The 84,952-nt window shown below is 58.0% G+C and carries 79 protein-coding genes (1 of these 79 running past the window's edge); 48 read left to right on the top strand and 31 right to left on the bottom strand.

The window, feature by feature from the left end; genetic code table 11:
* Positions 1 to 182: 182 nt before the first annotated feature.
* Genes torD through napE form a run of 4 tightly spaced genes read right to left on the bottom strand, consistent with a single transcriptional unit; the run spans position 183 to position 4,717 of the window.
* A complete protein-coding gene (gene torD / locus ABD827_RS17635) occupies positions 183 to 830 on the bottom strand; it encodes a molecular chaperone TorD (protein WP_344966008.1) in 648 nt (215 codons plus the stop codon).
* The gene (gene torA, locus ABD827_RS17630) at positions 830 to 3,298 is read right to left on the bottom strand and encodes a trimethylamine-N-oxide reductase TorA (protein WP_344966007.1); all 2,469 of its coding nucleotides are present in this window, start codon (positions 3,296 to 3,298) and stop codon (positions 830 to 832) included. The genes torD and torA overlap by 1 nt, the downstream gene beginning before the upstream one ends.
* Positions 3,299 to 3,322: 24 nt before the next feature.
* Positions 3,323 to 4,510, bottom strand: a complete 1,188-nt coding sequence (gene torC / locus ABD827_RS17625; protein ID WP_344966006.1) for a pentaheme c-type cytochrome TorC — start codon at positions 4,508 to 4,510, stop codon at positions 3,323 to 3,325.
* A 36-nt stretch (positions 4,511 to 4,546) separates the two neighbouring features.
* Positions 4,547 to 4,717 (bottom strand): periplasmic nitrate reductase, NapE protein, encoded by a 171-nt coding sequence (gene napE / locus ABD827_RS17620; protein WP_344966005.1) that lies wholly within the window; start codon positions 4,715 to 4,717, stop codon positions 4,547 to 4,549.
* Positions 4,718 to 5,000: 283 nt separating this feature from the next.
* Between napE and ABD827_RS17615 the strand changes: the two genes are divergently transcribed.
* Entirely contained in the window at positions 5,001 to 6,293 is a 1,293-nt protein-coding gene (locus tag ABD827_RS17615) for an NCS2 family permease (protein WP_344966004.1), read from the top strand.
* 663 nt (positions 6,294 to 6,956) lie between these two features.
* Here the strand turns inward: ABD827_RS17615 and asnS are convergent.
* Complete coding sequence (asnS, locus tag ABD827_RS17610) at positions 6,957 to 8,357, bottom strand: asparagine--tRNA ligase (protein WP_344966003.1); 1,401 nt, start codon at positions 8,355 to 8,357, stop codon at positions 6,957 to 6,959.
* A 117-nt stretch (positions 8,358 to 8,474) separates the two neighbouring features.
* Here asnS and ABD827_RS17605 point away from each other — a divergent pair, with 117 nt between their 5' ends.
* From ABD827_RS17605 to ABD827_RS17525, 17 genes are all read left to right on the top strand, one after another.
* A complete protein-coding gene (locus tag ABD827_RS17605) occupies positions 8,475 to 8,819 on the top strand; it encodes a hypothetical protein (RefSeq protein WP_298722350.1) in 345 nt (114 codons plus the stop codon).
* A 51-nt stretch (positions 8,820 to 8,870) separates the two neighbouring features.
* Positions 8,871 to 10,187, top strand: a complete 1,317-nt coding sequence (locus tag ABD827_RS17600; protein ID WP_344966002.1) for a L,D-transpeptidase family protein — start codon at positions 8,871 to 8,873, stop codon at positions 10,185 to 10,187.
* Between the two features lie 76 nt (positions 10,188 to 10,263).
* The gene (locus tag ABD827_RS17595) at positions 10,264 to 10,464 is read left to right on the top strand and encodes a Flp family type IVb pilin (RefSeq protein ID WP_344966001.1); all 201 of its coding nucleotides are present in this window, start codon (positions 10,264 to 10,266) and stop codon (positions 10,462 to 10,464) included.
* Between the two features lie 644 nt (positions 10,465 to 11,108).
* Positions 11,109 to 11,306, top strand: coding sequence for a pilus assembly protein (locus tag ABD827_RS17590; RefSeq protein ID WP_344966000.1), 198 nt, complete (start codon positions 11,109 to 11,111; stop codon positions 11,304 to 11,306).
* A gap of 114 nt (positions 11,307 to 11,420) precedes the next feature.
* A complete protein-coding gene (locus tag ABD827_RS17585; protein ID WP_344965999.1) occupies positions 11,421 to 11,939 on the top strand; it encodes an A24 family peptidase in 519 nt (172 codons plus the stop codon).
* Between the two features lie 191 nt (positions 11,940 to 12,130).
* Positions 12,131 to 13,378 (top strand): AAA family ATPase, encoded by a 1,248-nt coding sequence (locus tag ABD827_RS17580; protein ID WP_344965997.1) that lies wholly within the window; start codon positions 12,131 to 12,133, stop codon positions 13,376 to 13,378.
* Positions 13,379 to 13,514: 136 nt separating this feature from the next.
* Positions 13,515 to 14,321: a Flp pilus assembly protein CpaB gene (gene cpaB / locus ABD827_RS17575; protein WP_344965996.1), complete on the top strand. Its 807-nt coding sequence runs from the start codon at positions 13,515 to 13,517 to the stop codon at positions 14,319 to 14,321.
* Positions 14,322 to 14,360: 39 nt separating this feature from the next.
* Positions 14,361 to 15,767: a type II and III secretion system protein family protein gene (locus ABD827_RS17570; protein WP_344965995.1), complete on the top strand. Its 1,407-nt coding sequence runs from the start codon at positions 14,361 to 14,363 to the stop codon at positions 15,765 to 15,767.
* A 49-nt stretch (positions 15,768 to 15,816) separates the two neighbouring features.
* Positions 15,817 to 16,086, top strand: a complete 270-nt coding sequence (locus ABD827_RS17565) for an addiction module component (protein ID WP_344965994.1) — start codon at positions 15,817 to 15,819, stop codon at positions 16,084 to 16,086.
* Between the two features lie 27 nt (positions 16,087 to 16,113).
* Complete coding sequence (locus ABD827_RS17560) at positions 16,114 to 17,454, top strand: pilus assembly protein TadG-related protein (RefSeq protein WP_344965993.1); 1,341 nt, start codon at positions 16,114 to 16,116, stop codon at positions 17,452 to 17,454.
* Positions 17,454 to 17,927 (top strand): TadE family protein, encoded by a 474-nt coding sequence (locus tag ABD827_RS17555; RefSeq protein WP_344965992.1) that lies wholly within the window; start codon positions 17,454 to 17,456, stop codon positions 17,925 to 17,927. The genes ABD827_RS17560 and ABD827_RS17555 overlap by 1 nt, the downstream gene beginning before the upstream one ends.
* On the top strand, positions 17,927 to 18,454 hold the full coding sequence (locus ABD827_RS17550; RefSeq protein ID WP_344965991.1) for a TadE/TadG family type IV pilus assembly protein: 528 nt from the start codon (positions 17,927 to 17,929) through the stop codon (positions 18,452 to 18,454). The genes ABD827_RS17555 and ABD827_RS17550 overlap by 1 nt, the downstream gene beginning before the upstream one ends.
* On the top strand, positions 18,451 to 19,665 hold the full coding sequence (locus ABD827_RS17545) for a CpaE/TadZ family protein (RefSeq protein WP_344965990.1): 1,215 nt from the start codon (positions 18,451 to 18,453) through the stop codon (positions 19,663 to 19,665). Before ABD827_RS17550 ends, ABD827_RS17545 begins: the two co-directional genes overlap by 4 nt.
* 42 nt (positions 19,666 to 19,707) lie before the next feature.
* Positions 19,708 to 21,015 carry a TadA family conjugal transfer-associated ATPase gene (locus tag ABD827_RS17540; protein WP_344965988.1) on the top strand — a complete coding sequence of 436 codons (1,308 nt, stop codon included), beginning with the start codon at positions 19,708 to 19,710 and terminating at the stop codon, positions 21,013 to 21,015.
* An 11-nt stretch (positions 21,016 to 21,026) separates the two neighbouring features.
* Entirely contained in the window at positions 21,027 to 22,001 is a 975-nt protein-coding gene (locus ABD827_RS17535; protein WP_344965987.1) for a type II secretion system F family protein, read from the top strand.
* A 1-nt stretch (position 22,002) separates the two neighbouring features.
* A complete protein-coding gene (locus ABD827_RS17530) occupies positions 22,003 to 22,950 on the top strand; it encodes a type II secretion system F family protein (RefSeq protein ID WP_344965985.1) in 948 nt (315 codons plus the stop codon).
* A gap of 99 nt (positions 22,951 to 23,049) precedes the next feature.
* Complete coding sequence (locus ABD827_RS17525; protein ID WP_344965984.1) at positions 23,050 to 24,015, top strand: tetratricopeptide repeat protein; 966 nt, start codon at positions 23,050 to 23,052, stop codon at positions 24,013 to 24,015.
* Positions 24,016 to 24,079: 64 nt separating this feature from the next.
* Here ABD827_RS17525 and bioA read toward each other — a convergent pair whose 3' ends face one another.
* Entirely contained in the window at positions 24,080 to 25,345 is a 1,266-nt protein-coding gene (bioA, locus tag ABD827_RS17520; protein ID WP_344965983.1) for an adenosylmethionine--8-amino-7-oxononanoate transaminase, read from the bottom strand.
* Between the two features lie 122 nt (positions 25,346 to 25,467).
* On the opposite strand from bioA, the gene bioB reads away from it, so the two are divergent.
* The 6 genes from bioB to ABD827_RS17490 all read left to right on the top strand — a co-directional run bounded on the left by bioB (position 25,468) and on the right by ABD827_RS17490 (position 31,756).
* A complete protein-coding gene (gene bioB, locus ABD827_RS17515; RefSeq protein ID WP_344965982.1) occupies positions 25,468 to 26,499 on the top strand; it encodes a biotin synthase BioB in 1,032 nt (343 codons plus the stop codon).
* A gap of 292 nt (positions 26,500 to 26,791) precedes the next feature.
* Positions 26,792 to 27,934: an 8-amino-7-oxononanoate synthase gene (bioF, locus tag ABD827_RS17510; protein WP_344965981.1), complete on the top strand. Its 1,143-nt coding sequence runs from the start codon at positions 26,792 to 26,794 to the stop codon at positions 27,932 to 27,934.
* Between the two features lie 151 nt (positions 27,935 to 28,085).
* Positions 28,086 to 28,841 (top strand): malonyl-ACP O-methyltransferase BioC, encoded by a 756-nt coding sequence (gene bioC / locus ABD827_RS17505; protein WP_344965980.1) that lies wholly within the window; start codon positions 28,086 to 28,088, stop codon positions 28,839 to 28,841.
* Positions 28,834 to 29,517, top strand: a complete 684-nt coding sequence (gene bioD / locus ABD827_RS17500) for a dethiobiotin synthase (protein WP_344965979.1) — start codon at positions 28,834 to 28,836, stop codon at positions 29,515 to 29,517. Before bioC ends, bioD begins: the two co-directional genes overlap by 8 nt.
* 75 nt (positions 29,518 to 29,592) lie before the next feature.
* Positions 29,593 to 30,468 (top strand): protease HtpX, encoded by an 876-nt coding sequence (gene htpX, locus ABD827_RS17495; RefSeq protein ID WP_298716085.1) that lies wholly within the window; start codon positions 29,593 to 29,595, stop codon positions 30,466 to 30,468.
* A gap of 301 nt (positions 30,469 to 30,769) precedes the next feature.
* Complete coding sequence (locus tag ABD827_RS17490) at positions 30,770 to 31,756, top strand: nuclease-related domain-containing protein (protein ID WP_344965977.1); 987 nt, start codon at positions 30,770 to 30,772, stop codon at positions 31,754 to 31,756.
* A 220-nt stretch (positions 31,757 to 31,976) separates the two neighbouring features.
* On the opposite strand, the gene ABD827_RS17485 is transcribed toward ABD827_RS17490, so the two are convergent.
* Positions 31,977 to 33,026 carry an NADP(H)-dependent aldo-keto reductase gene (locus ABD827_RS17485; protein WP_344965976.1) on the bottom strand — a complete coding sequence of 350 codons (1,050 nt, stop codon included), beginning with the start codon at positions 33,024 to 33,026 and terminating at the stop codon, positions 31,977 to 31,979.
* A gap of 126 nt (positions 33,027 to 33,152) precedes the next feature.
* Between ABD827_RS17485 and ABD827_RS17480 the strand changes: the two genes are divergently transcribed.
* Positions 33,153 to 33,737: a DUF5610 domain-containing protein gene (locus ABD827_RS17480; RefSeq protein ID WP_344965975.1), complete on the top strand. Its 585-nt coding sequence runs from the start codon at positions 33,153 to 33,155 to the stop codon at positions 33,735 to 33,737.
* 365 nt (positions 33,738 to 34,102) lie between these two features.
* Here ABD827_RS17480 and ABD827_RS17475 read toward each other — a convergent pair whose 3' ends face one another.
* A complete protein-coding gene (locus tag ABD827_RS17475; RefSeq protein WP_344965973.1) occupies positions 34,103 to 36,010 on the bottom strand; it encodes a PhoX family protein in 1,908 nt (635 codons plus the stop codon).
* Between the two features lie 105 nt (positions 36,011 to 36,115).
* On the opposite strand from ABD827_RS17475, the gene ABD827_RS17470 reads away from it, so the two are divergent.
* A complete protein-coding gene (locus ABD827_RS17470; RefSeq protein ID WP_344965972.1) occupies positions 36,116 to 36,460 on the top strand; it encodes a hypothetical protein in 345 nt (114 codons plus the stop codon).
* A gap of 44 nt (positions 36,461 to 36,504) precedes the next feature.
* On the opposite strand, the gene ABD827_RS17465 is transcribed toward ABD827_RS17470, so the two are convergent.
* Both ABD827_RS17465 and ABD827_RS17460 read right to left on the bottom strand, forming a co-directional pair.
* A complete protein-coding gene (locus ABD827_RS17465; protein WP_344965971.1) occupies positions 36,505 to 36,969 on the bottom strand; it encodes a hypothetical protein in 465 nt (154 codons plus the stop codon).
* A gap of 198 nt (positions 36,970 to 37,167) precedes the next feature.
* Complete coding sequence (locus ABD827_RS17460) at positions 37,168 to 38,133, bottom strand: GNAT family N-acetyltransferase/peptidase C39 family protein (protein ID WP_344965970.1); 966 nt, start codon at positions 38,131 to 38,133, stop codon at positions 37,168 to 37,170.
* A 25-nt stretch (positions 38,134 to 38,158) separates the two neighbouring features.
* On the opposite strand from ABD827_RS17460, the gene ABD827_RS17455 reads away from it, so the two are divergent.
* On the top strand, positions 38,159 to 39,034 hold the full coding sequence (locus tag ABD827_RS17455) for an ATP-grasp domain-containing protein (protein WP_344965968.1): 876 nt from the start codon (positions 38,159 to 38,161) through the stop codon (positions 39,032 to 39,034).
* A gap of 317 nt (positions 39,035 to 39,351) precedes the next feature.
* Here the strand turns inward: ABD827_RS17455 and msrB are convergent, their stop codons facing one another.
* Both msrB and msrA read right to left on the bottom strand, forming a co-directional pair.
* On the bottom strand, positions 39,352 to 39,822 hold the full coding sequence (msrB, locus tag ABD827_RS17450; RefSeq protein WP_344965967.1) for a peptide-methionine (R)-S-oxide reductase MsrB: 471 nt from the start codon (positions 39,820 to 39,822) through the stop codon (positions 39,352 to 39,354).
* 2 nt (positions 39,823 to 39,824) lie between these two features.
* The gene (gene msrA, locus ABD827_RS17445; protein ID WP_344965966.1) at positions 39,825 to 40,442 is read right to left on the bottom strand and encodes a peptide-methionine (S)-S-oxide reductase MsrA; all 618 of its coding nucleotides are present in this window, start codon (positions 40,440 to 40,442) and stop codon (positions 39,825 to 39,827) included.
* A 258-nt stretch (positions 40,443 to 40,700) separates the two neighbouring features.
* Here msrA and ABD827_RS17440 point away from each other — a divergent pair, with 258 nt between their 5' ends.
* The 3 genes from ABD827_RS17440 to ABD827_RS17430 are packed head-to-tail and all read left to right on the top strand — an operon-like array spanning position 40,701 to position 43,235.
* A complete protein-coding gene (locus ABD827_RS17440; protein WP_344965965.1) occupies positions 40,701 to 41,483 on the top strand; it encodes a TSUP family transporter in 783 nt (260 codons plus the stop codon).
* A complete protein-coding gene (btuC, locus tag ABD827_RS17435; protein WP_344965964.1) occupies positions 41,483 to 42,484 on the top strand; it encodes a vitamin B12 ABC transporter permease BtuC in 1,002 nt (333 codons plus the stop codon). The genes ABD827_RS17440 and btuC overlap by 1 nt, the downstream gene beginning before the upstream one ends.
* Positions 42,477 to 43,235, top strand: a complete 759-nt coding sequence (locus ABD827_RS17430; RefSeq protein ID WP_344965963.1) for a vitamin B12 ABC transporter ATP-binding protein BtuD — start codon at positions 42,477 to 42,479, stop codon at positions 43,233 to 43,235. Before btuC ends, ABD827_RS17430 begins: the two co-directional genes overlap by 8 nt.
* Before the next feature lie 327 nt (positions 43,236 to 43,562).
* Here ABD827_RS17430 and ABD827_RS17425 read toward each other — a convergent pair whose 3' ends face one another.
* Together ABD827_RS17425 and ABD827_RS17420 are read right to left on the bottom strand one after the other, a co-directional pair.
* Positions 43,563 to 44,621, bottom strand: a complete 1,059-nt coding sequence (locus ABD827_RS17425; RefSeq protein WP_344965962.1) for a 3-deoxy-7-phosphoheptulonate synthase — start codon at positions 44,619 to 44,621, stop codon at positions 43,563 to 43,565.
* A gap of 100 nt (positions 44,622 to 44,721) precedes the next feature.
* The gene (locus ABD827_RS17420; protein ID WP_298716127.1) at positions 44,722 to 45,129 is read right to left on the bottom strand and encodes a VOC family protein; all 408 of its coding nucleotides are present in this window, start codon (positions 45,127 to 45,129) and stop codon (positions 44,722 to 44,724) included.
* Between the two features lie 75 nt (positions 45,130 to 45,204).
* Here ABD827_RS17420 and ABD827_RS17415 point away from each other — a divergent pair, with 75 nt between their 5' ends.
* Positions 45,205 to 45,507 carry a putative quinol monooxygenase gene (locus ABD827_RS17415; protein WP_344965961.1) on the top strand — a complete coding sequence of 101 codons (303 nt, stop codon included), beginning with the start codon at positions 45,205 to 45,207 and terminating at the stop codon, positions 45,505 to 45,507.
* Between the two features lie 123 nt (positions 45,508 to 45,630).
* Positions 45,631 to 46,146, top strand: coding sequence for a prolyl-tRNA synthetase associated domain-containing protein (locus tag ABD827_RS17410; protein WP_344965960.1), 516 nt, complete (start codon positions 45,631 to 45,633; stop codon positions 46,144 to 46,146).
* Between the two features lie 227 nt (positions 46,147 to 46,373).
* On the opposite strand, the gene ABD827_RS17405 is transcribed toward ABD827_RS17410, so the two are convergent.
* Genes ABD827_RS17405 through dsrO form a run of 3 tightly spaced genes read right to left on the bottom strand, consistent with a single transcriptional unit; the run spans position 46,374 to position 49,941 of the window.
* Positions 46,374 to 48,152 carry a hypothetical protein gene (locus tag ABD827_RS17405; RefSeq protein WP_344965959.1) on the bottom strand — a complete coding sequence of 593 codons (1,779 nt, stop codon included), beginning with the start codon at positions 48,150 to 48,152 and terminating at the stop codon, positions 46,374 to 46,376.
* The gene (nrfD, locus tag ABD827_RS17400; RefSeq protein WP_344965958.1) at positions 48,145 to 49,215 is read right to left on the bottom strand and encodes an NrfD/PsrC family molybdoenzyme membrane anchor subunit; all 1,071 of its coding nucleotides are present in this window, start codon (positions 49,213 to 49,215) and stop codon (positions 48,145 to 48,147) included. The genes ABD827_RS17405 and nrfD overlap by 8 nt, the downstream gene beginning before the upstream one ends.
* 9 nt (positions 49,216 to 49,224) lie before the next feature.
* Positions 49,225 to 49,941, bottom strand: coding sequence for a sulfate reduction electron transfer complex DsrMKJOP subunit DsrO (dsrO, locus tag ABD827_RS17395; protein ID WP_344965957.1), 717 nt, complete (start codon positions 49,939 to 49,941; stop codon positions 49,225 to 49,227).
* A 123-nt stretch (positions 49,942 to 50,064) separates the two neighbouring features.
* Between dsrO and ABD827_RS17390 the strand changes: the two genes are divergently transcribed.
* Both ABD827_RS17390 and ABD827_RS17385 read left to right on the top strand, forming a co-directional pair.
* Positions 50,065 to 51,741 (top strand): PhnD/SsuA/transferrin family substrate-binding protein, encoded by a 1,677-nt coding sequence (locus tag ABD827_RS17390; RefSeq protein WP_344965956.1) that lies wholly within the window; start codon positions 50,065 to 50,067, stop codon positions 51,739 to 51,741.
* Positions 51,741 to 52,340: a response regulator transcription factor gene (locus tag ABD827_RS17385; RefSeq protein WP_344965955.1), complete on the top strand. Its 600-nt coding sequence runs from the start codon at positions 51,741 to 51,743 to the stop codon at positions 52,338 to 52,340. Before ABD827_RS17390 ends, ABD827_RS17385 begins: the two co-directional genes overlap by 1 nt.
* 368 nt (positions 52,341 to 52,708) lie before the next feature.
* Here the strand turns inward: ABD827_RS17385 and ansA are convergent, their stop codons facing one another.
* Both ansA and sppA read right to left on the bottom strand, forming a co-directional pair.
* The gene (gene ansA / locus ABD827_RS17380) at positions 52,709 to 53,725 is read right to left on the bottom strand and encodes an asparaginase (protein ID WP_344965954.1); all 1,017 of its coding nucleotides are present in this window, start codon (positions 53,723 to 53,725) and stop codon (positions 52,709 to 52,711) included.
* Entirely contained in the window at positions 53,725 to 55,560 is a 1,836-nt protein-coding gene (sppA, locus tag ABD827_RS17375; RefSeq protein WP_344965953.1) for a signal peptide peptidase SppA, read from the bottom strand. Before sppA ends, ansA begins: the two co-directional genes overlap by 1 nt.
* A 164-nt stretch (positions 55,561 to 55,724) precedes the next feature.
* Between sppA and ABD827_RS17370 the strand changes: the two genes are divergently transcribed.
* On the top strand, positions 55,725 to 57,731 hold the full coding sequence (locus ABD827_RS17370) for an oxidoreductase (RefSeq protein ID WP_344965952.1): 2,007 nt from the start codon (positions 55,725 to 55,727) through the stop codon (positions 57,729 to 57,731).
* A gap of 242 nt (positions 57,732 to 57,973) precedes the next feature.
* Positions 57,974 to 58,528 (top strand): NAD(P)H nitroreductase, encoded by a 555-nt coding sequence (locus ABD827_RS17365; protein WP_344965951.1) that lies wholly within the window; start codon positions 57,974 to 57,976, stop codon positions 58,526 to 58,528.
* 58 nt (positions 58,529 to 58,586) lie between these two features.
* On the opposite strand, the gene mobA is transcribed toward ABD827_RS17365, so the two are convergent.
* Positions 58,587 to 59,177: a molybdenum cofactor guanylyltransferase MobA gene (gene mobA, locus ABD827_RS17360; RefSeq protein WP_344965949.1), complete on the bottom strand. Its 591-nt coding sequence runs from the start codon at positions 59,175 to 59,177 to the stop codon at positions 58,587 to 58,589.
* Positions 59,178 to 59,399: 222 nt separating this feature from the next.
* Here mobA and ABD827_RS17355 point away from each other — a divergent pair, with 222 nt between their 5' ends.
* From ABD827_RS17355 to ABD827_RS17345, 3 genes are all read left to right on the top strand, one after another.
* Positions 59,400 to 60,614 carry a CynX/NimT family MFS transporter gene (locus ABD827_RS17355; protein ID WP_298716153.1) on the top strand — a complete coding sequence of 405 codons (1,215 nt, stop codon included), beginning with the start codon at positions 59,400 to 59,402 and terminating at the stop codon, positions 60,612 to 60,614.
* Between the two features lie 150 nt (positions 60,615 to 60,764).
* Positions 60,765 to 61,646, top strand: a complete 882-nt coding sequence (locus tag ABD827_RS17350; protein ID WP_344965948.1) for a DNA ligase — start codon at positions 60,765 to 60,767, stop codon at positions 61,644 to 61,646.
* Between the two features lie 32 nt (positions 61,647 to 61,678).
* Complete coding sequence (locus ABD827_RS17345) at positions 61,679 to 62,437, top strand: NRDE family protein (RefSeq protein WP_344965947.1); 759 nt, start codon at positions 61,679 to 61,681, stop codon at positions 62,435 to 62,437.
* A gap of 233 nt (positions 62,438 to 62,670) precedes the next feature.
* Here ABD827_RS17345 and ABD827_RS17340 read toward each other — a convergent pair whose 3' ends face one another.
* Together ABD827_RS17340 and ABD827_RS17335 are read right to left on the bottom strand one after the other, a co-directional pair.
* Positions 62,671 to 63,072 (bottom strand): hypothetical protein, encoded by a 402-nt coding sequence (locus ABD827_RS17340; RefSeq protein WP_344965946.1) that lies wholly within the window; start codon positions 63,070 to 63,072, stop codon positions 62,671 to 62,673.
* Between the two features lie 74 nt (positions 63,073 to 63,146).
* Positions 63,147 to 63,779 (bottom strand): SOUL family heme-binding protein, encoded by a 633-nt coding sequence (locus ABD827_RS17335; protein WP_344965945.1) that lies wholly within the window; start codon positions 63,777 to 63,779, stop codon positions 63,147 to 63,149.
* A gap of 589 nt (positions 63,780 to 64,368) precedes the next feature.
* Here ABD827_RS17335 and ABD827_RS17330 point away from each other — a divergent pair.
* The 3 genes from ABD827_RS17330 to ABD827_RS17320 all read left to right on the top strand — a co-directional run bounded on the left by ABD827_RS17330 (position 64,369) and on the right by ABD827_RS17320 (position 68,147).
* Entirely contained in the window at positions 64,369 to 66,933 is a 2,565-nt protein-coding gene (locus ABD827_RS17330; protein ID WP_344965944.1) for a type I restriction-modification system subunit M, read from the top strand.
* 65 nt (positions 66,934 to 66,998) lie between these two features.
* A complete protein-coding gene (locus ABD827_RS17325) occupies positions 66,999 to 67,577 on the top strand; it encodes a restriction endonuclease subunit S (protein WP_344965943.1) in 579 nt (192 codons plus the stop codon).
* A 276-nt stretch (positions 67,578 to 67,853) separates the two neighbouring features.
* Positions 67,854 to 68,147 carry a hypothetical protein gene (locus tag ABD827_RS17320; protein WP_344965942.1) on the top strand — a complete coding sequence of 98 codons (294 nt, stop codon included), beginning with the start codon at positions 67,854 to 67,856 and terminating at the stop codon, positions 68,145 to 68,147.
* An 88-nt stretch (positions 68,148 to 68,235) separates the two neighbouring features.
* Here ABD827_RS17320 and ABD827_RS17315 read toward each other — a convergent pair whose 3' ends face one another.
* The 5 genes from ABD827_RS17315 to ABD827_RS17295 all read right to left on the bottom strand — a co-directional run bounded on the left by ABD827_RS17315 (position 68,236) and on the right by ABD827_RS17295 (position 73,542).
* Positions 68,236 to 68,769, bottom strand: a complete 534-nt coding sequence (locus tag ABD827_RS17315) for a CIA30 family protein (RefSeq protein ID WP_344965941.1) — start codon at positions 68,767 to 68,769, stop codon at positions 68,236 to 68,238.
* A 534-nt stretch (positions 68,770 to 69,303) separates the two neighbouring features.
* Positions 69,304 to 70,173 carry a hypothetical protein gene (locus ABD827_RS17310; protein WP_344965940.1) on the bottom strand — a complete coding sequence of 290 codons (870 nt, stop codon included), beginning with the start codon at positions 70,171 to 70,173 and terminating at the stop codon, positions 69,304 to 69,306.
* A 34-nt stretch (positions 70,174 to 70,207) separates the two neighbouring features.
* Positions 70,208 to 71,725 (bottom strand): molybdopterin-dependent oxidoreductase, encoded by a 1,518-nt coding sequence (locus tag ABD827_RS17305; RefSeq protein WP_344965939.1) that lies wholly within the window; start codon positions 71,723 to 71,725, stop codon positions 70,208 to 70,210.
* A gap of 13 nt (positions 71,726 to 71,738) precedes the next feature.
* A complete protein-coding gene (locus ABD827_RS17300; protein WP_344965938.1) occupies positions 71,739 to 72,266 on the bottom strand; it encodes a hypothetical protein in 528 nt (175 codons plus the stop codon).
* A 316-nt stretch (positions 72,267 to 72,582) separates the two neighbouring features.
* On the bottom strand, positions 72,583 to 73,542 hold the full coding sequence (locus tag ABD827_RS17295; protein WP_344965937.1) for a LysR family transcriptional regulator: 960 nt from the start codon (positions 73,540 to 73,542) through the stop codon (positions 72,583 to 72,585).
* A 149-nt stretch (positions 73,543 to 73,691) separates the two neighbouring features.
* On the opposite strand from ABD827_RS17295, the gene ABD827_RS17290 reads away from it, so the two are divergent.
* Positions 73,692 to 74,630 (top strand): sodium-dependent bicarbonate transport family permease, encoded by a 939-nt coding sequence (locus ABD827_RS17290; protein WP_344965936.1) that lies wholly within the window; start codon positions 73,692 to 73,694, stop codon positions 74,628 to 74,630.
* Between the two features lie 61 nt (positions 74,631 to 74,691).
* Here the strand turns inward: ABD827_RS17290 and ABD827_RS17860 are convergent, their stop codons facing one another.
* Positions 74,692 to 74,790, bottom strand: a complete 99-nt coding sequence (locus ABD827_RS17860; protein ID WP_425568018.1) for a putative transporter small subunit — start codon at positions 74,788 to 74,790, stop codon at positions 74,692 to 74,694.
* A 76-nt stretch (positions 74,791 to 74,866) separates the two neighbouring features.
* Positions 74,867 to 76,189, bottom strand: coding sequence for a purine-cytosine permease family protein (locus ABD827_RS17285; RefSeq protein WP_344965935.1), 1,323 nt, complete (start codon positions 76,187 to 76,189; stop codon positions 74,867 to 74,869).
* Positions 76,190 to 76,459: 270 nt separating this feature from the next.
* Between ABD827_RS17285 and capB the strand changes: the two genes are divergently transcribed.
* The 3 genes from capB (at position 76,460) to ABD827_RS17270 (ending at position 81,364) form a co-directional block, all read left to right on the top strand.
* Positions 76,460 to 78,199, top strand: a complete 1,740-nt coding sequence (gene capB, locus ABD827_RS17280) for a caprolactamase subunit beta (protein ID WP_344965933.1) — start codon at positions 76,460 to 76,462, stop codon at positions 78,197 to 78,199.
* 27 nt (positions 78,200 to 78,226) lie between these two features.
* Complete coding sequence (gene capA / locus ABD827_RS17275; protein WP_344965932.1) at positions 78,227 to 80,308, top strand: caprolactamase subunit alpha; 2,082 nt, start codon at positions 78,227 to 78,229, stop codon at positions 80,306 to 80,308.
* 108 nt (positions 80,309 to 80,416) lie between these two features.
* The gene (locus tag ABD827_RS17270; RefSeq protein ID WP_344965931.1) at positions 80,417 to 81,364 is read left to right on the top strand and encodes an AraC-like ligand-binding domain-containing protein; all 948 of its coding nucleotides are present in this window, start codon (positions 80,417 to 80,419) and stop codon (positions 81,362 to 81,364) included.
* Positions 81,365 to 81,499: 135 nt separating this feature from the next.
* Here ABD827_RS17270 and ABD827_RS17265 read toward each other — a convergent pair whose 3' ends face one another.
* Positions 81,500 to 81,631: a putative transporter small subunit gene (locus ABD827_RS17265; RefSeq protein ID WP_298716202.1), complete on the bottom strand. Its 132-nt coding sequence runs from the start codon at positions 81,629 to 81,631 to the stop codon at positions 81,500 to 81,502.
* Complete coding sequence (locus ABD827_RS17260) at positions 81,628 to 83,322, bottom strand: sodium:solute symporter family protein (protein ID WP_344965930.1); 1,695 nt, start codon at positions 83,320 to 83,322, stop codon at positions 81,628 to 81,630. Before ABD827_RS17260 ends, ABD827_RS17265 begins: the two co-directional genes overlap by 4 nt.
* 415 nt (positions 83,323 to 83,737) lie before the next feature.
* Between ABD827_RS17260 and purE the strand changes: the two genes are divergently transcribed.
* Positions 83,738 to 84,232, top strand: coding sequence for a 5-(carboxyamino)imidazole ribonucleotide mutase (purE, locus tag ABD827_RS17255; protein ID WP_298716208.1), 495 nt, complete (start codon positions 83,738 to 83,740; stop codon positions 84,230 to 84,232).
* A protein-coding gene (purK, locus tag ABD827_RS17250; protein WP_344965929.1) for a 5-(carboxyamino)imidazole ribonucleotide synthase crosses the window boundary here: on the top strand, positions 84,229 to 84,952 show its 5' portion. The gene runs 344 nt beyond the window's last position; the window shows 724 of its 1,068 coding nt (coding positions 1-724); its start codon is at positions 84,229 to 84,231; its stop codon lies off the right edge, out of view. The genes purE and purK overlap by 4 nt, the downstream gene beginning before the upstream one ends.

Raw genomic sequence — 84,952 nt, 5'->3', positions numbered from 1 at the left:
CGTTTCACTCTCTTCAGATCCATGATGCACTTACTATCGGCAGGATTTTACAATGATTGAGAACGCCCCCTAGACCCCCGCCTTCGCGAGGGTGACGATATCCCGCCTTCGCGAGGTGACGATACCCCCGCTTTCGCGAGGGTGACGATAAAGAAGCTTTTAATGAGGGAGGGGGGGCGAATTCAGGGCTGCTGGCAAAAGGCCGTCACCAGAGCCAGCAGCGCCGGATAGACGTCGCTGGCGGTGCCGGTGTGGTTAGCGCGACGGCTCAGCTCGGGCAGCCAGCCGGCCAGCTCCTGGTGTACGAACAGCTTGAGGTCGGCTTCGGCCTCGGGCGAAGGCGCAAGTGCCAGGCGGCGATAGCCTTCGGCCAGATAATCCAGCATCACCGCCAGGTGATCCGGCGGCTCTTTGAAGTCGCCATCCACCGCATAACCCGCCGCCGCCAGCCGCTGCTGCATGCGCTGGGCGGCAGGGCCATTGAAGGTGCCCTTGTCCTGATACAGCGAGGCATAAGGCGCAGGGCTGTGGCGAGCGTCGCTCAGAAACAGGCCGGCGAAGTCGGCGGCCAGCTCCAGCCTGGGGTGTTCCAGCAATGCCAGGGTATTGATGGCCTGACGCAGTCGTTTGGCCGGTTCGGACAGCGCCGGCTGCAGGGCCAGTTCATCCAGCAGGGGGTTGGCGTCGCCGGCCTGGTAGGCTTGCAGCTCGGCCTCGTTCAGCTCTTTCGACAGCAGGGTGGCAAACCACTGGCACAGCAACGCCTGCTGCTGCCAGTATTCGGTTGCCGAGAGGGGCAGGCTGTCGCCTGCCGCGGTGTTGTGTGTCATCAAATTTCCACCATGTCAGGACCACCAAAGGACGTCACCGCCGGCACTGTGCCGGTGAATTTCTCGATTTCCACCAGACAGGTGTTGGCGCTGGGGGCCTGGGCCAGTCTGGAGGTGCCCACATCCAGGGTCAGGGTGTTGGGATCGCCATAGGTGTCGAGCGCGCCGATACCGGCATCGGTCGGGCCGTACCAGGCGCCTTCGTGAATACGGATCACCCCGGACGGAAAACGATCCGACACCCGGGCGCCGGCCAGCAGCTGGCCCCGGCCATTGAATACCCGCACCAGATCGCCGTCACTGATGCCGCGCGCCTCGGCGTCGGCGGGGCTCAGGTAGACCGGCTCCCGGCCCTGTACCGCATAGGTGGCGCGATATTCGTCGGACTCGCACATCTGGGAATGCAGTCGTTGATCCGGGTGCACCGATTGCAGCCACAGCGGGTACTGGTCCGAGCCCGGACCACCATGAGAACGCTCGGTCTTTTCCATCCATATCGGGTGGGACTTGCAGTCTTCGTAGCCGTAGTTGCCGATCTTGCGGCTGCTGATCTCGATAAAGCCGGAGGGCGTGCCCACGGCGTTGACTTCCGGGTCTTCCCGAAAATCCGCATGGCGCACCCAGGTGCTGCCTTCGCCGAAGTCCACGTAGCCCTGTTCCCAGAACTCGTCGAACTCGGGCATGGGGTAGCTGCCGTCGTTGGCGGCCTTGCATTCGTTGTACAGCTGGGCCAGCCACTGGCGCTCGTCCTTGCCTTGAGTGTATTCCTCATGGCGGCCGAAACGGCGGCACAGACCGGTGAAAATATCGAAGTCGCTGCGGGAATGGAACAGCGGGTCCACCAGCTTGTGCATGGCCAGCAGGCCACGCTTGGCGTAGGAGCCATAGATGTCGATGTCGTTGCGCTCGAACTGGGTACAGGCCGGCAGCACCAGATCCGAGAAGCGGCAGGTGGCGTTCCAGGAGTAATCGATGGTGACCACGGTTTCCAGTTTGCGGAACGCCTGCTTCATGCGGTTGTGATCCTGGTGATGGTGCCAGGGGTTACAGCCACTGAAGATACACATTTTCACATCGGGGAAGGTGACGTCACCGCCGTTGTACTGGATTTTGCCGCCCGGCTCGAGCAAACAGTCGATCCAGCGAGCCACCGGAATGATGCGGCTGGCGCCCTTGAAGTCGTTGTTGTCGTGCAACGGTTTCTTGCCCGGATCCAGGTTGCGGGGAAAGCCGCCCGGGGCGCTGGCGCCGGTGGCCGGTACGCCGATGGAGCTGTAGTGGTGGGCATAGCTGATGCCGCCGCCGGGCAGGCCAATCTGGCCCAGCATGGCCGCTATTACGGCACCGGCCCAGTAAGGCTGCTCGCCATGCTGCTGGCGCTGAATGGCCCAGCCAAACATCAGCTGGGTGCGATCACTCGCCAGCTGGCGGGCGAATTCGCGAATGCGGTCGGCCTCGATGCCGCAGATGGCCGCCGCCCATTCGGGGGTTCTTTCCACCTTGTCTTCGGTCTTGCCCAGCACATAGTCGATAAAGGGCTCGAAACCCAGGGTGTAGGTACCGAGGAAGCTTTTATCGTACAGTTCTTCCTTGTACAGGGTATGGGCGATGGCCAGCATGAAGGCCACGTCGCTCTGGGGGTTGATATAGAGCTGCTCGCAGCCCAGGTAGGCCTGGGTCTTGGTTTGTACCGGATCGACGCTGACCACCTTGATGCTGCCGTCGGCGATTTTGGCTTTGAGCTGTTCCAGGTAGCCGTAGGACTGGTGGGTTTCGCAGTTCCAGCCGACCTGCAGGTTCTTGAACGGATCGTTGGCCCACAGCACCAGGGTCTTGGTGTGCTCCAGGATCAGCGGCCAGGAGGTGCCCTGATCGTACACCTCGGTAGAGCCCAGCACATAGGGCATGATCACCTGGCCGGCACCGGTGGAGTAGTCGCCGACCTTGCTGACGAAGTTGCCGTGCAGGTTGACCCCCCGCTGCATGTGACTGCCGCAACTGTGGAACTGGCCGGTCTGGCGCCAGCCGGTGGCGCCGGCATACAGCGCCCAGGGGCCGTATTGAGTTTGAGTGCGTTCCAGCTCTTCATGGAACAGATCCAGCGCCTCGTCCCAGGTCAGGCGCACAAAGCGGTTGTCGCCTCTTTGAGTGCGATCGCTGTTCTCGCGGTTTTTCAGCCAGTCAAGCCGCGCCATGGGGTAACGGATACGGGAAGGGTTGTAAATCAGCCCCTTGATACCGTTCAGCATGTCGGTGGGGTGCTTGTCGAGCTCAAAGGCCTTGACCTCGCTGACCACGCCGCCCTTCACCAGTGCCTTGAAGGCGCCCCAGTGAGAGCCGGCCATCTTCCAGCTGCCCTCGGCGGTCACCGCCGCTTCGGCGGTGCGCACCAGCAGGCTTTGACCGATCAGGGCGGCGGCCGAGCTGGCGGCCAGTCCCTTGAGAAAATGTCTGCGTGAAATTGCCATATTCTTTGCCTCGTCAACTCGTGATCAGTGTGCGCCGTCGGAATAGTCGGACGAATGTTTCTGCAGGTACTTGAGCACCAGCGCCTGGGTATCGGCATCCATGTTGGTGAAGCCGACCATACCGGCAAACATGCCCGGCCAGGTATTGGCGTCAAAGTGTGCTTCGGCCGGTTGGGAGTGACACACGCTGCAAGCGCTGCGATAGGTATCCCGGGCATAGCCCCAGATGTCTTCGGCTTCCGGCAGCAGGGCGCCGGGCTGGGTCCACAGGGCCACTTCTACCTGTTCCCAGGGCAGGCCGGTCATCTCGTCGACCCTGGCTTCACTGACTAACTGCACCAGACTTTCGTCCTGGGCTATTTCTTTTTCCAGTACCAGGCTGGTGATGTTCATGCCGAAGTCTTCATACAGCACCCGGCCAAAACCACGGGTCTTGCGCCAGGCTGGTACCAGCAGCTTGACGCTGTCGCCGTTTTCTTCCAGCAGTTTGACCGGGCTGGCCGCTTCCAGCTCACCGGCTTCCTGGGTCAGTTCGGGATCCAGATACAGGGTGACCGCCTTCACGGTGTAGTAGCTGCCGCCTTCATCCGGGCTCAGCCCCTGGGCACGCTGTTCCAGCTGGTCGAGCGCCGGATCCTTGAAGGTCATCTGCTCCGGCAGCTGGTGGGCAATGCCCTTGTGGCAATCGAGACAGCTCTGGTCGCGCTCGGCGGCGGGCTTCATGAAACGCCTGGCCTTGTCGGACATCACGTCCCAGTTCATGCTGTTGTAATCGTGACAGTTACGGCATTCCAGCGAGCCGTTGGCCGAGAAACGGGCCCATTCGTGCTGGGCCAGTTCCAGCCGTTTATCGAGGAACTTTTCCCGGGTGTCGATGGTGCCGAACACCTTGCCCCAGACTTCCTTGCTGGCCTGCATCTTGCGGGCAATCTTGTTGGTCCAGTTGTGCGGCACATGGCAGTCGGGGCAGGTTGCGCGTACGCCGGAGCGGTTGGACCAGTGAATGGTTTCCTGCAGCTCCTGATAGACGTTGTTCTCCATTTCATGACAGCCGATACAGAATTCTTCGGTATTGGTGACTTCCAGCGCGGTGTTGAAACCGCCCCAGAAAATGACGCCGGCCACAAAGCCGCCCAGGGTCAGCACGCCCAGGCTGATATGCACCGGGGGGCGCTTGAGGGTATTCCAGATTTTTTTCAATAAGGTCAGCATGGCGATTCTCGCGTCAGGGTCGAAGGGACATTGGGATCAGGCACCGTGCCCGGGTGGACCGAAAAAGATCTGCAGCATCCAGACAATAAAGCCGTACCCGCCCACCGTCATCACGCTGAGCAGGGGGAAGAAAACCGCGGTAATCAACAGAAAAGTCAGCCATTCCCGACGACGGGAGTGGGCTGGAGTGGAAGGAGTCTTGTTCATGGTGATGTCCCTTGACGTTCCGGAGCCGGTGTTCCGCTCGTGAGCGTAATACTCGAAGGTATTGCCTGTTTCGCATTAAGAACGGCATGCGATAAGCAGAGACTACAGACTAACAGCGATGACGAAAAGGATAGTTGATCGTGGTCAATATAGAGCAAGGTTGAGGGGCGTATGGGGCCGGTTTATTGGCGGTTGACGGCTGCCCTGCAGGGGCGTGTGATTGCCAAAGGGGTCTTTTACATCGATAATTTCAGGTTCTCTTATTCATACAGTAGATCCCCCTATGCTAGACAAATATTTTCACCTGAAGGAACTGGGTACCAATGTGCGCCAGGAAGTGGTGGCAGGCATTACCACCTTCCTGACCATGGCCTATATCATCTTCGTCAATCCGGCGATTCTGTCCGAGGCGGGCATGGATTATGGCGCCGTGTTCGTGGCGACCTGTCTGGCGGCAGCCATCGGCTGTTTTATCATGGGGCTGTTGGCCAACTACCCCATCGCCCTGGCACCGGGCATGGGTCTGAATGCCTTTTTCACCTACACGGTGGTGCTGACCGAAGGCTACAGCTGGCAGAGCGCCCTGGGCGCCGTGTTCTTCTCCGGCTGTATCTTCGTGCTGCTGAGCCTGTTCAAGGTGCGCGCATGGATCATCAACTCCATTCCCGGCCCGCTGAAAATCGGCATTGCCGCCGGTATCGGTCTGTTTCTGGCACTTATCGGTCTTAAAAATGCCGGTATCATCGTCGATAACCCGGCCACCCTGGTGGGGCTGGGTGATGTCACCAGCCTGCAGGTGGGCCTGGCGACCCTGGGCTTTTTCCTGATCATCGGCATGGCGGCCCGTGGCATGCGCGGCGCCGTGATGATCGGTATTCTGATCATCACCGGGCTGGGCGTGGCCTTCGGCGACATTCAGTATCAGGGCATCGTTTCCGCGCCGCCGTCCGTCATGCCGACCTTGATGCAGCTGGATATTGCCGGCGCCTTCAACATCGGCATGTTGTCGGTGATTTTTGCCTTCCTGTTCGTCGACCTGTTCGACACCTCCGGCACCCTGATCGCCGTGGCCCAGCGCGCCAAACTGCTGGATGAAAAGGGGCGGCTGCCGCGACTGGGTCGTGCGCTATTGGCCGACAGTACCGCCTCTATCGCCGGCTCGGTGCTCGGCACCTCGACCACCACCTCCTATGTGGAAAGTACCGCCGGGGTCTCGGTGGGCGGGCGCAGCGGCCTCACCGCCGTGGTCACCGGCCTGATGTTTATTGCCGCCCTGTTGTTCTCGCCGCTGGCGGGTATGGTGCCGGCCTACGCCACCGCCGGTGCCCTGGTGTATGTGGCGGTGCTGATGCTGGGCCAGCTGATTCACCTGCACTGGGATGACATTACCGAAGCGGTGCCCGCCGTGGTGGTGCTGGTGATGATGCCGTTCTCTTTTTCCATCGCCAACGGCATCGCCTTCGGCTTTATCAGCTTTGTGGCGGTCAAGCTGCTGGCCGGCCGTGCCGGTGAAGTCAGCCCCGTGGTCTGGGCACTGGCGGCCATGTTCGCATTGAAGTTTGCCTTCGGGGTGTGAAGATTTGTGAAGGGTGAGGGGTGAGGGGTGAGGCGAGCCCCACATTTGACGCTGTTTTGCTCCCTCCCCTTAACCTCGAATTTGGCAGAATAACAGCGGGGTGCAGGGCAAGGGTAGGTTTGGGGAGGGGTTTCTGTTTGAAGCCTGCGGCTTTGGTGCTTCGGTCAAAATTGACACCCCCACCCGGCCTCCCCCTGGCGATAAGCCGCGGCGATACCTGTATTTCCGCTTCCAAGGGGGAGGGGCAGTTCGGCGCCGATCTCTGAGCATGGCGCCGGTTTGCTCCCTCCCCTTTAGCGCGATACCGACAGAATAACAGCGGGGTGCAAGGCAAGGGGAGGGCGGGGTGGGGTTACGGTTTGAGGCCTGCGGTTTCTGTGCTTCGGTCAAAATTGACACCCCCACCCGGCCTCCCCCTGGCGATGAGCCGCAGCGATACCTGTTATTTCGCTGCCAGGGGGAGGAGCCTAGCGCTGCAGATGGCAAGCTAGGCGTCGAATCCAGGCTGGGTGCAACACCGCCGGTCGAATAAATTCGACCCTACGAAAAACGATACAAGGCGCCGCTTCAGCTGGCGTGTATTCACCGGTGGGGTTGCGGCAAACCACAAAAAAAGCCCTGCAGTGCAGGGCTTTTTGTTGCGCGTATTTTAATGTCCGAGAATCAGAAGTCGGCGTTGCGCGGGGTGCGGGGGAAGGGGATCACGTCCCGTACGTTACCCATGCCGGTCACGTAGGCCACCAGACGCTCGAAGCCCAGACCAAAACCGGAGTGGGGCACGGTGCCGTAACGGCGCAGATCCCGATACCAGCCGTAGTCTGCCGGATTCAGGCCCATTTCTTCCATGCGGCTGTCCAGCACTTCCAGCACTTCTTCCCGCTGGGAGCCGCCGATGATCTCGCCGATGCCCGGGGCCAGCACGTCCATGGCGGCCACGGTTTTGCCGTCCGGGTTCAGCTTCATGTAGAAAGACTTGATGTCCTTGGGATAGTTCTTCACCACTACCGGCGCCTTGAAGTGTTCTTCGGCCAGGTAGCGCTCGTGCTCGGAAGACAAATCAACGCCCCATGCCACCGGAAACTCGAACTTCTTGCCGCAGTTTTGCAGTATCTCGACCGCATCGGTGTAATCCACCTGGGCGAAGTCCTGCTCCACAAAGCTCTGCAGCCGGGTGATTGCGTCTTTATCGACACGCTGGGCGAAAAAGTCCATGTCGTCCATACGCTCGGTCAGCACGGCGTTGAACACATACTTCAGCATCTCTTCCGCCAGGCGGGCGGCATCGTCCAGATCGGCAAAGGCCAGCTCGGGCTCGACCATCCAGAACTCGGCCAGGTGACGGCTGGTGTTGGAATTTTCGGCGCGAAAGGTCGGGCCAAAGGTATAAATCTTGCTCATGGCGCAGGCGTAGGCTTCGGCGTTCAGCTGGCCGGACACGGTGAGGAAGGTTTCCTTGCCGAAAAAGTCTTCGCCGAAGTCGATATCGCCCTTGTCGGTGCGAGGCAGGTTTTGCAGATCCAGGGTGGAAACCCGGAACATCTCGCCGGCGCCTTCGCAGTCGGAGGCGGTAATCAGCGGGGTGGCGACCCAGGCGTAACCATTTTCGTGAAAGAAGCGGTGAAGGGCCTGAGCCAGGCAGTTACGCACCCGGGTAACGGCGCCCATCATGTTGGTGCGCGGGCGCAGGTGGGCGTATTCGCGCAGGTACTCGATGGAGTGGCGCTTGGCCGCCATCGGATAGGTATCGGGATCATCGACCCAACCGATAACCTTGACCTCGGTGGCCTGCAGCTCGAAGTCCTGGCCCTGACCCTGAGAGGCGGCTACGGTGCCGGTGACTTCCACCGAGCAACCGGTGGTCAGACGCACCACTTCATTCTGATAATTCGCCACGTTATTGGGTACCACGGCCTGCACCGGATTGAAGCAGCTGCCATCGTGTACTGCCAAAAACGAGATACCCGCCTTGGAGTCACGGCGAGTACGAATCCACCCTTTTACGGTCAGGGTGGTGCCAACAGGATATTTGCCCGCCAGCACATCAGTAACGGATGCGTGGGTCATGTGAAATCGCTCTCCAGCTTCAACTAAATCGGCACGAGGCCGATAGACTATAGATAAGGAAGCTAATGTTACCTCTGTAGTCTCAGGACTCAAGCAAAAGTTGAACCGGAGGGCGCCATGGCAAAACAAGGCACCGATTGGCTGGGAAAGTTGCTGGTAACCATGACCCTGGGCGGCTGGAGCCTGTATATACTGTTGCTGCTGGTGTTTCATTACGGTCGCCCCGAGCAGCAGTTCGGCTATCTGCGTTATCAGGATATTGCCGTGAGAACCGAATGGCTGATGCCGCACAGTATTTGGTTTCACATGGGTACATTTGGCATTTTGGGGCTGGCGGTGACCGCCTTTACCCTGGTGCACCTCAAGGGGCGGCGCCATCAGCAGTTTCTCAAGATTTACCTGTTGCTGCTGGTTGCCGCGGCCCTGTTCACCCTGTTGCTGTTTTATTTTTATCCGCAATAACCGGTTTTTTGTCCATACTTAAAGCCGTCACAGTCCCAGGGAGGGGTACTGATGTTGCGTTTAATGGTGCTGTTATGGGTGTTGGTGTCGCCGTTGCAAGCCGCAGAACGGATGTTGTGGCACAACGGAGATAACGAGCTGAATGAGGCCGGTCGGCAGCTGGTCGATTTGCTGGTTCCCGACCCGGCCGCCATAGCGGGGTTGTCGCCGGCCGAACGGGACGCCTGGCTCAGCCGGGAATGGCGCCGGGTGCTGGCAAACCGGGCCCGTTTTGCCCAGTATGCCCTTTCCCCCGACCACACCGAGGCCGGTTTCGAGCAGGCTTTGCGCAGCGGCGAGCTAAGCGCCTATCTGCGCCGCCAATTGCCGGACTACCCCGCCTATCTTCAGCTCAAGCAGCATTATCACGCCCTGAATGACGCCGTCGGCATGACGGCCCTGCCTCCCGGAGGTGAAGTGCGCCCCGGTGAACGGGACAGGGCCATTCCTGCATTACGCCAGCGGCTGACCGAACTGGGTTATGCCCTTGCGCCACCTCGTGGTCGCGCCGATGCGCTGGATCGCAGCCTGAGTGACATTCTCAAGAGCCTGCAACGGGCCAATGGCCTGAAGCCGAACGGCCGGCTTACCGCCGATATCCGTGCCATGCTGAATCGCTCACCGGCCGAGTTACGCAAAGAGCTGCGCCATAACCTGCGCCGCTGGCTGTTATTGCCGCCCGCCGCCCCCGAGCGGTTTGTGCTGGTGAATATTCCCGCCTATCGACTGACCCTGATCCAGCACTCCCGACCGACCCTGAGCATGAAGGTCATCGTTGGGCGGCCCGACTGGCCCACGCCCGAGCTGGGTACTCATATCAAGGCGCTCAAAGTCAATCCGGACTGGACCCCCACCGCCAACATCATTCGTGAAGACTTGTTACCGGCACAAAAGCGTGACCGGGGCTTTTTAAGCCGCAACGGTTTTGGCGTCTGGCTGCCGGGTGTAGCGGGCAAACAGGATCCGGGCACCATCAACTGGCAGCAGCCCCCGGCCGGCCTGCGGCTGGTGCAACAACCCGGGCCCGGCAATGCGCTGGGCCGCTTCAAGTTTGAAATGAACAACCCCTTCAATATTTACTTGCACGACACGCCGGACAAGCGGCTGTTCGGCGAGCAGCAAAGGGCGTTGAGCCACGGCTGTGTGCGGCTGGCCGAGCCGGGCGAACTGGTGCAAAACCTGGGCTGGTCTTTACCGGAATACAAGCAAACCCGGGTCTTGCCCACCCGCTCGCCGACCCCGGTGTTTCTGGTGTATTTCACCACCTGGGTAGAGCAGGGCCGCCTGGTCTTTGCCGAAGATATTTATCGAAAAAACGAGACAATATAAGCCATATGAGGCCTGACCAGAGTTCTACACTTTAATTTGTTATTTATATGGATGCGATTATAAGGGAGAAGAGGCGATGCTATTTAATGAAAGATTAAGCAAGGAGCTGAAAAAACTCTGGCACGACGAACAGGGCCTGACCACGGTAGAATATGCGGTAGCGGGGGCGCTGGTCGCAGCCTCATTGGTGGGGGCCTTTACTGCCCTGGGTGATGGGATTGGGGAAAATATCAATGCCATGTGCAAAGTGGTGAAAAATGACGGTGCCGATTGTTAATGAGGCGTAAGTAATGCGGCATAACAAATGTGGTTCTGTCGTTATTCCCGCACGTCCTCTCTTGTCATTCCCGCGAAGGCGGGAATCCAGAACTTGTGGCGCAGAATGGTCAGGCTGAGGGTCGCCTGCAAAGACACTGGACCCCCGCCTTCGCGAGGGTGACGATAAAGAAAAACTAGCGCCAAAATCTACCAATAAAAACGGCCGGCATGTTTGCCGGCCGTTTTTATTGCCTGGCCGTTTGTTCAATGACATAAATTCGAATGAATTCACGCCATATTATCATCAAACTATCGAAAAGTTGCATTAATAAAAACGGGCTTTTACTTTGAATAAAACCTCTCCCTTGGTTATACCTAATGTGTAAGACGAAATGATGTGAAGAGATGTGAATAGATGTGAGGAAAGAATAAAGAAGTGGGGCCGGGGATAGCTCGGAGGCGAATAACCATATAAACGGCTAGGCAAGGAGGTAACCGTATATATGAGTATTAAACAGCCATTATGGTTGTGTAAGCGGACACTGTCCCGACATGAAAGAAACGTGAACAGAAACATGAGCAGCAACATGAAAGGTTAAACGTTAAAACGAAAATCGGAATATCTCCGATTGAAAATATTCAAGATGGAACGAGGGTATTTTTATGTTTATCTTAAAAGAACTGAATCGCCTGCTGAATGATGAAGAAGGTCTGACCACGGTAGAGTATGCGGTGGCAGGAGCTTTGGTTGCATCGGCTGTAGTAGTGGCTTTTGAAAATCTTGGTGGGGCTGTCACGACAGAGATTAATGGTTTGTGTGGTGTTATTGAAAATGGCTCAAGTGGCGCGTCATGCACTTAATTTATTATCAAATTAATTAATTTAATAATTATTTAAATGTGTTTCTTAAATGAAAAGTAATGACCAATAGGGCAGTGTGGCTGCCCTATACATTCAATTGAGCATGGTGACGCTATGGAACAGCTACCCTTGTTTGTAATGCTTTCAGTCGCTTCATGGCTGGATCTGACCAGTCACAAAATTCCCAACTGGTTGACACTTCCCTTCATTCCACTGGCATTGATTTATCATGGCTTTCTCGGTGATGGCCTGGCCTTCAGCCTGAGTGGTCTGGTCTATGCCTTTATCCTGTTATTCCCGCTGTTTTTTTTCCGGCTGCTGGCCGGCGGTGATGTCAAGCTGGCGCTGGGCATCGGTGCCTTCCTCGGCTGGACCCTGTTTCTCGAATCCCTGCTCTATGGCCTGATGATAGGCCTGCCGCTGGTGCTGGTATATGCCTTTCATAAAGTCGGCTGGGATGGCTTCAAACAAAGCTTTATGCGCTATGGTTATATTCTGGGTAGCAAAAAATACCTGGCACCGGTGGAGGGCGAAATGGCCGGGTTAAAGGTGCCTTACGGTCCCGCGCTGGCGCTGGGTGCCATGCTGGCGGTGGTACTCAACAAGTACCAGATATTTACCCTGGTATCCTGAACATGACTGGACATCAAGGAGTAGGGTCGACTTATTTTAGGTAAGAGTATTCGACCGTTATTCGCCCATGATTTACCAAGGCATGAAGCGGCATGGCGATATTTTGTTGGAATTCGGTGAAATTTGGTGAAATTCGGTCGACTGAAGTCGACCCTACGGCTTACGGCTTACAGAGATAGGAGGTAACACGGATGTACCTGCCCAAACCGAAAACCCTGGCCGATACCGGCCTGTCGAAAGAGCTGTTGCTGCGCCTGACCCTGCGCCACCTGCAGGAAGAAGGTTCCCTGTCATTACCCGCCCTGAGCGATCGGCTGTGTCTGCGTGGCAGCGTGGTAGAGCCCCTGCTGCAAGAGCTGAAAATGCTGCAACAGGTGGAGGTGCGGGCCTCGGGGCGTTCCGGCGATGTTATTCGCTATGCACTCACCGCCAAGGGCCAGTATGAGGCCCAGGAGTTGAGCGGACGCGACGGTTATATAGGCCCGGCGCCGATACCATTGGAGGCATACAATAAATTGGTACTGAGCCAGGCACTGGGCGAGCGCAGCATTGGCCGCGAGCGGCTGGAGCAGGCGCTCGGTGACATGGTGATCAGCCAGGAGCTGATCAACACCCTGGGGCCGGCGCTGAACTCTCGCCGCCCGCTGCTTATTTACGGCCATGCGGGCACCGGTAAAAGCTTTTTGTGTCATCGCTTCAACAAGATGTTCGACGAAACGATTTACGTGCCGCACGCCATAGCGGTGCAGAACACCATAATACCCATATTCGATCCCCTCTATCACTGGCGGGCCGACGACCCCACGCACGACCAGGGCGAAGACATGGACGGCCGTTATGTGCCCTGCAAGCGGCCGCTGGTCATGGTGGGCGGCGAGCTCAAGCTGGATACCCTGGAGGTGCACTTCGACCGCCAGTCCCGCCAATACAGCGCGCCATTGCAGATGAAGGCCAATAACGGCGTCTTTCTGATTGACGACTTGGGAAGGCAGGGCTTTGCCGCCGACGAGCTGTTCAACCGCTGGATAGTACCGATGGAAGAGCGGCGAGATTTTCTGTCATTGCCCAATGGCCTGCACTTCGATATTCCCTTCGAGCAGATACTGGTGTTTTCCACCAACCTGGATCCGGAAACCATTGCCGACGAGGCCTTTTTACGCCGTCTGGGCTACAAAATAGAACTGGGTGCCATGTCGCCAGCATTATATAAAAACATCTGGCTGATGAACCTGGAAAAATATCAACTGATCGCCAACGAGTCATTGTTCGATTATATGGTGAACGAGCTGCATGAAAATAGCGGAAAACCACTTATCGCCTGTTACCCGCGCGATATTCTGGGTATCGCCAGAGATATCATGCATTTCAACGGCCAGGCCGGTGAGCCGCTCGATGAAAAAATACTGAAAAAAGCCTGGAGCATGTATAGCGTACACTGACTATACTTTTTTTACTGTTCAGCACAACCTGGTTAATAACGGCTGGTTAATAACAGTTGGTTGATGATGATTAATAGCTGTTTATTAATAACCGCCTGTTAATTAAAAGGGTTGCAGTAAACCTAAGGATGGGGTTATGAAAACACGAACCGTAATGCTTTTATTTTTGTCGGTCATATTCGGTCTGGGTGCCGCCTGGATGGCCAATAACTGGCTGGAACAACAAAGCGCCGCCAGTGCCCGCGAGGCCGAACGGGCGGGCAGCGAGCTGGCGCAGGTGGTGGTGGCGTCGGTGGACCTGGCCCCCGGCGTGCAGCTCGATCCCATTCATGTGCAACTCAAGCAGATTGATGCCCGCCTGGTGCCGCCCGGTTCCATTATTACCCTCGAAGAAACCCAGGGCATGGTGACCAAAAACAACCTTTATAAAGGCGACGTGTTGCGCAAGGAGCGACTCACGCCCATCGGGCAGGGTAGCACCCTGTCGGTGTTGCTGGAGCCGGGCATGCGGGCGGTTACGGTAAGGGTGAACGACGTTATCGGGGTGGCGGGTTTTCTGTTGCCCGGCAACAGAGTCGACATTCTGTTTACCGAGGGTGACATGACCCGCACCGTGCTGAAAAACCTCAAGGTACTGGCGGTGGATCAAACCCAGCATACCGATGAAAATCGCCCCAAGCTGGTGCGCGCCGTTACCCTGGAAGTGGATCCCGAGCAGGCCGAGAAACTGGTCAACGCCAGCTCCAACGGTCGTATTCAGCTGGCGCTACGTAATCCCAACGACGAACAGGATCTGAATGACATAGTAGCCGCGCTCTCGCCGGAGTCTGCTTCTCCGGTAGCGGCAGAGCCGGCGGCACCTAAGCCCAGGGCTCGCCCTCGCCAATCGTCGGTTGATCTGATCAAGGGTACCAGTCAGCAGCAGGTGCCGGTAAAAAGCTGAATACCAACAAAAAAACAAGGTTCACATGGAGGTGACACTATGAAAACACTGCTTAACGCTATGTTAGCAGCACTGCTGCTGTCGCCCGGCCTGCTATGGGCCGGGGGCAGCCTGCAGCAGGCAGGGAATGAAGTGCAGTTACCCATTCACAAATCCCGTTCGTTAATGCTGGATAGACCCGCCAGCCGGGTATCGGTGGGTAACCCCGCCATTGCCGATGTACTGGTATTGCAGGATCGCGAGCTGTATCTGGTGGGCAAGTCGCTCGGCCATACCAACCTGATGGTATGGGACATGAACGATGGCCTGATGCAGGTATACGACATCGAGGTCAGCCACGATTTGCAGGGGCTGAAAGAACGGCTCTATCGTTTTTTGCCCAACGAGCCGATTCAGGTGCATACCTCCCAGGGTCAGCTGGTCATGAGTGGCGAAGTGTCGGACTTGAACCGGCTGAACGCCGCTTATGAACTGGGCCGGGGTTATGTGGTGGCCGCCGAAGGAGGCGTGGCCCGATCCGAGGTGATGAACATGATGAGCGTGGGTGGCGGCCAGCAGGTGATGCTGGAGGTGACCGTGGCCGAGGTAGCGCGAGATACCTCGCGCAGCTGGGAGTCGGCGTTCGAGCTGCTTGAAAGCTCCGGTAACTGGGGTTTTTCGTTATTGCGTGACAGCGTGGGCCAGTTGGCCAGCTTTGGTAGCAACACCCTGGTAGGCCAGTTTGCCAGCGCCGACACCGTGTTTAACGTGGCGCTGGATCTGGCCAAAACCCGCGGCCTGGCCCGGGTGCTGGCCGAGCCGCGCATCACCGCCATCAGCGGTCAGTCGGCCGAGTTTCTGTCCGGTGGCGAGTTCCCGGTACCGGTTCCTACCGAAGACGGGGTAGCGGTGGAGTTCAAGGAATTCGGTGTCGGGCTCAAGTTTACGCCTGTGGTGCTGAGCAGCGGCAAAATCAACCTCAATCTCAATGTGTCGGTCAGCGAGCCGGTAGTGGCCAACCAGGCTAATGTGCCCCTGTTCGGGGATATAACCGCCCTCAGCAAGCGCAGTGCCGGCACCACGGTTGAACTGGGCGATGGTCAGACCATCAGCATCGCCGGCCTGCTCAGCGAAAACAGTCGCGAGTCGGTCAGGCAGCTGCCCTTCGCCGGTGACATTCCGGTACTCGGCAATCTGTTTACCAGCCGCAGTTTCACCAAGGGCGAGTCCGAACTGGTGATCATGGTAACGCCCCGCCTGGTACGGCCGTTCGACAAACAGCAGGTCAGCCTGCCGACCGATGGTTTTATCGAACCTACCGATATCGAGTTTTACCTGCTGGGTAAAATGTCGTTGCGCAACCGGGCCGACGATCAAACGCCGATGGTGCAGTCGCAGGGTAATACCGGCATGAGCCAGGCGGTAGCCGAAGGTGGCATGGAGCAAACCTATGGTCAGTCGCTTTAGTAGAAGATATGGCAGGCATGACCAGCCGGTACAGACAAGGAGACACACAATGAAACGGATACTACTGATCATGCTGGCCACCGGTGCCGTTACCGGTTGTGCAGGCGAACGATATTACGATTTTGCCATGGGCAACGACGTTCAGGAGCTGGACGAGCTGCAGATTATGGACCCCGAAGCAGGCCTGCGTAACGACGGCAAAATTGCCGCCCTTACCCTGAATGGCGAATACGGGGTATCGCTGCACGACAAATACGTGAAAGGGGCAGAAGCCCCCGGTGAGGGTAAAACCCAGGTAACCCTTAACTTCGGCGATTAACTTTCGGCGATAATAAGCAGGAGAAACATGATGAAAGCGTTATCGCACCGCAAGCAACAGAAAGGCGCCGTGCTCGTCCTGGTGACGATAGCGCTCTTTACGCTGCTCGGCTTCACCGCCCTGGCCCTGGATGGCGGCTATTTGCTACTGAACAAGACCCGGGTACAGGATGCGGTGGACTCGGCCGCCTTGAGTGGGGCCAAGACTCTGACCAAAAAGCCAGCCGATGGCAATACCCATGATGATGCAAGAGATGCAGTTTTAAATACCCTACAGACGGTATTTGCCGGTGATGGCTTCAGCCAGGTCAATATCGACACCAATAACCTGGCAGCGGCGGTGACGGTACAATTTTCCGAAGAGGTAGTTCCCTTTATTTCTACTACTGATGAAGCTGCCAGATTTATCCGTGTCAGGCTCGATACAGTGCCTGTCACCCAATTTTTTTCCCAACTTCTGGTTGATTCTTGGCAGGTGAGTTCATCGGCGGTTGCGGGCCCCGAGGTCGGTTCCAATACAGAAGACAACAAAGTCATTCCCTTGTTACTTTGTGCCAAAGATCCGGATGATATAGAGGGAGATGGTAGTTTTGGTTTTAATGAGTCGACTGAAACGGAGCAGGGTGATGTTATCGTGATTAAAACCAACCATCATAAAAAAGCCCCGGTGGGTGGCGGTAACTTTCTGGGGCTGGCGCTGGAAGGAACGGGCGCCAATGTATTTCGTAATGCGCTAGCCGGAGACTTGACGGATAAATCTATTGTTGTTGTGGGTCAGGATGTAACTACCGAACCGGGTAATATGACAGGGCCGGCCTTGGGGCTGAATACCCGTCTGAACGAGTTTAATTCGCCCCTTTCTGCTCCCGACGAACAACCAACTATGGCTGGTTCAGAGGCATTTTATCCTGACTGTAAACAGCCAGCTCCTGACTCCCTTACCTTTGATAATGAAGACTTTGGTTTTGGTGATCCAGGTCTTCCAGGCTCAGGAAATGTCAGCCTTCAGGATGGTGATGCCGATGGGGATGGGATTAATGAAAAAGAGCACTTGCAGAGCTATCCGGAATATTTTTCAGGAACTGATACGGTGGATATTAACTCTTCAACAGACGGGAAATGTATTGATGACCGGCGTATCGTCAAGGTGCCAGTAGGAAACTGTGATCCTGGTTGCAACGGCCGTTGTGACATACCCGTAGTTGGTGTGGCCTGCATGTTTCTCAATCAGAAGGTAACGGGTAATGGCAGTAGCCAGTATATTGTTGCCGAAAAAATAGCAGGCTGTGGCTTGGGTGGCAGCAATCCGGGTGCAAGCAACTCGTTCAAGCTGGTCTTGTATAAAGACTCGAATAATGGTGACTCCTGATGAACAGATATAATTTTAAACTCCCCAGGCACCAACAAGGCTTGGCCGCAGTAGAGGCAACCATTGTCTTACCCATCATACTTTTGATGATGCTGGCTATTGGAGAGTTTGGCCGTATGTTGTATCAATATAACAGCCTGACCAAGGTCGTAAGAGCCGGATCCCATATTGTCCTTGATTCTGATAATTATGCAGATATAACTGCTCGCAATGAGAGAGAGGATAAGATTAAAAATTTGATACTCTATGGTTCAGAGACTGGGAGTAGCCAACCAGTTTTGCCCGGTCTGGCTGCGGATGATATCAGCTTTACCTATATTGAGTTGCCGATTGATAGTGGGGATTTTTACTATCAGGTGAGAGTCGATTACGACTGGACTCCGGTATTTGGCAGTACCTTTAATACTTTTTTTGGTAATAGTTTATCCCTGAGTTTTCCGCTAAAAACAAGTATCACAGTGAGGGAGCTGTAATGAGAAAATATTCCCGTAGCCTCACGGGGTACAAGACCCACCGGCAGCAGGGTACTACGACTGTGGAATTTGCCATTGTCGGCTCCGTGGTTTTTTTGGTGTTGTTTGCGGTGATGGAAGTGGGCCGACTTATGTATACCTGGAGTGTGTTGAACGAGGTCTCGCGTCGGGCAGCCCGGCTGGCTACTGTCTGCCGGGTGCAGGAAGTGCAGGACGGCACTGTGACAAATGCCGTTGTCAATCAGCTGGCGGGAACGTTACCCGGCTTCATACCAGAGAATCTGAATTTCGATTACTTTGACGGTACCAGTACAACAGCACTAGCTAAACCGGAAAGTGATGATTTCGATAAAATCCGCTATGTGCGCAGCAAGATAGTTAACTACCAATATCAGATGATTTTGCCGCTGACCGTCGACTTGTCCATGTTGGCACCGGATTTTTCATCCACCCTGAGGGCCGAGAGTCTAGGCAAAACCCGGCAGGGCGATGCGATTTGTGATGATACCGGAGGAGTCAGCCTATGACAGACGCCAAAATTGTAGAACTGGAAAGCATTTCATCACCTCGTCAGCCGCTGGCCTGTCCGTTGCAGGTCAACGTGATGGATCCGGACGGTCGTTTATGGACTAAACTGCAAAGCCAGCTTCAGTCCAGCCAGTTGCAGCTGCGCCGTTTATCCGAGCAGGATCCTCTGCCCAGGCCGGGGCGTCAGCTGTTGCTGCTGGTGGATCACCCCATGATCGGCGCCGTGTACGATGAACTGGAACGCCGGCAGGCGCCGACGCTGCCATTGATCGTGGTGGGCGATCCGGGTCACACGGCGTTGATGCGCCGGTCCATGCGGCTGGGGGCAGTCGACTTCTTGCCCTTCGACTATCAGCCGGCCGAGCTGTGGTCGGCCCTGACCCGGGTGGCCGACCAGCAGGCGGCTAGTGCCACGCTGGCACCGGTGACCGTGGTGGTCAACGGCAAACCCGGATCCGGCGCCAGCTTTATTTGTGCCAACCTGGGGTATGCGCTTGGTCGGCGCCATGACGACGACAAGACACTGCTGGTGGATGCCAACCTGCATTACGGCTCGCTGGCGGATTACCTGAATGTCAAAGACAAGCAGGGCAGCCTGGCCGGCGGCATGGAAAGAGCCACCGAAATGGATGCCATGGCCCTGTCGGGCATGGTCAGTCCGGCCCGTGAGCGGCTGGATGTGCTGCCGTCGGCACCGGTTGCACTGGCGGAACAACTGCAGCCCACGGCAAAAAACTGCTCGCAGCTGATGTACCTGTTGCGTAGCCAGTATCAGCAGGTGGTGGTGGACTTGTCCCGCGGACCCGAAAGCTGGAATGTGCCCATGCTGGAATGTGCCGACCATGTGCTGGTGGTGATGCAGCAGTCTTTGTCGGCCCTGCGTGAAACCCTGTATCTGCTGAAACGGTTACGACACGAACTGGGTATACCGAAAAACCGGATTATTTTGCTGATAAACCGTTACGACAAGAGAAAGGACCTATCTTTAAAGAAAATAGAGCAGACCACAGAGGTCACGCATATTCTGACGGTGCTCAATGATTTCACCATGGCGGAAAATTGCACCGATTTGGGCAAGCTGGTGGTGGAAATAGAAAAGAAACACAAACTGGTCAAAGTATTTAACGACATTGTCGGTGACATTACGCCACAGGATGAAGAACAGGCCGCCAGGCCCGGATTATTTAAAAGGTGGTTTGGCCGGCATTGAATAGCTTGTTTCTTTAGTACTGAATAATAAAAGGGGTCAAGGATGAACCTGGAAGATTATATTCTCAATACGGATGAAGAAGCCTATAAACATCGTCTGCATGGCAAGCTGATGGATATGCTGGACTTGCCCATGCTGCAAACCATTTCTCGCGAGCAGGCCAGCGAACAGATAGAGCGGCTGTGCTTTCAGGTCATGCAAGACTCGCCCACGCCACTCACGGTGGACTCCCGCCACAAAATTGTTCGTCAGCTGCTGGACGAAATACTGGGCCATGGCCCTTTGGAGCCACTGCTGGCCGATCCGGCTATTGCGGATATCATGGTCAACGGCGCCAAAAGCATCTATGTAGAACGCCGGGGGCGCATAGAGCGGGTGCCACTCACCTTTACCGACGACGATCATCTGATGGGGGTAATAGAGCGCATCGTGTCCAGCGTGGGCCGGCGCATCGACGAGCTGTCGCCCATGGTGGATGCCCGCCTGAAAGACGGCTCCCGGGTCAATGCCATCATACCGCCGCTGGCGCTGAACGGCCCGACCCTGTCGATTCGACGCTTTACCGTAGAAAAGCTGGCGGTAGACACGCTGATCGACTTTGGCACCATTACCCCGCCCATCGCCCAGGTAATGGAAGCGGTGGTCAAGGGCAAGCTCAATATTCTGATCTCGGGCGGTACCGGTACCGGTAAAACCACCTTCCTCAATATACTGTCCGGTTTTATTCCGTCCAATCAGCGCATCATCACGGTGGAAGACTCCGCCGAGCTGCAATTGCAGCAGCCTCATGTGGTACAGCTGGAAAGCCGGCCCGCCAACATAGAGGGCAAGGGAGAAGTCGCCATGCGCGATCTGGTGAAAAACACCCTGCGTATGCGGCCCGATCGCATCGTGGTGGGGGAGGTGCGGGGCGCCGAGGCCTTTGACATGTTGACCGCCATGAACACCGGTCACGAAGGATCCTTGACCACCATTCACGCCAATACCCCGCGCGACGCCCTGGGACGGCTTGAAAACATGGTATCCATGACCGGTTTCGACATGCCGGTGAAGAACATTCGGGCCCAGGTGGCGTCGGCACTGGATCTGATCATACAACTGGAACGGCAGGAAGACGGCACCCGCCGTATGGTGAGCATGCAGGAGGTGCACGGCATGGAAGGCGAAACCATCACCATGTCGGAGATTTTTACCTTCGAGCGCACCGGTATCGACGCCGAAGGCAAGGTGCTGGGGCGCCACAAGCCGACCGGCGTGATGCCCAACTTCTACGATCGTCTGGCCCGTCGGGGCATGGTGTTGCCGCGCAGCCTGTTTGGTGACGATGAGTTGCACCAGGGCATTTTCTAGCGGGAGGTTTTATGAGCAGCAATACCCTGATTTTTTTGGCGTTGGTCGGGCTGGCGGTGGTGTTTTTGAGCCTGGCGATGTTTGTGCCGGTGACCCAGCCCCGGCTGAACCGTTCTGCTCTGCTCAAGCGTCGCATTGCGGCGCTGGAGGCAGAAAATCACGAGCAGCAGCAGGTATCCATCTATCGAACCAAGCGGCTGGACGCGCTGTCGCCGCTGTTGCGGCGGCTGGAAACCTCGCCTCTGCTGGAGCGGGTGGCCTTTGCGCTGGAGCTGGCGGGTTCTCGCCTTTATGCGTATCAACTGGTGTTTCTGACGGCCCTGATAAGCCTGGTGCTGGCGGTGGCGTGCTGGTGGCTGTGGCACAGCTGGCTGCTGGTGCTGATGGCGTTGGTGCTGCCGGCTCTGGTGATGCACATCAAGCTCAAACGTAATTACTATAATCGGTTGGCGCTGTATGAGCAGCAACTGCCAGAGGCACTGGACATCATGAAGCGGGGCCTGCAGGCGGGTTATTCCTTTGCCGACACCATCAAGCTTATCAGCGAGCAGATGCCCAATCCGCTGGGGCGTGAATTTGCCCTGGTGTTTGCCGACATCAACTACCGCAAGGATATTCGCAAGGCCATGACCGGCCTGTTGGAGCGGGTGCCGAGTGTGTCGAACATGGCGCTGATCAGCGCCGTGCAGGTGCAGCGGGAAACCGGCGGCAACCTGGTGGAAAACATCGACAAGCTGGCCACCATTATTCGTGACCGCTTCAAGTTCAACCGCCAGTTGAGAACCCTGTCCGCCGAAGGGCGCATGTCGGGCTGGGTGCTGGTGCTGACCCCCTTCGCGCTCTTTGCGATGATGTATGTGACTACGCCGAGTTATATTGCCGAGCTGTTCAATAGCAAAGACGGGCATCGATTACTGATTTACGGTGGCATCACCATGGCGTTGGGTGTCTGGTGGATAAGCCGCATCATCAAGATTGAGGTGTAACATGGCAGAGCTAACAGAGTTGTTTAACGCAGGACTGACCGATCCTCGCATGCGACAGTGGCTGCTGATAGGCGGGGTGGCGTTGTCGGCCATGACCCTGTTCTGGGGCCTGGCGATGGTGGCAGGGGGTATAACCAGTCCCTATCGTCGGCGGCTGAATCACATGCAGCAACAGGTGGAAGAAGAACAGCAAGACAGCCTGGAGCAGCGGCTGGTGCTGGCCAAACAGGGCGGCACCGGTACCTTTAGCGGGCACCGTATTCGCACCCTGCTGGTACATGCGGGCTTTCAGAAAAACTCGGCCTACCGCATCTTCACCGGTATCCGCCTGCTGGTGGTGATGCTGTCGGTATTGGTGGCGCTTGCCATTATGCTGACCGTTACCGCCTTTTCCTACAACATCATACTGTTACTGCTGGTCGTGGTGGCCTATGTGGCTTATGTGTTACCCGTGTTTGTGCTGGAGCGGTTTGCCAATCATCGTATGACACAAATGAAACTGGCGATGCCGGATGCGCTGGATCTGCTGGTGGTCTGTACCGAGGCGGGCATGGGCTTCAAGGCGGCGCTGCAGCGGGTGGCCAAAGAAATCAGCCTGAGTCATGAAGAGCTGGCCGACGAGCTGGGGCTGATTTCCGCCAAGCTGCGCGCCGGGATCAGCCTGAAACAGGCGTTTGACGAGTTTATCCTGCGTACCGGGCTGGAAGATTTCAGCAGCCTGAACGTGGCCATCAACCAGTCCATACAGCTGGGTACCAGCATCGCCGAAACCCTGCGTACCTATGCCGATGAATATCGCATCAAGCGCAAGCAGGAGGCGGAGGAAATGGCGGCCAAAATCGGCACCAAGATGATTTTTCCGCTGGTCTTTTTCATCTGGCCGTCGTTTTTTATCGTGGCCATCGGCCCGGCGTTACTCAAGGTATTCAAGGTGTTCGGCAATATGTAACCGGCATTATGGAGCCCGACCGACTGGCCGAACCATCTGGGTCTGACTAACCTTGAATTGTGTCTTTCTTTGACCATGGACTGGTTTAAGGATTTTAAAATGAAAAACAAACTGTGTGCGCTGATCACGGTGGTGTTGCTGAGTGGTTGTGCCAGCACCAATGAAACCAACGATAACGGACTATTCGGGGCCAAATCGCCGGGGGTGGGAGTCATTAAGCCCACCACGGCGGCCGAGGCTCGCATGCTGGTCACCCAGTCGCAAACGGCCGGCAACCCGGATGCCATGATTTATGCCTATACCCAGGCGCTGGCCTTTGACGAGTTTGAGCCGGCGGATATTTATTTTCATATCGCCGGGCTGGAGCAGCAACGACATAACAACGGGCAAGCCGAGCAAGCCTACCGGCAGGCCATAGCGGCGGCGCCGAAGCGTGAGGATCTTAAAGAATCATTGGCGTTGCTGCTGGTGGACATGAAACGCCATCAGGAAGCCGAAACCCTGCTGCAAGAGGTGGTGCTGGCCGATCAGGCCCGGCTCAAGGCGCCTGCCGCCGACTCCCCGACCACCGCGGTTGCCCAGTGCGTAACAGACAATCGGTCGCCCTGGCGCAGCTATAATGGCCTGGGGCTGCTGGCGGACATTCTGGAGCAGGGCGAGCAGGCCCGTCATCATTACCAGTGCGCCTTGAAAATACAGCCCGGCCTGGCCATATTGCACACCAATCTGGGCTTTTCCTATTATCTGGAAGGAGAGTACCCACAGGCCGAGCGGGCGCTGACCCGGGCGGTAAATCAGGATCCGCAATACCGGCGTGCCTGGAGCAATCTTGGGCTGCTGTATTATCGTTGGAACCGCAAATCCGAAGCCCTGGCCGCTTTGCGTAAAAATGGCACCCAGGCCGAAGCACTCAATGATTTGGGCTATATCGCCCTGATGGAAGGCGCCTATGAAGAGGCCGCCGGCCTGTTTCAGCGCGCCATCGATGCCTCACCCCGTTACTATCCCAGAGCGGTGGCCAACCTGAATCAGGCCAAAAACATGACGGCAGTAGCCAAACGCTGAACAGGCTTGTGTTCGAATCTGTCATCCTGACGATTTTGCCGTCATCCTGACGAACGTCAGGATCTCATCCTTCGCAAATCATCAGCATGGCCTGGGTGAGCCTACTCAGCTCGTCCGGCTGTATGATGTAGGGCGGCATCACATACAGCAGCTTGCCGAAGGGGCGTATCCATACCCCTTGTTCAACCAGTTGCTGTTGCACCTCGGCCACGTTCAGTGGCGCATGAAGCTCAATCACGCCAATGCCGCCCAGCACCCGCACATCCGCCACCCGGGGCAGTTCCCGCGCCGGGGCCAGCTCTTGTTGTAATTGTGCCTCAATGATTGTGATGCGTGCCTGCCAGGGCGATTCCAGCAGTAATTCCAGGCTGGCGATGGCCACGGCACAGGCCAGCGGGTTGGCCATGAAGGTGGGGCCGTGCATCAGCACCCCGGCGGGGCCGTTGCAGATGGTCTCGGCCACCTTCTGGGTGGTAATGGTGGCGGCCATGGTCATGTAGCCGCCGGTCAGTGCCTTGCCGATGCACATGATGTCGGGCGCAATGCCCGCCCATTCGCAGGCAAACAGTTTGCCGGTACGGCCGAAACCGGTGGCTATTTCATCCACGATCAGTAAAACATCGTACCGGTCGCACAGCGCGCGGGCGCCTTTCAGATATTCCGGGTGGTAGAAACACATGCCGCCGGCGCCCTGCACGATGGGCTCCAGGATCAGCGCCGCCAGCTCGTGATGGCGCTGTTCCAGTATCTGCTCCAACGGGTGCAGGTCCTGCGGGTTCCATTCGCCGTCGAAGCGGCTTTTAGGGCTCTCGATAAACAGATGCTCGGGCAGAAAGCCCTTGTACAGGCTGTGCATGCCGCCGTTGGGGTCGCACACGCTCATGGCGCCGAAGGTGTCACCGTGGTAGCCCTTGTTCAGGGTCACAAATTTCGTTTTGGGCTGGCCCCGACCGTGCCAGTACTGAATGGCCATTTTCAAAGCCACCTCTACCGACACCGAGCCCGAGTCCGCCAGAAAAAACCGATCCAGCCCGGTTGGCAGCACCTGAGTCAGCGCCCGGCACAGGTTGACTGCCGGGTCGTGGGTCAGGCCGCCGAACATCACGTGCGACATCTTCTCCAGCTGTGCGCTGGCCGCCCGGTTCAGCTCGGGCACATTGTAGCCATGCAGGCCGGCCCACCAGGACGACATGCCGTCGATTAGCCGGCGACCGTCGGCCAGTTGCAGATAAACGCCATCGGCGCGCTCTACCTGATAACAGGGCAGGGGCCGGGTAAGCGAGGTGTAGGGGTGCCAGAGGTGGTGCAGATCGAATGCCTGGTTATTCATGACTTCTTTGTTCATAAAATAGTCAGATGTAAACTTTGATTTGTATTGGTGATTGACAGGCTAGCACCGGTGCTTACACTAGCCAAGAAAAACACCTCTGGATATCAAGGATAAGGCCCCGCATGAGCCGTCAAAACTGGACCCGTGAGCAGGTGCTCGCATTATTTGAACGCCCCTTCTTCGACTTGCTGTTTGAAGCCCAGCAGGTGCACCGCGCCAACTTCGATCCCAACGAGGTGCAGGTTAGTACCCTCTTGTCCATCAAGACCGGCGCCTGTCCGGAAGACTGCAAATACTGCCCGCAAAGCGCCCGCTACAGCACAGGGCTGGAAGTTGAACGGTTGATGGAAATGGAAAAAGTACTGGAGCGAGCCAAGGAAGCCAAGGCCAACGGTTCCAGCCGTTTCTGCATGGGCGCCGCCTGGCGCAACCCCAAAGAGCGGGACATGCCTTATCTGGTGCAGATGGTGCAGGAAGTGAAGTCTCTGGGGCTGGAAACCTGCATGACCCTCGGCATGCTCAGCGATGATCAGGCCGGAAAACTGGCCGATGCCGGGCTCGATTATTACAACCATAACCTGGACACCAGCCCGGAATTTTACGGCGACATCATCACCACCCGTACCTACGCCGACCGGCTCAACACCCTGGAAAACGTGCGCAACGCCGGCATGAAGGTGTGCTCCGGCGGTATCGTCGGCCTGGGCGAAAGCCCGGAAGACAGAGCCGGCCTGCTGCTGGCGCTGGCCAATCTGCCACGTCAGCCCGAAAGCGTGCCCATCAACATGCTGGTGAAGGTGAAGGGCACCCCGATGGAAAATCAGGAAGACCTGGACGACTTCGATTTTATCCGCACCATCGCCGTGGCCCGCATCCTGATGCCGCAAAGCCATGTGCGTCTGTCTGCCGGTCGCGAAAAGATGAACGACCAGATGCAGGCCCTGTGCTTCATGGCCGGCGCCAACTCCATCTTCTACGGCTGCAAGCTGCTGACCACCCCCAACCCGGACGAAAACAGCGACATGCAGCTGTTCAAGCGCCTCGGCGTGCGCCCCAGCGGCGCCAGCCAGAAACCGGACGAAATGACCGAAATCGAGCTGCACGAACAACTCGCCGCCCAAAACGAACCCAAACCGCTGTATTACGAGGCTTGACAAGGATCGTAGGGTCGAATTCATTCGACCAATGGCATCGCACGGCGGTTGACTTGGTCCATTGAAATGGACCCTACGACAGGCGCTATGATGTATTTTCGTAGGGTCGAATTCATTCGACCAATGGCGGCGCTAGGTGGCTGGGTTGGTCCATTGAAATGGACCCTACGACAGGCGCCACGATGTATTTTCGTAGGGTCGAATTCATTCGACCGATGGCGGTGCCCTGTATTTTCGTAGGGTCGAATTCATTCGACCAATGAGCAAGCCATTCAATAAATTGAGAGAACGCATGCCTTTTAATCTGAGCCTTAGCGAGCGAGAAGCGGCGGGCCTGAAGCGCAGCCTGCCGGTGATCGATCGGGTAAGCGGCCGGCAGTTGTGGGCCAACGGCAAAGGCTATCTCAACTTTGCCGGTAACGATTACCTGGGCTTCAGTCAGGCGCCCCAGCTCAGGGTCGCCGCCGAGGCCGCCGCCCGCGAGTTTGGTGTAGGCGCGGTGGCCTCTCCGTTGGTGGTGGGGCACCAGGCCATTCACCGGACGCTGGAAAGCGAGCTGGCCGACTGGCTGGGGCTGGAGGCGGTGCTGCTGTTCAGCTCCGGCTTTTCCGCCAATCAGGCGGTGATAAAGGCATTGCTCGGCAAGGGGCACTGGCTGTGGCAAGACCGACTCAATCACGCCTCTCTGCAGGAAGCAGGCGCCCTCAGCCCGGCCCGCATGCAGCGCTTTGCCCATAACGACATGGCCGCGCTGGCGGCGAAGATCAAGCCCGAGGCGGGACTTATCGTGTCGGAAGGGGTGTTCAGCATGGACGGCGATCAGGGTGACTGGCAGGGCCTGGCGCAAGTGGCCGAGCAAAGCCGTAACTGGCTGATGATAGACGACGCCCACGGCCTGGGCGTGCTGGGCAAACAGGGCAAAGGCACCCTGAGCGAGCAGGGCGTGGCGGCAGAAAAGGTGCAGATCACCATGGGCACCTTTGGCAAGGCGTTGGGCGTGAGTGGCGCCTTTATCGGCGGCAGTCGGGAGTTGATCGAGTATTTGCACAACCACGCCCGCAGCTATGTATACAGCACCCACCTGCCGCCACCCCAGACTGCCGCCATTCTGGCGGCGGTGCGGCTGGTACAAAAGGCGGACGACCAGCGCGATCAGCTGTGCGAGCGGGTGCAGCAATTCCGCCAGGGTGTGGCCGGCCTGCCGTTCGAACTGCTGCCGTCCGCCACCGCCATTCAGCCGCTGATTGTGGGTGACGAGCACAGAACCCTTAGGCTGGCCGCCCAGTTGCGCGAGTCGGGCTGCTGGGTGGGCGCCATTCGTCCGCCCACCGTGCCCAAAGGCTCGGCCCGGCTGCGCATCACCCTGAGCGCTGCCCACACCAGGGAAGACGTGCAACGGCTTGTAGGCGTTTTGCATCGGTCTTTGCCCCGTTAAAACGGGAGGCCTACAAGAGCACCGTCACTCCCGCGAAGGCGGGAGTCCATGGTGTATGGCGTTTTAATGCACAGAGCAACGCCACTTACAGCTGACAGCTTACGGCTTATAGCTGCCCGAAGGGATCATCAACACCGGAGAAACTCGCCTGATGCAACAGGTCGACAAACAGAAGGTGGCCGCCGCCTTTGGCCGTGCCGCCCACAGCTACGAACAACACAACGAGCTGCAGCGGCGCAGTGGCAATGCCCTGCTGACACGACTGCCGGAATGGGGCGACACGGGGCTGGATCTGGGTTGCGGCAGCGGCTGGTTTGCGCCGCTGCTTAAACAGCGGGCGGAGCAATTGCTGGCACTGGACCTGTCGCCGAACATGCTGCAACAGGCGACCCAAAAAGCCGACATCATCCCCATCTGCGCCGACATGGACGCCATGCCACTGCCTGGCCAGAGTCTGGACTGGATTTTTGCCAACCTCTGCCTGCAGTGGAGCGCCGATCCGGCCGCCTGGCTCAGGGGCTGGAGCGACCGGCTCAAGCCCGGCGGCGTGCTGGTGTTTTCCACCCTGCTGGCGGGCAGCCTGCACGAGCTGGAACAGAGCTGGCGGCAGCTGGACGGCCATGCCCACATCAACCGCTTTATCACGCCTGAAACGCTGGAGCAGCAATTAACCGCCACCGGCCGTCGCTGGCAACTGCAGCAGGTGGATGAGCAGCTTTGTTATCCGCAACTGAAAGGGTTGCTGCTCGATCTCAAGGGCATCGGCGCCAACCGGGTTAACGGCTCTCGCCGTCCCGGCCTGATGGGCAAACAGGCCTGGCAGCGACTGAATCTCATCTATCCTAAAAACAATCAGGGCCACTGTGTGGCTACTTATCGGCTGGCGTATGGAGTCATCTATGGCTAAGACATTTTTCATTACCGGCACCGACACCGAAGTGGGTAAGACCTTCGTGACCCGGGCGCTGATGCAGGCCGCCGCCGAGGCGGGCAAGAAAGTGCTGGGTTACAAGCCGGTGGCCTCCGGCTGTGACCTGATCGACGGCGAGCTGAAAAACAGCGACGCCCTGACCCTGCAGGCGGCTTCGTCCATCACCTTGCCCTACGCCATGCACAACCCATACGCTTTTGCCCCGGCCATCGCCCCCCACATTGCCGCCGCCCAGGCTAACGAGACCATCAGCATTCATCATATTGGCGAGGGGCTGGCCCGGCTGAAGGAAACCGCCGTCGACTGGATTTTTACCGAAGGCGCCGGTGGCTGGCGACTGCCGCTGGACGAACAGCACCTGTTGTCCGACTGGGTAAAAAAAGAACACCTGCCGGTGATTCTGGTAGTGGGGGCGCGGCTGGGCTGCATCAATCACGCCCTGTTGACGCTGGATGCCATTCGTCACGACGGCCTAGTGGTGGCCGGCTGGGTGCTGAATCGGGTCGATCCCGAGATGAGCCATTATGAAGAAAACGCCGCCACCCTCAAACAACGTATCAAGGCGCCGCTGCTGGGCGAGATCCCCTGGCTGGGCGAAGAGGGTATGGCGTCGGTGAATAACTTCATGGATATTGCACCTTTGCTGAAATAATTCATCATGGCCATCTTGAATTTCGTCCACGCGGACATATTATGTCTGCATACTCGTTGAAGTAAGGAAATATAGATGAAGCGCATACTGTTGTTTATTGCCACCAACCTGGCCGTGGTGCTGGTGCTGGGGGTGGTGCTGAACATCGTTTTTTCAATGCTGGGAATCGATCGCAGCAGCGTCGGTGGCCTGCTGGTGTTCTGTGCCGTGTTCGGTTTTGGCGGTTCGACCATCTCGCTGCTTATCTCCAAATGGATGGCCAAGCGCGCCTACAGCGTTCAGGTGATCGAGCAGCCCCGCAACGAAATGGAGCACTGGCTGATGACCACGGTCACCCGTCAGGCCCAGCAGGCCGGCATCGGCATGCCGGAAGTGGGCGTGTACGACTCGCCCGACATGAACGCCTTTGCCACCGGCCCCAGCCGTAACAACGCCCTGGTGGCGGTGAGCACCGGCCTGATGTACAGCATGAGCCGGGACGAAGCCGAAGCGGTGCTGGCCCACGAAGTCAGCCACGTAGCCAACGGCGACATGGTGACCCTGACCCTGATCCAGGGCGTGGTGAACACCTTCGTGATGTTTTTCGCCCGTATCGTGGCCAACATCATCAGCGGCTTCTTCAGCAATAACGAAGAGGAAGAAGGCGGCGGCATGGGTGGCCTGGCCTACTTTGCCATCGTCATGGTGCTGGAGCTGGTGTTCGGCATTCTGGCCTCCATCATCGTCATGTGGTTCAGCCGTCAGCGTGAATATCGCGCCGACGAAGGCGGTGCCCGCCTGGCCGGCAAAGAGAAGATGATCGGCGCCCTGGAGCGTCTGCGTCACGGCCCGGAAGTGGAATTGGAAGGATCGCTCGCCGCCTTTGGTATCAACGGCAAGCGCCACAGCGAGCTGTTCATGAGCCACCCGCCGCTGGAAAAACGCATCCAGGCCCTGCGCGAACAACGTTAACCAATTGCAATAACCCTGTAGTTTGGTCTCTTTTAACCCCGGCTTGCCGGGGTTTTTTTATTTGCCCAGCGAAGCTGGCAAATCCAGTGGACTGAAAGACGTTCACATCACCCTGACTGGTGGGAAGATAATCCGAATGGCAAGGGCGTTCATACTGCTGCAAGGCAGAGCTTCGTACACAACGTAAGTGAACCGGTTAGCATAGTAAGAGGATGGACTTGTAAAGACTTGATTTTAATAGTCAAACAGGTAGGAATGGGTAGTATATGGATATAAGGTTTACCGAATTTAAGGAAAGAAAATGGCCATTCTTAAAAACAAGGAGCCGCTGACGACCGACGACCCCCGTTGGGCTGCCGGTTATCGGCAGGAGCAGGATGTCGCGTTTTACCTGAGGCGGGCATTTAAGGACGATGAAAATATTCTGATATTGAATGATTATCGCTTTACCCATAATGGCGAAACGGCGCAGATTGATCATCTAGTGGTTCACCGAGCTGGCTTTATTATCATCGAGTCAAAAAGTATATACGGGGAAGTTAAAGTCAATGCGCTGGGGGAGTGGTCAAGAAGCTACAAAGGGCAGTGGAGTGGCATGCCTTCTCCCATCATACAGGCCGAGATGCAAAGAGATCTGCTGAAAGCCTTTCTGGGCGATCATGTCGATAAGTTTCTGGGAAAACTGCTGGGCATACAAATGAAGGTGGCCAGGCGAGAGTGGGATGTGCTTTGCACTGTTTCCAACAATTGTATTTTGCACCGAAACACCATGCCGGATGAGATTGGTGTGAAAGTTGTTAAAAGTGAGTCGGTTGCCGAGCAGGTGAAAAAAATAGGCGCTTACTCACGGTTGAGTGCAGCCGTATCCAGCAAGCCTTACTTCATCGTGAAGGAGTTCCAACGTCTTGGTGAGTTTTTAATGCAAACCAGTGCGGGCAGTGAGGAGCCAATTGCCGAGCCGCAGCATTACATCAACTCCGTAGGAGAACAAGCGCTGTCCTCACAAGTAGCCAGCATGCCAAATGAAGTGTCGGAGCCTGCTGTGGTACATGAGGAAAACACGGTGATTGGGTTACGTTGTAAAGGATGCGGTAGTGATGATGGGTTAAATGCCTGCAGCGGAAAGTACGGTTATTATGTTAAGTGTGGCCACTGCGGAGCCAATACCTCTATGCGGATAAATTGCCCTACCTGTGGCAGCAACAAGGTGAAAGTCAGTAAGCGGGGCAACGAGTACTGGCTTAGCTGCCACTGCGCCATGTTTGAAAAACTGTACGAACAGCGGTGATTGATAATGTTGTCTTTTTTATATCATCCCACTATCCGGCCACCGTTCATTGCGCCGATACCTATGAGTTTATTCATGTTCTTGATGAATCCCGGCCGAGTTCCGGGTATTCCGAGGCATTACTACACCTCGGCTTTATTGACGTCGTTTAGTCTACCGGCATGTCCACAGCTAGTCTGAAAGCGAGAATACTCATTGAGCCCTCAGCTAATTTCACCACTCATACCGCCGGGTTGGGCATTTGTAAATGCAGTTCTTCTATCGCCTCCAGTACTTCCGGGCTGAGGGTAATGTTCACGCTGTCGATGTTCTCTTTCAGTTGGGTCAGGTTGGTGGCGCCAATCAGGTTGCTGGTCACGAAGGGGCGGCTGTTCACAAAGGCCTGGGCCAGTTGTGCCGGGCTGATGTTGTGCTCCCGGGCCAGCTCAACATAGGCCGCGCTGGCTTGCTGGGCGCGGGGGTTGAGGTAGCGCTGAAAGCGGTCGTACAGGGTCAGGCGGGCGCCGGTGGGGCGGGCGTTGTTTTCATATTTGCCGGTCAGCATGCCAAAGGCCAGCGGAGAATACGCCAGCAGGCCCACCTGTTCGCGCAGGCTGAATTCGGCCAGGCCCACTTCATAGCTGCGGTTGAGCAGGTTGTAGGGGTTCTGGATGCTGACGATGCGCGGCAGCCCGGCCTGCTCGGCCAGTGTCAGATACTGGTGCAGGCCCCAGGGGGTTTCGTTGGACACGCCAATCTGGCGGATCTTGCCGCTTGTTACCAGCTCTTCCAGCGCGCGCAGGGTTTCCTCAATCGGCACCGTTTCTTCCTGCTCCAGCTTGTCCATGCCCAGCTTGCCGAAGTAGTTGGCGCTGCGGTCCGGCCAGTGCAGCTGATAAAGATCGATGTAGTCGGTTTGCAGTCGGCGCAGGCTGTCGTCGACCGCTTCAATCAGGTTGGCTCGGTCCAGGCAGGCCTTGCCGTTACGAAAGTAGGAAGGGCGCACCGGATTGCGTGAAGGTCCCACCGCCTTGGTGGCCAGGATCAGTTCCTCGCGCTTGCCACTGGCCTTGAGCCAGTTACCAATCATGGTTTCGGTGTCGCCCCGGGTGTGCTCTCTGGGCGGAATGGGATACATCTCGGCGGTGTCGACCAGGTTGATGCCGTGATCCACCGCCATGTCCAGCTGGGCGTGGGCCTCGGCTTCGGTATTCTGCTCGCCCCAGGTCATGGTGCCCAGACCAATCAGGCTCACCTCGATGTCGGTATGGCCGAGTGTGCGATATTGCATGATGTTTCCTTTTCGTTAGCTGATTGATGCCTTCTGTCTACAGGGTAACAGCAAAGTCCCGCCGCGGTTAAGTACCGGGCCAGGCTGCCGATAACCCGAATAGCGAATCACAACAGGAGTCTGCTGATGGCTGTTTCTCTCATGTCGAATACGCGCGTCACCGGTTCGGGCCCGCGCGATGCCGAGCCGGTGAAAAGCGGTGAAAAAACCGGGCAGCAAGCGCAACCGGCCGAGTTTGCGGTGGCCCGGGATGAACTGAAAGCCCGCGCCAATCAAAGCCTGGTCAAGGCGATGTTCGAGGCTGGCGGGCAGGGTGACGACAAGGCGATGCGTATTTTTTACGGCGAGGTGCTGGATAAACTCAATGCCGAGCTGGGTACGGAGCAGGCGGTGACGCAAGACAAGGTGGCGGCGCAGCCGGATGATTTTTGGTCGCCGGAGAACACGGCAGATCGTATCGTTAACAGCGCCCTCGGCCACTTCGAGACCTTTAAAACCCAGAACCCTGACATGGCGGAACAAGAGCAGCTGGAGCAGTTTCTGACCAAAATTACGAAAGCCATCGACCAGGGCTACGGCGAGGCGGTCAAGGTACTGGACGGGCTCAAGGTGTTTGATGGCAGCATCAGGGATAACGCCGAAGCCACCCAGGCGCTGATAGGCGAGCGGCTGGCCGCGTTTCGGGAAGAAAAGCAGGGAAAGCAGGAATAATACCAAGCCTACCTAAACCATGATCATGTACGTTTCGGTGTCAACGTCGAACAAAGGGGCCGCTCCGCCAACACGCCATGGGCGAAGGCCATCTTCACTGGCAATGGCTGCGAACATTCACCGGATATTCGGTCAGGTTGAAACGGTTGGTGTCGGCGAGACAAGTCGTAAGCTGTACGTGGTGCTGATTGCAGACGCTGAGTGGTGCCTGTTGGTGTGATGATGTTTGTGGAATGGACTCCGGCCTTCGCCGGAGTGACGGTATTTTGCAGGCCGGGGAGCCCCCGGCTTACAATGTCCGAGTCCCGAGTCCCGAGTCCCGAGTCCCGAGTCCCCAATCCCTATTCCCAAATCCCTGACGTCAATCAGGCGCCGATAATGCCGCCGTCTTCGCGGGTGATCATCATGACGCTGGAGCGGGGCGTGCTGTCGCCACCAAGCGGAAAGTGGGAGCCGGCCAGATCTTCGCCCGGGTGTTGCACGCCCACAAACAGGGTTTTCTGATCCGGGCTGAAGGCCAGGCCGGTGATCTCGCAGGCAATGGGGCCGGTGAGAAAGCGGCGCACTTCACCGGTGGCCGGGTCGGCGCACAGCATCTGGTTATTACCCATGCCGGCAAAGTCGCCTTCGTTGGAGTATTTGCCGTCGGTCTGTATCCACAGCCGTCCGGCCTGGTCGAAGCCGATGCCGTCCGGGCTGTTGAACATGTTGTCTTTATTGATATTGGCCGAGCCGGCATAGAGATTGTTTCGGTGCACGGTCGGGTTGCCGGCCAGCAGAAACAGATCCCAGTCGAATGCGGCGGCGGTGTGGCGGCCATTGGCCGGCTGCCAACGCAGGATCTGGCCGTAATGGTTTTCGGCGCGCGGGTTGGGGCCGCCCACCGGCTGATTGTCTTTTACGCCGCGGTTCTTGTTGTTGGTCAGGGTACAGAACACCACCGGCTCGGTGGGATGGGCGGCTACCCACTCGGGCCTGTCCATGGTGGTGGCGCCGACCTGAGTGGCGGCCAGGCGGGCGTGGATCAGCACTTCGGCCTGGCTGTTGAAGCCGTTTTCCGGCGTCAGGCCGTTTTTGCCGAAGGTCAGCTCCAGCCACTCTCCCTTGCCCTTGAGCTCGCCGTCGGCGGCGTCAAAGCGGGCCACGTACAGGGTACCCTGATCCAGCAGGTCGCGGTTGGCCGCCATGTCGTTCGGGTTGTATTTGCCTTCACTGACAAAGCGATACAGGTGCTCGCCGCGCTCGTCGTCGCCCAGATATACCACCACATGGCCGTCCTTATCGATCACCAGCTCGGCATTTTCATGTTTGAAGCGACCGAGTGCCGTGCGCTTGATCGGGGTAGAGGAGGGGTCTTTCGGGTCTATTTCCACCACCCAGCCGAAACGATTGCACTCGTTGGGGTGCTTGGCCAGATCGAAGCGCTTGTCAAAGGCATGCCACTGCCAGCCGGCGTCCTCTAAACCAATGCCATAACGGGCCTGGGCCGGGGTGATCTCGACCTGACCTGTGCTGCCGAAGTAACCGTTGACGTTTTCTTCACAGGTGAGATAGGTGCCCCAGGGGGTCATGCCGTTGGCGCAGTTGTTGAAGGTGCCCAGCGCCTGTTTGCCTTTGGGATCGGCGCTGGTCTGCAACAGGGCATGGCCCCTGGCCGGCCCGCTGATCATCATGGGGGTGTTGGCGTGAATGCGGCGGTTGTATTTGCCGTCTTTGGCAAAGCGCCAGCCGTCGGCGCTCTTGTTCAGGGTCAGCACCGACACACCCTGGGCGGCCTGGGCTTTTTTCACATCCTCGGCCGTCATCTGCTTGCCCTGATGGGCAAACATCAGCTCGTAATTACAGTATTCGTTGTTGATGGCCAGAATGGCGGTACTGTCGTCTACCTTGAAGAAGCTCATGCCGTCGTTGTTGTCGCCAAACTGACCCAGTTGGTCGGCGGCGCTGTTGCCGCCGCCGTTGATGAACTCGGCCACGTTGGAGAATAGCGGGTCGCCCCAGGAGATCAGGCGCTCGGCCTGGTAGCCGGGTGGCACCACAAAGCTGTCGGCGGTGCTGGTGGGCACGGCGTCAAAGCCCAGCAGCGGGCTGGTGCCGGTGGCCGCGGCCATGGCGCGGGAAAGTGGCGAGGCGCTGAAAAAAGCCACGGCACTCAGGGCAGCGGCACCGCCCAAAAAGCGACGGCGGCTCAGGCTCTGTTCAACCATTCGGGTAAACTCGGGCACCTCGGTGCGGGGGTGGTTCTGTTCATCCTTCAGTTCAAACTGGCTCATTTTTAACTTATCCTTTGCTCACATGGGGTTACAACCACTGTATGCAGCTTAGGCTAGCGGCCGATAATGGCAGTTTGATAACAACAATATGACGGGAAGATGACGATGCGAATGGAGAGCGCCGACAGGCTGGCGAAGATAATCATCGGTTTGCAGGCGGTATTGATCAGCCTGATGTTGCTGGTGACCGCCTGGTTCATGCAGCAGGGGGAGGCGACGGAACAGGCGCTGCAAGGGCCCCTGCTATGGCTGTTTATGGCCTTGTTGGTGGCGGCCTGGCTGTGGCTGTGTCGCCGGGCCTGGTATGGTTATTTGTCGTCGCAGGGCATGCGGGTGCAATGGCCGTTCTGGGTGTTGGTGGCGGTGCAGTTACCGTCTTTTCCGCTGGGCACCATCATGGGCGCCGGGCTGATTTTTCTTAAACTGAAATATCACCCGCGGGAGGGATAAACAAACAGGCCCGCCATGAGGCGGGCCTGTTCGAATCCTGGATCTCAATCGTCCCAGTCATCGTGGCGATGCTTGCGCCAGTGTTTGTGCTTATGCTTGTGTTTTTTGCCGTGATAGTAGTGGTGCACTTCTTTCTCACGGTGGCCGTCACCGGATTTGGCGCCCAGAGCCGAACCGGCACCGCCGCCGATGCCGGCGCCAATCAGCTGGCCCGTGTCACCGGCCAGGTTCTTGCCCAGTGCCGCACCACCCAGGGCACCCACGGCGCCCCCCAATGCGGCTTCGTTCTTGTTGCCTCTGTGGGCGGTGGCTGCACCACCGGCGGCGCCACCCAGGGCGGCCCCTACCAGGGCGCCGGTATCACCCCCCATTTGTTTACCCAGCAAGGCACCGGCAGCGCCCCCACCGGCACCGCCGATAATGGTGCTGAGGGTTTCACCGGCCAGGGCCGGGGTCGCCGCCAGCATCAGTGGCAGCAGGCCAAGGGCGATTATTTGTTTTTTCAACATACAGACTCTCTCTCAGACTGTTGATAATTTGGCCTGACTATACAAAGGTTCTGCAGCAAGGGAAGCGATATCGAATGGGTTATGTTTGAGCCTGTCGGGAGTGAAATTAATTAAGGTATTGTTTTATAGCAGTTTTATTTTTTACTGACTTGCAGGCGACCAGCCGTGACCGACAGATTTTGACCGTTGATGCGGTTATCAGTCCCGGAACAGCCACACCAGGGTACGCAACCCCTGCCGGCCGTAGCGGGCCAGCCGGTCGAAGCGGCTGCGTTCTATCGGCAGATACTGCTTGTCGACCGGGCTTTCGCCGGCGGCTTCGTCGATATCCGGGTCGTGGATATAGACGAATTCCTTGTCGATGGCGCACACCAGCACCCAGTGCGGCGCCTTGCGCCCGTCCAGGTGATAGGTGCTGATCAACACCAGCGGCAGCCCGCCCCGGCTGAGGCCCTGCTCCAGTTGCGCCAGGGTAAAGTGGCCGTACTCGGGGGTAATATTCAGCTGGTTCATCTGGGCCAGAAACTGCTGATGCACCCGCTCCAGTACCTGCTTCTTGTCGGCGGTGCGAACGCCCCCCACAAACAGCGGCCCGGTCTGGTTGAGGGTCAGCGCCACTCTGAAACCGCGCCGATGGGCGGCCAGTGCCAGGCCGTGGGGGCCGCAGCCACCGTGGCCGCTGGTCATGAAAATGGTGGTGGCCTCGCGCCACAGTTGCAGTTCTTCATCTATTTCCGGTTGATAATCCGGATTGAGGGCGCTCACCGCCATCATCAGCGAGGCCGGGCCACAGGTAAACTCGGTGGTCTGGCGATAGTAGGGCACGTCCTTGCTGCCGCTGAGCGGATGATAGTGATGTACCCGCTTCTGGTAGCGCAGGGCAATTTGATGATCCTCGTAGTAATCGTGATACACCCCGAACTGACGATATCCCAGCTGTTGATACAGGTTTTGCGCCGCCACGTTGTCGGCCCGCACTTCCAGACGCATGAACACGGCGCCCTGTTCCCGGGCCCCGGTTTCGGCGGCATTCATCAGCGCCTGGCCCAGCCCCAGGCCGCGGGCGTCCGGCGCCACCGCAATGGAATACACCCGTGCCAGCCGGGTATTACGGCGAAACAGCACCAGTATATAGCCCAGTAATTGTCGGTTTTGCTCGGCCACCAAACGCTACCGTTACGACTTGGCCATGCTGGTCAACCCGGACGAAGCGTTGCCGCCGTCCGATCCCAAGGCGCTCAAGCGTTTCGTCAAGGCCGGCGAGCGGGCCGGGGTGAATGTGGAGTTGATCACCCGCAAGGATTATCAGCGGCTGGCGGAATACGACGGCCTCTTTATTCGCGAGACCACCGCCATCGATCACCATACCTTTCGCTTCGCCCAGAAGGCCGAGCACGAAGGGCTGGTGGTCATCGACTCGCCCACCTCCATTCTGCGCTGCGCCAACAAGGTGTTTCTGGCCGAGAGCTTCACCAAGCACGGGGTGCCGACCCCCAAGACGCTGATGGTGAACCCGAAAGAGAAAGAAGCGGTGGCCTGGCTGGAGCAGGAAATGGGCTATCCGCTGGTACTAAAGATACCGGACGGCGCCTTTTCTCGTGGCATCTACAAGGTGGCGGACAGGGCGGCGCTGATAGAGACGCTGGGCATACTGCGCAATGCGTCGGCGCTGGTGCTGGCGCAGGAGTATTTCTTTACCGAATTCGACTGGCGCATCGGCGTGCTCAACCACCAGCCTATCTTCGCCTGCAAGTACTTTATGGTAAAAGGTCACTGGCAGATCTACCGCCATAACGGCGGAGGCAAGGAAGCGGACTCCGGCAGTTTCGTGACCCTGCCCACCTTCGAGGCGCCCAAGGCGGTGATCAGCGCCGCACTCAAGGCGGTCAAGCCCATCGGCGACGGTCTTTACGGCGTGGACATCAAGGAAGGCAAGGGCCGGGTGGCGGTGATAGAGGTGAACGACAATCCCAACATCGATCACGGGGTGGAAGATCTGTTCCTCAAGGACAAGCTCTACGACATGGTAATTGAAGACTTCGTGCGCCGCTTCGAGGCGAATTGAGGCCTTTATGCTCCCTCCCCTTAACCTCGACATTTTCAGAATAACGGCGGGGTGCAACGCAAGGGGAGGGCTGGGGAGGGGTTACTCTGCCCGGCCGTAACGACACTCCCTCCCAGGCGCCGCTTTAGCGGCGCAATCCCACGACGGCGCTGTGCCTGATGATCCGGCACCGTCTGCTCCGGCAGCTAAAGCGCCGGCTACAAAAACACCCCGATGTCTGGATTGGGCTGTAGGCGCCCATTTATGCGGCGCAAATCTGCCGGCGACGCCGGGTTCTCAGGCGCGGCACCATACCGTGCCTATGTGCAATCGAGCCGTTACAAAAAATCCCGCTCGCCGCGGCGCAGTGGGTCCGGCTTGGGCTCGCCGGCGGCACAGAAGTCGAGCGAGGCCGAGTTCAGGCAATAGCGCAGGCCGGTGGGGGCGGGGCCATCCGGAAACACATGGCCCATGTGGCCGTCGCAGCGACGACAGCGAATTTCAACCCGGCGCATGCCGTGGCTGACGTCCGCCAATTCGAGAATATGATCCGGATGATAGGGCGCATAAAAGCTGGGCCAGCCGGAGCCGGACTCGAATTTACAGGCCGAAGAAAACAGCGGTAGCGCGCACAGCTTGCACACATAGCTGCCTTGCTGATGGTTATCGAGCAAACCGCCGCAGAAGGGGGCTTCCGTCCCCTGACTCAGTAAAATCCGTTTTTCATCCGCACTCAGTTGCGCGGCCAGTTGCTGCAACTGCTCATCGGTGGGTGGGCTCAGATCGTAGGGGCTGGGAGTTTGTGCCATGGTTACAGATCCTTTTTCAGCCGATGCTTGAAGAAATGCTGCACCTTGGCCACCTTGGGCTGGGCAACAGCGGCGATATAAGGCTGATTGGGATTGATCGCCGCGTAGTTCTGATGATAGTCCTCTGCCGGATAAAACACGGTCAACGGCTCGAGCGTGGTGACGATGGGCGCCCGGAATACGCCGTTCTGCTCCAGCAAGGCAATATAGTCGGCGGCCAGCCGGCGTTCGGCGTCATCCTGATAAAACACCGCCGAGCGATACTGGCGACCACAATCGTTGCCCTGACGATTAAGCTGGGTGGGATCGTGGGCGATGCCGAAAAACACCTTCAACAGGGTGCCGGGGCCAATCAGGGCGCTGTCGTATTCGATGGCGATGGCTTCTGCATGATCGGTGGTGCCGCTGCACACCGCCTTGTAGTTGGCGGTGTCTTCACTGCCGCCGGTATAGCCGGAGATCACCTGCTGTACCCCGTCCAGCTGTCGATACACCGCCTCGGTGCACCAGAAGCAGCCACCGGCCAGCACCAGGGTGCGCACGCCGGTGTTGCGCAAGGCGCCGTCGTCGGCATCGGGAAAGTCACCGGGTAGCAGGCTCAGCACGGAATCCGTCATCATATTTCTCCTCATGGGTCGTTCGGCTACGTTACCACAGCCAACAGCCAGGCTAAACGACCTTGCGCTGCCTGCCGTGCGTGTCCTGCAACAGACAGTTTTATTCTGCCTTTAGTTGCAAAGAAAGTGGCAGTGAGTCATTGCCTGCGGGGCGCCCCCTGCAGTTATATGGCTAAGGTACTGCCAGATAGAGCGTTTTGCTGTTGCTGCTTTTGCCATCCTGCTAGTCTATGCGCCTTTATGCTGAATGTCGGAATCATCATGGAACTGGATTTGCTTACGCTGGGATTGCTGGCGCTGGCGGCGCTGCTGGCGGGCTTTATCGATGCCATTGCCGGTGGTGGCGGCCTGATCACGGTGCCGGCGCTGCTGGCCACCGGCATGCCGCCGACCATGGCGCTGGCCACCAACAAACTGCAAAGCAGCTTCGGCTCGTTCTCTGCCACCTTTTACTACCTGCGCCGGGGGCTTATCGACTGGCGCACCATGAAATGGGCGGTGGCCTGCACCTTTATCGGCAGCATGCTCGGTACCCTGCTGGTGCAGCGTATCGATGCCTCCATTCTGCAAAAGGTGCTGCCGTTCCTGCTGGCGGCCTTTGCACTGTATTTTCTGTTTTCGCCCCGCGTGGGGGATGAAGACCGTAGCCGCCGGCTGGGCATGATTCCCTTCGCGCTGCTGATCGGCACGGGGGTGGGTTTTTACGACGGCTTCTTCGGCCCCGGCACCGGCTCCTTCTTCGCGCTGGGCTTTATTGCCCTGGCCGGCTTCAGCATGGCCAAGGCCACGGCCCATACCAAGTTGCTCAATTTCACCTCCAACATCGCCTCGCTGCTGTTCTTTATTCTCGGCGGTCAGGTGGTCTGGGTGGCCGGACTGTCGATGGCGCTGGGGCAGTTTGTCGGCGCCCGGCTGGGCTCCAACATGGTGGTGACCCGGGGTACCCGTATCATTAAACCCATGCTGGTGACGGTGTCATTGGTGATGTCGGTACGCCTGCTGTGGCAACAATATCCGGCCTGGTTTGCCTGGGTCTCCCTGTGATGCTGGCAAGGCTTTTTCGGCAACAACAGCGCAAGTATCAATACTGGCTGCTGGGGCTGGGTCTGGCGCTGGTGGCGGCCATGTTGCTCAGCCTGCAGCTGGGTGCGGTGGGGGTGGGCATAGAGGCGCTATGGCAGCCGGTTTCCAAGCTGGAGCAACAGGTGTTCTGGCAGTTGCGGCTGCCACGCACCCTGTTGGCGGTGCTGGTCGGCGCCAGCCTGGCGCTGTGCGGGGCCGTGCTGCAGGTATTGCTGCATAATCCGCTGGCCGAGCCGGGGCTGATTGGTATTTCCAGCGGGGCCAGCCTGGCGGCGGTGTTGACCCTGTCGCTGTCGGTGCATCTGGGTTTGAACCTGCCTTACTGGAGCCTGTCGCTGGCCGCCTTTGTCGGCGCCCTGCTGGTCACCCTGTTGTTGCTGGCGCTGTCGCGCCGTCGCCTGGGGCCGGGGGCCTTGCTGCTGTTCGGGGTGGCGGTGGGTATTCTGGCCAATGCGGTACTGACCTGGCTGCTGTATCTGGCCGACGATGCCTCGCTGCGCAGCTTTCTGTTCTGGATGATGGGCAGCCTGGGCCACGGTCAGCCGCTGTCGTTGTGGTGGTGGCTGCCGGCGCTGCTTGCCCTGACCTGGCTGGTGCGCCAGGGGCGGCGGCTCGATTTACTGGCACTGGGCGAACATCAGGCACGATTGCTGGGACTGAATGTGCGCTGGCTGCAACCCCGGCTGGTGCTGGCGGTGTGTTTGCTTACCGCCTTCAGCGTGGCCATGGCCGGCCCCATCGGCTTCGTGGGCCTGGTGGTGCCGCACCTGCTGCGGCTGCTGGCGGGCGGCAAGCAGCGGTTTTTGCTGCCCGCATCCATGCTGGCCGGGGGCCTGGTGCTGACCCTGGCCGATGTGGCGGCGCGCACGGCGTTGACGGTGGGCGAGCTGCCCATCGGCGCCGTTACCGCCACCCTGGGCGCGCCGGTGTTCATCTGGTTACTGGTGCGTCGTCATGCTTGAATTCGAGAACTTTATCCAGGCCCGGCGGGTCGGCCCCGTTAGCGGCGAATGTGCGGCGGGTCGGCTGACGTTGCTGATCGGCCCCAACGGCAGCGGCAAGTCCAGCCTGCTGGCGGGGGCGGCGGGCCTGAGTGACAGCGACGGCAAGGGCCGGGTTCGGCTGGCAGGCAAGGACCTGTCCGGTTACAGCCTGCATGAGTTGGCCCGGCACAGGGCCATGCTGGCCCAGCAGGCGGTATTGCCTCACGGTCTGCGCGGTTATGAATTGCTGGCACTGGCGGCCGAACCGCTGGGTGGGGTGAGCGAGGCGGCGTGCCGGGTAATGGCCGAGCTGGCGGGGCCGCTGGGGCTGAACTCGCTTTACAATCGCCAGCTCGACACCCTGTCCGGCGGCGAACAGCAACGATTACTGATTGCCGGGACCCTGCTGCAGGTGGATCCTGCCATCAACCCCGACGCTCGCCTGCTGCTGCTGGACGAACCCCTGGCGGGGCTCGACTGGCATCATCAGCTCGCCACCCTGCGTTTGTTGCGCGGTTATGCGCAGCGGGGACTGGCGGTGGTGGCCTCCATTCACGACATCAACCTGGCCTGCCAGTATGCGGATGACGTCTGGTGCCTGCATAAAGGCAAACTGGCTGCTTTTGGCGGGCCCGAGGTGATTACCCCACAACTTATCGCCGAGGTGTTCGAGGTAAAGGTTCGGGTGCTGGAGCAGGACGGCCACCGAATTATGCTGCCGGAGGAATAAAAGCAGAGATTAAAGCAAAGGGCCTACAGCAACCCCACCCCGACCCTCCCCTTGCGTTGCACCCCGCTGTGGTTCTGCCAAGTTCGAGGCTAAGGGGAGGGAGCAAACCGGCGCTGTGTCTACCGTTCGGCGCCGAGCTGCTCCTCCCCCTTGGCTGCGGAAACAGGCATGACGGTGGATGTTCGCTAGGGGGAGGCGGGGTGGGGGTGTTGCTGCGGATCAGGCCACGCTAAACCTTCAGGCGATATGCATGACCTGCAGACAAACCGTTTCCTGCAAGCTTGCGCCAGCTAAAGCGACGCCTTGTCACGCCTCACGCCTTACGCCTCACGCCTCAACTGCCTGATACAGGGTTTCCAGTAATTGCTCGGTGTCGCTCCAGCCCAGGCAGGCGTCGGTGATGCTCTGGCCGAATACGTCTGCCTTGCCGTCCACTACCTCCTGGCGACCCGACTCGATAAAGCTTTCGGCCATCACCCCGGCAATATGGCGGCTGCCGTTGTTCAGCTGGTTGCAGATGTCTTCGGCCACCAGCAGCTGGCGCTGATGCTGCTTGAGGCTGTTGCCATGGCTGAGATCCACCACCAGCCGGGGTGACAGCCCCACCTGCGCAAGCCCCTTGGCCGCTTCGGCCACGCTGTTTGCATCGTAGTTGGGTGTCTTGCCGCCGCGCAGGATCAAATGACCGAAGGGATTGCCGCTGGTCTGATAGATGGTCATCTGGCCGTCTTTGTCCGGCGAGCAGAAAATGTGCGGGTGACTGGCCGCGCGCACCGCGTCCAGGGCAATCTGGATGTTGCCATCGGTACCGTTCTTGAAGCCCACCGGGCACGACAGGGCCGAGGCCATCTCCCTGTGTACCTGGGATTCGGTGGTGCGCGCGCCGATGGCGCCCCAGCTGATCAGATCCGCAATATACTGCCCGGTCACCATATCCAGAAACTCGGTGGCGGTGGGCAGGCCCAGGGCGTTGATGTCGCACAACAGCTTGCGCGCCAGCTGCAGGCCGGTGTTGACGTCGAAGCTGCCATCCAGGTGCGGATCGTTGATCAGCCCCTTCCAGCCGACGATGGTGCGCGGCTTTTCGAAATAGGTGCGCATCAGGATGCACAGTTTATCGGCGTAGCGGGCGCGCAAGGGCGCCAGCCGCTCGGCATAGGCGAGGGCAGCGGCCGGGTCGTGAATGGAGCAGGGGCCCACGATCACCAGCAGCTTGTGGCTGGTACCGGCCAGAATGGCTTCAATCTCGGCGCGGGCGGTCAGCACCGTCTCGGCCATGGTGTCGGTAAGCGGAAATTGGGTATTCAGCTGGTGCGGGGTGATCAGCGCCGCCAGGCGGCGACTTCTCAGCTCATCGGTGTTTAATGTATGGGTATCTAAGGACATGGAGCTCGCTGCTATAAAGTCGGAGTGCCGTAGCACGATGTCCTTACCATAACGGAAAGCCGTGGCAGGGAAAACCACGGCGAAGGGATAAATCCGGGGCTTAGGGGTTGGTAAAGCGCTGGCCGGAGATCTCCGGGTGGTAAATCGGCTGAATCACGTTGCCGGCCGGGTCGGTAATGTGAAAGCTGCGTGCGCCATCGCCGTGATCGTGGGGCCGGTCCAGCATGGTCACGCCCTTGCTCTTCAGGTACAGAAACCACTGTTCTAGCTCTTCCTTGCTGTCGACGATAAAACCGAAATGATCCATGCTCTGCACGCCGCTGGCCGGCAGGTCCGAGCGGCCCAGAGACAGGTTGTCGTTGCCGCAGGTGAGGTACACCAGATCCTTGTGCGCCCGGCGCAGCAGCTCCATGCCCATGATCTCGGTATAAAAACGCTCACATTCTTCCAGGTTGGGCATGGTGAAGGCGATATGGCGCATGCCGTTCAAACGACTGGGTCTTTCCATGGCGGGGCTCCTTGTCTCTTGGCTAAAAATATTGTGTACTATTTGTTGATTTTAGATAAACAAATGGAGTTTACAATGTATTCGATTATTGTCAAAACCAAGCTCAAGCCCGGCACCACCGACGCCTTTCTGGCCGCCATGCTGCCCAACGCCGCCGCCTCGGTACGTGACGAACCCGGTTGCCATACCTTTGACGTGCTGCAGGACAAGGCCGATCCCGAGCTGTTCTGGCTGTACGAAATCTATCAGGACGAAGCGGCCCTGGCCGAGCACAAGCTGAACCCGCACTACAAGGCCAGCCGCGCCGTGGTGACCGACCTGATTGCCGAGCAGTCGGTGATCCGCGCCGACGTACTGGCGGTCAATCCGGGCCGTTAAGCCGCAGGCCCCGCGTTCTGGCGGGGCTTCACCATCGACGAGGCGCCGATGACGCCCCGGAGTGGAAAAGGAAGGCGGTGGGCGATATGCTGACCGCACTTTCTTAATTGCCTGATATTGCCCATGACAGCACCACAAGACATGATGCACAGCGACACCCTGATGCAGCAGTTGACCCACTGGGGCATAACGCCGCCGCTGATTGAACACCCGCCGCTTTTTACCTGTGACGATGCCGACCGCCTGCTGATCAGCCGTCCCGGCACCCGACTCAAAAACCTGTTTCTGCGTGACAACTACGGCCGCCGCCACGCGCTGTTGCTGACCCGAGCCGACAAGCAGGTGGATCTGAAAGCCCTGTCGCGCGACATCGGCTGGTCCCGGCTCGGCTTTGCTTCCGCCGACCGGTTGCAGCGTTATCTCGGCGTCGAGCCCGGTCATGTGTCGGTGCTGGCGCTGGTGAACGACAGCGCACAACAGGTGGAGTTGTGGCTGGATCGGGAGCTGGAAACCGGTGACGACTTTCACTGTCACCCGCTGCGCAACACCGCCACCCTGCTGTTGAGCAAGACCGACCTGATCAGGTTCACTGGCCAAACCGGTCACTCACCCCAATGGCTGTCGGTGCCGTCCCGTTAAAGAGCCGGGATTAGGGACTGGAGAATCGGGATTGGGTAAGTAATGCTGCATAACAGGTGTGGTTCTGTCGTCATTCCCGCATGTCCTCTCTTGTCATTCCCGCGAAGGCGGGAATCCAGGGCCTGTTGCGCAGATTTGTCAGCCTGCGCTTCTCCTGCAAAGACACTGGACCCCCGCCCCCGCCACTTACAGCTTATAGCTTACGGCTTACCGCTCCCCGAAGGGGGTTATGCCGGCTCTATCCGTGCCGGCAGACCCTGGCGAACGGCGGCGCCGCTGGTCCAGTCCAGCCAGACGTTGGCCACCTCCTTGCGGGTCGGATCCATCAGGCCGAGATCGTTGAGGTTGACGCCGGCCCCCAGCCGGGGGTTGGCCGCCATCGGCGTGCCGTCCACCAGATGGGGGCGGGCGCCGTTGATATTGCCCAGCAGGGTGTTGAGGGTGAGTACCGCAAAGGCGGTGTAGAAGGCGTTGCCGCTCATCATGCCGCCGTGAGCATCCACCACCGCCTGACGGCCATGACGTTTCAGCTCCCGGCCCAGCCCTTCGATGATGTTGACCGGTACTCCGCAATCTTGGCTGTATTCGGCCAGGGTCTTCTGCAGCGCCGACCGTTTCAGGCACTGCAGCGATGACATGACCTGAACCGGCACGCCTTTGATGGTAACTGTGCGCTCTACCCACAGCGCCGCCGGACGGGCCGAGGTATGGGGCATCAGCTCGCCGCTTTCGGCATCGACCACCAGTTGGGTGTCGGCATCGCCCATATCGAGGTCGGCGGCGGTCAAAAAGCGCCCGGCTTCCGGGTGCGGCGCCTGAATCACCAGATGAGTGGCGTTGCTGTGGCTCGGCTCACCGGCGGCGGCCTGGGCCGCCAGGCCGGGCTGAGCCAGATAAGACTGATTGATGCCGTCGTTTTCCATCAGCCAGCGGATCAGCGCCAGTGCCAGCGCATCGTCGGTGGCGGGCTTGATGGGCACCCAGCGGCCGCGTTCTTCATTCTGGCGGCTGATGCTGTTGGGCAGGGTGGGGGCGACCACCACATAATCCAGCCCGCCTTCGCTGCGGGCATGAGCCAATTGGCGGCCCTGACGCTTGAAGGGGTTACCGGCCTGGGCCGGCGAGGTGCCGATGCAGAGCACGAAACGGGCGTGATCCCAGTCCGGCTTGCCGTGGGCAAACTTGTTCAGATCGTTGAACACGGCACCGGATCCGGCACGAAAACCGAAGCCGCAATAGCTGCCGTGGTGGCCGAAGTTGCGGGTACCGAAGCTGTTGAACACGAAACGCTTGAGGAAGCTGTCGCGGCCCTCGTCACCGGCATTGGTCACCAGCAACTGGTTGGCTCTGGGGCCAAACTCGGGGTTGTCGGCATCCACCGGAGTGTTTAGGTCGCGAATGACGCGCAGCCCGTCCACATGGCCTTCACCGAAGAGGTCACCGCCTTCCACTACTTCCTGCAGCAGTTGCTCGAAGCCGATGCTTTGCCACTTGCCTTCGCCGCGTTTGCCGGCCCGCTTGAGAATGCGGGTGAGGCGATAGGGGCTTTGCAGTTGTTCTCCCAGTGCCGCGCCGCGCGCGCAGGCGGTGGATCTGTGCTCCAGCCCCGCTTCGCCGGCCAGTTGGGTAAACACCTGGCGCACCGGAGTTTCCTGTGGCGGCGCCTTGGGGTTGGACAGAGGATGATAGGGGTTGCCGGCGATGCGCAGCACCTTGTTGCTTTGAGTATCTACCCGGGCGCGCAGGCCGCACTGGGTCCAGCAGCCAAAGCATTGTACCGGGCTGACCACCTGATGCTCCGCCATGGTCAGCTCGCCGTTCGGCGCTATCATGAATTCCGGCTGCAGGGCATTGCCGGCAATGGCGTCGTTGGTGGGCACGCCGCTGGTGCCGTTGAGCAGCCCCTTGACCGCCTTGTTGACCGGGTCGGCATAGCCGAGGGCAAAGGCACCGGTGCCACCGGCGATCATGCCGGCTTGTAGCAGGGTGCGACGTTTCTTATCCATGACGGACTCCCATATGATCCAGTAAGGCCCAGACGGCGCCGGCCAGTGCCAGCCACAGTCCGAGAGTGCCCACAACGATGAGGCCGGCCGAGCCCAGCAGGTCGGGGCTCAGGTGATAGAGACCGGCGCCGTATTTGGGCACGGTTTGCACATTCATCAGTACCACCCAGCGAAAGCCCCAGGCGCACAGCAATGCCAGCAATGCGGGCAGGGCATCGAAGGCCGACACCGGGCGGCGATTGCGAACAAGGCACAGCAGCCACAGCGAGGCGCCGCCGGCCAGCGACAGCAACAACAGATGGCGCCAGAAGGTAAAATTCAAAAACAGCCGCCGGGCTTCCAGCCAGGAGGGACTGCCCAGCATCATGCCGGACATCGCCCACAGCAGCATGGCCAGGGTCAGGGCCGCCAGGGTGGCGGTCATGGCGCGGCGCAGCGTGCGGGGCGAGGAGCCGCTATCGGCGCGGGGCATCATGACCTCCAGCAGCAGCAAGAGGCCGAACAGGGCGAGAAAGGCCGTCAGCAACAGATTGACCGGCAGCCAGGCGGTATCCCACAGCGCGCGGGAGCGCACCACCCTGATCTCCATGCCGGTATAAAGCAGGATGCCGATGGCCGCCAGGGCGGTCAGCCAGGCCAGGGCGTGCAGCACTCGTCCCCGGGGCCAGAGCGGCAGTGCCAGCCACCACTTGAGCCAGGGTTGTTTGGGGCTGAGATGGGGCCGCAGCAGGCTGAACGACACCAGCAGCGCCAGCGTCACGAACACCGGCAAAATCAGTGCGCCCAGCCACATCCAGGAGCCGGGAGTGAGCTGGGTGTAGAAATGCCAGAAGCGAAACGGCTGATGCAGATCGGCCAGCAGCGCCACCGGGCCGGTAACGGCGCTGATGCCCAGTATCAAGGCCAGGCGGCCGCACCAGGGATGCAGCGCAGTGCGCTCGTTCAACGCCCATGGCAGCAGCAGGGCGGCGCCGGCGGCCAGCCCGATCAGAAAGAAATATTGCACCGCCCAGGGCAGCCAGGGTGCCTCGGCGTGAGTGGTGAGCAGTTCGGTAACCGGCATGGAGCCTCCTTAACCGTGATCCGGGAACCAGAGCCCGGGTTGACCGTCGATGCGATTCACGAATTCTTCGCCGAGGCCGATGTAGTACACTTGCGGCGCCGTGCCCTGTTCGGGCTTGAGTACCTTGAGGTCGGCGGCATGCTCGCCGAGCAGGCGACTGATCTGGCTGTCGGGATCCTTCATGTCGCCGATGACCCGGGCGCCGCCCACGCAGGACTCGACGCAGGCCGGCAGCAGGCCCACTTCCAGCCGGTGCACGCAAAAGGTGCATTTGTCGGCGGTCTGGGTTTCGTGATTGATAAAACGGGCGTCGTAGGGACAGGCCTGCACACAGTAGGCGCAGCCCACGCATTGCTTGTTGTCGACCACCACTATGCCGTCGTCGCGTTGGTAGGTGGCCTGGGTCGGACACACCGGCACGCAGGGCGGATTTTCACAGTGGTTGCACAGGCGAGGCAGCATCACCTGAGTAACCTGTTGTGTGTCTTCCATCTCGACTTCGTATTGTTGTACCGTGGTGCGAAACTGGCCGATAGGGGGCAGGTTTTCCATGCTGCAACTGACGGTGCAAGCCTGGCAACCGATACACTTGCGCAGATCGATGACCATGCCGTAACGTTTGCCGGCAGACGCCGGTGCCGCCTGCAGCTCGGTCACCGGAATCAGGCTGGCACCGGCGGTGAGCCCGGTCAGATTTCTGAGAAATTGTCGTTTACTGGCGTCCATAATGAGTTCCTCGGTAAAGGATGAGTCCATTGTCCCGGGGAGTGGCTTCTTCGTTCTACTGTGGTTTTCCACATAAGGGACTTCGACTTGATCTGGAACAGGTTTTTAGCATGCCTGGGGCTCTTGCTGTTGTGTGTTCCGCTCGCCTCGGCCGAGACCTATCGAGTCGGCTTGCTGGCGTTTCGCGGTGAGATGCAGTCTCGCGCCGAGTGGGCGCCCACCCTGGAGGCGTTGAATCGGGCGCTGCCCGCGCATCGCTTCGAGGGGCGGTATCTTACCCAACAGCAACTGGACGACGAACTGGCCGCCGGCCGGCTCGACTTTGTGGTGACCAACCCGGCGCACTTTGTGCTAAGCCGGGGCCAGGGGCTGAACTGGCTGGCATCTTATCTGGATCCGCATTACGGCCAGGCCAGACAAAGCGTGGCCGGTACCCTGTGGGTGCGGGCCGACAGCGACATCACCGACGTTGGGCAATTAGGCGGAAAGCCGGTGGGGGCGGTGCACCAGCAGGCCTTTGGTGGCTACCTGCTGGTGGCAGAGCAGTTGCGGCGCCAGGGGGTGTTGCCGGCCGAATTGAAGCTGCGTTTTACCGGTTATCCGGTGGATGCCCTGGTATACCTGCTGCGTGACGGCGCCCTGAATGCGGCCATGTTGCCCGCCTGCCTGCTGGAAAGCATGGTGCAGGAAGGCCTGGTGACGCGCACCGACTTTCGAGCGCTGATGGTGCAGGATGATGCCATTTGTGTGCGCTCGACCCCTCTGTATCCGGGCTGGAGCTTCGCCGCCGTGGGAGCGGCAGATGAAGCATTGTTGCGAGCCATTAGCCAGGCCCTGCTCAACCTGGAGCATCGGGGGCGCCCTCAGTGGGGGGCGGCCATTCGGCTGGATGACGTTGAACGCTTGCTGGCAGACTGGCAACTGGGGCCGGCTTTTGACTCAACGTCGCCCTTGCAGCTGCTACGCCAGGTGATTGACCGTTACTGGCCTTTTCTGGCCGCCCTTGCGGCCATCGTGCTGGCCATGTTGCTGCATCACTATCGGGTGACCCTGTTGTTGCTCAGGCGCACCTTGGAGCGGGATAAGCTGCACGATCTGATGCAACACAAAGAGCAGGAGCTGGCTCAGGCGCGGCAACGCACCCTGGTAGGTGAAATGGCCACCGGCCTGGCGCACGAGCTGAACCAGCCGCTGTCGGCCATTCAGGCCTATGCCCAGGCGGGAGAATTGGTGAGTGAAGCCGGGCCACAACAGGAGGCCTTCAGTCATATCGTGAAGGAAACCGAGCGGGGTGCGGCCATTATTCGGCGTTTTCGCCAGTGGGCCACCCAGCCGCTGCCGGTAGCAGAGCCATTTGCACCGGCGGACCTGTGCCGGGATCTGGTGACGCGCATTGGCCCACGGGCCGCCGCGAAGGGAGTGCGGCTTTCGGTTCACACCGAGGCCGGCACCCTGCTGTCGGTGCGTCCGGCGATAGAGCAGATCCTCAATAATCTGCTCGGTAATGCGCTGGATGCCCATGCCCGTGCAACACGGAAGCAGGCCGACAACGGCACCATGTTGCTGACCGCTCATCATCAAGCAGGCGGCTGGCGGCTGACGGTGGAAGACGATGCCGGCGGGGTAGACAGTCACATTATCGAGGCGATGCAGCAGAGCCTGCCCGCCAGCCACTATCACGGCATGGGCATAGGGCTGCTGGTCAGCCACCGGCTGGCGCTTCGCCTGGGGGGGAGCCTGACGCTGGTGAATACCGGCGAAGGTACCAGAGCCACACTGTTTTTACCCGAGGAGAGCTGATGCATATTTACATTCTGGACGACGACGAACAGGTGGTGGCGGCCAATCGCTTTCTGCTCAAGGCGATGGGCCACGACAGCCTGGGCTGGTCACACCCGCAGCAGTTTCTGGACGAGCTGGATGATAATAAGCCGGCTATTTTGCTGCTGGATCTGGCCATGCCGGTGTTGGACGGCCTGGCGGTTCAGGACGCGCTGCGCCGGCGCAACAGCACGGTGGCGGTGATACTGCTGACCGGGCACGGCGATGTGCCCCAGGCGGTAATGGCGATGAAGCGGGATGCGGTGGATTTTCTCGAAAAACCGGTTGATGCCCGCCGGTTGGCTACCGCTCTGAGTCAGGCCCGGCTGAAGCTGGAGCAGTTGGTGGCGCAGGCGCGGGTGCACCGGTGTTTCACCCGGTTATCGGCCCGCGAGCGGGAAGTGGTGTCGCTGGTGGCCGCCGGCCTGACCAACAAGGCCATTGCCGAGCAACTGTGCGTAGCCGTGCGCACGGTAGAAGTGCACCGCGCCTCGGCCATGAGCAAGCTGGAGGTGGCCAACATGGCCGAATTGCTTAACCACTGGCAGCTGTATCGGGGGAGGGAACGTGAGGGGTGAGGGGAAAGGGCCGTGTTTCGTAGAGGCGAATTCATAAGTTGGCGCCGTGCTGCTCCTCCCCCTTGGCTGTGGAGTTACAGGCATAACGGCGGGTTTTCGCCAGGGGGAGGCGGGGAGGGGGTGTCATTGCAGACCGAGACACTGAGCCTGCGGAACATGCAGATATTCTGCCGTAACCCCTCCCCAACCCTCCCCTTGCGTTGCACCCCGCCGTTATTCTGCGGGAACCGTGTTCAGGGGAGGGAGCAAACCGGCGCGATGCCTGAAATAGCATACTTCCGATAGTTTGCGCCGCATAAATGGTATCTACAATTTTGCCTCACGCCTCACGCCTCACGCCTCACGCCTCACGCCTCACGCCTCACGCCTCACGCCGGCTGGCTCAATTCTCCGCGTAAATTCCGTTTCATCAGCTCGCGTATTTCTTCCGGCGGCAGGTTTTTGCTGAGCAGGTAATGCAACTTGGTCAGTGCCGCTTCGGTGGTCATGTCGTAACCCGAGATCACCCCGGCCTGGGCCAAAGCGTGGCCGGTGGCGTAGCCGTCCATGTTGACGGTGCCGCGCAGACACTGGGTCAGGTTAACGATAATCACGCCCCGGGCCGAGGCCTCGGCCAGCAGGGTCAGCATGGCCTCGTTCTGGGGGGCATTGCCCACCCCGTAAGACAACAGCAGCAGCGCCTTGACCGGCTGCTGCAGTATATTGCCGAGAACCGCAGCAGAAATGCCGGGGTAGAGGGTGACCACGCCGATGGGCTGAGGCGTGATGGGGCTGACGGTCAGCGGCTTGCCGGTGGACGTGCCAAGCTGGCCCGACTCCAGGCTGATATGAATGCCGGCATTGAGCAACGGCGGAAAGTTGGGCGAGTCGAAGGCCTGAAAACCGTCGGCGTGCACCTTGCTGGCGCGGTTACCCCGATACAGCCGGTTGTTGAAGAACAACCCCACCTCGTGGATGGGATAGTTGGCGGCCACATAGAGGGAATTGAGCAGGTTGGGGCGGCCGTCGGATCTCAGCTCGGCCAGAGGGATCTGCGAGCCGGTGACGATCACCGGCTTGTCCAGATCTTCCAGCATGAACGACAGCGCCGCGGCGGTAAACGCCATGGTGTCGGTGCCGTGCAGCACAACAAAGCCATCGTAGTCGTCGTAGTTGGTCTTGATGTCATCGGCAATGCGCTGCCAGTCGGCGGGGGTCATGTCCGACGAGTCGATCAGCGGATCATATTCGTGAATATGGTAGGCCGGCATTTCCGAGCGATGAAACTCCGGGGTATGAGCCAGGCAGTCGGTCATGAAGCCGGCGTGGGGCACATAGCCCTTGGCGGATTTCTGCATGCCGATGGTGCCGCCGGTGTAGGCGATGTAGATTTTTTTCTGGCGCATTAAAACTCCTGGCATTCAACACACAGCACATACTGGCCGCGCACATCGTCGAAATGGCTCAAGGCCGACAGTTCGCTCTTGAGCTGCTCACCGGCCGGGCGCAATACCGCCGGCAGGGCGGCGGTGGCCCAGTCGCTCAGCACACCCGAGTCCAGCAGCAGCTGTTCCAGCAGTATGTCCTTGGCGGAAGTGGGCAGCTTGACCGGCTTGACGCTGAATTCCGGCAGTTCGGCCAGCCCGGCGGCACCGGCCAGGGCATCGTTCAGGTAGCCCAGTTCATCCACCAGGCCCAGCTCTTTGGCGTCCTGTCCGGTCCAGACATGGCCCTGAGCGGCACGCTCCACCTGCTCCGGATTCATGCTGCGGCCCTTGGCTACCAGGTCGACGAACTGATCGTAGGTGTGCTCGACCCCCATCTGGATCAGCTGCTTGGTGTGCTCCGGCAAACCGGTGGTCAGGCCCGCGCCCACAAAGTCGGTGGTGCCTACGCCGTCGGTATGCAGGCCCAGTTTCTCGAACGCTTCCTCGAAGGTGAGGAAGAGACCGAACACGCCGATGGAGCCGGTGAGGGTGGTGGGGGCGGCGTAGATTCTGTCGGCGTCGGCGGCTATCCAGTAGCCACCGGAGGCGGCGATGCTGCCCATGGACACCACCAGCGGCTTGCCGCTTTCCTTGAAGCGCAACAGGCTGCTGCGGATCTGCTCGGCGGCAAAGGCGCTGCCACCGGGGCTGTCGATGCGCAGCACCAGGGCGTGAATGTCCGCATCGAGCCGGGCTTCATCAATCAACTGGCTCAGGTATTCATCGTTGATGGTATTGGGGCCCGCATCGCCGCCCATGATGGCGCCGCTGGCGGTGATCAGACCCACCGCCGGGGCGGCGTTTTTGCGTGGCGCGCTGTGGCTGAGGTAGGTGGGAATTTCCACGCTCATGTAGCGGTTGGTCTGACTGTCCCAGCCTACCTGCTCGGCCACGGTTTGCAGCATCTCGTTACGGCTGGCCAGCCTGTCGACCAGTCCCTGCTCCAGGGCGTAGCGAGCCGGATCACCATTGACGGCACCAAAGCGGCTCAGCAGCTGCTCTTTGCTCGGATTGATATGATCGGCGGGAATGTCCCGAAGTGTGACGATGTTGTCCTGATAATGCTGCCACAGCTGGCCGAGCCAGCGCAGGGTGTCTTCACGGCTCTCTTCGGACATGTCGTCGCGCAGGTAAGGCTCGACGAACGACTTGTAAGTGCCGACCCGAAACACATGGGGGGTGATGTTGAAACGCTCGAAGGCCGACTTGTAATGCAGCCGATAGACGCCCAGGCCCTGAATGGTAACGGCGCCGGCCGGATTCAGCAGCACTTCGTCGGCGTGGGCCGCCAGATAATACTGGCCCTGGGTGTAGTAGTCGCCAAGGGCATACACCGGCTTGCCGGAGGTCTTGAAGCCCTCGATGGCTTCACCCACTTCATCAAGCTTGGTGAGGCTGGACTCGCTCATGTTCTGCAGTCGCAGCACCAGGGCGCCGATGCGCTCGTCGTTGCGGGCCCGATCCAGGGCTTCCTTTATTTGACTCAGGGTCATGGGGGGCGGCGTGTTGTCGCCGGAAAGCCATTTTTCGGCCAGGCGCCGGGGGCTGGCGATGGTGTCCTGCTCCAGTATCGGGCCGGTCAGGGTCAGGGTGAGCGCGGCCCTGGCCGGCAGGGTGGGCGCTTCATCCTTTGAGCTGAATACCAGCACCACAGCAACCAGTATGGCGAGAAACAGCAGGTTGATAATCAACATGCGAATGGCATTCAGTACCCGACCCAGAGTACGAAACACCCACTTGATGGCAGACCACATAGCAACGCCTTAATCGGAATAGTTTTCGAATCAATCCATTATGACGGCAGTGACTTCACAATGCCACGAGCGGTAAGCGGTTTACCGTAAAACGAGTGTTTGAAAACGCCCCCTGGATCCATTAGCCTCAAGTGGTCAAACCTGTCTTGTTCGGCGGAGGGAGCATGAGCCATTACCCGCATTTACTGGCCCCCTTGAATCTGGGCTTCACCACATTGAAAAACCGGGTGATCATGGGGTCCATGCACACCGGGCTGGAAGAAGAAAAAGGCGGTTTCAAGAAGCTGGCCGCCTTTTATCGCGAACGGGCCCGCGGCGGTGTGGGGCTGATCATCACCGGCGGCATTGCCCCCAACTTTCGTGGCCGGCTGCTGCCTCACGCCGCGCAGCTCGGTTTTTCCTGGCAGGTGCCCCGCCACCGTCTGCTGACCGAGGCGGTGCATCAAGAAGGCGGCAAAATCGCCCTGCAAATTCTGCATGCCGGTCGTTATGCCTGGCATCCTTTTTTGCAGGCGCCGTCGGCCGAGGCGGCGCCCATCAGCCCGTTCAAGCCCGGCGCCATGAGCGAGCGTCAAATTCGCAACTGCATCAAGGACTTTGCCCATACCGCCGTGCTGGCGCGCCAGGCCGGGTACGACGGGGTCGAGATCATGGGCTCCGAAGGCTATCTCATCAATCAGTTCATCTGTGCCCGTACCAACCACAGAGAGGACGACTGGGGGGGCAGCAGTGATAACCGCCACCGTTTTGCGCTGGAAATCGTACAGGCGGTGCGCGCCGCCGTGGGCGATGATTTTATTCTTATCTTTCGGCTGTCGATGCTGGATCTGGTGGAGCAGGGATCCAGTCTGGAGGAAGTGATAGCGCTGGGGCGGGCGCTGGAGCAGGCCGGTGTCAGTCTCATCAATACCGGCATCGGCTGGCACGAGGCCCGGGTACCGACCATCGCCACCAGCGTGCCCAGAGCGGCGTTCAGCTGGGTGACCGAACAAGTACGGCAGTCGTTGTCGGTGCCGGTGATTGCCACCAACCGCATCAATACTCCCGAGGTGGCGGAACGGATACTGGCTTCCCATCAGGCAGATCTGGTGTGCCTGGCCCGGCCCTTTCTGGCGGATGCGGATTTCGTCAACAAGGCGGCGGCGGGCCGGAGTGCGCTTATCAATACCTGCATCGGCTGCAATCAGGCCTGTCTGGATCATGTGTTCAAGCAGCAGCGCGCCTCCTGTCTGGTCAATCCCAGAGCCTGCCATGAAACCGAGCTGAACTTCGTGCCCACCGCCGGCCCCAAACGGCTGGCGGTGGTGGGCGCGGGGCCGGCCGGGCTGAGCTTTGCCTGCGTGGCCGCCGAGCGCGGTCACAGGGTCACCCTGTTCGAGCGGGCAGGCGAAATTGGCGGTCAGTTCAATTACGCCAAGCAGATACCGGGCAAGGAAGAGTTTTTTGAAACCCTGCGCTATTTTCGCCACCGGCTTCATCAGACCGGGGTGGATCTGCGGCTGAATAGTGAGGCCACCACCGAGCTGTTGGCCGGGTTTGACCAGGTGATACTGGCCAGCGGCATTCGTCCGCGCACCCCCGAGATAGACGGCATCGACCACCCCAAAGTGCTGAGCTATCTCGACGTGCTGGCCCGTCATGCTCCGGTGGGCGACAAGGTCGCCATTATCGGCGCCGGTGGCATCGGCTTCGATGTGGCCGAATTTCTGGTGGCCAAACCCAACCAGAATACCGAGCAATGGCTGGCGGAATGGGGCATCGACCGGCAATACCGGGCGCCGGGCGCGCTAATGTCGCCCAAGCTGGCGCAGCCGAAGCGGCAGGTCTGGTTGCTGCAGCGCAAGGCGGGCAACCCCGGCAGGGGGCTCGGCAAGACCACCGGCTGGATCCACAAGGCCAGCCTGCACCACCACGACGTACAGATGTGGGGCGGGATCAGCTATCGGCGCATCGACGATGCGGGTCTGCACATAACGCGCGACGGTGAGTCGCTGTGCCTGGCGGTAGACAACGTCATTATCTGCGCCGGCCAGCAGCCGGATCGCAGCCTGCAGGCGGCATTGGAACAGCAGGGTAGCAAGGTGCATCTGATCGGCGGCGCCGACGTGGCGGCAGAGCTGGATGCCAAGCGGGCCATTCGCCAGGGCACCGAACTGGCGGCGGTGATTTGATGGTGAGGTGTGAGAGGAAAAGGGGGAGGGAGCAAACCGGCGCTGTGTTTAGAAATAGGCGCCGAATTGCTCCTCCCCCTTGGCAGCGGAAAAACAGACATGACGGTGGATTATCGCCAGGGGGAGGCGGGGTGGGGGGGGGCGGTACAGCGCCTCACAGCCTCAAAGACTTTATGCCCGGGCGCCGTGCTGCTAAGGTAGCGGGCATCAAAATACGAGCTTGTTACATAAGGTTTTAATTCATGGATGCACTGGAACTGTTACTCAATCGCCACTCCAATCCTCGGCTGATCGAGCCGGCCCCGGCCGGCGAGCAGCTGGAGGCCATTTTCAAGGCCGGGCTGCGGGCGCCGGATCATGCGGCCCTGACCCCCTGGGAATTTATCGTGTTCGGCGGTGAACAGCGGGAAAAGCTGGGTGACATTCTGGCCGAGGCCACTCGCGCCAAGGGTGACGATGAAGACAGCGTAGAGAAAGCCCGCCAGGCCCCCCTGCGTGCGCCCCTGGTGATCACCGTGGTGGCCAAGGTGAAGCCCCACGACAAGGTGCCGCAGCTGGAGCAGGAAATCTCCGCCGGCTGTGCGCTGATGGCGATGCAGATGGCCTCTCAGGCCCAGGGTTTCAACGGCATCTGGCGTACCGGCTGGTTTGCCTTTGATCGCGGCGTACATCAGGCGCTGGGCCTGACCGAGCAGGACCAGATCGTCGGCTTCCTGTATCTGGGCACCCCTCAGGTAGCAGTACGCAAACTGCCCGAGCGAGATCCGGCCCAGTTTGTGCGCTATTTCGCTTCGTAGAAAAATAAAAAGGGGTCGGAGTCATTTTATTTAAATGACTCCGACCCCTTTTTTGTGGTTATTTCTGGGCCTGTTGTTCCAGCTCCTGCAGCGCGGTTTCTGTATTGAGGTTGAAAAAGGCCTCGACCTGATCGCTGAAGTCTACGGTGACCAGCTGGTGGCGCTCAAACCATAGCTGCAGCTTGCGATCGCCCCCATCCAGATAATTACACAAAGACGGCAGCAACGACTGGTGTACCAGGGCGGTGGCCGCATGCAGCTGAATGCCGTCATCCACCACCGCAATTTGATCGTGATGGCGAATGGCGGCGCACAGCCGGTGTGCCAGATCCATCGGCACCAGCGGGCTGTCGCAGGGCACAAACAGCACCCATTCGCTGGGTGCATGGCTCAGTCCGGCCTCGAATCCGGCCAAAGGGCCGGCATAATGAACGTCGTTATCCGGTACCACCGGCGCCAGTTGCCGGTAGCAATCCAGATTACGGTTGGCATTGATCAGCACTTTGCCCACCTGAGGAGCCAGCCGTTCCAGCAGATGCACCACCAGCGGTTTGCCCCATAACTCCAGCAGCCCCTTGTCGGCCCCGTTCATCCGTCGCCCTTCGCCTCCGGCCAGAATAACGGCAGTGATATCTTTTGGATTCAGCATGATATTCCCAATAATTGCAGCTTATCGTTGATAGTAACCATATCACCGCGTGGGGGCAGGAGCTAAATCAAGAAATTGATATTTTTGTGGTACTTGCTCTCCTTGACGCCAGCTCCTAACATGGACGCGCCCGACTCTGTAACCAACCATCATCGCCGGTGCGTCCTGTCGTTAAAACAGGTATTGCCACACGACGACGCCATTGCACTCCAAGGGATAATAATGACAACAACTTCGCTCGACGGCCCTTTTCGCGGCCGTCCCGTTATTGCTTTGCTGGCCATGGTCGCGCTGATGCTGGCCGCCGCCAACCTGCGTGGGGGCCTGGTGGTAGTAGGGCCGCTGGTGATGGAAATTCGCGCCGCGCTCAACATCAGCGCCAGTGCCTTTAGTCTGCTGACCACTCTGCCCCTGCTGTGTTTTGGCGTCATGTCCATCTGCGTGCCCTGGCTGACCCGCCGCTGGGCGCCTCAGTGGCTGTCGATTGCCGGTTTGATGGTGATAAGCCTGGGCGTGGGGCTGCGACTGGTAGACAACTATCCGCTGGTGATCCTCGGTACTCTGTTGCTGGGCTCGGCCATTGCCGTGCTTAACGTCTTGATCCCGGGGCTGGTAAAAGCCTTTTTCCCCCGCCAGGTAGGGCTGATGACCGGCCTGTATTCGGTGACCCTCAGCCTGGGGGCCGGCATGGGCGTGTATCTGGCGGTGCCCCTGCTGGAGCAGTTTGGCGGCTGGCGTTATCCGGTGGCGCTGTGGGCGATATTGCCGCTGCTCAGCCTGTTGTTCTGGCTGCCGATGCTGAAGGTCAGCGGCGTGGGGCGACCACAAAACCCGGTGCGTGTCAGCCTGTGGCGAGACCGGCTTGCCTGGGCCATTACCTTCTACATGGGGCTGCAGTCGTTTTACTTTTATTCCATGGCCACCTGGTTGCCCAAAATTCTGCTTGAAAGCGGTCTGGATGCCCATCAGGCCGGCACCGCCACCGCGCTGATCAATCTGGTGAGCATTCCCTTCAATTTATGTGTGCCGATACTGGCGGCCAAAATGCGCAGCCAGCGCATGCTGGTACTGGGCACCTTTGTCGTGTCTTTCTGCGGCATTGCCGGGCTCTGGTGGCAACCGGCGGCGGCGCCGCTGCTGTGGGCATCGCTGATTGGCATGGGCTGCGGCAGTGCGCTCAGCCTGGCGCTGTCGTTCTTTGTGCTGCGTGCCGGTAATACTGCCGAGGCCACGGCGCTCTCGGCCATGGCCCAGAGCATCGGCTACCTGCTGGCGGCGCTGGGGCCGGTATCGCTGGGTTTGCTGCGCGATATGGGCGGTAACTGGCAAGTGGCGCTGCTGGTGATGCTGGCGCTGCAACTGGTGCAATTTGCCGTTGGCTGGTCTGCCGCCCGGCCGGTGAACGTGGTGCCGGACCAGGAACTCGGGGTCAGGTAATACGGCGATATATGAAACATTGGTGTTGAGATGTGGCTTCGCCACATTGCACAGCTGAAGCAGTGCCTACAGTTGCCCGAAGGGCTATTCTTGGTGGTTGGCGATTGATATTTATCCGGTCGCTGTTGTTTCTACCAGGGAGGGTTGAGCATGAAGAGGTTACCGCTATGGCTACCGTTGGTGCTGTTGTCGGGTAGCGGATACGCCGAGGGCATAGCGCCGCCTCCGCTGCAGCTGGCGGCAGAGTATCAACAGCAGGATGTGACCCATTACCGGGTCAGCGAAAAGCTGGACGGCGTGCGCGCCTACTGGAACGGGCGCGATCTTTTGTCGCGCGGCGGCCATCGGTTCTCGGCACCCGACTGGTTTGTGGCCGGCTTTCCGGATACTCCGCTGGATGGCGAGCTGTGGCTGGGCCGGGGCCGGTTTGAAGAGCTGTCGGCGGCGGTACGCCGTTACCGGCCCAATGAAGACGAATGGAAAAGCATTCGCTTTATGGTGTTCGACCTGCCTGCCAGCGAGCTGCCGTTTGAAGCCCGGCTGAACGCGCTGCAACGGCTGTTCTCACAGCTTGACTCCCCGTATCTGAAGTTGCTTGAACAGCGGCTACTGCCCGACAATACGGCTCTGGCGGCGTATCTGGCCGAGGTGGAAGCGCTGGACGGTGAGGGGCTGATGCTGCGCCACCGGGACAGCCTTTATTCGGCCAGCCGCAATCAGGACCTGCTCAAGCTCAAGCGTTTTCAGGATGCCGAGGCCCGCGTGCTGGCGCATCTGCCGGGGCAGGGCAAATATGCGGGAATGCTGGGTGCGCTGCTGGTAGAAACCGACGATGGTCGGCAGTTTCGGCTGGGCACCGGTTTCAGCGATGCCCAACGCCAACAGCCGCCGCCGGTGGGGGCGTTGGTTACCTATCGCTATCAGGGAGAAACCGGTCAGCGCCTGCCCCGGTTTGCCAGCTTCGTGCGGGTAAGAAACGACGAGCCGGAGCAGCCCGACTCTGGCCCGGCACCGGTCTCGGGAGTAAAGTAACCCCGTGTGCCGTTATTCTGAGGAACTCCGTTTTGTGTCTTATCGCCTTTTCGTGGCAACCGGAACAGTGCCGGCTGCATTTGCTGGCCAACCGGGATGAATTTTATGCCCGCCCCACGGCACCGGCCGACTGGTGGCCGGATGCGCCAGACATTTGGGCCGGGCGGGATTTGCAGGCCGGAGGTACCTGGCTGGGCATGAGTCGCGCCGGGCGCTTTGCCGCCTTGACCAATGTGCGCGAAGGCACTCCCGGAGCGGGCCTGCGCAGCCGGGGCGAGCTGGTGGCCGATTTTCTGACCGGCGAGCAGGCTCCGGCCGCTTATTTAGGGCAGGTGCTGGCAAATGGCGAGGATTACGCCGGGTTCAACCTGCTGGTGGGGGATCTTACCCGGGGCGAGCTGCATTACGGTGGCAACCGGACAGGCGTGGAGGCATGCCGGCTGACGGCCGGGCTGTATGGCTTATCCAACGCCATGCTCGACACCCCCTGGCCCAAGGTGGAACGGCTCAAGCAGGGGCTGGCCACACTCGGCCCGGTACATGAAGGCACGGCCTTCGGCCTGCTGGATGACGACACCCGGGCCGCGCTGGAACAATTGCCCAACACCGGCGTGGGGCCGGAGTGGGAAAGTCTGCTGTCGTCCATCTTCATTCAAAGCCCGGACTACGGCACCCGCGCGCAAACGGTGTTGTGTGTAGAGCAGGGCCGGGTGGCCATTACCGAGCAGGGGCGGGGGCCAAAAGGCGTTTTACTGGAGCGGCGGCAGGCCAGCTGGATGCTGCAACGGTAAGCTGAGTGGCACGAGTGTTTTTATGCTCATTCCTGTAGGTATGTAATCACCTAACGCCCGCGCACCAGAGGCAACACAGCTACCTCCCTCGACACGCTACAAGTACATCCCTGTAAGCTCGGACATGCCATCCCTGGCATGTCACGGCCGAGGGAGGCAATCTCTGTTGCCTCTTCTGGTATACAGCGTCTCCTGCATACAGCAGCAAGTGTTTTGCTCAATGGGATAGGGGATCAAATCCGGTGTCTGATTTTAGCTGCCACACAGGGGGCCGAGGCCACCACCAGCAGCACAATGGGCCACAGGTTGCCGTCCTTAAATGTGTAGGCTTCAACCAGCTGCGGCCACGACTTGTCCTGAATGAGGTAGCCAAAACTGAATTCAAACACCAGTGTCAGACTCAACCACCCGCTGCCGATGGCGGCATAACCTGCAGCATTTAACCGGCCAAGCCAGGGCAGGGTGAGGCAGGCCACGGCGAGAATCAGCACAGACAACAATATGCCGCTAAGCGGCAATGCCAGAGCGTTGCTCATCACCGGCATGAGCAGCGCTTCTCGCAACCCGCCATTGATGATGGCCAGCACCAGGATAACCAACCACAGCACAAACGCCTTGATGGTGATTTTGAGCATTACAGAGGGGTCCTCTCACAGATAACACCGGCAGCAGACCAGAACGTTCGCTTGGCCGCCCACTGCCGCCGGGCCTATGGGCTTTGCGGCGGTGCCACGGGCACCAGAATTTCGTTTCGGCGCAAAAACCAGGGCATGAAGGGCGGGTTATATCGGGCCCAAATGGGCTCGCCCACCACGCTAAAGCCGTTTTTGTTGATCCAGGCGTCCAGCTGCTCTTTGTGTTGCCGGTAATTCTTTTCGTTCCACAAACCCGAATAGGTTACCGCCGCCATGTGGCGCGCGGGAACCTGCCGCAATGTGATATTCGGGTCATTGGGGGTGGGCAGTGTTTCCAGCGAATAGGCGGCGGGCATCATGAAACTGATCGCCCAGCGGTCGTTTACCCGTTGCTGACCCACGGGGGAGGTCATGTCGATTTTTTCGCCTTCCGCCTGCTGGCTGACCGGGGCGGTCATGTCGATGCTCTGGCTGCTGGTGTTGTTGCCGGAAATATATTTGAACAGCCGGCCAAACGCCTTGCTACCGGCGTCATCGAAGTCTCCGCCGACCAGGGTTTCGGCAATAATATGGGACGCATATTCGCGCAGCTCAAAGCGGTTGTCCTGACGTATCACCCGGTATTCGGCTTCTTCGGTTGCCATCGCGTTGCCCATCCCCATCATGATTGCCAGCGTGATCCACGCCGTCTGTTTCAGGTACGTCATAACCATAGATCCTCTATCTTGTCATTCATCAAGCATATCGGCTGTGTTGCCTCTGATCCCGGCGGTTAACATGATCAGATGTTTATTTAAATTGGTATTGGTTCAAAAAGCGACGCAAAACTCCCTCTCTGCAAAGGTTCCATTTGAATTTTTCACGCGAAGAGGCACAATAACTGCCTTAACCATAGCCAGAACAAGGTGAAAGGGGCCCGGTCGCCCGCAAGATCCTGCGGTAGCCTGCATGAAGGAAAATCTGATGTTTTATACAGTGTATTTTCGAGCTTGCCGCCATCGTGCTCTCTATCAACAACCCATGCGCGGGTACAACAAATTCGGCTTGAAAATGCTCATAATATGAGCAGATTGAGACAGGGTCTTGTGGATAGTGCGCAAGTGGCCATAGATATCGCGCATGCGCGTTTTTGCTCATCACTAAACACGGCTGATTAATGGTAATTTATCTATTATCAATGGCTTATAAGTGAATTTTGAATTGGTGTGATGGCAGAAATATGAGCATGCGTACTATTAAAATGTTATGTGTAAATTCTGTTTGCACAAATTGAGCAATAAGTTGGAAAATTAAAGAATGCAAATCGATACCATAGTAATTGAGAGTCTTATACATAAATTAGGATATAAGCTATTAAGTGAAGGTGAGAAAATATTCTATAAGGAATACTCTGAACATAGCAGCTATATGATCCAAGTCGATTTTAATTCTTTGAAGATTGACTATGGATCAAAAATTAAAGTTGGTGACAAAACTACCAGTAACTTCTCAAGTAGTGAGAATTTTGTAGTATTAGAATGCATCGATAGACTGTTACACAAAGGCTACCCTCCAGAAAGGCTCTCTTTAGAACATAAGTGGCCGATGGGGAGAAAAGAAAAAGGAAAGCTGGATATTCTTGTTCTAGATGAGAACTCTAAAGCGTATCTCATGATTGAATGTAAAACATGGGGGGCAGAATTCAATAAAGAACAGAAAAAAATGGTTAAGGATGGCGGCCAACTTTTTTCATATTTTTTACAAGATAAATCAACTAAATACCTTTGTTTATATGCTTCGAGGCTTAGCAGCGACTTAGTTGAATATAAGAATGAAATAGTAAAATGTGACCCTCAATGGATAACGCTTACTAATCAAAAGGAAATCCATGATCACTGGAATAAGAACTTTAAAGATAATGGGATATTTGATGATTGGGCGAGTTCATATGACGTAGAAATTCGTTCGCTCGTGAGAGATAACCTTAAAGAACTCACGCGGGAAGATAGTGGCATAATATTTAATCAATTTGCCGAAATATTAAGGCATAATGTTGTTTCAGATAAACCTAACGCGTTTAACAAAATCTTTAATTTATTCCTATGCAAAGTTGTTGACGAAGACCGAAATTCAGATGAAGAGCTTCATTTTCAATGGCTGGAAAATGATACGCATATAGACTTACAAAAACGCTTGTCGGATCTTTATAAACAAGGAATGAAGGAATACCTGGCAAAAGAAATAACAGATTACTCAGAAAAACAACTTAACGAAAAGATACTTACTCTTGATAGCGAGTCAAGGGAATATATTAGAGAAATGTTTACTCGCATAAGACTCCATAAAAATAACGAGTTTGCTTTTAAAGAGGTGTTTGATCAAAAATCATTTGAAGAAAATGCCATTGTTGTTAAAGAGGTTGTCGAGTTGCTCCAACCATTTCAAATTCGTTATGGACACAAGCAGCAATTCCTAGGTGACTTTTTTGAACTATTATTAAGTACAGGGATTAAACAAGAAGCAGGTCAATTCTTTACGCCTGTTCCTATTGCAAAATTTATTATATCGTCAATACCTGTCAGAGAGATAATTGAAGAAAAAATATTAAAAAATGAAAGCAACTTCCTTCCCTATATAATAGATTATTCTGCAGGAAGCGGGCACTTCCTCACGGAATCAATGGATGATGTTCAGAAAATTATTGAGTCCATGGATGATGAAAGACAAAAGCCCTCTACAAAATTAAAAATCACAAGCTGGAAAGCGAGCCCGTTCGATTGGGCATATGACTATGTATACGGCATAGAAGCTGACTATCGCCTTGTTAAAACAGCTAAAGTCAGTTGCTTTCTTAATGGGGATGGGCTAGCAAATGTTATACATGCCGACGGCCTAGATAGCTTCGAATACAGCAATGATTACAAAGGTAAATTGAAGGAATTCAGTCATGATAATTCACAAGATAATTCTCAATTTGATATTCTAGTAGCAAACCCTCCTTACTCCGTTTCAGCATTTAAAAATACGATAAAAAACGGTGATAAATCATTTAGCTTATTTAAACACCTTACAGATGACAGCTCTGAGATTGAATGCCTTTTTGTTGAAAGAACTAAGCAGTTATTAAAACCTGGTGGCAAGGCAGGTGTGATATTGCCAAACTCATTCTTAGATAAAGCAGGTATCTCTTCTGGAGCAAGAGATATACTTTTTAAATACTTTAAAATTCGATCAATTGTTGAGCTAGGAACCAGCACTTTCATGGCAACTGGTGTAAAAACTGCAGTATTCTTTTTAGAAAGACGCGAAAATGCTGAGTGGAAAACTATCGAAAGAATTATAGAAAAATTCATATCTACTGGAAGGGATCAGAAGATTGATGGAATTGCCAAATCTTTCGAATCTTATATTTGTAATGTCTTTGGAGATTTTTCGGTTGCTGATTATCACTCACTATTAACTGGAAACCCGAATGAAAAGATAAAATCATCCGTTCTTTATATTAATTATTCGGACTGGTTTTATGAACTGCAAGAGATACGTTCACTAAAGGATTCTGATAGATTTAAGGACTTGGAGACTAGTAGTCAAGAAAGTTTACTAGAAAACTTACTTTTAACCAGAGTTGTAGAAATTGAAAAGAAGCGACTTATGTACTATTTCTTAACTTTTTCACAAGAACTCGTGCTTGTTAAAACTAATGTGGGCGAAGGAACAACAAAAGAAGAGAAAAAGAAAGAGGCTGAAGATGAGAAGAGGTTTATTGGCTATGATTTTAGTAGTCGCAGGGGGCACGAAGGCATTAGAATGAATGTAAATGATAATGACGAGTTTACTACGTCGTTATATGATGTAAACAATCATTTAAATCCTGAAAAGTAAACTCTTATATTTATAGTTCGTTCTTAGGAAATACACTACCGATAAATGAAAGTCTCGGAAATAACGTGAAGCTGATAAATTTAAAAAATATTATCGATTTTACACGTGTTAACTTCGATAATTCAATTTCGATTGGAACTGAGGCATCAAAAAAAGAAATAAAAAAGGACGCTATAGACCTGAAATTCGAAGAGCTGACAAGTGATGTTGAAATGGAAGCTCTTAACAAAATTATTAAGCTGCAAAACGGTAAAGGCTTGCCTAAGAACAAGATGCAAAAAGGAAACTGTACCGTCTATGGTGGAAATGGTATCACTGGTATGCATAGTGAATATCTATGTGAACAACCAACAATAGCCATCGGAAGAGTAGGAGCATATTGTGGTGCGGTGCATTTAACTAAAGAAAAATCTTGGATAACTGATAATTCAATGTTTATTGCAAGTATAAAAGATGGTGTGGATTTAGATTATTTATTTTTTGCGCTTCGTAATTTAAATTTGAACCAGTATGCAAGTCAATCTAGCCATCCAAATATCAAACAGCCAACTGTTTTGTTAAAAAAAATACCGCTGCCAAAAGATATTAATATTCAAAAATCAATTGCACAGGAGTTAATCGGTCTGAGAGGAAAAGTTAGTTAGTTCTCATCACATAACAAGCGCATGTTGTCGGACTGCTTTTCCGCTGTGCTCCAAAGCAGCCGCAAATGCGGGCGTTATCTTTTTCTGGAGTATCGTATGTTGCATAAAATTGAGCAGTGGATTGATCAGACTAACCTTGAGTATCAAGGGAAAAGGATTTCTTGTTCTAAGTTTTTTGATGATTTAAGAGGTTTTTATTCTCTAGAGTTTCTCCAGTAAGCATATTTTGTAATTGTCGATACAATCCCTAAACCTAATTTTCCTGAATTGCGCCAAATGGGGTTGGGTGATTTTATTGATATGGAAGCACACGGGATTACGTATAAAAATACTTATTACGTCCTCCCTCATCTAGCATCAAATTTACGTTTACACTTTCATGAGCTTGTCCATGTTGCACAATGGGGACATTTAGGTGCAATACCATTTATAGAACGTTACATTACTGAAATTAAAACTTTGGGCTATGGTGAGGCACCTTTGGAAAAAATGGCATACGGTTTTGATTCTCACTTTATGAATGGTGGAGAAAAAATTGATGTGCCAAATTACGTTGCACAAAAAATATAAAAAAAGCCAGTAAGCAGGACGCAGCAAAGCTGCGCCTCTACTAGCGGCGTTAGCATTTTTGCTAAATTTAAGCCTCAGCTCTCATGGCTTATATAAAAAAACCTAATCGCCGCACACAAACATCAACATCGAATTCTTGACCTATGGCCACCACGGCAACGCTTTTTATCTCTGCTGGCTGCAGTTCTGCTTCGGTGCGATGAGCGAGCAGTTGCGCAAAGGGCACAATGAATCGAGTCCATTGTGGCTCCACGGACAAGGTGTAGCGAAAAGACTGCCAAGGTCGGGTTAGCTGAGCGGTTTTTACATGCAGATTATAATCGTGGGCGTTGCCGGCCAGTTCAATGAAGACTCCTTTGTAGTCAGCACTTAGCTCACTTGGCTCAATATCAAGCTTCATCTGCACGAATCCGCCGTTGTTATCAAGGCTGGTGCGGCCCACTAAACACGTACAGGGCGAATGATGACGTTCTTCCTGGTGTTGTGTCGCACTGGAGACACCGCCCATCACCTGATCACTGATTACGCTCCAAGGTGAAGGCTCATGCTGGGCGGAGTTATAAACATCAACCAATTGCTCCGCACCAACGGCCGGGCCGTGAGTTTTGATATTGTCATTCATAAGCGATACGCGCTCCTCGGCTTCTGGATGAGTGGTGACTCTGTTTGCGGCGCAGCTTCAAGACTGCCATCCAGAAACCATACCGTTGTCGGCCAACAAATAGTTCCCGTTTGTTGCGGGCCAGATGGGTCCTCCACAGGCATAGCGCAGCCCAGCCCGGTGTCATACCAACCTAAGTAAAAATGTGATCTGTTTTAAAGCTGGATACTCGAGGCAATAGAGCCACCTCCCACGACACGCCATAGACCCATCCCTGGGGGCTCGTGAAATGCCATCCCTGGCATTTCACGGTCGTGGGAGCTGAACTCTGTTGCCTCTCCTTAAGCACCGAGTTGTCTGCAGGGCGTTCCCACAGGCGACGCCGCAGCACAGGGGCGGATGAAGGGTTCTACTCAAGCGACCATCACATGACAGGACGTCATGTGCTGAGCGTCGCAGGGATGCGGTTCAGCGTGTCGGTGGAGTAGCCCCTTCGTTCGACCTTTACAGGGTAGCTACATAGATCAGTTAGTTTACCAGATTGGTGTCAGGCTCTTATTCGGTGAGCGGCTGTGGGTTGCGGATACGATGGCGGCGGGAAAATTTTCCACTTTCCGCTTTCTCCGCCTGCTTAAGCGCAGACTCGGCCACGGATGCAGGCGAGGCCAGGCCGAGTTCCTGCAACGCTGTTTCCGCGCGCTCTGCCCGCGCCTCGAAGGCATGCAAAGCAGCCAGGGCTTGCTCGTCGAGGCGTCCCTTGGACTCGAAGTACTTCAGTCGCGGGTAGCGCCCGGCCAGCGCCACTCCCCAGTTAAGCGCGGGGTTCCACCATGAGTTGATGTCGCGCCCCTTGCCGGTAAGGTGCTGTTCCAGCACGTCATCGAGTGCGCCGTTCAACAACTTCAGGTCGAAGTCGGTGCCTGGTACCGAATGAGGTACAGAGCCATCGGGGGCAGCATCATAGGCATCAACGCCCGTTCGCGAGGGCCCAGTACGCGTATCGCGATAGCGGGCGAGGGTCATCACATCGCTTGCCAGCACCGGTTTGTTGACCGGCAGGCGGATAGCCTCGGGATCTCCCATCAGCTGGCCCCAGGACATACGAATGAAGGTGTGTTGGTCTTCCATGCCGGGATGCGTGCATCTAAGGCCAATGGCATAAGCTTCCAGGGGTTCCTGCATGAACTGAAACCCGGTGTAGCGCGCCCAGCGGACCACGAGAAACTCATGGGAAGCGGCGCCGGGCAGATGGAAATTAACCTCTTGCAGGTAGTCCAGCACGATCTGCACCTGTTCGTCCGACAGCTCAAGGTCCTCGTGCAGCGGGTACATACCTTCAAAGGTGTTGCGCACCGGTCTGGGCCGCGCGGCCATGTAAGCATCCAGCTCGGCCTGGGTACCTGGGCGTGTTTTTTTCAGTGGCATGAATTCTTTCCTTTTCTTTTCTTTTCGCGAACGGTCAGATCAGCTGGTTGCGGTCGAAGAAGTCGGTGTCCTCGAAGTAGCCACCGCGGCCCTTAAGGATAATGTCGTAACGGTTGACCACCTCAATACGTTCCAGCCACTTCAGGCTGCGAAACCCGGTCGAGGTTTCCAGGCGCAGCCGCACCGGTCCGCCATTCTTGGCCGGGATCTCGCCTTCGTCGTTGAGTTCAAAGGCAATCAGCGTCTGGGGCATCCGTGCCTCCACCATAGGGGTGGACTCGTAGTAGCTTCCCCCCTCATACAGAACATCATCGCGGCCCATGTTCTGGAAGCTGGTGTACACCACGTCAGTCGCGCCGGGCAAGGGCTTAACAAGATCCAACAGGTCGGACACGGTAATGCCGCGCCACCGCCCAATCGAGGTGAAGCCCTGCACACAGTGGTGCAGCGTGGTCTGAGAGTGGCCAGCGGCAAGCTCGCGAAGATCCGCAATGGTCAGCGTCATCGGGCGTTCAACGTAGCCACCGATCTCGAGCACGTAGTCGTCCTCGTAGCCGTTGGCCATCAGCGCAAGGTACTCGGCAGTTTCTGGTGGTCGCCCGCTGCCACGGAAGTTGTGGGTGGCGTTATCGAGACCCACTTCTTTACCCGTGATATTGGAGCGATCGTAGTTCATGCGCGCGGGCAGCTTGTACAGCAGATTCGACCATGGCCGCACAATCAGGTTATGCAACTTCTCAACGGCACGGCCGTCCGCCAGGGTCCAGCGCGTGGCGACCACGTGCAGAACGATGACCAGGACGAGGCCGATGGTGAAAATAACGCCGCCCACAACAGGATTATCGGAGTGGCCCAATACCATCTTTGATGTCTCGTGCAGGTAGCCGTGAAGAAAGACCAGCGGCAGGTGTATGGCGAAGAAGGCGACGTAGCCAACCAGGCACAGAAAGTGTGTGCTGCGGATCACCTGGCGGCCACCGAGTATGCGGGTAATGCGCGAAAAATGGTTGGCAATGGCCGGAGACTGAAAGGCGCCGGTCAGAATGACCAAAGGCGTCAGTATTAATACGACAAAGCCGTAAGACAACTGCTGCAAGGCATTAAATACCATGCCATCGACGGGGTGGGGCATGGTGAAAGCAAGGTAGGCCAGCATATCCTGACCCGCCTGAGCAAAGGTGTCCCAACTGGTGGGCACGTAGCGCCGCCACTGACCGGTAACCAGCAGCAATACAAAGTAGATTACCCAGCAGCTAACAAAACCCGTCACCGCCATAAAGTGCCAATATCGCCCCAAACCAAGCAGGCGATGGCCGGGGAGCGAAATACGGGGAGAGTAGTCGCTGTCCTCGCCGCCCACCGTGTAGTATTTATGCTTCGGCTCCTGCTGAACCGTAAACTTGGCCCAGGATGTGCCAGGCACTGTATGCTGCGAGCGGTAAAGCTTGGGGTAGGTGCCCAGAATTTCCAGGCCCGAGCGAACGAGGAACGAAATAAAGATGATGTTGAGGAAGTGCTCCACACGAAGCCACCACGGAAATCCGAGATCCATTGATAAAGCCTTATCAGTCTAAAAAGTGTTGGTTGTCGGGAGCGGCGACGATCATCCCGTAGCGCAGTGCCCAAAAAAGCACCACGTAGGCCAGGGAGGCCAACAGCGTCAGATTCCACATGGCGGCGGTAACCACACTGGCCCCATTCCAGACGTAGGGCGCATTGCCCAGCAGGCCGCCGAGGTAGATCAGCAGAGAGAGCAGGGCGATGGGCAAGCCCCATTTCCAGATGCGGACAGAGGTCATCAAACCCACGGCAACGAACACGACGGCAGCCCCACAGATACTCCACAGCGCCAGGGTCGCGAACAGAAAGGGCTCCTGGTTCGATAGCGCAACCGCCGCCGAAGCACCGCCGATCACGGCGATCACGGCAACGAGTAGCAGCCGAGTGGTTCGCGGCAGATTGATACGGATGTAGCGCAAAAACGGCGCACGCTTTTGGCCTGGCTTGATGTGCTCAAGCACTGGCTGCGTCGCGTTTTTGGTGCCACGAAAGTCCACACCAGCGCGCAGAGCAGGAGAGTTTTCATCTTCCATCGCTATATATTGTCTCCCTCGAAAATCATTAGTGCTCTCCCTGCCTGTCCACATGCTGCGGTAGGGAGCCATTTAGGTATAGATAGACGAGCCCCAAGGGTATGAGCTCTCCCGGTGGTTTTCAACCCAGGTTCCCCCAAAATCGGGACGCCACTTTAAATAGCTCCGGTATCTGACTCTGTTCGAGATAGGGTTTTCGGTAAATATGTCGTTTGATATTGGATTCGCAGTGAGTTTCGGAATCAATACATCAAACAGCTCGATTACGGCTGGGGTTCGATATTCATCTCTTGTGACTCGACAATCATGTCTGCATTCAATGATCGGTATTCAGCTGCCCCAGCAATTCCGCCAGATCGTTCTGGATATAACGCTGATCGACGCAATGGGCCAGATTGTCGTTGATAAAGCGCACGAAGTTGGCGGCGGCATAGGGCATGCGCCGGTTGCTGTGGCACACCAGATACCAGTGGCTGCCGAGCGGAAACCCGGGAATGACCGGGCGGCCCACCTTTTGATCGCCCTCGGCCAGGGTGTGCTCCGACAACACCGCCAGCCCAAGCCCTTGCTCCACGCTCATGCGGATCACCTCGTTGCTTTCTATCTGCATCACCCGCTTCAATTGCGAGTTGCGCTTGCGCAGCCATTCCTCAAACACCAGCCGGGTGGCGCTGCCCGGCTCGCGCAGTAGAAACCGCTCTTCCAGCAGAGCCGAGAAATCGGTGGGAGGATTATTTACCGCCCAGTGATCCGGCGGAGTAATCAACACCAGGGGATTATGGATAAAACGGCCACTCAGGGTGTGCTCCCCGGTGGGCGGGTGGCTGAACAGATAAAGATCGTCCTGCTGGTGGCGGTGGCGATCCAGAATATAACCCCGGTTGCCGACGCTGATCGATACCTCCACCCCCGGAAAATTCCGGTTAAAGGGCCCCAGCAGGCGCGGCAATATGTACTTGGCGGTGGTCACCACGCCAATGCTGAAACTGCCGCGGGTGCCCTGGCGAGCATCCTGCAAAAAGCCGTTGAAGTCTTCAAAACGGCTCAGGGCATCCAGGGCCGCATGATACAGCTCGGTGCCGACCAGGGTCGGCGTAATGCGGCCATCACCGATGATCAGCAACGGCTCGCCTACCGCTTCGGCCAGGCGTTTGAGCTGCTGCGACACGGTGGGTTGGGTCAGGTGCAGCTGGCCGGCGGCCCGGGATACCGAGCCCAGGCGCACCACTGCCACATACACCTGCAGCAGGCGAAAAGTCAGATGACGAACATTCATTGATAATTATCTATATTGAAAGTTATTAACATTTATTGGTAACTATACTTTGCCGTCAGCACAATGTCAGCCGTCTTCAGGTCAACCCGGCAGCGCACTGCCCGCATTCGGTTGACCAACATTGCAACATAATGAAAAGAGAGGAATTCATGCCGGATATTGTGGTGGCGTTTTTTGCGCTGGGTGTCATAGCGGGCCTGGCCCGTTCGGATCTTAAGGTGCCCAAGGCGGCATATGACACCCTGAGCATACTGCTGATGCTGACCATCGGCTTCAAGGGCGGGCTGGCGCTGCACGGTAACCTGCACTGGGGGCTGGTGCCCTCGCTGCTGGCGGTGGCCTCTTTGGGGGTGCTGATACCGCTGCTGTGTTATCCGGTGGCCCGGCGGTTGCTGCGGCTCGATCAGGCCAACAGCGCCAGTCTGGCGGCGCATTATGGCTCGGTCAGCGCCGGTACCTTTGCGGTCGCCCTGGCCTATGCCCAGAGCCTGAGTCTGGAGATTGCGCCCGAGACCACCCTGTATCTGGTGTTGCTGGAGCTGCCCGCCATCATCGTGGCCATTTCCCTGTACAAGCGGCTGTCGGGGCAGGGCGCACAGAGTAGTAATGGCGGCGTGTGGCACGAGGCGCTGACCAGCCGCGGCGTGGTGCTGCTGACCGGTGGTGTGCTGATCGGTTATTTCTACGGACCCCAGCAGGCGGCGCCGGTGAGTGATTTGTTCATCGGTGCCTTCAAGGGCCTGCTGGCGCTGTTTTTGCTGGAAATGGGCCTGTGTGCCGCCAAGGCGCTGTGCCCGGTGCCTTGGCGTCGCTGGCCGGTCATGCTGTTTGCGCTGTTGGCACCGCTGGTACTGGCCGGGCTGGGTACCCTGATGGCCCTGCTGTTGGGACTGCCGCAAGGCACGGCGCTCATTCTGGTGGCGCTGGTGGCCAGTGCGTCCTACATCGCCGCCCCGGCGGCCATTGGCGCCGCCATCGACAAGGCAGACATAGGGCTGGCCATGCTGGCGTCATTGGCGGTGACCTTTCCCTTCAACGTGCTGGTGGGCATACCGCTTTACGCCCGCTGGCTGCAGAGCTTTTACTGACCATGAAAAAGGCGAACCCCGGGGTTCGCCTTTGTCTTACCAACAGCCGTGATACCGGTGGTTACACCAGTTCGCGGTTTTCCTTCTTGGCGGCGCGTACGTCTTTCAGTACCGCCTTGCAGATCACCACCAGCACCCACAGGGTGAGGGCGGGCCAGATCAGAATAAACGTCGGTTATTTTGTTTGAGTCACAGCCGGACATAATGCGCCGGCTGCGGTTGTTGCTTCAGGGTTGCTATGCGGAGGCCAGGCGGGCTGAGCGCCGATTGAGCAGACTATAGAGGACGAAGGCGGTCACAAAAGACAGGGGGGCCGACAGGTTGCTCCACTGTTCGCCCATCATCATGCAGCCGATGCCGAGCCCCGCTGCCGCCAGCCAGGCACTCAGGCCGGCCGAGCGCAAACGAGGAGCCTGCTCGCCGTAGCGTACCGTGCCCGGATCGAAGAAAATATGGCTCAGCGCCAGACCCACCCAGGCCACCACGAAGATGCCCTGATAGGCCAGCGCCTGCAGGATGAACTCGAACACATTGGTCAGCATCAGCAGATAGACCACCACGCCCACCAGCACGCCGCAGGCAAGCTTCGGCAGCCGCAGACCCAGCCCTTTTTCCAGACAGCTCTGCAGGTTGATGGTAGCCAGATAGAAGTTGGCGGTGTTGATGCGGGTCTGGCTGACCCAGACGAAGGCCAGACCGGCAAAGCCCATCAGCTTCAGTAGCGCCAGCACCACCGACACCTCGGTTACGGGCCCATCGGTGGGAATGCTGGCGGCCAGGAAGATGCCGACCACGCCGTTGACCAGAAAGGTAAACGCATAGAAGGGCAGGCCGAAATTGAAACGGGCGTGGTAGTCGGCGTCTTCCTCCTTGCCCATGCGGGCATAGTCCCAGGTGTACATCATCAGGATCCACACTCCCATGAAGTAGCTGAAGCAGCGCCACCAGCCGTCGGCTGGCGCACCGCCTTCCGGCCCCAGTTCCAGCCAGGCATGGCTGTAGCCGTAGGTGTTGAGGGTCATCAGCACCGCCGCCGCCAGCCCCAGCAGGTAGAAGGGCAGCAGCACGCCGTTAAGCTTGTCGAGCCAGCGCTGCACGCTGCCCAGCACCAGAGGCACGCTGTAGAGCACCACCAGCAGATAGGCCTGGTTCAGGGTCAGGGACGGAAAGTAACCCTGAATGGCCACCGCGATCACCGAGCCTTCGAACACCCCGTAATAAATGGCGGTGGCGAAGAAGATCAGGGTGGCAAGGGCCGCCCCCGACCTTCCCAGCAGGGTTTGGGAAAAAAGCCCCACCGACAGCCCGGTACGGATGGCATGGCGGCTGATAACGGCATTGATCAGGCTGTAGCACAGTGCCGACAGGCCCAGACCGATAAGGGTATTTACGGTGCCGTAATGAATGGCCAGCGTGGCAGACACGACCAGCCAGAACATGGCACTGCACACCGACCACCAGGCCATGGTCAGGCCGAAACGGGACATGCGTGCGCTCTGGGGCACGGGTGAACGGGTAAAGTCCGGATCCGAACTCTGGGGATGCGAAATATTCGCCATGGCAAACTCCTTTTCACGCGGGATAAGGCTCAACCCCTGTTGAGCCATTACTAACCCATGCAGCATAAAAGGAGCCGGCAGGAAGAAAATTGCACCTGAGCGCATCGGCTATTGCCAGCCAGTGCATCACCGCCGGGTGCGTTGATGGTCAAAAGCGGGTGCGCTCATCGTCAATTCGGCCGGGGGGAACGGCTTTTATACTGGCGGCGAAACGTTGCGGTAACAGTTTGTTAACCGTCATTCAGCCAGTCATAAAACGGAAGGTAGACGATGGCCACACATGTAGATCCCATAACCCTGGCGGTGGTGCGCGGAGCGCTGGAAACCACCCAGCGGGAAATGACGCTCACCCTGGAAAAAACCGGGCGATCCAGTGTATTCAACCTGGCTCACGATTACAGTAACGCCCTGTTCGACCATTTTCCCGAGATGATTCTTCAGGGGCAGGACATTCCCATTCACCTGGGCTCGCTGATCCCGGCCATGAAGGCGGTAGCCGAATTTTATGGCGACGATATTCAGGAAGGGGACGTCATCTATCACAACGACCCGGCCTACAAGGGCAGTCACATCCTCGACTGCTGCATGTACAAACCGGTGTTCTACCAAGGCGAGCTGGTGTTCTGGACCGTGTGCAAGGGTCACCTCACCGACATCGGCGGCCCGGTACCGGCCGGTTATAACCCGGACGCCAAGGAAATTTACGCCGAGGGCCTGCGCATTCCGCCGGTCAAGCTGTGGGAACAGGGCAAGCCTCGGAACGACGTGATCAACCTGCTGCTCACCAACATGCGCGCAAGGCGCGATCAGGAAGGGGACATCAACGCCCAGTACGGCGCCTGCCGGGTGGGGGAGCGCAATCTGATTGCTCTGCTCGACAAATACGGGGTGGACACGGTCAAGGCCTGCATCGCCGAGCTGAAAGACATGGCCGACCGGCAGATGCGCTCACTGATCCGCGACGTGCCCGATGGCGTCTACCATGGCAGTGCCATGCTGGAAGATGCCGGCCACGGCTTTGGCGAGATGGAGATCACCAGTACCATCACGGTCACCGGCGACCAGCTTCACATTGCCGTGCAGAGCCCGCCGCAAATCCCGTATTTCATCAACTCTTACGAGGGTAACTCTCTGTCCGGCGTCTATCTGGGCCTGATGATGTTTGCCCAGCTGCCGCCGCCCTACAACGAGGGCCTGTATCGCTGTGTAACCGTGGATCTGGGCGAGAAGGGTACCCTGTGTAATGCGGTTGAGCCGGCGCCACATGTCAACTGTACAACCACCCCAATGGAAACCCTGACCGACGCCGTGCGCCAGGCTCTGGAGCAGGCCGCTCCCGAACGGGTCACCGCGTCCTGGGGCCATGCCAGCGGCATCAACATAGCGGGCATGGATCCGCGCAGCGGCGAACAGTACGTGACCATGGTACTGGCGTCCATTATCTCCGGCGCCGGTGCCACCCAGGTAATGGATGGCTGGCACGCGGTGGGGCCCTTGTGCTGCTTCGGTGCGCTCAGCTCCGGTGACGTCGAGCTGCTCGAATATTCCTATCCCATCATCATTCACCGCTACGGCCTGCTGCAGGACAGCGGGGGTGCCGGCAAGTATCGCGGTGGCTCGGGCACGGCCTGGGAAGTGGAGCCGAGAGATCACGAAATGCAGGTCATCGCCTTCGGCGAAGGCCGCCAGATTGCCACCCTGGGGGCGGCAGGTGCCGAAAACCTGCTGCTTGAGCCCAAGCTGGGCAAGCTGGTGGTGGACAGGGCAGACGGCCAGCAGGTGCACAAGCACAACACCATGCTCACCATTAAACCGGGCGAGCGGGTAACCAACATCAACCCGGGCGGTGGTGGCTATGGCCCGGCCTTCGAGCGGGACCCCCAAGCTGTGCTGGAAGACGTGCGCAACGGTCTGGTATCGCTGGAAGCGGCCGAACTGGAATATGGCGTGGCGCTCAACCCCGACTGCCTGAGCGTGAACTGGGCCGAGACCGAACGCCTGCGTGGCTGAACTCTTTAAAAGGTAAGGAAACTGATTATGCGTAGCAAATATCGTCTGGGCGTGGATGCCGGCGGCACCTTCACCGATTTCGTACTGGCCGAGAACGACGGCAACATTCGGGTATTCAAGAGCCCGTCTACCCCCGAAGACGGCACCATTGCCATTCACCACGGCCTGGGACAGATTGCCGAGGCACTCAACAAGCCGGTGAGCCAGATAGTGCAGGAATGCGATTTGTGCATCAATGGCACCACGGTGGCGCTCAATGCGTTAATCGAGAAAAAAGGGGTCAAGGTGGGTCTGCTGTGCAGCACGGGCCACGAAGACAGCATAGAAATTCGACTGGGCCACAAGGAAGAAGGTTATCGCTACGAGGCCGACTTCCCCCCGGCTCACATGATAGTGCCGCGCCATTTGCGCCGGGGCATAGACGGTCGCTTTCTGGCCGATGGCACCGAGTACAGCCCGCTCAACGAGCAGCAAATCCGCGAGGCGGCGGCCTATTTCAAAGAGCAGCAGGTCGAAAGCGTGGCCATCTCCTTCCTGTGGGCGGTGCGCAACCCGGCCCACGAGCGGCGAGCCAAGGAGCTGATCGAGCAACTGCTGCCCGGGATCTTCGTGTGTACCGGCAGTGAGGTATACCCGCAGATCCGCGAATACAGCCGCACCTCCACCACGGTCGTGAACGCCTACCTGAGCCCGGTGATGCGTCGCTATGTGGAGCGTATCGACGAATACTTCAGGAATCTGGGCGCCAAATACCCGGTGCGTTACTTTCAGTCCAACGGCGGTTTGGCCATCGGCGAGGCCATGCAGGGCAGGGCGGTCAACGCCATCAACTCGGGCCCGGCCTCGGCGCCCCAGGCCGGTCTTTACGTGGCGCGTCCCTTCGACATCGAAAACGTGATTACGGTGGACATGGGCGGCACCTCGTTCGACATCACCCTGACCAAGGACAGCCACACCAACCTGAGCAAGGACATCGACTTTCTGCGCTACCGTATCGGCGTGCCCATGATCCAGGTGGAAACCCTGGGCGCCGGCGGCGGATCCATCTGTCAGGTGGACGAATTCGGCATGTTGCAGGTGGGCCCCGAAAGTGCGGGCGCAACCCCTGGGCCCGTGTGCTACGGCAAGGGGGGCACCCGTCCTACCGTGACCGACGCCAACCTGGTGCTCGGCTACCTTAACCCGGACGCCGTGCTCGGCGGCACCATCCGTCTGAATCGGGATGCGGCCTGGCAGGCGGTGAAAAAGCATGTGGCCGACCCGCTAGGCATCAGCGTGGAAAAGGCGGCCTACGGTATCAGCACCATCGTCAACCTCAACATGGTCAACGGTATTCGCCGGGTCTCCATCGAGCGGGGCTATGATCCGCGCGACTTCGCCCTGGTCTGTGCCGGTGGCGCGGCCGGCATGCACATCAGCTCCCTGGCCGAGGAAATTGGCAGCCGTACCGTGCTGGTGCCCAAGGTGGCTTCCGTGTTCTGCGCCTTCGGCCAGATCATCTCGGACGTGCGCTACAACTATCTGGCCTCGGAACCCATGCCTATTCATCGGGAGGCGGAACTGAGCCTGCTCAACGAACGCTTTCACGAGCTGGAGAGCCAGGGCACCGAACATCTGCTGGCCGATGGCTTCCAGTTGGGCGACATCAGCCTGTCGCGCAGCGTGGAAATGCGCTATCAGGGGCAGATCCACGAATGTCCGGTCGAACTCCCCGGCGGCGAAATTACTCCCGATACGATAGACGGCCTGCTCGAGGCCTTCCACCGCCGCCACGAAGAGCTGTATACCTACAGCGAGCCGAACAATCCGGTAGAGTTGGTGAACATTGAATCTACCCTCACCGGCAAGGTGAGCAAGCCGCCGGCGCAGCAGCTGGCCGCCACTGGCCGCACCCTGGCCGACGCCTTGATGGGCCACAGACCCATGCTGTTCGATGCCGACGGCCACTGGATTGAAACCGGTGTCTACAGCGGTGAACGGCTTGACGTGGGGCTGGAGATCATGGGGCCGGCAGTGGTGGAAGAGCCGACCACCAACATAGTGGTACGTCCGGGCTGGTGCCTGGTGCTGGAGGCCAACAACTGCTATCGCCTGACTCGATTGAAGTAATGTAACATCTTTATCACAATGTCCCTTGTGATTGCCGCCGGCCCGGGTTTACCATGGCCGGCGTTTTTTTGATCGAACAAGACGCAATGGATTTGCGAAGGAGCGAGCATGCATTCATGCCATCTCACCACGCTGTTGCCGATGCCGGAGCGGCAGGACTACTGGCGTGAGGTGATAGGAAGCACCTATTTCGATATGGACCTGCGTTTCACCGAACGACAGGGCTTTTACGGGCAGTTGTGGAACTGGGACGTGGCGCCGTTTGGCATCTCGTTCCTGAGCAGCTCCCCTACCCAGTACCAACGTCTGCGGCAGCATATCAAGCCGCACGGCGATAACCATTTTCTTATCACCATTCCCGAGCGGCAGGAAGTGCATTTCAGCCAGGATCGGCGCAGCGTGCGTTGCCGACCCGGCAGCTTCATTCTGGAGCGTAGCGACAAACCCTACGAATTCGAGTATCAGAACGACAACAGCCTGTGGGTGCTGCGGGTGCCCGACTCTTTGCTGCGTGCCCGATTGCGGCTGCCCGAGCGCCACCTGTTCAGCGAGTTCGATCGTAGCCAGGGGTTGGGTGCCGTTTTTTTCGATTTTTTCCGCAGCATCACCCAGCAGGTGGCCTATTTGGACGACCGTCAGACGGAGCCCCTGCTGCGCCAGCTGATAGAACTGTTCGCACTGGCGGTGGAAGGCGATCCGCGTGCCATCGCCAGTGAAGACAGCGGCTTGTGTCAGGTGCATCAGCAACGGGTGGAGCAGTATATTCGTGAACACATCCGTGATTCGAATCTGAACCCGGAACAGGTGGCGGCGGCCTGCGGCATCTCTACCCGCTACCTGCACAAGCTGTTTCAGGGGGAGGAGTTTAGTGTAAGCCAGTGGATCCGCGAAATACGCCTGCAGGGAGCCGTGGCCGACATCCGCCGCAGCGGCACAGGCAGAACCCTGGCCGATATTGCCTATAAATGGGGCTTTAGTGATCAGGCTCATTTTTGCCGCAGCTTCAAGAGTCGTTTTGGCATTACCCCCAAGGAAGCCCGACAGCCTGGGGGATGAGCCGAGTGCCTGTATAAAAGTGCAGGAAATAAAAAGAGATGCGGCCGAATAATTGGCTGCTGATCCTGTGCTGACCATGAAAAAAGGCGAACCCAAGGGCCGCCTTTGTTGTTTTACCAGCCGTGATACCGGTCATTACACCAGTTCGCGGTTTTCCTTTTTGGCGGCGCGCACGTCTTTCAGTACCGCCTTGCAGATCACCACCAGCACCCACAGGGTGAGGGCGGGCCAGATCAGAATATAAGCGCCTAATGTCAGTTCGTTCATGAAGACTCCTTGGCCAGATGGACGGATTTCAGGGAGACCGGGTTGTCGTGAAGGGTAGCGGACCCGGTGTCATAATTGCCGACACGCTGGGCAATCAGCGCAAAGTCGAACTCCTGGCGCTGCATCAGGCTCATTACCACGCACACCAGGGTGCTGACGCCGTAGGCCACCAGGGATGACAACAACACCGTGTATTCACGCAAGAAGCCGGTGGCAAAGAACATCAGCGCCACCCCGGCAATAATGCCGGCCGCAAAACCGGCGCGGGTGCCGAGAAAGCCGAACACCATCAGGCCGACTACCACGCCGCCACCTATGCTTGCCAGCAGTTCGAACAGCACGCCAATGGCTCCGGTCATGGGCAGCAGTTCGAAACGGGCGATGCAGAACATCAGCAGGCCGGCAATCACCGCGCTGGTAAAGGCGCGATTGGTGACCCGGTTCCAGAAACAGCTGGCGATAACCGGAAACACAATGGCGCCCCACAGCGCTCCCACAAACACCAGCATCACCAGAATGTCGAGCGAGAAGCTGGCAAACACGATGCCGATCATGGTGGCCGCCACCATGGTCAGGCGGCCGATAAACAGCATGCGTTTGGGATCGGCCTTGCCTTTGGCGATGTTCTTGCCGTAGACATCGGCCATCATGATCGCCGACAGGGCAGACAAGTCCGAATCGGCGGTAGACGACAGCGAGCCAATCACCAGAATGAAGAACAGGGCAATGAACACCGGCGGCAGATAAGCAGACACCATTTGCGGGATCAGGTTGTTCATGTCGCCGTTCAGCGGCTCCACCCCGGTGGTGAGCGCCATCAGGCCAATCATGCCCAGGCCGATCACGATGGCACCGTAGCCGAGGGTGGCGGTGATGAAGGTGGGCTTGATGTGTTTTTCGTTTACCGCAAACAAACGCTGGGCAATGGTCTGGTTACCAATGGCATAGGCCAGCACCGCCACGAAGTAGGGCGCGCCCTGATGCATAATGGCATCCATCGAGAAAATATCGGCCTGCTCCAGGCTGAGATTGTCGAAGCCGTTCAGCATTTCGCTTGGCCCGCCCATGGCGAACAGCACCGCAGGAATAATCACGATGGCCACCGCCATCAAGGCTATCAGCTGGGCAAAGTCGGTCAGTACCGAGGCGCGAAAGCCCGACCACAGGGTATAGCTCAGCACACCGGCACCGGCGATGATCACCCCGGCCTGAAACGACAGCGGTGACAGCACCGACACCAGGGCACCGGCGGCGGTAAAGTTGACCATCAGGCTGATGAGGCTGCCCAGCAGATTGGACAGGGCCAGGATCAGCTGGCTTGAAGAGCCGTGACGGGCATGAATGATTTCACCCAGGGTATGGGCATTGGGCGCCAGCGCGCGAAAACGGCGGCCGAAGGGATAGATGAACAGAATCATCAGCGCACCCCAAAAGCCGTAATGCAAGGGGCCAGACACCCCGTAGGTGTAGCCCGAGGTAGCGGCAGCATAGAAAGAGGCCGCCCAAATCCAGGTGGCAGTCATGCTGGCCGCGCCCATGCCGAAGCCCACACTGTGGTTGGATACCATAAAGGCGTCGGTGTCTTCCTGTTCCTTTTTGATAAAGGTGGTGATCAGGTAGGTACCACCATAAAAGGCGGCCAGTAACAGCAGCACCGTAGTGCTGGAAAATTGATAGAGCTCCAAGTTCATCTCCTTGTCGTGCGAGTGAAGCAGACAGATACGCAGGCAAACGGCACCGGATAAACGGCACCGAACCTGGCGCAGGTTAAGACGACCTGGCTAGCGGCAACGGACGCGGGAATCCCTGACGGGATCGGCATTAAATAACAGCAACTTACTTAGAGACGTTGGCGATAGCCTGGTAATGTGCGGTCGACGGCACGGGGCCGTGATTCAGGGAACAGATTCAATTGCGCCTATCATATGGCGGTCACCTCCTTAAAAATGCATGTTGGCCAGCTTTTGAGCGACTATACCTTAGCGACAGCGTCGGGTAATGTCCACCCTTGGGCGGTTGCCGACTAGCCGCCAAACCGTCGTTTCGGTATAATCCGCGCTCCCCCGGATCCACCTAAATGCTGAACGTTGTTGAACAGGAGTTGTCATGCAAGCAAAAGTTGCCGTCATCATGGGCTCGAAAAGTGATTGGCCCACCATGCAGGGCGCAGCAGAAATCATGGACAAGCTGCAAGTAGCCTATGAAGTGGAAGTGGTGTCGGCTCACCGCACCCCAGATCGACTCATGGAGTTTGGCGAACAGGCCGTGGCGCGCGGTTTTCAGGTTATCATCGCCGGCGCCGGCGGTGCCGCGCACCTGCCCGGCATGGTGGCGTCCAAGACCCGTTTGCCGGTGCTGGGTGTACCGGTACAAAGCAAGGCGCTGAACGGCATGGACAGCCTGCTGTCTATCGTGCAAATGCCCAAAGGCGTGGCCGTGGGCACCCTGGCCATCGGCGAAGCCGGTGCCTTCAATGCGGGTCTGATGGCCTGCCAGATGCTGGCCAACAACGATCCGGCCCTGGCCGAGCGGCTGGACGCCTTTCGCAAGGCACAAACCGAGACCGTATTGGGTAACCCCGATCCGCGGGAGGAAGCATGAGCCGTATCTGGGTACTCGGCGCCGGCCAATTGGGCCAGATGCTGAAGCATGCGGGCATGCCGCTTAATCTGGACGTGCGTCCGGTCGACATCGAGTCGGAAGAGACCTTTCCGCTGCTGCCGCACGAGCAGGTGACCGCCGAGCGGGAACAGTGGCCCGACACCGCCGCCACCCGCCAGCTGTCGGCTCACCCGGCGTTTGTTAACCTCGACACCTTTCCCATTCTGGCCGACCGCTTTACGCAAAAGTCGCTGATCGACAAGCTGGGTCTGGCCACCGCGCCCTGGCAGCTGGTTGAAACCGAGACCTCCGCCGACGATCTGCACCAGCAGCTGGGCGAGCGAGTGCTGCTCAAGCGCCGCACCGGCGGTTATGACGGCCGTGGCCAGCACTGGCTGCGTGATCCGGGCCAGGACGCCATTCCCGATGACTGGCACACCCAGGCCATTGCCGAGCAGGCCATCGACTTCGACGAAGAAATGTCGGTCGTGGGCATGCGTGGCGCCGACGGTCAGTGCTTTTTCTACCCGCTGACCCTCAATCTGCACGTTAACGGCATTCTGCTGGGCTCGGTTGCACCATTGGCACGGCTGGCTCATTTGCAGGCCGAAGCCGAGCAAATGCTGGCCACCCTGATGAACGACCTCGATTATGTGGGCGTGATGGCGATGGAATGCTTCCGGGTAGGCGATCACCTGTTGATCAACGAACTGGCACCGC

It is taken from the genome of Oceanisphaera sediminis, from assembly GCF_039539745.1.
Lineage (GTDB): Bacteria > Pseudomonadota > Gammaproteobacteria > Enterobacterales > Aeromonadaceae > Oceanimonas > Oceanimonas sediminis.
The sequence above is the reverse complement of the archived record's forward strand: the minus strand, read 5'-3'. Positions and strand labels throughout refer to the sequence as shown.

What these genes read in the sequence shown, in the direction of transcription:
- napE (WP_344966005.1), bottom strand. Translation starts at nt 4,717, where the DNA reads ATGAACAAGACTCCTTCCACTCCAGCCCACTCCCGTCGTCGGGAATGG.
- ABD827_RS17570 (WP_344965995.1), top strand. Translation starts at nt 14,361, where the DNA reads ATGAAAACACTGCTTAACGCTATGTTAGCAGCACTGCTGCTGTCGCCC.
- ABD827_RS17260 (WP_344965930.1), bottom strand. Translation starts at nt 83,322, where the DNA reads ATGAACTTGGAGCTCTATCAATTTTCCAGCACTACGGTGCTGCTGTTA.
- bioD (WP_344965979.1), top strand. Translation starts at nt 28,834, where the DNA reads ATGGCTAAGACATTTTTCATTACCGGCACCGACACCGAAGTGGGTAAG.
- nrfD (WP_344965958.1), bottom strand. Translation starts at nt 49,215, where the DNA reads ATGCCGGTTACCGAACTGCTCACCACTCACGCCGAGGCACCCTGGCTG.
- bioF (WP_344965981.1), top strand. Translation starts at nt 26,792, where the DNA reads ATGCCTTTTAATCTGAGCCTTAGCGAGCGAGAAGCGGCGGGCCTGAAG.
- htpX (WP_298716085.1), top strand. Translation starts at nt 29,593, where the DNA reads ATGAAGCGCATACTGTTGTTTATTGCCACCAACCTGGCCGTGGTGCTG.
- ABD827_RS17430 (WP_344965963.1), top strand. Translation starts at nt 42,477, where the DNA reads ATGCTTGAATTCGAGAACTTTATCCAGGCCCGGCGGGTCGGCCCCGTT.
- ABD827_RS17350 (WP_344965948.1), top strand. Translation starts at nt 60,765, where the DNA reads ATGAAGAGGTTACCGCTATGGCTACCGTTGGTGCTGTTGTCGGGTAGC.
- ABD827_RS17535 (WP_344965987.1), top strand. Translation starts at nt 21,027, where the DNA reads ATGAGCAGCAATACCCTGATTTTTTTGGCGTTGGTCGGGCTGGCGGTG.
- ABD827_RS17560 (WP_344965993.1), top strand. Translation starts at nt 16,114, where the DNA reads ATGATGAAAGCGTTATCGCACCGCAAGCAACAGAAAGGCGCCGTGCTC.
- sppA (WP_344965953.1), bottom strand. Translation starts at nt 55,560, where the DNA reads ATGTGGTCTGCCATCAAGTGGGTGTTTCGTACTCTGGGTCGGGTACTG.
- msrB (WP_344965967.1), bottom strand. Translation starts at nt 39,822, where the DNA reads ATGGCACAAACTCCCAGCCCCTACGATCTGAGCCCACCCACCGATGAG.
- cpaB (WP_344965996.1), top strand. Translation starts at nt 13,515, where the DNA reads ATGAAAACACGAACCGTAATGCTTTTATTTTTGTCGGTCATATTCGGT.
- ABD827_RS17415 (WP_344965961.1), top strand. Translation starts at nt 45,205, where the DNA reads ATGTATTCGATTATTGTCAAAACCAAGCTCAAGCCCGGCACCACCGAC.
- dsrO (WP_344965957.1), bottom strand. Translation starts at nt 49,941, where the DNA reads ATGGACGCCAGTAAACGACAATTTCTCAGAAATCTGACCGGGCTCACC.
- ABD827_RS17385 (WP_344965955.1), top strand. Translation starts at nt 51,741, where the DNA reads ATGCATATTTACATTCTGGACGACGACGAACAGGTGGTGGCGGCCAAT.
- ABD827_RS17425 (WP_344965962.1), bottom strand. Translation starts at nt 44,621, where the DNA reads ATGTCCTTAGATACCCATACATTAAACACCGATGAGCTGAGAAGTCGC.
- ABD827_RS17270 (WP_344965931.1), top strand. Translation starts at nt 80,417, where the DNA reads ATGCATTCATGCCATCTCACCACGCTGTTGCCGATGCCGGAGCGGCAG.
- ABD827_RS17565 (WP_344965994.1), top strand. Translation starts at nt 15,817, where the DNA reads ATGAAACGGATACTACTGATCATGCTGGCCACCGGTGCCGTTACCGGT.
- ABD827_RS17335 (WP_344965945.1), bottom strand. Translation starts at nt 63,779, where the DNA reads ATGACGTACCTGAAACAGACGGCGTGGATCACGCTGGCAATCATGATG.
- ABD827_RS17420 (WP_298716127.1), bottom strand. Translation starts at nt 45,129, where the DNA reads ATGGAAAGACCCAGTCGTTTGAACGGCATGCGCCATATCGCCTTCACC.
- ABD827_RS17405 (WP_344965959.1), bottom strand. Translation starts at nt 48,152, where the DNA reads ATGGATAAGAAACGTCGCACCCTGCTACAAGCCGGCATGATCGCCGGT.
- ABD827_RS17550 (WP_344965991.1), top strand. Translation starts at nt 17,927, where the DNA reads ATGAGAAAATATTCCCGTAGCCTCACGGGGTACAAGACCCACCGGCAG.
- ABD827_RS17585 (WP_344965999.1), top strand. Translation starts at nt 11,421, where the DNA reads ATGGAACAGCTACCCTTGTTTGTAATGCTTTCAGTCGCTTCATGGCTG.
- ABD827_RS17340 (WP_344965946.1), bottom strand. Translation starts at nt 63,072, where the DNA reads ATGCTCAAAATCACCATCAAGGCGTTTGTGCTGTGGTTGGTTATCCTG.
- ABD827_RS17355 (WP_298716153.1), top strand. Translation starts at nt 59,400, where the DNA reads ATGACAACAACTTCGCTCGACGGCCCTTTTCGCGGCCGTCCCGTTATT.
- ABD827_RS17475 (WP_344965973.1), bottom strand. Translation starts at nt 36,010, where the DNA reads ATGAGCCAGTTTGAACTGAAGGATGAACAGAACCACCCCCGCACCGAG.
- ABD827_RS17600 (WP_344966002.1), top strand. Translation starts at nt 8,871, where the DNA reads ATGTTGCGTTTAATGGTGCTGTTATGGGTGTTGGTGTCGCCGTTGCAA.
- ABD827_RS17605 (WP_298722350.1), top strand. Translation starts at nt 8,475, where the DNA reads ATGGCAAAACAAGGCACCGATTGGCTGGGAAAGTTGCTGGTAACCATG.
- ABD827_RS17300 (WP_344965938.1), bottom strand. Translation starts at nt 72,266, where the DNA reads ATGGAAGATGAAAACTCTCCTGCTCTGCGCGCTGGTGTGGACTTTCGT.
- ABD827_RS17555 (WP_344965992.1), top strand. Translation starts at nt 17,454, where the DNA reads ATGAACAGATATAATTTTAAACTCCCCAGGCACCAACAAGGCTTGGCC.
- torD (WP_344966008.1), bottom strand. Translation starts at nt 830, where the DNA reads ATGACACACAACACCGCGGCAGGCGACAGCCTGCCCCTCTCGGCAACC.
- torC (WP_344966006.1), bottom strand. Translation starts at nt 4,510, where the DNA reads ATGCTGACCTTATTGAAAAAAATCTGGAATACCCTCAAGCGCCCCCCG.
- ABD827_RS17590 (WP_344966000.1), top strand. Translation starts at nt 11,109, where the DNA reads ATGTTTATCTTAAAAGAACTGAATCGCCTGCTGAATGATGAAGAAGGT.
- ABD827_RS17365 (WP_344965951.1), top strand. Translation starts at nt 57,974, where the DNA reads ATGGATGCACTGGAACTGTTACTCAATCGCCACTCCAATCCTCGGCTG.
- ABD827_RS17370 (WP_344965952.1), top strand. Translation starts at nt 55,725, where the DNA reads ATGAGCCATTACCCGCATTTACTGGCCCCCTTGAATCTGGGCTTCACC.
- torA (WP_344966007.1), bottom strand. Translation starts at nt 3,298, where the DNA reads ATGGCAATTTCACGCAGACATTTTCTCAAGGGACTGGCCGCCAGCTCG.
- ABD827_RS17265 (WP_298716202.1), bottom strand. Translation starts at nt 81,631, where the DNA reads ATGAACGAACTGACATTAGGCGCTTATATTCTGATCTGGCCCGCCCTC.
- ABD827_RS17615 (WP_344966004.1), top strand. Translation starts at nt 5,001, where the DNA reads ATGCTAGACAAATATTTTCACCTGAAGGAACTGGGTACCAATGTGCGC.
- ABD827_RS17305 (WP_344965939.1), bottom strand. Translation starts at nt 71,725, where the DNA reads ATGGATCTCGGATTTCCGTGGTGGCTTCGTGTGGAGCACTTCCTCAAC.
- ABD827_RS17285 (WP_344965935.1), bottom strand. Translation starts at nt 76,189, where the DNA reads ATGGCGAATATTTCGCATCCCCAGAGTTCGGATCCGGACTTTACCCGT.
- bioC (WP_344965980.1), top strand. Translation starts at nt 28,086, where the DNA reads ATGCAACAGGTCGACAAACAGAAGGTGGCCGCCGCCTTTGGCCGTGCC.
- ABD827_RS17580 (WP_344965997.1), top strand. Translation starts at nt 12,131, where the DNA reads ATGTACCTGCCCAAACCGAAAACCCTGGCCGATACCGGCCTGTCGAAA.
- purE (WP_298716208.1), top strand. Translation starts at nt 83,738, where the DNA reads ATGCAAGCAAAAGTTGCCGTCATCATGGGCTCGAAAAGTGATTGGCCC.
- ABD827_RS17465 (WP_344965971.1), bottom strand. Translation starts at nt 36,969, where the DNA reads ATGTTGAAAAAACAAATAATCGCCCTTGGCCTGCTGCCACTGATGCTG.
- ABD827_RS17310 (WP_344965940.1), bottom strand. Translation starts at nt 70,173, where the DNA reads ATGCCACTGAAAAAAACACGCCCAGGTACCCAGGCCGAGCTGGATGCT.
- ABD827_RS17530 (WP_344965985.1), top strand. Translation starts at nt 22,003, where the DNA reads ATGGCAGAGCTAACAGAGTTGTTTAACGCAGGACTGACCGATCCTCGC.
- bioB (WP_344965982.1), top strand. Translation starts at nt 25,468, where the DNA reads ATGAGCCGTCAAAACTGGACCCGTGAGCAGGTGCTCGCATTATTTGAA.
- ABD827_RS17470 (WP_344965972.1), top strand. Translation starts at nt 36,116, where the DNA reads ATGCGAATGGAGAGCGCCGACAGGCTGGCGAAGATAATCATCGGTTTG.
- ABD827_RS17455 (WP_344965968.1), top strand. Translation starts at nt 38,159, where the DNA reads ATGCTGGTCAACCCGGACGAAGCGTTGCCGCCGTCCGATCCCAAGGCG.
- ABD827_RS17595 (WP_344966001.1), top strand. Translation starts at nt 10,264, where the DNA reads ATGCTATTTAATGAAAGATTAAGCAAGGAGCTGAAAAAACTCTGGCAC.
- asnS (WP_344966003.1), bottom strand. Translation starts at nt 8,357, where the DNA reads ATGACCCACGCATCCGTTACTGATGTGCTGGCGGGCAAATATCCTGTT.
- ABD827_RS17480 (WP_344965975.1), top strand. Translation starts at nt 33,153, where the DNA reads ATGGCTGTTTCTCTCATGTCGAATACGCGCGTCACCGGTTCGGGCCCG.
- ABD827_RS17290 (WP_344965936.1), top strand. Translation starts at nt 73,692, where the DNA reads ATGCCGGATATTGTGGTGGCGTTTTTTGCGCTGGGTGTCATAGCGGGC.
- ABD827_RS17490 (WP_344965977.1), top strand. Translation starts at nt 30,770, where the DNA reads ATGGCCATTCTTAAAAACAAGGAGCCGCTGACGACCGACGACCCCCGT.
- ABD827_RS17525 (WP_344965984.1), top strand. Translation starts at nt 23,050, where the DNA reads ATGAAAAACAAACTGTGTGCGCTGATCACGGTGGTGTTGCTGAGTGGT.
- ABD827_RS17320 (WP_344965942.1), top strand. Translation starts at nt 67,854, where the DNA reads ATGGGGTTGGGTGATTTTATTGATATGGAAGCACACGGGATTACGTAT.
- ABD827_RS17315 (WP_344965941.1), bottom strand. Translation starts at nt 68,769, where the DNA reads ATGAATGACAATATCAAAACTCACGGCCCGGCCGTTGGTGCGGAGCAA.
- ABD827_RS17295 (WP_344965937.1), bottom strand. Translation starts at nt 73,542, where the DNA reads ATGAATGTTCGTCATCTGACTTTTCGCCTGCTGCAGGTGTATGTGGCA.
- ABD827_RS17540 (WP_344965988.1), top strand. Translation starts at nt 19,708, where the DNA reads ATGAACCTGGAAGATTATATTCTCAATACGGATGAAGAAGCCTATAAA.
- mobA (WP_344965949.1), bottom strand. Translation starts at nt 59,177, where the DNA reads ATGCTGAATCCAAAAGATATCACTGCCGTTATTCTGGCCGGAGGCGAA.
- capB (WP_344965933.1), top strand. Translation starts at nt 76,460, where the DNA reads ATGGCCACACATGTAGATCCCATAACCCTGGCGGTGGTGCGCGGAGCG.
- ABD827_RS17485 (WP_344965976.1), bottom strand. Translation starts at nt 33,026, where the DNA reads ATGCAATATCGCACACTCGGCCATACCGACATCGAGGTGAGCCTGATT.
- ABD827_RS17545 (WP_344965990.1), top strand. Translation starts at nt 18,451, where the DNA reads ATGACAGACGCCAAAATTGTAGAACTGGAAAGCATTTCATCACCTCGT.
- ansA (WP_344965954.1), bottom strand. Translation starts at nt 53,725, where the DNA reads ATGCGCCAGAAAAAAATCTACATCGCCTACACCGGCGGCACCATCGGC.
- ABD827_RS17440 (WP_344965965.1), top strand. Translation starts at nt 40,701, where the DNA reads ATGGAACTGGATTTGCTTACGCTGGGATTGCTGGCGCTGGCGGCGCTG.
- bioA (WP_344965983.1), bottom strand. Translation starts at nt 25,345, where the DNA reads ATGAATAACCAGGCATTCGATCTGCACCACCTCTGGCACCCCTACACC.
- capA (WP_344965932.1), top strand. Translation starts at nt 78,227, where the DNA reads ATGCGTAGCAAATATCGTCTGGGCGTGGATGCCGGCGGCACCTTCACC.
- ABD827_RS17330 (WP_344965944.1), top strand. Translation starts at nt 64,369, where the DNA reads ATGCAAATCGATACCATAGTAATTGAGAGTCTTATACATAAATTAGGA.
- msrA (WP_344965966.1), bottom strand. Translation starts at nt 40,442, where the DNA reads ATGATGACGGATTCCGTGCTGAGCCTGCTACCCGGTGACTTTCCCGAT.
- btuC (WP_344965964.1), top strand. Translation starts at nt 41,483, where the DNA reads ATGCTGGCAAGGCTTTTTCGGCAACAACAGCGCAAGTATCAATACTGG.
- ABD827_RS17410 (WP_344965960.1), top strand. Translation starts at nt 45,631, where the DNA reads ATGACAGCACCACAAGACATGATGCACAGCGACACCCTGATGCAGCAG.